We start from the raw sequence: 110,555 nt of genomic DNA on the forward strand, positions 1-110,555 counted from the left end.
GCATCGTCGAGGTCCACCATCCGGGCATCAAGCCCGCGCTGCTCGAGACGGCGCTGACGCAGTTCTACGAATTGCGCGAACAGCCGGGCCTGAAGAAGAAGCCCTCCACCTCGGAGGTGCTGGACTGGCTCAAGCTGCTGCTGGCCGAGGATCTGGAGCCCGCCGACCTGCGCCGGGACGGACCCGACGCGCTGCCCCGGCTGCACGGCGCGCTGCTGAAGAACGAGCAGGACGTGCATCTTTTCGAACGCCTGGCCTTCATGGCGCGGCGGCAGCGCTGAGGCGGTCGGCCCGGCAAACCCGGCGCCGCCCCGGCAGCCCGCGTGTGACGGCGCGGCATTCATGGTCTAGGCTGCGCCTGCCGGGTCCCGCGGCGCGCCGGCGCGGCCCGCGCCGCAAGGAGCGAAGACGCAAGGGAGCGCTCGTGCCAAGATACGTTCTGCCACTTCTGCTTCTGCTCGCGGCCTGCGCGCCCGCGCCCCGGGCCGCGGACACCGCCGCGCGCCTCGCCGTGGCAATCCCGAAGCTGCCGCCGGCCAAGCAGTTCTCCGCGGCGCGCCCTGACGCGCCCGCCCGGTCCAACGCCGATATCGCGCGCGATTTCCTCGACCTCGCCTTCACGCTGGAAAGCGGCCGCCCCGTCCCGGTCTTCACGCGCTTCGAGGAACCGATCACCCTGCGCGTGACCGGGCGGGCCGATCCCGCCCTCGCACGGGACCTGCGCGATCTGCTGCGCCGGCTTCGCGACGAGGCGGGCATCGACATCCGCCTCACGCGCGGACCGGAGGCCAACATAACGATCGAAAGCGTGCCCGGCGCGCGCATCCGGAGCGTGCTGCCGCAGGCGGCCTGCTTCGTCGTCCCCAATGTCAGCAGCCTCTCCGACTATGCGAGAAACCGCCGCAGCGCGCGCACGGCCTGGTCCGAACTGCGCACCCGCAAACGGGTAGGGATCTTTTTGCCCGCCGACATCTCGGGCCAGGAGGCGCGCGACTGCCTGCACGAGGAACTCGCCCAGGCGCTCGGGCCGCTGAACGATCTCTACCGGCTGTCCGACAGCGTCTTCAACGACGACAACATGCACGCGGTGCTCACCGGCTTCGACATGCTGATCCTGCGCGCCTACTACGCGCCGGACCTTGCCAGCGGCATGAGCCGCGACGATGTCGCCCGACACCTGCCCGCGGTGCTCGCGCGGCTCAACCCGGCGGGCGAGGGGCTGCCCGCAAGGCCGCTCGCGCCGACGCCGCGCGCCTGGAGCGACGCGATCCAGGAGGCGCTCGGCCCGGGGGCCGCGCCGGCGGCGCGACGCGCGGCGGCCGAACGCGCCGTGGCCATCGCGCGGGCCTCGGGCTGGCGCGATCACCGGCTCGCCTTCGGCCATTTCGCGCTCGGCCGCCTTACCCAGAGCCACGCGCCCGAGGCGGCGCGGGAGCATTTCGAAACCGCGGACCGGACGCTCGCGGCCCTGCCCCGCTCCGAACCGCACCGCGCCTTCGTGCGCGCCCAGCTCGCCGCCTACGCGATCGCCGACGGCGACGCCGAGCGGGCGCTTGCGCTCACCGCCCGGGCGATGCCGGTCGCCTCGCGCCACGAGAACGCGATGCTTCTGTCCACGCTGATGTTGCTGCGCGCCGAGGCGCTGGCGCTTGCCGGGCGCCCGCAGGAGGCGCGCGCCCTGCGTCTGGACAGCCTCGGTTGGGCGCGATACGGGTTCGGACCGGAGGGGGCGGTGCGCGGCAAGCTGGCCGAAATCGCCGCCCTGAACCCGCGAAATCACACGGGGGGCTGAGGCCGAATGATCCTGTTTTCGGCGCTGATCGGCGCGGCCATCGGCGCATTCACCGCCTACCGGCGCAAGGGCAACCGGCTCGACATGCTGCACTATGCGGCCGGATACGGCATCGCCTTCGGTCTCGTGGGCGCGGTACTGTCGATCGCGCTCGTCCGGCTGCAGGTCTGAGGGCGATGTTCCAGCCCTTCTTCCTCACCCTCAGGGAGAGCGGCGTTCCCGTCACGCTTCGCGAGTACCTGGCCTTCCTCGAAGCGGTGAAGGCCGATCTCGTGACCTACGACGTGGAGGGATTCTACTATCTCGCGCGCACCGCGATGGTGAAGGACGAGCGCCACCTGGACCGCTTCGACCGCGCCTTCGCCACGGCCTTCCGGGGCCTCGAGGACGTCTCGCTTGCCGAGATGCTGGATAGGGTCGATCTGCCCGAAGACTGGCTGCGCAAGATGGCGGAGAAGCACCTGAGCGAGGCCGAGAAGGCCGAGATCGAGGCGCTCGGCGGGTTCGACGCGCTCATGGACACCCTCAAGAAGCGGCTCGCGGAACAGGAGGCGCGCCACCAGGGCGGCTCCAAGTGGATCGGCACGGCGGGCACCTCGCCCTTCGGCGCCTACGGCTACAACCCCGAAGGCGTGCGCATCGGCCAGGACGAAAGCCGCCACCAGCGCGCCGTGAAGGTCTGGGACAGGCGCGATTTCCGCAACCTGGACGACTCGGTGGAGATCGGCACCCGCAACATCAAGGTGGCGCTGAAGCGGCTGCGGCAATGGGCGCGCGACGGCGCGGCCGAGGAACTCGACCTCGACGGCACGATCCGCGCCACCGCCGAACACGGCTACCTCGACGTCAAGACCCGCCCTGAGCGCCGCAACGCGGTGAAGGTGCTGCTCTTTCTCGACGTGGGCGGATCGATGGATGCCCATGTGAAGGTCGTGGAAGAGCTTTTCTCGGCCGCGCGCGCCGAGTTCAAGCATCTCGAGCACTACTACTTCCACAACTGCCTCTACGAGGGCGTCTGGCGCGACAACCGCCGCCGCTGGAACGAGGTCACGCCGACCTGGGACGTGCTGCACACCTATGGCGCGGATTACCGGTGCATCTTCGTGGGCGACGCCAGCATGAGCCCCTACGAGATCGCCTATCCCGGCGGTGCGAACGAGCACTGGAACGCCGAGGCGGGCGAGACCTGGCTGCGCCGCGCGCGCGCGCAGTGGCCCGAGACGCTCTGGATCAATCCCGTGCCCGAGCGACACTGGGATTACACGCCCTCGATCCGAATGATCCGAGAGATCTTCGAGGACCGGATGGTGCCGCTCACCCTCGAAGGGATCAATCGCGGCATCCAGGTCCTGCGGTGACACGCGCCGCGCCGTTTCGCCGCTTGCCGGGCGGCCCGGGCGAGCCCATATCTTCGTCATGATCAAGGTGACGCCGATCCTGCTCGCGGTGCTTTACGCGCTCGTCATGTACCGCATGTCGGTCTGGCGGACGAAGCGCGAGCTCGACGCGCGTTCCACCGAACTTGCCGACGCGCGGCTCAAGGCGCTCACCGACCGGATGGCCAAGGCGCTCGACGTGCCGCGCATCCGCGTGCACATCTACGAGGTGGACCCGGTGAACGGGCTCGCCGCCCCGGACGGGCGGATCTTCATCACCCGGGGCTTCTACCAGAAATACCGCAATGGCGAGGTCAGCGGGGAAGAGATCGCGTCGGTCATCGCGCATGAGCTGGGCCACGTCGCGCTCGGCCACACCCGGCGGCGGATGATCGACTTTTCCGGGCAGAACGCGCTCAGAAGCGCGCTCGCCATGGTGCTCGGGCGCATCATCCCGGGTATCGGCGTCTGGATCGCAAGCGCGCTCACGTCTCTGCTGGCCGCGGGGCTTTCGCGTGCCGACGAGTACGAGGCCGACGCCTATGCCGCGGCACTTCTGACCAAGGCCGGGATCGGCGTCGCGCCGCAGATCTCGCTCTTCCACAAGCTCGACGAGTTGACACGCTCGCGCGCGGGTGTCGCGCCGGCCTGGCTCATGAGCCATCCGAAGACGGCAGACCGGATTGCGGCGCTAGAGCGTCTGGAGGGGAAGTGGCAGCCGGGCGAGACCTGACCGCCCCGCCCTGCCCCCCGCGGACCTCCGCGGCAAGCCAGTCCCGGAACGCGGCAAGGGGCGGGTAATCGTCCCGCGCGTGCGGCCACACCAGCCAATACCCTCCCCGCCCCGGCACCGCCGCCCCCCAGGCCGGCCGAAGCCGCCCCTCAGCGATCTCGGGCTCCGCCAGGAAGGGCGGCAGGAGCGCCACGCCCAGCCCGTGGATCGCCGCCTGCGTCATCGGCGCGAACTGGTCGAAGACCATGCCCCGCTGCGCCGGCGCGGCCTGGCCGTGATGCGCGAACCACCGCTCCCAGGCGCGCGGGCGCGACTGCAGGTGCAGAAGCGGCATCGCCGCGATCGCGGCGGGCCCGTCCGGCGGATGCCGCTCCAGGACACCCGGCGACGCGACCGCCAGCAACGGCTCGTCGGCAAGGTGAAGGTGCCCGCAGCCCGCCCGGTCGGCCGCGCCGAAATGGATCGCCGCGTCGAAGGCCTCGGTCTCGAAATCCACCGGCCGGAGCCGGGTCGTGAGGTGCAGCGTGACGCCCGGATGCGCGGCCTGGAACGCCGCGAGGCGCGGCGCGAGCCACCGGGTGCCGAAGGCGGGCAGGATGGCGAGCGAAAGCGTCCCTCCCCCCGGATTGGCGGTCAGTTCCATGGACGCACGCCCGATGAGGTCGAGCGCCCGCGACACCGCCTCGGCATAGTGGCGCCCGGCAGGCGTCGGCACCAGCCGGCGCTTCTCGCGGCGGAAAAGCGCCGCCCCGAGCTGCGCCTCGAGCCGCTGGACATGCCGGCTCACCGCAGCCTGGGTCATGTGCAGTTCATCCGCCGCCGCCGTGGTCGCGCCCGTGCGCATCACCGCCTCGAAGGCCCGAAGCATCGAGATCGAGGGCAGATAGCGTGGCGACCAGCTCATGGGACATGACCTTAGCACATGAAACGATGCGCGATAGTCGTTTTGCCGCGGCGCGTCGAGCCGCTATGCTGTGTCAAACGTTGCCGGGATCCTCCCGGAGAAAGGTGACCGCCATGACCCTAGACACCCCCGCCCCGCGCCTGCGCGCCAAGGACGCCCCCGATCTCGGACGCTTCGACTGGGCCGATGCCCTGCGCCTCGACGATCAGCTGTCCGAGGAAGAGCGGATGATCCGCGACAGCGCCCGCGCCTATGCGCAGGAGAAGCTGCAACCCCGCGTGATCGAGGCCTTCGACGCCGAAAAGACCGACCCGGAGATCTTCCGCGAGATGGGCGGGATGGGCCTGCTCGGCGTGACCGTGCCGGAGGAATACGGCGGTCTCGGCGGAAGCTATGTGAGCTACGGGCTCGTGGCGCGCGAGATCGAGCGCGTGGATTCGGGCTATCGCTCGATGATGTCGGTGCAGTCGAGCCTCGTCATGTATCCGATCCACGCTTACGGAACCGAGGAGCAACGGCAGAAATACCTGCCGAAACTCGCCTCCGGCGCGTGGATCGGGTGTTTCGGCCTGACGGAGCCGGACGCGGGCTCCGACCCGGGCGCGATGAAGACGCGGGCCGAGAAGATCGAGGGCGGCTACCGGCTGACGGGCTCCAAGATGTGGATCTCGAATTCGCCGATCGCGGACGTCTTCGTTGTGTGGGCCAAGTCGGACGCGCATGACGGCAAGATCCGCGGTTTCGTGCTGGAAAAGGGCATGACGGGCCTCTCCGCGCCCAAGGTCGGCAACAAGCTTTCCTTGCGCGCTTCGATCACCGGCGAGATCGTGATGGAGGGCGTCGAGATCGGCGAGGACGCGCTGCTGCCCCATGTCGAGGGGCTGAAGGGGCCGTTCGGCTGCCTCAACCGCGCACGCTACGGCATCAGCTGGGGCGTCATGGGCGCGGCGGAGTTCTGCCTGCACGCCGCGCGGGGCTACGGGCTCGACCGCAAGCAGTTCGGCAAGCCCATCGCCCAGACCCAGCTTTTCCAGAAGAAGCTCGCCGACATGGAAACCGAGATCGCGCTCGGCCTGCAGGCGTCGCTCCGGGTGGGCCGGCTCATGGACGAGGCCAACGCGGCGCCCGAGATGATCTCGCTCGTCAAGCGCAACAATTGCGGCAAGGCGCTCGAGATCGCGCGGCACGCCCGCGACATGCATGGCGGCAACGGCATCAGCTCCGAATTCCAGGTGATCCGGCACATGATGAACCTCGAGACGGTGAACACCTACGAGGGCACGCACGACATCCACGCCCTGATCCTGGGTCGCGCGATCACCGGGCTGCAGGCCTTCGGCTGACGCGCCCCATCGCGCGCCCGGACGGGCGCGCCCGGTGAAGGCGTGGCGCGCGGAACGCGCGCCTCCGCCGGATCAGGGCAACGCCGCGAGCCAGAGCCAGGCGGTGAAGACCGACGCGGCCGTGCCGATCAGCACCGAGGAGGCCGCGACGCGGCGCGCGCGGCCGTACATGTCGGCGAAGATGTAGGTGTTCACGCCAGGCGCCATGGCCGCCGTCACCACCGCCGAGCGCAGACCCGTCTCGGGCAGCCCGGAGGCCTGGCCCAGCCCCCAGACGACCGCCGGATGCAGCAGCAGCGAGACGGCGGCGACGAAGGCGATGGTGCGCAGATCCCCCTCCGGGCGATAGCGGTAGAGCACGCCGCCCAGCCCGAAGAGCGCCGCGGGAAGCGCCGCGCGCACCATCAGGTCGAGCGCGTCGCCGATCGGCACCGGCAGCGGCCATCCCGAAAGATTGACCGCGATGCCCGCGAGGATACCGAGGATCAGCGCGTTCTTGAGCATGGCGCCCGCGACCTTGGTCGGAAGGCCCGCGGTGCCTGCCCCCGCGCGGCGGGCGCGCACCAGCTCCATCGCGGTGATGCCCAGCGCGTAGCAGAAGGGAGAATGAAGCGCGATGATCGCGTAGTTCCCGGCCAGCGCGTCGGCGCCGTAGGCGCGTTCCGTGATCGGCAGCCCGAGCAGGAGAGAATTGGAAAAGAGGCAGCAGAACCCGATCGCCACCGCGTCCTCCCAGTCGCGCCCGAAGAGGTAGCGCGCGCCCAGAAGCCCCGCGAGGAAGCCCGCCACCGCCCCCGCATAGAAGCTCCCGATGAGCGCGGGATCGAAGCCCGCGCCGAGGTCGAGCGTGGAGAGCGCGCGGAACAGCAGGCAGGGCAGCGCGAACCTCTGGGTGAAGACCATAAGCCCGTCCACCGCGCTTTCGCTGAAGAGGCCCCGCCACACGGCGGCATAGCCGAAGCCGATCACCAGGAAGACCGGCAGGACGACCTCGATCAGCGCCTGCAAGGGCGCCTCCGGGCCGCGCGCCGCGCCAGGGCGGGGTGCGCGTTCACAGCGGGTAGCGGATCACCATCCCGTCATGGGCGGGGGTGACGTTGTCGGGCGTGTCCCGGTCGACCTCTTCGTAGTCCATGTCGATATGCATGTTGGTCAGCACGGCGCGGGCGGGCGCGGCGCGCCCGATCCAGTCGAGCGCGAGGTCGAGATGGGCATGGGTGGGGTGCGGCGTGCGCCGCAGCGCGTCGAGCACCCAGCAGTCGAGCCCGTCCAGAACCGGCCACGCCGCGTCGTGGATCTCGACCGCGTCGGGCAGGTACGCCAGCGGCCCGATGCGAAAGCCCAGCGCGTCGATCGCGCCGTGTTTCGCCCGGAACGGCGTGAAGGGGATCGTGCCTCCCGAGCCCGCGATCTCGAAGTCTTCGCGGATCGTGTGCATGTCGAGGATCGGCGGATAGGGGCTGTCCTCGGGCTGCATGAAGGCGTAGCCGAAGCGCGAGTAAAGGTCGTTCTGCGTGTCGCCGTCGGCCCAGACGGGCAGACGGCTGCGCATGTTGAAGACGATCATCCGCAGGTCGTCGATTCCGTGGACGTGGTCGGCATGGCTGTGGGTGTAGACGACGGCGTCGAGCTCTCCCACGCCCGCGTCGAGCAGCTGCTGGCGCAGATCGGGCGTGGTGTCGATCAGCACGCGGGTGGTGCCCGCCTCGGTCTCCCGCTCGACAAGAAGCGAGCAGCGCCGGCGGGTGTTCCTCGGGTTCGCCGGATCGCAGGCCCCCCAGTGCCCGCCAAGCCGCGGCACGCCCCCCGAGGAGCCGCAGCCCAGGATGGTGAAGCGCAGTTCGCCGCTCACGCGGCCGCCTCGTAGGCGGGGACGCGGTCGAAGAGTCGCTCGAAATTGGCCTCCGTGCGCGCGGCGAACTCTGCGTAGGACAGCCCGAATAGCTCGGCTGCCGCCTTGGCGGTGTGCACGACATGGGCGGGCTCGTTGCGCTTGCCGCGATGGGGCGGCGGCGCGAGGTAGGGGCTGTCGGTCTCCACGAGGATCCGGTCGAGCGGCGCGGCGGCGAAGATCTCGCGAAGCGCTTTCGATTTCGGAAAGGCGGTGATCCCGGACATGGACAGGTAGAAGCCCAGGTCGAGTGCCGCGCGGGCCAGGCCCGCCCCCGACGAAAAGCAGTGCATCACGCAGGGATAGGGCTTTTTCGCGTGTCCCTCCGCAAGGATCCGCGCCATGTCGTCGTCCGCGTCGCGGGCGTGGATGATGAGCGGCAGGCCGGTCTCCTGCGCCGCGGCGATATGGGTGCGCAGGCTTTCCTGCTGCACCGCCGCGCTCTCGGCGGTGTAGTGGTAGTCGAGGCCGCTTTCGCCGAGCCCCACGCATTTCGGATCCTCGGCGAGGGCGACGAGCTCCTCCAGCTGCGCCAGGGGCTCTTGCGCGGCGCTCATCGGGTGGGTCCCCGCTGCGTAGAACACGCCCGCGTTGTGGTGCGCGATGTCGCGCACGGCGGGAAGGCTGCGCAGCTTCGTGCAGATCGTCACCATCCGGTGCACGCCGGCGTCCCGGGCGCGCGCGATGACGGCGTCCAGCTCTTCGGCGAGTTCCGGGAAATCGAGGTGGCAATGGCTGTCGGTGATCCTCGGCGCAACGCTCATGCCGCACGTCCCCCTGCCCTTGCTGACTGCCTTTTGCGGTTGCGGCCCGGCGTCAGCGCACCGCCTGCCCTGCAATCCTGTGGACCGTATCTAGGATGAGCGTGGCGGGGTCAAGGTTGACCGCCCGGCCATGCCGAAGCCGCGCGCCCAGCGTCTGGCCAAGCTCGGCCCAGCGCCGCGCGGCGGCCATGTCGGGGGCAAGGCGGGCGAGCGTGGCGGCCTCTCCGGGCACGGCCTCGGGCGGCGGCGCGCCCGTGGCGCCCGTGCGCGCCAGACGCGCGATCGCAAGGTCGAGAAGCTCGATCAGAAGATCGCGCACTGGCTCCGCGCCCCGGCCAGACGCGCGTTCGGAAAGCGCGATCGCGGCCGGGCGGTCGAGGCGCGGCAGACTTTCGAGGAGGTGCAACAGGTCGCGGTAAAGCCCGATGCCGCCGAGCCCGGCGAGCCGCACAGCCGCGCCCACCGAGCCGCCCGACAGTTCCGCGAGGGCCAGCGCCTCTTCCTGCCCCGCATCGACCCCCGCCTGCGCGAGCGCCGCGGCCATGTCGCCGGGTGCGAGCGGGACGAGGCGAAGTTCCCGGCAGCGCGACCGGATCGTCGGCAGAAGCCGCGCCGGCTGATGAGCGACAAGCAGCATGGTCGCCCGCGAGGGCGGCTCCTCCAGCAGCTTGAGAAGGGCGTTGGCGGCGTTCACGTTGAGATCGTCGGCGGCGTCGACGATCACCACCCGCCGGCCGCCCTCGGTGTTCGACAGCGAGAAGAAGCCCTTGAGCTTGCGGACCTCGTCGATCCTGATCTGGGCCGAAAGCGCCTTTCCGTCGTCCCGCGGCCCCCGGCGCAGCAGGAAGAGCCCGGGATCGGAAAGCGCGGCCACCCGCCGCGCCACCGGGTGATCCGGAGAGGCGGCGAGGCTGTCGGCCGCGGGCGGTGCGTCCGAAAAAAGCCCGCCCCCCTCCTCCACGGGCCGGGACAGCAGGAAGCGCGCGATGGACCACGCGAGCGTCGCCTTGCCGACGCCCTGCGGACCGGTCAGCAGCCAGCCATGGTGAAGCCGCCCGGACGCGTAGGCGTCGAGGAAGGCGCGCTCCGCCGCGTCCTGTCCGTAAAGCCGCGGCGTCTCGCGCGGGTGCGGCGCGCCCTCGACGCGATCGGGCTCGGGCAGATCGTCCGCCGCGCTCATGCGCCCGCCGCTTCCGCGACGCGCGCGGCCACCGCCTCCGGCGGGCCCGACCCGTCGACGATCCGGACACGCGCCGGCGCCTCGGCCGCCAGATCGAGGAAGGCGCGGCGCATCCGTGCCTGCATCTCGACGCCGAAAGCCTCGAAGCGGGCCTCCTCTCCGCCCCGGGCCCCTGCCCGCGCGAGACCCGCCGCTGGATCGATGTCGATCAGGATCGTGAGGTCGGGTTCGCGCCCGATGGTCATCTCGTGCAGGCGATCGACGAGGGCGCGCAGGTCGCCGCGCGTCACCCCCTGATAGACCCGAGTGGAATCGGCGAAACGGTCGCAGACCACCGTCGCGCCGCGCGCCAGCGCCGGCTCTATGGTGCGCTCCAGGTGATCGCGCCGCGCCGCGGTGAAAAGCAGGATCTCCGTCTCCGCGGACCAGCGGCCGGGATCCCCCGTCAGCAGGAGGCGCCGGATCTCCTCGGCGCCGGGCGAGCCTCCCGGTTCGCGCGTCAGCACCACGTCGCCCCCAGCGGCCTCGAGGCGGGAGGCGAGCAGGCGCGCCTGCGTCGACTTTCCCGAGCCGTCGATCCCTTCGAAGGTGATGAAGCGTCCCGGCACGGCGCGAGGCGTCAAAGCGCGTCGCCCGCGCGCTCGCTCAACCGTGTCGCCAGAAGCCGCGCGGCAAGCTGAACCCGGTCCAGGAAACCGCCCCGGGCCACGTCGCGGTCGGCCACCAGCGGGATGCGCGTCTCGGGCAGGCCCTCGGGACGCAGGATGAGTTCTCCGAGGCGCTGGCCTTTCTCGATGGGCGCCTCGACCGGGGTCTCGAAGACGGCCTCGCCCTCGACGCGCTCCTGCGCGACGGCCGGCACGAGGATCTCCCGGCTTTCGCCCGCCACGAGGCCCACCCGCGCATCCGCGCCGAGCCAGACATCCGCCTCGGCCGCAACGGTGCCGGCCTCGACGATATCCCGCGCGACGAACTGGCGGAACGCCCAGTTCAGGATGCGCTGGGACTCCTCGGACCGCGCAGTCCGGTCGGCCAGCCCGGTGATGACGAAGGTGACGCGGCGATCGCCCTGCACCGCCGACCCCACGAGGCCGTAGCCCGCCTCCTCCGTGTGCCCGGTCTTGAGCCCGTCCGCCCCGACGCCGAGCCCCAGTAGCGGGTTGCGGTTGAAATGGTTGGACGGCACGCGCCCGTCATACTCGAACTCTTCCTCGGCGAAATAGGTGTAGAATTCCGGGAAATCCTCGATCAGTCGCGTGGTGAGAATACCGAGATCGCGCAGGCTCATGCGATGCTCGGGATGCGGCCAGCCGCTCGCGTTCACGAAATTCGACTGCGTCATCCCCAGCATCTCGGCCCGCTCGTTCATGAGCCGCGCGAAGGCGCTCTCGCTTCCGGCAAGCCCTTCGGCCACCACGACCGTGGCGTCGTTGCCCGACTGCACGACGATACCGCGGATCAGTTCCTCGGCGGTGGGGCGGTCCGTGGTGGTCAGGAACATCGACGACCCGCCCATCGACATCGCGCGTTCCGAGACATCGAAGCGGGTCTCGAGCGTCATGCTCTCCACGTTCCGAAGCGCCTCGAAAAACATGTAGAGCGTCATCAGCTTCGACATCGACGCCGGCGGCAGGGGCGTGTCGGCATTCTTGGCCAGAAGCACCGTGCCGGTATTGTGATCGTAGACATAGGCCGCGCCCGCCTCGGTCTCGAAGGCCTGCGCCGGAAGCGCAAGGCAGATCGCGGCCATGAGCCCCGTGGCCAGGCGGAAGAGCGCTCGGAATTCCATGATCGGCATCGTCCCCGTCGGTTCCTTCCGTCAGTTTCTCACGACATAGGCATCGGCGAAACCGGCCGCCTTCACGATGACGAGGGTCTCCTCGCGCTCGCGCTCGCTTGCCGCGGGTCCCACGAGCACCCGCCAGAAGGTCCTGTCCTGGCTCGTCTGGCGCCGGATCTCGGGCGAAAGACCCTCTTCGCGCATGGCGCTCGCGGCCTCGCGCGCGTTTTCCTCCATGCTGAAGATCCCGATCTGAACGTAGGATCGCGCGGGCGCGGGCTCCGCCGCGTCCGCCGCGGCCGGGGCGCCTTCCGCCGCCGCGCGCGCCGGCGCGGTATCTTCATCCAGCGCCGCGGACGCGGTCGCCACCGGGTCGAGGGGCGCGGCCTCGATCTCCGCCGGCGCGGCAAGCGACTCGGCGTCGCCCCCGCCCTCCTCGGGCGGCGCCTCGCCCGTCTCTTCCTGCACCGTCTCGCGGCGCAGCGCGACCACCTCCAGCCGCACGGGCTGCCCCGCGAGCATGCCGAGCGCAGCCGCGGCGTCCGAGGAGACCTGAAGCCGTGGACCGGGGTTCTGCCGCTCGCGCCGGAAAAGCGCGCCGACGACATCGCGCCCGTTGACGGTGCTTCGGATGATGACGCGCTCGGGCTCGGCTACCTCGGGATGCGCGACCCATACGCCGCCCAGCGACGGACGCCCGTCCCAAAGTCCCGCCTCCGCGACCCCGAACACCTCGGGTGCTTCGACGTCGCGTTCCACGAGCTTGACCGAGCGCTGCCCTGACGCGCCCGGCGCGGCACCCGTGCCGTTCGCTTGCGGCTGCAGGAAACCCGGTGCGCCGTCCTCGCCGCACCCCGCGAGCGCGAGCGCCAGGACGAGTGCGAACCCCGCCCCTGCCCTACGGCCGCGGCGCGCGTGATCTGCCGGTAAGATGATCATGTCATGCCCCTTGCCTGCCAGCGCGGCCGGTTTGTTTCCGGTCCTTGCCCCGCCTGCGCGGTGTTACCCCGCGTGTCGGGATCATAGCGCGGGGCCCCGCGCATGGAAAGCCCGTGCCGCCCGGCCGGCGGAAACCCTCCGCCGCGCGCCTTGCTCAATTTCATGTCACGCGATAGCACGTTCCCGCGCGTCCAAAGAGCGTGGCCGGCCGCACGGCCGGGCGCCGGACCGCGCGCTCGGGAAGGGTGGCAGAGTGGTCGATTGCAGCGGTCTTGAAAACCGCCGATGGGAAACCATCCGTGGGTTCGAATCCCACCCCTTCCGCCACCGCACTTTCGCAAATCGTTGTTTTGTACGCAGCAGTTGATTTCTACCTTCTGAAAATACCCAAGGGCGACGACGGCCCGGGTATTTGCCGGACTCTCGGGTCAGCTGTGAGCCGTCGAAGCGTTGGTCCAGCGCCAGCGCGGCGGTCTCTGTGCGCGTCGTCAAGCCGGACAGCTGGGGGTCACGAAGGGAGACGAACGCTCACACAAAGGCTCATCGCAGGGCGGCGGGCCCGCGAGAGGCGCTTTCGGCCCAAGATCGTTGTCAGGACCCGCTACGGATTGCAACCTGACGTACAACGGCGTTCAATTGGGAAAGACCGACTTACACGACGTCACGGGACACGACCGAGGCCATGGAGCGAAGCATCAAGATCAGTATCAAGCGATGTGCACTATCCTGTCTGGCGCTGATGTCCTGTGCCAGTGCTGCCCACGCCAATGCCGGGTGGTTCTGGATCGCCATGCCCGCGGCCGCGGTCTACTGGTGGGTTGTAATCCTCCCCTTCGCACTGGAATGGGGCGCGCTTTGGAAGCGCTTCGATCTATCGCTTGGTAAGGCTTTCAAGGTTTGCCTCGCCGCCAACACGCTTTCGACGCTCGCGGGCATCGTCCTCGGCTTCATCATCGGGATCCCGCTCGACACGAGCCTCAACATCTCCTTCACGCGAATGCCCGTCGAGGTCGTAATTCTCGGGTTCCTTCTGTTTCTGCTGGTGACATCGCTGGTCAATCTCATCATCGAATACTGGGTGATCCTGAGATGGCTGCCCCCCGAGGCGACCCCATTGGCAGGAAGGCCGCGGCTTTTCATCTTCGGCCTGAACCTGGTGAGCGGCGCAACGACCTTGGCAATGCTGTTTATACTGGACGCGCTCAAGATCACCTGATCACCGGCTGTGGGTGACCGACAATCGTCCCACCTGCCACACCAGGGTCGCGGACGCGTCAACGCCGGGTTCAGCGGGCTTCGGCACGCAGCGAGGTAGACAGCGGGTCGCCGCTCAGTAGAGGTAGACGGCTTCCGCCCTGAGCACGCGCACGCCGCTCTTGTCGAAGAGGTCCAGCGTGGTGCCGTCGATCTGCCAGCGCGCCACGCGTTCCAGGGCCCGTGCGAGGGCCCGCTCGGCCTCATCCAGCGGCGACGGACACATCATCCTGGTCATCGCGGCGGTAGCGAAGGAAAGCGTGTTGCCCTCGGTCTCGTAGCCGCCACGGATCCTGTTGCAGCCCACGGTGGCGCCGAAGGTGGCCTCTTCGCCGGTGCGCAGCAAAAGATGGGGCTCGCGCCTGGTCTCGACGGGGCGTGTCGCCTCTCCTTCGATCTCGAGGATCCTCCAGTACGTGTTCGTCAACGCCGCGGCATCCTGCGGACCGGCGTGGCCGCCGGTGCCGGCACAGGTCAGTCCGGGCTCGAACCGCAAGAAGCTTTCGATCTCCAGCTGCATGCGGTCCGGCCCGTCCATCGCCGGGTGCACCGCCAGTCGACCTTCGAGCATCGCCAGGACCGAGGCACCAGGCTCTTGCGTGTCGAGGCGCTCATAGGCGCGCGCGGCATCGATGAACGCGCCCTGCATCAGGACGGGGTAGGACCGGCCTGTCAGGCATTCGGTGAAGCGTGCCGCGTCCGCGACATGGCGGAACATTCCGGTCAGAAACTGGGTTCCCTCTGCGGGCTGCAAAGGGCCCGCGGCGAGGGTGTAGGGAAGGTCACTCTCGATCCGGTTTCCCTGCGTATCCGTCATGCGAAGATCGCCATTGCCCATGATGTCGAGGACGACCGGCGCCTCGCGCCCGCCGCGAAGCACGATGGCGCCGCGCGCGGGATCCGCGTGCCAACGCCCCCGGTCATAAACCGGGTCGCCACCGCCGTAGGTCTGGCGAAGGTGGTAGACCTGGTCCGGCCAGATATCGAGATGCCAGTCGACGCCGGGACCGGAGGCCATCGGCATCGTTCCGGTAAAGCTCGCGGGCAGCGTGAGACCCGGCGCCGTGTGCACCTGAACCGCGCGGTCGGGCGGCGCCGAAACGGGGCGCAGGATCACGTCCACCTGCACGGGGGCGTCGCGGGTGATGACCGGCGCGTGCGTGTCCGTCGTCATCAACAGCCATTCGCCCAGCGTGACGCGCGCGCGCACCGCGTAGGTGTGACCTTCATCGATCTGGGCGGGGTCGTAGGTCAGCGAGAAGGGAAAGGGCGGAAGGCCCAGGTTCTTCGGCGTGTCGGTGGCGATCACCGTGGCCGGGGCGTCGGCCAGCGACACGTCCTCCAGCGCCACCTCGAGCACGGCGCCCGGTGGCAGCGTGACGTGGTCGGGATAGGTCACGCTGCCGGTGACGCGCGCCTCGCCGGCAAAGGCGGCGCCGAGAAAAACCGACTGCACGAGGGCAAGGGCATTGACGAAGAGCATGGGTTGCGGGAGGCGCATCGACCGTCTCCTGATTGGATGATGTCAGGCCGAGAGAATTCTCGACTTCTGCGTGACGAATTCGTCATCCGTCAGGATGCCTTTTTCCTTCAGTTCCGCCAGCTTGGAAAGCTCGTCCGCGGGCGAGACCTGGGCGACCGACCGGATGTAGTCGCGGCGCGCCTCCTCGGCACGGGCGATCGCATCCACCGTGTTCTCGTGCATCCTGTCGCCACGGACGACGATGTAGACGAGAACACCGAGCCACGGAATGATGATGACGAAGCCGATCCAGAGCGCCTTGGCCACGCCGCCCATGTCCTGCGAGCGAAAGATGTCGGCAACGACCGAGATCAACACCCAGATCCAGGCGGCGAGCATGAAAAGCAAGAAGATGGACCATATGAGGTCGAAGAAACCGATACTGTCTTCCATGGGATTTCCTTTTCTTTCCTGCCCGCGGAAATCCTCCGGGCGCCATATCGCCCCGGGAACCCGTCCCGGGGGATGTCGTCACGGTCTGCGGTCGAGGCGCCGAGCGAGGGCGAGGGGACCCGCGCCGCTTCAGGCGCCCGCCACTTGCCGCCCGCGAACCGGTTCAGCCGCGCTTGCCCAGAACCTGCCCGACGATCGCCGTCAAAGCCCCGCCGCCGACCGCGCCGCCGGTCAGCTGACCGATCAGCGATCCCAGATCCAGTCCGCCGGCCGCTGCGGCCGGGTCGCCCGCACCGCCCAGGATCGCACCGATCAGCGAGCCGCCAGCCACGCCGCCCAACGCGCCGGACAGAAGCTTCGGCAAAAGCGCCATGCCCGCGGACTTGACGACTTGGCTCGCCACCCCGCCACCTGCGATGCCGGCCAGGGCCTGTACCGCGACTGCGACAATCCCTTCCATCGACGTCTCCTTTCTTTGCGGAAATCCCCCGAGGGTTCTTTCCGGGGCAAGCGCCCCGGCGCATCCCCCGCGAAACCGGAAACCGCCCGCCTCGTCTTGTCATGCTCGTCTTTTCCCTTGGCAGCAGATCCGCTGTCCAATGCAGACTTCCATCCCTGTGATGCCGCCCGGGCATCACGCCTTTTTCCGATATCGCCGCGCGCGGGATATCTGCCGCGATCCCGGCGGCCAGCCTCCGGCTGATCGAGACGGCCAAGAGAAGACGACGCGACGGGCAAGCGTCCCTCACGCGCGCCTGCGGGACGTCGGCGGTCAGCGGCCTGCGCAAGACAGTGTGTCGCGATGGCCCGTTCGTCCCTGGCCGGGCACTAGGAAAATTTCACGCCACGGGCGCGATGGCCGCCCCGCCGCGCGGGTCTCCCTTGATCCGCATCTCGGTCTGCGGGAACGGAATCGTCAGGCCACGGGCGTCGAAGGCCTCCTTCACCTGCCGGGTCAGGTCCCAGTAGACCTCCCAGTAGTCCTCTGCGCGCACCCATGGCCGGGCGATGAAGTTGACGGAGCTCTCGCCGAGTTCGTGGACGCGGATGGCCGGGGCGGGCTCCTTCAGCACCTTGGGGTGCGCGTCGAGCACCTCCTCGAGCGTCTCCTGCGCGAGTTCGATCGAGTCCTCGTAGCCGATGCCGAAAACCATATCGACGCGCCGCGTCTCCGAGGCGGTGGTGTTTATTATGACGTCGCCCCAGACCTTGGAATTGGGTATCACGATCACCTGGTTGTCGGGCGTCGTTACCGTCGTCGACACGACGGACACCTTCTTCACCGTGCCGCCGACGCCCGCCACCGTCACGTAATCGCCCTCGTCGAAGGGGCGGTTGATCATGATCATCAGCCCGGCGGCAAGGTTGCCGAGCGTGTCCTGCATCGCGAAGGCGGCGATGAACGAGGCGCCGCCGACGAGCGCGAAGAGCGGCGTTATGTTCACGCCGAGCGCCGCGAGCACGATCATCAGGCCCACGGCGATGACCAGCCAGTAGACGACCATGGCGAGGAAGCCCCGCAAGAGCTTCGACAGGTTCGGCACGCGCTCCAGCAGCCGCCGCGCCCAGGCGCGCACGATCCGCGCCACGACCAGCAGGCCGAGCAGCGAGCCCCCGATCACGGCAACGCGGAGCGCGAGCTGAAGCCCGCCCTCGGGCGAGACGAACCAGGCCAGAACGTTCCCGGCGATCTCCTGCGGCCCGAGCGTCGCCGTCTCCTCGACCGTGATGGCGCTGCGGTAGGTCCGCAGCAAGTCGATCAGGGCCGGGTCGCCGCCCTTGCCCTCCAGGCTGGTGACGACGGCGCCGTATTTCTCGAAGATCTCGCTGCGCGCGGCCAGCAGGTCGGCCTGCGCGGCCTTTTCCGCCTCCGCGACGCCCCCGCCCTCCTGTCGGAGTTCCAGGTTGCGTTCCACGACCGCGAGCGTGGCGTCGCGGGCAATGTCCCGCCAGGCCTCGGCGAGCGCGGTCAGTTCCTCCACCGTGAGCGGCACCAGCCGGAGGCGCAACTCCTCGAGCGGGATCGCGGGATCGGCGAGGCCCTCCGGAAAGCCGGGGGCCTCGATGGCGCGGGGCGACGCAGTGGCCTCTTCGACGGCACTTTCGGCTGTGGCGCGATCGTTCGCCGTTTCGCTTTGCGCCGCGACAGGCAGAGGCGCCATGGCGAAAAGAAGAAGGATGAGAAGGACCCGGAGGCGATGCATTTCAGGTCTCCTGATTCTGCGAATGATCGGATGAGGCCGCTCGCGGGGCGGCGGCGGCCGGTGTCGAGCGGTCGGGCGACCGCGAATTCGGAGGAGTCCCGCGGCGCCGGAGGAGCAGCCAGCCGATCAATCCGAGATAGGCGAAGATGCCCGCGGTCAGCAGCGCCTGGTCGGGTCTGGGGTTGCGCGCGGTGCGCGCCTCGGGCGGGCGCGGCACGAGCGCCGGGGCGGCGCGCAGGCTCGCGCCGACGTCCACGCGCGTGCCGAGCGCCCGATCGATCGCGCGCACGGTCGTGTCCGTGAGCGGCTGCACCCGCGTGTCGAAGGAAATCGGCCCCTGCCGGCCAAGCCCGGCGGTTCCGGGCGGCGCGGGTCCGGTGATGACCGTCTGCATCGACAGCACGGAGACGGCGCGGTCGAGCCCGGGGTGGCTTTCGGGGCGCAGCGTGGCCTCTCCGAGAAACGGCAGGGCGATGCGCGTGGGCCCCTGCCACCAGGCGGACGCGTCCACGAGGCGCAGCCCGGGCGACTGGCGGAGCAGGCGCACCACGTCGCCGCGCTGGCGGCTCGCGATCACGAGGCCCGCCTCGGCGGCACCCCGGGCGATCGCCGATCCGATGGACGCAGCGCCGCTGTCGGCCTGTGGCGCGAGCGTGAGATCGCCCTCTCCGTGCCGGGTCAGGACAGAGGCGATGAGGTGGCTCGGCGATCCCTCCGGACCGGTGGCCACCACCCGCGCGTCGCCAAGGCGCGCCGGCCCGTCATCCTGCGCGATGGCGTAAAGGACGGACCGCCCGACCACGCCGATCGCCTCGACGCCTTCTTCGCGGATCGCGCCATCCGGTGTGAGCCGGAAATGCGCGGCCGCCGGCACGACGGCCATGCGGGCCTCGCCTCCGGCGAGGGCCGAGAGCGGGCGGTTGGCGGGCGCCAGCGCCACGGCGCGGCCCGGCATCGCCGTGCGCACCGCCTCGAGCGCGCGATTGGCAGGCCCGCTGCCCAACTCCTCGGGATTGACCGCGATTGCCAGCGGGATCTCCGGCGGCGTGGCGGCGCTGCCCTCGACAATGCCGAGGCGCGCCAGCGCGATGGCCGCCACGGCGCGCGGCGTGCGCCCCGTGACCTGCACCTGCCTGACCAGTTCGCGCAGCGTCGGCGCGTCGACCGCGCCGGCCAGCGGCGCAAGGGCGTCGGGCAGGGCCGGATGCCGCGAAAGCGCCGCGGTGCTCGTCAGCGGGGCCGCGTCGTAGGCCGGGAAGAAGGGCCGGTCCACCGACAGGGGCGCAAGGCCGAAATCGAAGATCTGGGGGTCGGTCGAGAAACCGATCATCACGTCGATCCGCTCGTCGATGAGCATCTGGTAAAGGCCCTCGCGCCGCTCGTCCGGGACCACGACCACATCGCGGAAGTCGAGGCCGAACAGCTCGACGAAGCCGGCCAGGCCGTCTCGCGGACGTTCGGCGAAACTCCGGCTGACGCCGAGGCGAAGCTCCCCGGCGATGGGCGCGAGGCTGCTGACGCCGGCAAGCTCCGCGCGCTGCGCCAGAGCCCGGCGCGTCACCGGCACGAAACGCGACTCGACCCCGAACGGAGCGAGGAACTCGAGGCCGAGCGCGGCGAAGGGTTCGACGAGCCGCGCGCGCATGGCGTCCGGATCGACCTCGGGCGGCACGTCGAGCAGCGCGAGCGCGGTGCCGGAATATTCCGGATAGACATCGACGCTGCCCGCCCGCAGCGCCTGGAAGACGTCCGCGCTGTCGCCGAGGCCGATGCGCCGCTCGACGGAGAGGCCCCGCGCCTCCAACGTCAGCGCCATCATCTCGGCGAGAACACGGTCCTGAACCGTGTTCTTCGAGGCCACGACGACCGGGGTCCGGGCGCAGGCCGAAAGCGTCAGCGCTGCGACGAGGCAGAAGGCGGCGACCCCTCGCATCATGTCACCTGATCTGCCTTCGCTCTGCCGGTGGGCTCGCTGGCGAGCGCGCGCAGAAAACCGACGACCTGAAGCATCAGAACCGCCGAGAACGGGATGGCGCCCAGGGTCGCCATGGCGCGCGCCACCTCCACGGAGGTCGACAGAAGCGTCGCCGCGGTGATGACCGCGACAAGGCCGCCCCAGACGATCTTGGCCGTGGCGGGCGGTTCGAGGCGCCCGTCCGTGGTCATCATGGACAGGACGAAGGTGCCGGAATCCGCCGAGGTCACAAGGAAGATGAAGATCAGCGCGAGCGCCGCCACGCTGAGGAGCCCCGCGAGCGGGAAGTAGCCGAAGAAGGCGAAAAGCGCCTCGGAGACGTTGTCGGCCACGAGCGCCGAGAGCCCGCCCGGACCGAAGAGCTCTACATAGATGCCTGCGCCGCCGAACACCGCGAACCAGAGGATCGAGAACAGCGTCGGCACGAGGATCACGCCGGCGCAGAACTCGCGGATCGTGCGGCCCTTCGAGATCCGCGCGATGAAGACGCCGACGAACGGACCCCAGGCGAGCCACCAGATGAGATAGGTCAGCGTCCAGCTCGCCGACCACTCGGTCAGCCCTTCATAGGGGAACAGACGGAACGAGAGCGTCACGATCTGCGAGACATAGGCGCCCAGCGTGTCGACCGCGCTTTCGAAGATGAAGGCGGTGGGCCCGACCAGCATGATGAAAAGCATCATCGCAAGGGCGAGCACCATGTTGATGTTCGAAAGCAGCTTCATGCCCTTCTCGACGCCCGTGCGCGTGGAGATCATGTAGGCCGCGTAGAGAACGGCGAGGATCGCGAGCGCGACGCCGATCGTCTCGGGGACATCGAGCACGCTCGCGAGGCCGGACCGCACCTGCAACGCGCCCATCGCGAGCGAGCCGGCGAGACCGAAGACCACCGCCACCACGCCGAGCACGTCCGCCCCGACCAGCACGCCGCGTTCGGCCCGCCCCCCGATCAGGCCGACGAGCGGCGTCGAGATCAGCGGCTTGCCGCCGCGGCGGAAGGTGAAATAGGCGATGATGAGGGCGCAGATGCCGTAGATCGACCATGCGTGCAGACCCCAGTGCAGATTGGTGATCACCATCGCGACGCGGGCCGCCTCGGGCGTGCCGCCCTCCAGTCCCGGTGGCGCGGCGAAATGCGTGACCGGCTCGGCCACGCCCCAGAACAAGAGCCCCGCCCCCATGCCCCCGGCGAACAGCATCGCGATCCACGACGCGGTGGAGAAGTCCGGCCGGTCGTCGTCCGCGCCTAGGCGGATGCTTCCCCACGGGCCGAGGGCGAGCACGGCGGCGAAAATCACGAAGGCGGAGCAGAGCGCGAGCCACCACCAGCTGGCGCCCACCATGAACCACGTGGTGAAGCCCAGCACGCTGCCCGCCATCGTGTCCGGTGCGAAGAGGCCCCAAAGCCCCACGGGCACGCAGATGGCGAGGGCAATCAGGAAGACGGCATTCGACTTCATGCTGGCGGGCCTTCCGACGTTGGCATGAGCGCACCTTTCCGCGATGCCTCACGGTCCGGTGTGGTGGCGCGTTGCTGACGCACGGGCGGCGGCCTGTCCAATGCAGTCCTGTCGCCGTGCGATGCACTTTAGGCATGGACGTGCCCGGCGAAGCCCCGATCGCCCCGTGGCGGGGGGCCTTCCGCCGCCCCCACTTGCCTTACTTGAAGAAGTTGAACGGTGGGGCCGGCGGCATGCCGCCGTCGAGCTTGCGCGGAAGATCCTCGCGCATCGGCTTGTCGAAGCCGCGGGGGATGTAATACCACGGCACGATCATGTTCTCGTGGTAGGCGCGGCCGACGACAGGCCCGTCGAGCGAGCCCTCGTGCAGATACACGGCCCCTTCCCACAGGGCGGTATAATCGGCAAAGCCGATCGCCTGCTGCTCGGGATATTCCGGCGCGACGTAGAAGGTGCCCTGCGGCGTCTCGAGCTTCCCGAAGAGCGGGATATCGACGTTCTCGACGACGGTCGAGGGCCAGGACTTGATCGTGGTCCACTTCACGGACTCGCCCAGCGCGTATTCCATCCGCCCGTCGGCGTGGATGTAGGCGTAGTTCGTGACCTCCTCGGCTATGGACAGGTCCGGCTTGCGCCAGAAACGCAGGCGGAACATGTCGCCGTTGTCGAGATAGGCGTTCTGCCAGATGTAGTGCCCTTCGAGGTGATCTGGCGTGCGCAGGTTGCCCCACTGGTGCTCCCACCAGGCCAGGCCCTCAACCTCCATCTCGCGGCCGTTGACCGTGACGGAGCCCGAGATCATCATCTTCGGCGCGATCGTGTAATAGGAGATGCCGTAGACCGTCTCCGGGTTGTGGCGGCCCGTGCGCGAGACGTCGTAGCCTTCGTTCTCCAGACCCCAGGGCGTGTTGAAGATGTAGCCGGGCGCGTAGACCTTGCCGGTGATGTCCATGCTGAAGGGCACGGAATTGCGCGCGGGCGCGGCGTCGACCACGTTCGCCTTGAAACGCCACGTCTCGTCGGCGGCGCGGTAGCTTTCCTCCATCTCGCCGTGCTCCGGCGTGCCGATGCGATAGCGGAACCAGAAATCCTCCTTGGGCGCATCGCTCGGCGACCCATCGGCGACGAACTCGCCGGGATAGAGCGTGACGGCCGGCTGGAACTCGCCGGTGCGCAGGTTGTGCAGCGCGAAGAAGACGTTCTTCACAGGGCGTTGCAGCCCCTCGTCCCAGCCCGAGAACAGCGTCATCCAGAAGAGGGTGTAGGGCTCTTCGGTGGCCTTGTCGTAGACGAAAGCGCTGAAATAGTACCATTCGCAGTATTCCGGGCCGCGATAGATCGCGCCGTAATGATAGCGATGATCGCGCGGAAACCTGTAAAGCTCGTGCCTGCTTTCCGTCTCGATACCGTTCAGCGAACCCTCACCGATAGGCGTGGCATTACCGCTGCCCGCCGGGGTGGGGGATATTCGGGAAAGCCCCATTCGTACTTGCGCGGCGAGCTTTCGCCCTTCACCTGCGCCCAGGCAGAGGCGGCGCGGCGGTCATTGCCGTGACGGACGCCAGCAATTTCAGGAGACGTCTGCGATCCATTACCTGTTCCTTCTCTATGCGAAGACGTGCCCGTCCTCCCGGAAAAGCCAGGGATCGGTCCGGACAGGTTTCGCGGCAAAAAAAGTCGGACGCTTATCTCTGTGCCAATGAATGCCTCCAATGCAGTTTTGCGCCTTGCGATGCAGTCTCGACCTCAGGCCACCACCGCGTCATCGGCAAATGCAACGCGCCTTTGCCAGCAGATCGAACGGCCGCGGGCGCTCGTTCACGCGCGCGATCGTGGCGGGCATCGCCTCATGTGCCGGTTCAATTCCGCGATCCTGCGGCACCGACACGCGACAATGTCGTTCCCGCCCGTGCGGTGTCGGTGGAAGAAGGGGCGCCCGGGCCCCTTGCGCGTCGATCGGGCCGCCGGGCACTTGGGTGATGCGCCGAGGCGTCCCGCGCGTGCCTCCGGCGGCGCGCCCGGGATCACGGACGATCGGGATCATGCGGCCGTGGCGACCCCGGTCAGTCGTCGGGGCCGCCCGGCGAGGCGTCGAAGACGGCTGCGGCCGCGGGGTGCAGGGGCGCGGTCAGTCCGGCGCGGCGCATCTTCTCCAGATCGCGCGTGCCGAGCGCCGGCACCTGTTCTGCAAGCGTCTCGTAGCGCGCGATGACCGTGCGCGCGACATGGGCAATGAGATCGTCCGACACCTGCGACCGGGTGACGAGCGTCGCGACGGTCGAGACGGTGCGTACGGGCCTCCTCACCTGTTGGTAGGTGCCCGGCGTGATCGCGTAGGTCTCGAAGTCGGCGCTCGTATCGACGAAATCACGCACCGCGGGCCCGTCGATCGAGACGAGTTGCAACTCGCAGAGCTCCAGCAGCTCGGCCAACTGCGCATTCGGATGCCCGATCACGATCAGCGCGGCGTCGATCCGGCCGGCGCAGAGCTCCGGCCCCACGGTCGCGCTGGAAAGCTCGGTGATCCGCCCGAACAGGCCGGTGTCGATCCCGATGGCGCTCAGGACCCTGACATTCGTTCCCCGCCGGGCCGTCGACGGATTGCCGAGGTCCACCGTCTTGCCGGCGAGATCGTTCACCGAACCGATGCCCGCGTCGGTGCGCGCCATGAGGGTGACCGCCTCCGCATAGAGCGACATGACGCTTCGCAGCTCCTTCATCGCCGCTCCGGCGAAGGCTCCGCGACCCTCATAGGCCCGGTGCTGCCAGTCGGACTGGACGAAGGCGAAGTCGAGTTCACCCTTTTCCAGCGCGAGAAGGTTGTATTGCGAGCCGGGCGTCGGCTCGGGGCTGCACCGCAGGTCCGCCGGCCCCTCGCGGTTGATCACGCGGCAGATGGCGCGGCCGGCCGCGTAGTAGTTCCCGGTCAGCGCGGCCGTCCCCAGCGTGAAAAAGCGCAGCTGTTCCGCCCCGGCAGGCGATGCCTGGAACGCGCCGGCGACCATCAGGACGAGGGCCGCCGCAACGTGCCGGCACCGGATTGCGCATTCGCTGACGGGCATGACGCCTCCTGCAAGAACGCCGCGCGCGTGCGCCCGGCACGGGTCCGAACGGATCGTTCGGATTCGAATTTGCCGGCAGCGTCGCCCGAGGTTACGGTCGCCTCACCGACGGAGGCCGATGATGCCCGAGTTCCTCTACTACCTGCCGAGCACCGAACTCGCGCTTCTCTTTACCGCGGTCGCGGTCGCCGCCGTTGCCTTGGGGCTTCTGGTCACGAAACCGCTCATGCGGATCGTCTTCGGAACCGGGCCCGATTTCAACCAGAACCTGGCCTTCGGAGCCTCGGGGTTCAACCTGTTCTATGGCCTGCTGCTTGGCCTGCTCACCGTCTCGGCCTACCAGAACAGCGAGAAGGTCCGGCTGGCGATCCAGTCCGAGGCCCTGGCGATCGGCGGCCTTTACGCCGACATGGAGACCTATCCCGAACCGACGCGCTCGGACATGCGCGAGATGCTGCGGGACTACACGCTATACACGATCCACCGCGACTGGCCGGCCCACCGACAGGGCGCCTTCCTCGACGGCGGCGCGAACCGTGCCGACGCGATGCGGCAACGCCTCGCGCGGTTCGAGCCCGAGGGCGCCGGGCAGACCATCGTCCACGAAGGCGTCATGCAGGGCTTCCGCGAGTTCGACGCGGCCCGTGAACGGCGCCTCGCCGGCGTCATCACCGAGATCCCGGACATCCTTTGGTACGCCGTGCTCGTCGGCGCGGCGGTCAATGTCCTCCTTCTGTGCCTGTTGAAGATGCGCCTGCATACGCAGTTCATGGTCGGCACCATCACCTCCTTCTTCCTCGGCGTGATCCTGTTCGTCATCGTCATGCTCGACGACCCGCTGCGCGGCGAGGCCGGCCTGGAGCCGACGCCCTTCGCGCTCTTGTGGGAACGGCGGATGCAGTGGGACGAGGGGCTGACATGAGGAACGCGCGGCATGGCTGAATTCACGCAGCGCGAGGTCGAGGGGATGCGCCAGGTGGCGATCGACATCGCCGACGAGACGGTGCGTGCCCGCGCCGGCGCCCTTTCGAACATGTGCGGGCGTATCGAGTTCACCCCGCGCCTGCCGGGCGCCGGCGACTTGTGGCGTTCGCTCTTCACGCGCGAAGCCCGGGTGAGACCGTGGTATCGCGGCACCGGCCGGATCATCCTGCAGCCCTCGCTCTCGGGCTACCATGTCCTTCACGTCGCGAAGGGAGAGCGATGGTTGCTCGAGCCCGGCGTCTACTGGGCGTCGGAAGGCTCCGTCAGGCTGGGCCTTTCACGAGAGCCGCTCTTCGCCAGCCTCTGGGCGGGCGACGGGCTGCTGAACTGGAAGACGACGCTCACCGGCCCGGGTCAGGTCGCGATCAACGCCCCCGGCCCGGTGGAGACGATCGACATCGATGGCGAGTTCCGGGTGCAGGGTCGCCTGGTGCTGGGCCGCACGGCCGGGCTGCGCTTCCGGTCCGTCCGCTCCGCCCGGTTCCCGCGCAACTTCATTTCCGGCCAGAAACGTCTGCGTCTCTTCGAGGGGACCGGAAAGGTGATGATCGCCTGGACGCCATACTGGCACCAGTACATGTTCAACCGCATGACCGGGGAGGACATCGAAAGCTCGATCTTCGAATGAGCCCGGCCCTCGGTCGGGCCTGCCGCCCGGCGCGGCGCCCGCCGGCAAGCGGTGTCACGGCGGTGCCGCGCGACATCCCCGACAACCGGTTGCGCCGTGCGCGGATCGCGCCGGCGCACGCCGTTGCCATGGGTGATGGCAAACCCGTCCCTGCCCCCTCGACCGTGGCTTTCCTGGCTTTCGGGGCGCGACGGCACCTTCCGCGTGCCGGTCAGAAGAAAGGGGCCGCCCGATCTTTCCGTCCACCCTGCGCCCGCGACGGCGCCGGACGTGCCTACCGGGCCACGACCGGGCGCGCCAGAGGCGGACGGATCGCGGGCGGGGTCGCGATACGGGGGGTCGGGCGCGGTACGGTGGCGATGGGCGGGACCGGCCGGGGTGCCGTCGCGATCGGGGGAACGGCCTGCCCCGGGGGATCCGGGCGCACGGGACGATCCGGGCGATGGTCGTGATGGTAGTAATGGTTCCAGAACAAGGCGTCGTCGTAGCCGTAAGAGATCCCGACGCCCACCCCGTCGCAGGCGGCCAGCCCGAACGCCGCACCGGTGAGCGCGGCGAAAATCGCGGAGCGACGCATCATTCCGGCCATCTGGACCTCTCCTTCCATCAGCGTGCGGCGCGGAACGAGGCGAACACCCCGTTCAGCACCTCTGCGAAGGCCGGATCGACGCCGGCCTCCAGAACGGCGGCGGCAATGGCGACGCGCCCGCCCGGCAGATCGATGGCCGCGACCGTGAATTGCAACGCCCGGCCGTCGCGACGCCCACGTCCGGCAAACACCTCCGCCGGGCGTCCCCCGATCCGCCGTGAAACGGGCTCGGCGGTCCTGGCCTCGAGCGCGAGGAAACGGCCCAGCTGGCCGAGATAGCCGCGGGCCTCGGCCAGGTCCCCCACCACCCCGGGAGGCGAGATGAAGCCAAGCCACGCCCCCTCGTCGACGGTCGGCTGCAACGCCAGCACCCGCGGGACGTCGGCGGGCACCGCGCCATCGGACGGCGCGATCCGGCGGCTGCCGCCGGTGCGTACGGACCAGAAGTCCGGAACCTCGACGGTGAAAAGGGCGCGCCCGTCTTCCACGTAACTGACAGGCGTCTGCGCCTCCGCGCCCGCGCCCGCCATGAGCATCGCAGCCGCGAGTCCGAGACCGGTTTTCATCGCTGATGCCTCCAATCGATTGCGCCCGGTCGATGGACGGGGCCGTGCAAACATCCATCTGGATCCGGCGCCGCCGGCGCACATGCCCGGCACGAGGGCACCGGGCACTTCCCCTTGCGGGGACGCGGCGGCGCCGGAGAGACCCGGACGCTGGGGATTTGCGTCCGGGATCAGGGGATCAGAGTTCGGGCGTCCAGGGCCCGTTCTCGTCTTCGGGCAGGCCGCGCGAGATCGGCGGACCCATCGAGTGGTCGGTGCCGTCGTCGTAGGACCCCGTGAACATGATCATCTCGCAGAAGCCGGTCGCCACGACGGGGCCGTCCGGCCCGCCGTCGCGCAGCTGGATCACGCCTTCGATATAGGGGCCGGCGAAACCGAGGCCCTCCTGCTCCTCGAGCGTTGGCTCGTACCAGTAGGTGCCGTTCGGCGTCTCGATCCGGCCATACCAGGGATACACCTTGCCCGATTTCGGCGAGGTCCACATGCGCTCGGGGATGAGCTTGAAGGCCGGGCCGAAGGCATAGCTTCGCTCGAAGGTCTCGCCGTCCATGTGGAAGTAGCGGTTCACGCCGTAGTTCGGATTCCGGAAATCCTCGCCTTCGTAGTACTGGCGGAAGGTCATCAGGTCTCCGCTCTCCTCGAACCGGAACCAGGCCCAGAAATAGCGATACTGGTAGGTGTTGCGGAAGTTGCCCCACTGGTGCTCGAACCAGCCGGTGCCCTCGAAACGGACCGTGCGGCCGGCCACTTCGAGTTCGCCCGACGAGGCCATGTCGGGTGCGGTGTAGTAGTAGGTCAGGCCGTACATCGTTTCCGGGTTCTGGCGCTCCTGCGGATCGACCCCGATGCTTTCCAGACCCCAATAGGCCATCGGCGCATAGCCCGGCGCCCGGGCCTGCGACGTCATCGACAGGCGGAACGGTTCGTTCCAGTCATCCTTCTCGGTGGTATACCCTCCGAATTCCCAGGTTTCGTTGGCGTGCGTATAGGCCGTCGTGAAACCGCTCTTGCCGTCGTCGATCTCGTAGCGGAAGTGGAAATCCTCCGCGTCCGGGCCCGAGCCTTCCGTGGTCATCGGCCCCGTGATGTAGAGCAGCGCGGTGTGGAACTCGCCGGTGTCGAGGTTGTGGAAGGCGAAGAGCACGTTGTGCAGCGGCCGGCCCTCCCTCGCGACCCAGCCCTGGCTGAGCGGCACCCAGAACACCGAGATGCGCTCGCCGGTGTCGAGGTCACGACCGAGAACCGTGATGTAATGCCACTCGTTGAAATCGTTGGTCTGGTAGAATTCGCCGCCATGCCACGCGTGATCGCGCGGCAGCGAATAGAGCGCCTGCCCGCTCGACGTCTCGATGCCCGGACCTTGCAGGGGCGGCTGCCCGTCCTGGGCGCGGGCGGGCGCGCTCGTGGATGCCAGCGTTCCGGCGAATGCGCCGGACCCTAGCGCAAAGCCGGTGGCGGGCGCGGATTTCAGCAAGGTGCGGCGGGTCAGGCCGCTGCCCGCCGGCGCGCCGCGATTGGTGCTTGCAGTCATGATGAGTCTGGCTCCCAGCTAAATCGGTCAAGGGCCGCGCGCGGTCGGCTGAGCGTTGCAAGCCGGAAGGGCGCACCCCGGACAGGCTTCTCTCGTGCGCGGTCGGGACTGTCCAATTCCCAATTCCGTCCGTGTGATGCACACCCTGCATGGGTCCGAGCCGGCCATGCGGGCGTTTTCCCAGGGGACGGGGCGGGACGCGCCCTCTCGCTTCCGCGTTGCAACCGCAGTTCCGGCAAGGAACGCCGGGGCCATCACGAGGGTCGGCCGCCGGCGCGCGTCGTCATGGCCCCGGGCAGTCAAGGGACGGCACAGCCCGCGCGCCGGGACCGCGAACGCAGGTTCGCTGCCGCGTGCCGGGGATCCGGTCGGGGATTAACAGGTTGCGCTATGCGCCCTGTTCAATGCAGTCTGGCCCCGTTGTGATACAGGTCCTGCATCAATGAGATCCGTCCGGGACCTCCGGATCGTCCGTTCCCTCGCCCTGCATCGGAACTTTGCGCGGGCGGCCGATGAACTCGGGATGAGCCAGCCGAACCTGAGCCGCGCCCTGAGGAGCCTCGAAGACTCCGTCGGCATGCCGCTCTTCGACCGGAGCCGCACCTCCGTCACGCCAACCGTTGCCGCAGAGATCGTTCTGCGGCGTTGCGACGCGCTGATTGCGGGTTTCGACGATCTCGCGCAGACGCTCGAGCTGAAACGCAACGAGGACCAGCGCGGCTTCCGTGTCTCGGTCGGCCCGTTCGCGGCCGAGGCCGTCGGGCTTGAAAGCTTCGCCGACCACGCCGGAACGAGCCGGATCTCGCTTGGCCGGCTCGTGGTGCGCGACTGGCGGACCTGTCTCGAAGACGTGCTCGACGGCCGCAGCGATCTCGCCATCACCGACACGCGATCGGCTGCCGATCGCCCCGGCCTTGCGACCGAAACGCTCGGAGGCGGTCCGGTGTCGTTCTTCTGTCATTGGCGCCATCCCCTCGCCCAGCGGTCCGACGTCGGGTGGGACGACATCATGCGCTTTCCCTGGGCCCTGACGCTGATGCAGGGACGCTGGCTCGATCTTCTGCCGCAGGATCTCGGGGCGGCGGGACGGCGCGACCCCGAGACCGGCGACTTCATTCCCGCGATCTGCGTCGACAGCTTTTCGGCCATGACGGCCGCCGTCCGCAACGAACGCGCGATCAGCGCCGCGCCACCGGCTTTCATCCGCGACGAGATCGAACGCGGCGAATTCGTGACGCTGCCCGTCGAAGAGCCCTGGATGCGCATGGAATACGGGCTGGTCTGGCATGCCGAACGGTCGTGGCCGCGCACCCTCGTTCGCTTCGTCGACACCCTGCGGATGACACAGGCTCGGCAAAAGACGCTACTGAATCCGGGGGCATAGGGCCTGACGCTCATGCCGGCGGGCCCGCTTCGAAGGGGGCAAGCCCGAGCGAGCCCGCTGGCGCCGTTCACCGATCCGCGCGGCCGCCGCATCCCCCTGACCTGGCCTTTCCAGATCAGCGGACGGTGACGCCGGCCGCCCCGTCGGCCGAACGGATCCTTCGGCGCCCTGCCGGTCGAGCGTCGCATCGTGACGGCACGCGCGCTCATGCATGACACGCATCACCGGAGCGGAATTCCGCATTGGACCGGCGAACGGCTTCATGGGAGGCGTCAGCCCGATCTCTGGCCGTTTCCAAAGCAAGGCCGCGTTCCGGAAGACGGACGCGCGCCGCGCAACAGATCGAAACGGCGCATCCGACAGGCGAAAAGGACTGGCGAAAATGGACCGAAGGCTTCTTCTGCAATTGCTTGCCACGGGGGGTGCAATGACCGCCGCGCCGGCCTCCGTATGGGCCGCCGGGCAAACCTCACGCGGAATGACGCGCCACCCGACGCCGGGTGACAAGGGAAGCCTGCCGCTCTCCAGCCGGGAAAGCCTGCTGGCAGAGCTGGAAGAATTGCAAGCCGCCACGCAGGCCCGAAGACGCCGCTATTGCCATCTGACGCAGCCGAATTGGCCGGACGGTGCGAGGATCGCAGTGAATTTCACGTTCGATGTCGACCATGTCCTGAGTCGCACGGCGAATGACGAGCCGCCCATGCAGGTCGCCAAGGGCGAATTCGGCGGTCGCGTGGGGGCATGGCGCACGCTCGAACTGCTCGACCGTCACGGCATCGTCGGAACCTTCTTCACGCCCGGGCGTAGCGTGGATCTCTACCCGTCCGTTCTTCGCGAGATCGCCGAACGGGGCCACGAATTCGCGGATCACATGTGGGAGCATTACGTGCCGGCCGATCCCGTCGTTCAGCGCGACCACATGCTGAGAACCCGCGACGTGCTGACCGAACTGGCCGGTCGTCCGCCCGTGGGCACCCGCAGCAGTTATCCGGACGCCCTCGTTCTGGAGATGGGTTACATCTACAATTCGCACGGCTTCGCCTCTCCTCTTCCCTTCAAGGTGAGACGGGACGGCAAGGAGCTGCTCAATCTGTCCGTCCATCTGGCGATCGACGATGCCATGTATTTCAATTACGGCTGGATCGGCAGCGCCGCCTCGGCGCAGCGTCTTTCCGACCAGGACCTCGTGCTGGATATCTGGTGGCAGGCCTTTCAGCAGCAATATGAAGCGGGCGGCTACCTGAACATCGCCCTGCATCCCTTCATCATCGGTCACTCCGCGCGCATCGCGATGCTCGACGAGTTGATCACCCGAATGAAGAGCCTGCCCGGCGTGTGGTTCGCCAATTCCGAGGACGTCGCGCGCCACTGTCTCGCCCTTCCGTCCGAAGCCTTCGCCTGCAACGAGGAGTGACGCCGTTATGCCATGGAAATCAGGTTACACCATCTCGGACGAGATCGCCCTCGCGGACGACGAGATCGTCTGGCCCTCGGACAAGCGCTGTGCGGTCAACGTCACGGTGGCGCTGAGCACCGCGATCATGCCCGAAGGTCTTCTTGCCAGGGATCTGTCGGGGGACGATGCGGAGCTGGCCTTCGGTGCGGGGCTCGATGCGCTGCTGGACGTCCTCGATCGCTTCGACATTCGCGCGACATTCGCGGTCCCCGCGGTGATCGCCGCGGTCGAAGCGGACCGGGTTCGCCAGCTGGCCGAGGCCGGCCACGAGATCGCCGCGCTCGGCTTTCGGCATGAGGACCCGACGGAGCTTCCGCCGGACGTGGAGCGCGTGCGCCTCAGGGCGACTGCTTACGCCATCGGCGAAACCACGGGGAACGCCCCGGCCGGATGGTATGGCCTGCCCCGCCAGGGCGACAGGTATGCCGCGGGCTCGGTCAGCCCCAATACCGTCGATCTGCTGATAGACGAAGGATTCGAATATCTCGGAAACGGTATGGCGGACGATACGCCGCATTATTGGGTCACGGACCCCGAGCCGCCAAAGGCACTGGTCACGATGCCGTATTCCTATCATTCCGATGACCAGTTCTTTCTTCAGTTTCCGCCCCTCGCCCTGCGCGGCGGGTCCGGGATCGAGCACCCCGACGTTCTTGCAAGCAATTGGCGTTCCGCTTTCGCGGCCCAATACGACAGAGGGCGCATGTTCACCATGACGCTGCACCCTCACATCATCGGGACGTTGCATCGGATAAGGATGCTCGAGGAGTTTCTCGCATCCGTGACGGAAAACGAAGACGTCTGGATCGCCACGGCGAAGCAGTGCGCCGATCACTGGCGCGCACAACATCCGCCGGAAACGCATTTGCGGCTCGAGCCCTCGATCTGGACGGAGTGAACCGGGCCAAGTCGAAATGAAACGAGAGCGAATTCGGCCGCGTATCATGACTTTCCCGGAATGCGGCCTTGCCTTGCCGCGGCGGCATTCCGGCATATCGCAGCGTGTTTCGCCAGCGCCACCGAAGCCGTTTCGGCGAGGGCTCTGAAACCCGTGGACCGGCGCCGAGCCCGTCTTTTTCGACCCGGCGACTGACTTGAAAAGCCCCGTCACGGAAATCGCCGCGGGGGAGCGAAAGGGATGACATGAGCAGAATCGATGCGAGAGTGGGCCCCGGCCTGACCTTCGCGGCCGTCATCGCTGGCACGTCCGCCGGCGCACAGACGTTCGAGAACGACACCGGCGGATCGGTCCGCTTCTACGGGCAGGCGAGCCCCTCCTACCTGAGTTTCGACGACGGCGAGGAGACGACCGGCAAGATCGTCGACAATTCCAACTCCAACACCCGGTTCGGATTTGCCGTGACCCAGCCGATGTCTGACGGCGACCTTGTCTTCACCTTCGAGACGGGGCTCGGGTTCCGCCAAAGCGCACTGCTCTCGCAGTCCAACACGCCCCCGACGCTCGACTGGCGCAGGACCGCCCTTCGCCGGCTCGAGGCCGCCTACACCGCCGACTTCGGGACACTTGCGATCGGTCAGGGGTTCATGGCGACCGACAATGTCGCGACACTCGATCCGTCGGGCACGGCGCTCGTCGTCTCGGTCGGGGTTTCGGACGCGGCCTTTGCATTCCGCGAAAAGTCCGGCGCACTTTCCGACGTACGCGTCATCGACGCATTCAAGGAGTTCGATGGCGCGCGCCTGTTCAGGATCCGCTACGATACGCCGACCTATTCGGGTTTTTCCGGGGCGGTATCCTACGGGCGAAACGTGCTGGCCGAAGACGACGACACGGACTACTACGACATCGCGCTTCGGTGGTCCGGCACGCAGGGCGACTTCGCGCTGGCCGCGGCGGCGGGCTATGCCTGGGAAGACGAAGGCAACAGCAGGGCCCCCGGACTGAAACCGGGCGACGTCACGACGAACGAGCGCTACTCGGGTTCCTTCTCGCTGCTTCACACGCCGACCGGCCTCAATCTCAGCGCCTCGGCCGGGGGAGATCCCGACGGCGGCAACTACGGCTTCGTGAGGGCCGGATGGGTTTACGATGTCACGTCGCAGGGTCCGACCGCCCTCGCGGTCAGCTACTACGGCGGAAGCGACGTGGCCGAGGAAAACTCGTCGTCCGAGGGGGTCGGCTTCGCGGCGATGCAGACCTTCACCGATCTCGATCTCGACGTGTATCTGGGGTACCGGGAATACTACTACGACGACGATGCCGCATCCTACCAGGATGCAAGCTCGGTCTTCCTCGGCGCGCGCTTCAAGTTCTGACACCGCGGAAAAGCACGGAGACGCGCTCCGCCATGACCGGGCGCGGCGAAACGGGGCGGCGACGGGTGTTGCCGGCGTTCGTCCTGCCCTGCGGGGATGATCGGGGCCCCTCGCCGCCCATCGGCGGCGTCGCGCGCGCCCGGACGGCCCGCGCAGACGGGCCGGGGCGGTGAGACGCCGGAGAGGTCAGCCGATACCAAAGCGAGGTCGTGCAGCCGCGGGCATTCGCCGCCGCCCGACCGGCTGACGGTGCGTCCGCCCTGATGTCGGACCCCTCTGACACCCGCGGAGGTGCCGACCTGCCGTGACGGCCCCGAGATGCCTCGCGCAAGGATCACGGCGTCCTTTCGACAGGGGTAGCCCGCAGGATCCGGGCAGGCGCGCCGAAACATGGAGCGGAGGCGGCCACGCGCACCTTGAAAGTTTTCCTAACCGCTCAGGAAAGAAGTTTTAGATATGTGTTAGAAAAGATTACCGTTACCTTTCTGTTGCAATCGAAAGGAGCGGACCTTGAACGATTCGACAGGGCAGATGACGGTGCAGGTCTGGCGCGGACGCGGTGATGATGGCGATTTCGCGTCCTACGAGGTGCCCCGGCGCGACAGCCAGACCGTGCTGGACGTGGTCTCGTGGGTGCAGCAATACGCCGACCCGTCGCTGTCCTACCGCTTCGCCTGCCGGGTCGGCATGTGCGGCAGCTGCGCGATGATGGTGAACGGGCGCCCGCGCTGGACCTGCCGGACGCATGTGGACAAGGTGGCCGAGAACGGCCGGCTGGAGATCGCGCCGCTGCGCAACCTGCCGGTGGTGAAGGATCTCGTCGTGGACATGGCCCCGTTCTTCGACAAGTGGATCGAGGCCGAGGGCGTCTTCCACCCCTCGGCGACCCGCGAGGACGAGATCCCCCGCGTCGACCCGGAGAGCGAACTGCGCCTCAGCGCCGACCAGGCGACCGAATGCATCAACTGCGCGGTCTGCTATGCCGCCTGCGACGTGGTCTCCTCGAACCCCGACTACCTCGGCCCCGCCGCGCTCAACCGCGCCTGGAGCCTCGTCAACGACGAGAAGGACGGTGCGCGCGCCGCCCGGCTCGACGCGGTGTCCGGCCCGGGCGGCTGCCACAACTGCCACTCGCACCAGAGCTGCGTCGAGTACTGCCCGAGCGAACTGGTCCCCACCGCCTCCATCGCCGGTCTGAAACGGGAAACGACCCGACGGCTCCTCGGCCTGGGGAGGCGCTGACATGCTGGACGTCAGGCTCTATCTGCTGCAACGGATCAGCGCGCTGGTCATGGTCCCGCTCGTGCTGGGGCACATCGCGGTGATGATCTACGCCGTTCAGGGCGGGCTCAGTGCGGCGGAAATCCTCGGCCGCACAAGCGGCAGCGTGTTCTGGGCGCTCTTCTACGGTCTTTTCGTCGTCGCGGTCTCCCTCCACGCCGCGATCGGCCTGCGCGTGATCGCGTACGAGACGCTGGGGCTTGCGGGCGGAGGCCTGCGCGCCCTGACCTGGGGCGTCGGGGGCATCCTTCTCGCCATGGGGCTTTACGCCGTCTTCGCCGTGGTGGCGGCATGAGACGCCCGCACCGCTCTCACCCGCTCTGGTACGCGTTCGTGCTGCACCGCGTTTCCGGGCTCGCGCTGGCGCTCTTCCTGCCAGCGCATTTCCTGATCCTGTCGCTGGCGCTGACCTCTCCCGCCGCGCTCGACGGGTTCCTTCGTTGGACCGATTTCACCATGGTCAAGATCGCGGAATTCGGGCTGGTGTTCCTGCTTGCGGCGCATCTCTTCGGAGGGTTGCGGCTGCTCGCCCTCGAGCTGCTGCCCTGGTCGCCCCGCCAGAAGGCGCTGGCCGCCGGCGCGGTGGCGGGATCGGTCTTCGTCTCCGGCACCTTTTTCCTGAACGCGGTGTGACGCCATGCTCGACAGGCACGACACGGATATCCTGATCATCGGCGCGGGCGGCGCGGGCCTCTTCGCGGCGCTCCATGCCCAGCGCGCCGCGCCCGACCGCAAGGTGACCATCGCGGTGAAGGGTCTGCTTGGAAAATGCGGCTGCACGCGCATGGTGCAGGGCGGGTACAACGTGGCGCTCGGCCATGGGGACAGCGTCGAGCGGCATTTCATGGACACGATCCGCGGCGGCAAGTGGCTGCCGAACCAGGACATGGCCTGGCGGCTGTGCAAGACCGCCGTGGAACGCATCACCGAGCTGGAGAACGAGGGCGGCTGCTTCTTCGACCGCAACACCGACGGCACGCTGCACCAGAAGGCCTTCGCCGGCCAGACCGCGGATCGCACCGTGCACAAGGGCGACCTGACCGGCATCGAGATCATCAACCGCCTGATGGAGCAGGTGCTCGCCCGCCCCGTCGAACGGATGGAGGAGCACCGCGCCGTGGGGCTGATCCCCGCCAGGGGCGGCGACGGGCTCGCCGGCGTGCTCTTCATCGACATCCGCACCGGGCGCTTCCGGTTCGTTCGCGCCAGGACGGTGCTTCTGGCCACGGGGGGCGGGCCGACGATGTACCGCTATCACACGCCCTCCGGCGACAAGTCGATGGACGGGCTGGCCATGGCGCTGCGCGCGGGCCTTCCGCTGCGCGACATGGAGATGGTGCAGTTCCATCCCACCGGGCTTCTCGCCGGCGAGGGCACCAGGATGACCGGAACGGTTCTCGAGGAGGGGCTGCGCGGCGCCGGCGGCCACCTGCTGAACGGTCACGGCGCGCGCTTCATGTTCGACTACGACGACAAGGGCGAACGGGCGACGCGCGACGTGGTCAGCCGGGCGATCTACGCCGAGATGCGCAAGAGCAACGCCTCGCCCTCGGGCGGTGTCTACATCTCGATGGCGCATCTCGGCCCCGACAATGTCCGCCAGAAGTTCAAGGGCATGGTCAAGCGCTGCGCCGACAGCGGCTTCGATCTGGCCGCGGGCCGGGTCGAGGTCGTGCCCACAGCGCATTATTTCATGGGCGGCATCGTCGTCGACCCGGACACGCGCACCGACATGCCCGGCCTCTTCGTCGCCGGAGAGGACGCCGGCGGCGCCCACGGCTCCAACCGGCTGGGCGGCAACGGGGTCGCCAACTCAACCGTCTATGGCGGCATCGCGGGCGACGTGATGGCCGCCGAGGCGCGCCGGGACGGGGCGCTGCGTGATCCCGACGAGGCCGCGATCGAGGCGGAGATCGCGCGCGCGCGCCATCCGCTGGGACGCAAGCCGGCGCCCGTGCAGCCGCTGCGTGACGGGCTGATGGACGCGATGTGGGAGGATGTGGGCGTCCTGCGCACGGCCGAGCGGCTGGAACGCGGGCTGGCGCAGGTGCGCGAGATCGGCGCCGAACTGCAGGAGACGGGCGTCGCGGGCGATGACCTCGGCTTCAACCTGACCTGGCACGACTGGCTGAACCTGCGCAGCCTCGTCGAGATTTCAGAGGTGATCGGCACCGCCGCGCTCTGGCGCGAAAACTCGCGCGGCGCGCATTTCCGCGAGGATTTCCCCGAAACCGGCGAACTGGAAACCTCCTATTTCACCGTGGCCCGCGCGGGGGCTTCGGGGCTCGATGTCTCGCGGGAGGACGTGGAGTTTTCCATCGTCCGCCCCGGCGAGTCGCTTCTGGAGGAGGACGCCGAGACCATGGTGGCAGCGCAATGATATCCATAGACCTCATCGAGAAGACGGCCGTCGAACTGATGCAGCGGGCGGCCATCGATATCCCGGACGACTACCTCGAAGGGCTGAAGAAGACCGCGGCCGCGGAAGACGGCGACCTGTCCTCCTTCGTGCTTCAGGCCATGCTCGAGAACTACGAGGCCGCCAAGGAGGATCGCCGCGCCATGTGCGGCGACACCGGGTGTCCGCGCTGGTATGTCAAGATGGGCAACGACACCCGGATCGAGGGCGGTCCCGTCGCGCTGGAGACGGCGCTGCGCCGCGCCACCGCGGCGTCCACGGACGGTGTGCCGCTCCGGCCCAACCGGGTCCATCCGCTCTGGCGCACCGACCACGACAACAATGTCGGCATCGGCGCGCCCGAGATCGAATACGGCTTCGAGCCCGGGGGCGAATGGATCGACCTCATCACGGTGCACAAGGGCGGGCTCTTCGGCACCGACTACCGGATGCTCTTTCCCAGCGACGGCATCGAGGGGATCAAGCGGTTCTACCTCGACTGCCTCGTGGCCTTCGGCAAGCGCGGGCTCGCCTGCCAGCCGGCGATCATCGGCATCGGCCTCGGCGGGTCCAAGGACACCTGCATGGTGCTGGGAAAGCGCGCGGCCTGCCTGCGCACGGTGGGCGACCGCAACCCGGACCCGAAGATCGCGGAGCTGGAGGAAGAGTTCAAGGAACTGGGTAATTCCATCGGCATGGGCGCGATGGGGTTCGTCGGCAAGTCGATGGTCGTCGATTGCCACATCGAGGTCGGCTACTGCCACACAGGCGGCATGCAGATGAGCGTTCACGCCTTCTGCCTGTCGTCGAGACGCGCGGTGGCGCGCGTCCATGCCGACGGGCGGGTCGAATACCGCACCGACCCGCAATGGTTCACGGATTTTCAACGCCGGGAGACGGTCGAATGGAAGGCACCGGAGGACAACCGACAAAGGTCCGCCTGAGCACAAACCCCTCTCGCGAGGCGTTGGAGGCGCTCAACATCGGCGACATCGTGTTTCTGGACGGGGTCGTCTACACGGCGCGGGAGGGCGTCTACAAGCGCGCCTGCGAGGACGGCGAGGCGCTTCCGCTGGACCTGCCCGCCGAAAGCGCGGCGAATTTCCACTGCTCGCCCGCCGCCGCGCAGGCCGAGGACGGCGCGCTGCGCATGGGCGCGGTCACGGCGACGGCCTCGTTCCGCTTTTCGAAATGGATCGGCAAGTGGTTCGAGATATCAGGCGCGAAACTGATCCTAGGAAAGGGCGGCATGAGCGCCGAGGACTACCGCACGCATTTCGTTCCGAACGGCGCGATCTACCTCACCACGGTCGGCTACGGGACCGGCGCCCTTCTCGGGCGCGGGGTGAAGCGTGTCCGCGCTCTTCACTGGCGTGAAGAGCTTGGCCTCGCTCAGGCCATGTGGGTGATCGAGGTGGAGAATTTCGGCCCGTTCATCGTCGAGAGCGACCTCAAGGGCAACAGCCTGTTCGAACGCGAAAACGAAAGGATCCGTGCCAATCTCGACGCGGTCTACGAGGGCACGCGCCCGGCGGTACTCAAGCGCTTCGGCGAGACGGATGATCGCGGCGACGAGGTGATCTGAGCCGGCGCCGAGGGAACGGCGCGCACACGCGGCGCAGGCCGGAACGGGGATTACCCATGGCAGAGACGACAGAGCGCCCGGCCGGCCCGGGCGCCGGCCTTTTGCCGCGGCTTCGGTCGCGGGCACGCAGCCTCTTTCCCGGACTGCTGATCGCCGCGACCGTGGCGATGGCCGCGCGTTTCCTGTCGCTGCATCACGGCGCGCCGGTCATGCTGCTGGCGCTCCTGCTCGGCATGGCCTTCAACTTCCTCACCGAGGAGGCGGAGGGCCGGTGCGTGGCCGGGATCGAGTTCGCCTCGCGGACCCTGCTTCGCCTCGGCGTGGCGCTTCTTGGGCTGGGCATCACCGTGCAGCAGATCGCGGCGCTCGGCAGCGGCGTCGTCGCGCTGACGGTGGCCGGCGTGGCGGGCACCATCGCCATGAGCCTGCTGTTGTCGCGCCTCGTCGGAAGGCGGGCGCGTTTCGCCCTGCTCACCGGGGGCGCGGTGGCCATCTGCGGCGCCTCCGCCGCGCTGGCGATCTCGTCCGTTCTGCCGCAGGGACCGACGAAGGAACGCGACACCGTCTTCACCGTGATCGGTGTCACGGCGCTTTCGACCGTGGCCATGGTCGCCTACCCGCTCGTCGCGGCCGGGCTCGGCCTGAACGATTTGCAAGCCGGTATCTTTCTCGGCGCCACGATCCACGACGTCGCGCAGGTCGTCGGCGCGGGCTATTCCATCTCGCAGGAGGCGGGCGATACCGCCACGGTCGTGAAGCTCATGCGCGTGGCCCTCCTCGTGCCGGTGGTGGTCGGCCTTTCGCTCGTTTTCGCCTCCCGGCGCGACGGGGCGGGCCGGACCCCCCTGCCGATCCCCTTCTTCGTTCTGGGCTTCTGCGCGCTTGTGGCGCTCGGATCCACCGGCCTCGTGCCCGAGGCCGCGCGGCAGACGGTGCTCGAGGCGTCGCGCTGGTGCCTCGTGATCGCGATCGCCGCGCTGGGGATGAAGACCTCGCTGAAGAAGCTGAAGGATGTCGGCCGCTCGGCCGTCGTGGTGATCTGCGGCCTCACCGTCGCGCTTGCCGTCGGCGTCCTCGCGGTGATCGAGGCCGGGCTCGTCTAGAGCGCCTCGCGCAGAAGAAGCACCACGCCCGAGACCAGCATCAGCACGATCACCAGGCGCCGGAACTGGCCGTCGCTCAACCGCTTGAAGACGGCGATGCCGAGCTGCGCGCTGAGCATCGTGACCGGCAGGGCGATCAGCATGGCGACAAGCGAGCTGCGGCCGATGCCCCCGGTAAGCGCGAGCACGAGCGCCGAGAGGCCCAGGATCGCGACGTTGAAGGGTTGCAGCAGCGCGCGGCGCTCCGACTTTCCCCAGCTTCGCAGGGACGACCACATCGTCGGCAGCGCGCCCGAAAGCCCCGCGAGCGCCCCGAGAACGCCGCTTGCGAACCCAACGCCGGCGTCGATCACCGGGGTGGGCCGGGAAATGTTCGGCAGATCGCGGCGAAAGGCGAGAAAGCCACCGTAGATGACGAGAAACACCGCGATGACGATCTTGAGCGGCTGCGCCTCGATCTCGCTCAGAAGCATCAGCCCCAGCGGCACGCCCGCCACCGCCGGCAGCAGGAAGCGCAGAAGCCGCGGCCAGTCGATGGACCGGCGCACCAGCGCCACCCCCTGAAGGCCGCTGGCGACCGACATCACCAGGGCCACGGGCACCGCCTGCGCCGGCGGCATGATCTGAAGCCACCAGCCCAGCGCGAAAAGCGAGGTGCCGAAACCCGCCAGCCCGTTGATGAAGCCGCCGCTGGCCGCGCCGGCGGCGATGATCAGGATCGTCTCGGGCGCCATGGATCAGCGCGGGTCCGCGAGGATGCGATGCAGCAGCGCGGAGAGCTCGGGCCCGTGTTCCGATCCGAACAGGAACTGGGCATGCGCCTCGCCGGGGAAGACATGCAGCTCCTTCGGGTCGGGCGCCGCCGCGTGAAAGCCCGCCACGTCCTCGAAGCACGACTCGTCGCGGCTGACGATGAAATGCACCTCTGCGGCGCGCAGCGCCTCGGGCCGCGCCATCGCGCGCGGCGCCATCAGCACGAGCCTGTCGATCTCGCCGGCCATGGCCTCAGACACGGCCTTCGCCGCGGCGATGGCGCCCATGGAGGCGCCGACGATCGACACCGAGGCGGCGTTCCGGTCCCGCAGGGAGGCACAGGCGCCCGCGACATCGGCGGCATACCCGGCGGGGGCCTCGCCCTCGCCCGACCCGCCATAGCCCCGGAAGTTCGGAACCAGCACGGTGAGGCCGCGCCCGGACAGGCCGCGCGCCGTGTCCGCCCAGCTTTCCTTGTCGAAGACCTTGCCGTGAAGAAGGACGACGGCCCGCGCCCCGCCGGGATAAAGATCGGCCTCGAGCGGCACACCGTCCGTCGCGGCCAGAGAAATCGTCTGCATGCGGTGGTCTCCTTGCTGTCAACCGATGGTCGGGGGAATGGCGGCCGGGTCGAAGCGCCCGACCTCGATCGCCTTGTCGAGGCGGCGGATCAACTCGTCGAGCACGCGGCGCTTCACGGTGTCGGCGCGCGACAGCAGCCCCAGATGCCGCATCGGCGCGCCTTCCGGAAGCGACAGGCGGCGCAACGCCTGGTCGTGCGGGGGCAGCACGCAGCGCCGGGGCGCGATCGACACGCCGAGGTTGGCCGCCACCATCCCGAAGATGATGTCCAGGTTCTCCAGCTCCATGCTGTCGCGCACCTCGATGCCCTGCTTCTGCAGCCATGTCTCGATCATGCCCCCGACGACGGCTCGCCGCGAGAAGCGGATGAACGGATACCGTTCGAGGAGTGTGCGTGCGTCCTCGCCCTCGACGTCCCTGGCGGCGAGCAGTTCCAGCGGCTCCACGGCAAGCTCGCGCCAGTCCAGCCGCTCGCGCGTCCAGCTCGGCCGCGTGACGATGGCCGCATCGAGCGCGCCGCGCTCGACCTGCTCGACCAGCGCGATGGTCTCGCCGGGGACCACGCGGACATGCAGCTCGGGGTAGTCGCGTTTCAGCATCGCCATCGAGAAGGGCATCAGCCCCGTGAGGGAGGTCGGAACGGCGCCGATCGTGACCTCGCCGCTCAGGCCGCTGTCGCCCAGGACCATCGGCACCATGCGGTCGTAGGCGGCCACGACCTCGCGGGCCTGCGCGACGAGCGCGCGGCCCACCGGGGTCAGATCGGAGCTGCGGCGCGACCGGTCGAAAAGCTGCACCTGCCACTCCGCCTCGAGCGACTTCATCTGCTGGCTGACCGCGGCATGGGTGACGAAAACCGCCTCGGCCGCGGCGCTGAACGTGCCGTGATCGGCGACCGCGATCAATGTGCGCAGGTTCCGGATCGACATGTCTCGGCCCCAATCCGTAAGCGGAGCTTTCAATTTTCTAAAGCGATTATGCTTTGTGGAAGGAGTAACTTACTTTTAGTGTGTGTCAATGCGCCACATAATGCTGGCCTGGATGGGTTGGGAGGCCCGTTCCGAATTTCGAAAACGGGAGGAGACTAACGTGAAAAAGCTGGTGAAAACCGCTGTTGCCACAGCCGTGCTCGGGCTCGCGGCGGGCGCCGCGACGGCCGAATACCCCGAACGCCCGGTGAACATGGTCATCCCCTATGGCCCGGGCGGTGCGACCGACATTTCCGCCCGCACCCTCGCCGAGCCGCTGGCCGAGGCCGTGGGCTCGCCCCTCGTCATGGTGAACCGCACCGGCGCGGGCGGCGCGACCGGGTCCGTCGCCGTGCAGAACGCGCAGCCCGACGGCTACACGCTGCTCTTCGCGCGCGTCGGATCGCACACCGTGAACCCGGCGATGAAGGCGACGCTGCCCTACACGCTGGACGATTTCCGCTTCGTCGGGGTCTACGAGATCAACCCCGTGGCCTGCGCCGTGCGTCAGGACTCGGACATCCAGAGCATGGAGGACCTGATCGCCGAGGTCGAGGCGAACCCGGGCCGCGTCAGCTACAGCTCGTCGGGCGTGGGCTCGCTGCTGCACCTGTCCGGGGCCTACGTTCTGCGCGAGTTCGGCATCGAGGATCCGCTGACTGCGGCCGTGCACCTGCCCTTCGACGGCGGCGGCGCGGCGGCCACCGCGGTTCTCAACGGCACCGCCACCTTCATCTGCACGAACTCTTCGGCGCTGGCGAGCTTCGTGGCGAACGAACAGCTGCGGCCCCTTCTCGTGACCACGGCCGAGCCGGTGCCGGGCTTCGACGCGCCGACCTCAGCGGATCTCGAGATGCCCGCGCTGGAGCAGCTCGTCGGCTGGACCGGCATCGCCGGCCCCACCGGACTGCCGGACGAGGTCGCGGCCAAGTGGGGTGACTGGCTTGCCGAGGCGACCGCGAACCAGACGTTCCGCGAGCAGATGGAAGCGCGCGGGTCGGTCATCGAGCTGATGTCCCCCGAAGAAGGCGAAGCCTTTATCCGCGGCCAGTACGAGGTCTTCCGTGACCTCGTGGACGAGCTTGGAATGCGGATCGAGGGCTGACGCAGCCCCACCGCCCACGCCGCGCCAGTCCGTCCGGCGCGGCACGTCCCGCCCGGTTCCGAGGCCTTTCACCATGCTAAAATCGGTCCAGTTCCAGGTCGGCGCCGCGGCCGTCCTCATGTCGGGGGTCCTGTTGCTTTACGGAATCCCGACATGGGTTTCCGTGCCGACGAACGTCTCCCGCATCGTCCTGTCGCCGGCCTTCTGGCCCTACGCGATCTCCGGCGTGCTCATGGCCTGCGGGCTTGCGCTCGTCTGGCTGGCGCGCAGCGAGGTGGCACAGCCGGTCGAGGTCGGTGACGCGCCCCCGGGCGCCGCGCTGCGCCTTGCGGCGATGGCGGTCGTGATGGTGGCGTATGTCGCGGCGCTGCCGCTTCTGGGCATGGTCTGGGCCTCGATGGCGGCCTTCGCGGTCTCGGCCTTCGTGATGCACACACGCCACCCCCTGGCCGCGCTGATCTGCGCCGTCTGCATTCCGCTCCTGCTTTACGGGTTCTTCGCGCATGTCGCCTCCGTCGCCGTACCGCAGGGCCTGTTCGTGAGACTGCCATGAGCCTGCTCGACAACCTGGCCCTGGGCCTTTCGGTCGTCGCGAACGTCGAAAGCCTTCTCGCGCTGGCGGGCGGCATCTGCATAGGTGTGTTCGCGGGCGCGATCCCGGGCATGTCGGCGACAATGGCCGTCGCGCTCACCCTGCCCTTCACGTTCTCCATGCCGCCGATCATCGGCATCCTGCTGCTTCTCGGCGTCTACAAGGGCGGCATCTTCGGCGGGTCCATTCCCGCGATCCTGATCAAGACGCCCGGCACACCCGCCTCGAGCGCGACGACGCTCGACGGCTATCCGCTCGCCGCGAAGGGAGAGGCCGGGCGCGCGCTGTCGATGGCGCTCTACGCCTCCTGCACGGCCGACGTGATCTCGAACCTGGCGCTGATCCTGTTCGCCGGGTTCCTCGCCTCCTTCGCGCTGAACTTCGGCCCGCCGGAATTCTTCACTCTGATCCTGTTCTCGCTCACGATCATCGCGGGCGTTTCGGGCGACAGCCTCATCAAGGGCATCTTCAGCGCGCTGCTGGGGCTGCTCTTCGCCACGATCGGGCTCGATCTCGTCTACGGCACGAACCGTTTCACGTTCGGCGATCCCAACCTCATGGGCGGGCTGAACTTCATCGCCGTGCTGATCGGCCTCTTCGCGATCCCCGAGATCCTGACCATGGCCCGCGACCCGCGCCCCCGCGACGGGGAGACCCGCGCGCTCGGCCGAAAGGGCGTCAGCTTCGCCGAGTACCGCAAGAGCTTCCGCACGATCGTGCGCGGCAGTTTCATCGGCGTCTTCCTGGGCAGCATCCCCGGGATCGGCGCCGCGCCCGCGGCGTTCCTGTCCTACAGCGAGGCGCGGCGCAAATCGCCCAACAAGGCGAATTTCGGCAAGGGCGAGATCGAGGGCGTGGCCGCCTCGGAGGCGGGCAACAACGGTGTCGCCGGCGCGACGCTGATCCCGCTTCTGGCGCTGGGCGTGCCGGGGGACGTCATCACCGCCATCATCATCGGCGCCTTCATGGTCCACGGGCTTCAGCCCGGCCCGATGATGTTCGTGATGAACGTCGACATCATCTACGGCATGTTCATGGGGCTGATCGTCAGTTCGGTCATCCTGCTGGCCGTGGGCTCGGCCGCGATCCGCGCCTTCCGCTACGTGGCCGACATCCCGCGCGGCATCCTTTTCCCCGCGGTTCTGGTGCTTTGCGTCTATGGCGGCTACGCGGTGAACAACTCCATCTTCGACGTGGGCGTGATGTTCGCGATGGGCTGGCTGGGTTACCTGATGCTGATCTACGGGGTGCCCGCCGCGCCGTTCCTGATCGCCTTCATCCTCGGCCCGCTCCTCGAGAACAATTTCCGCCAGTCGATGCTGATGTCCGGCGGCGACGCGACGATCCTCGCGCGCGGGCCGATCACCTGGTTCTTCTGGGGGCTCACGATCATAACCATCGTGGCGATCCTGCGGGCCGGGCTGAAAGGCCGCGGCGCGGCGCCGATCGAAGAGGTCCGCGCGGGCGCGCAGGACGAGACGACGGTGCGCCGGGACGCCCAGGACACGAAAAGCTGAGAAGAAGACCGCCCGCGCGGCGGCCTGGAAGGAGACGCGCATGGCTCGCCGCGGGGCGGATATTCTTGTCGAAACGTTGGCGGCGGCGGGCATCCGGCGCATCTTCAGCCTTTCGGGCAACCAGATCATGCCGGTCTACGACGCCTGTCTCGATGCCGGGATAGAGATCGTGCACACGCGCCACGAGAACGCCTGCGTCTTCATGGCGGAGGCCTGGGCGCAACTTACCGGCGAGGTGGGCGTCGCCCTGGTCACCGCCGCCCCGGGCTCCGCGAATGCCGCCGGGGCGGTCTACAGCGCGCGCTGTTCCGAAAGCCCGGTGCTCCTGCTTTCCGGGGACTCGCCGCTCGACCAGGACGGGCGCGGCGCCTTCCAGGAACTCGACCAGTGCGCCGTGGCCGCGCCCCTCGTCAAGGCCACCGCGCGCCCCGCCTCCACCGCGGCCCTGGCCGAGGCGGTGATGACGGCGTTGCAAACCGCGGCGTCGGGGCGGCCCGGACCCGTCCACCTCGCCCTGGCGGCAGATGTCCTGACCGCCCCGGCCGAGGGGCTGGTGACTGCGCCGGGGGGGCGCCAGTGCAGGAACGCCGCCCACGGACGACGCGCTGGACGACCTGCGCGACCGGCTGGCCACCGCGGAGCGGCCCGCGATCCTGACCGGACCCGCGCTGAACCGCACCCGGGCCGGCGCGCTGCTGCGCGACCTCGAAGACGCGACGGGGGCCGCGGTCCTGCCGCTCGAAAGCCCCCGCGGCCTGAAGGATCCGGCGCTCGGCGATCTTGCCGCCGCGCTGCGCGAGGCCGACCTGATCGTGTCGCTCGGCAAGCAGATCGATTTCACCCTCGCCTTCGGCGCGGAGGATCGCGTCGCACCGGGCTGCCCCTTCGTCGTCGTGGACGCCGAGCAGGCCGCCCTCGACCGCGCCAGCCGCAATCTCGGCGCGCGGCTTGCTCTGGCCCTCGACGCCGACCCCCGCGCCACCGCCCACGCGCTCACCCGGGACCGCTTGCGCGACACGCGCGAGGCCTGGCGGCACCGGGTGGCGGAGGCGACGGCCGCGCGCGCGGCGCGGCCGGGCGGGCCGGGGATCACCCCGGATCTGCTCTGCGACGCGGTGCAACGCCGGATTTCCGCGGCGCCCGCAACGGTGACGATCTGCGACGGTGGCGAGTTCGGCCAATGGGCGCAGGCGCTGACTTGGTCGGACGCGCGCGTCATCAACGGGCCCTCGGGCTCGATCGGCGGCGGGCTGCCGCAGGCCGTGGCGGCGGCGCTCGCCCGTCCGGACGCCACGGTCTTCGCGCTCATGGGCGACGGGACGGCGGGCTTTCACCTTCCCGAGTTCGAGACGGCGGTGCGCGCGGGCGCGCGCTTCGTGGCCGTGATCGGCAACGACCGGGTCTGGAACGCCGAACACCAGATCCAGCTTCGCGACTACGGCCCGGACCGGCTGATCGGGTGTGACCTCAGCGGCGCACGCTACGATCTCGCCGCCGCCGCGCTCGGGGCGCATGGCGAACACGTCACCCGGCCCGAAGAACTGGACGCGGCGCTCGACCGGGCGCTCGCCTCCGGCCGTCCGGCCTGCGTCAACGTGGAGATCGAGGGGCTGCCGGCACCGGCCGGGCCGGGACATTGAGCGACGACGCCCAGATCATCGAGCGGATCGAGGCGCGGGTCTACCGCGTGCCGGTGGCGCGGCCCGTGGCGACCTCGTTCGGCGTGATGCGCGACCGTCCGGCCGTCTTCGTGAAGATCACCGCCGCGTCCGGGGCCTTCGGCTGGGGCGAGGTTTTCGCGAACTGGCCCGCGGCGGGGGCCGAGCACCGCGCGCGCCTGCTGATGGAGGACATGGGCGATCTGCTGCCGGGCCGCAGGGTCGAACACCCGGCCCGGACCTTTCACGAGCTGGAGCGCGCAACCCGCATCCGCGCCCTGCAATGCGGCGAATGGGGCCCGTTCCGACAGGTGATCGCGAGCATCGACACGGCGCTCAGCGACCTTTTCGCGCGTGCCGCCGGCCAGCCGGTGCGGACCTGGCTCGACGCGTCGGCGGGCGCCAGCGTACCCGCCTACGCCAGCGGCATCGCGGTGCACGACGCGCAGGAGGCGCTCGCCACGGCCCGCGCTGCGGGCTACCGCGCCTTCAAGGTCAAGGTGGGCTTCGACGCGGCCCGCGACCTCAAGGCGCTGCACGCGCTTCGCCTCGCCCCGGGCGAGCGCCTCTTCGCGGACGCGAACCAGGCCTGGACGCTCCCCGAGGCGCTGCGCTTCGTCGAAGCGGGCCGCGCGCTCGGCCTGGGCTGGCTGGAAGAGCCCCTGCCCGCCGATGCGCCCCCCGCCGACTGGGCGGACCTCGCCCGCGCCTCCTCGGTCCCGTTGGCCGGCGGGGAGAACATCGCCGGGCATGACGCCTTCGACGCGGCCATCGCATCGCGCAGCTTCGCCTACCTGCAACCCGATCTCGCGAAATGGGGCGGCGTGTCCGGCAATCTTGCCGTGGCGCGCGCGATCGGGGCAGCGGGCCTGACCTATTGCCCGCATTTCCTTGGCGGCGGGATCGGACTCCTGGCCTCCGCGCATCTGCTTGCGGCGGCGGGCGGCGACGGGCTTCTGGAAATCGACGCGAACCCGAACCCGCTCCGCGAGGCGTTCCCCGGCGCGGGGATCCTCGGGGACGGGCGGCTTCACCTTTCCGATGCGCCCGGGCTCGGCATCGACGCCCTGCCCGAGGAGATCGGGCGCTACCTCACGCTCGAGCTGTCGAGGACCCGCGATGGCTGATCTGGCGGGGCTGAATGCCGGGTTGCTGGCGCTCGTCCTTGCGACCTATCTGCTCGCGGGGACGATCAAGGGGGTCACCGGGCTGGGATTCCCGGCGATCTGCATCGGCCTCACGACACTCTTCCTGGACCCGCGCACGGCGATCGCGCTCGTTCTCTTTCCGATGATCGTCTCGAATTTCTGGCAGATCTGGCGGGCCGGAGAGATCCTGCGCGCGGCGCGCGACTACGCGCCCTTCGCCGCGGTGATGATGATCGGCGCCTTCGCCATGGCGCTCTTCGCCGCCGGCGCGTCGGACCGGCTTCTTTACGCCGTCACCGGGATCGCCTTCGTGCTTTTCGTCCTGGTCAACCTCACCGTCGACCTGCCGCCGCTGCCGGACCGCTACGACAGGGCCGCGCAACTCGGCTTCGGCGCGAGCGCCGGCATTCTCGGCGGGCTGACCGCGATCTGGGCGCCGCCGATCGCGATCTATCTTTCCGCGCGCCACCGCACCGGCGACGAGTTCGTGCGGGCCTCGGGGCTTCTGATCAGCCTGGGCTCTCTCCCCCTCATCGCGGGCTACGCCACGAGCGGCACGTTGACCGGGGGCCTCGCGCTCGCCTCGGCGGCGCTCGTGGTGCCCGCGCTCATGGGCTTTCGTGTGGGCGAGATGACGCGCGCGTATCTTTCGCCCGGCCTGTTCCGAAAGGTGTCTCTTGCACTTTTCCTGCTGCTCGGGCTCAACCTTCTGCGCAAGGCGCTCATGGAATGAAGGCTTACGGGCCGAACCGCGACAAGACCGACCAGACCGTAACGACAAGAAGGAAGATCACGCATGGCCGAGACGTTCGTCACCCACCTCGAATGCTCCATCACGGGCAAGCACTACCCGGCGGGGCAGGTTCACGGCCTGTCGGAGGCGGGGCGGCCGCTTCTTGTCCGCTACGATCTCGACGCCATGAAGACCGCTCTCTCGAAGGATGCGCTGGCCCGATCCGATGCCCCCGGCCTCTGGCGCTATTCCAGCTTCCTGCCGGTCACGCGGCCCGAAAACCGCGTCTCGCTGGGTGAAGTGATGACGCCGATCATCCCGCTGCGGGAAAGCGCGCCGGTGCTCGGCGCGGATCCCGACCGGGTACTCGTCAAGGACGAGGGGCGCCTTCCGACGGGATCCTTCAAGGCGCGGGGGCTTTGCCTCGCCGTGTCGATGGCGAAGGAGTTCGGGATCGACCACATGGCGATCCCCACGAACGGCAACGCCGGTGCGGCGCTGGCCGCCTATGCCGCCCGGGCGGGTATCCGCACGACCGTGCTGTGCCCGGCGGACACGCCCGACATCAACATCCGCGAGATCCAGCTTCAGGGGGCGGACACCTATCTGGTCAACGGGCTCATCAACGATTGCGGAAAGATCGTGGGCGAGGGCAAGGAAAAGGTCGGCTGGTTCGACGTGTCCACCCTCAAGGAGCCCTACCGGATCGAGGGCAAGAAGACGATGGGCCTGGAACTGGCCGAACAGCTCGGTTGGGAGCTGCCCGACGTCATCTTCTATCCGACGGGTGGCGGCACCGGGCTGATCGGCATGTGGAAGGCGTTCCACGAATTGCAGCAGATGGGCTGGATCACGGGCAAGCTGCCCAAAATGGTCGCCGTGCAGGCCGAGGGCTGCGCGCCCATCGTCAAGGCGTGGAAGGAGGGCGAGGAGCACGCCCCGCTCTGGCAGGACGCCCACACCGTCGCGGCCGGCATCCGCGTGCCGGTGGCCGTGGGCGATTTCCTGATCATCCGGGCCGTGCGCGAGTCGGGCGGCTTCGCGATGGAGGTGGCCGACGACGACCTGATGGGCGTCCGCGACGAGATCGCGGCGAAGGAGGGTCTGCTGCTTTGTCCCGAGGGTGCGGCGACCGCCGCCGCCTACAGGAAGGCGCTTGCCGAGGGGCTGATCTCGCGCGACGACCGGGCGGTGCTGTGGAATTGCGCTACCGGTCTGAAATACCCGATGCCGGCCGTGGAGAAGAGCCTCGACAAGGACGCGCCGATCGATTTCGGGGCGTTCGCCTGAGCCTACGGCCTGCCCGGAGACGGGCAGGCAAACAGTGACTCAGCCGCGCGGGATCGATGCGATCAGTTGTTCGCGTACCTCGTCCCGCGTGAGCCCGCGCTCTGCCAGCGCCGCGTCGGAGAACTGCAGGAGCCGTGCCTCGCGGCTCAGGCGGCAGGCCACCGCGAGCGCGTCGACAAGGCGCAGCAGGGCTGCGACCGGGTTGGCGGGGCCGGTTCCACGGGGGGTGGACGTCGGGGCGGCGGCGGCGGTCATGGTGGTCGTTGCGGTGTTCATTGCGGCATCCGCTCGATGCCATGAACTTATCGCTTCGCTGCAGCGCAGCAAGACCATGTCCGCGAAAGCCGCCATGCGCCTGGTGCAAGACAACGCGGCGACGCGGTCATGCGCTCCCGGCCGCGCGGACGTGAAGCCTGCGCGGAGCGCCCCGTCCGCGCCCCGGGCGGAGACGGAGCGCGGCGCACGGCGCCACGCGAAATGCGCGCGCGGGAAAGGCGGGCGCGTGTACCGGCGCAGGGGCCGGGGCTAGCCCTGCCCCGCCTCGACGAGGGCCTCGTGGATCGCGGCGACGGCCTCTTTCAGCCGCTCCTCGGGCACGAGGAACTGGACATCGACGCCACGGGCGAGCGCATGCACGCCGAGCACCTCGATCCCGGCCGCCACGAGCGCCCGCAAGCCCCGGGCGGGCACCTCGAGCTTCAGCAGATCGCGGCCCACCGCGCTTATCAGCGCAATTTTGCGGATATCGATCTCCGCCTTGGGAAAGGCTTTCTCGATCGCGCTTTCCACGCGGCGCAGGGCCTTCAGGTTGGGATCGACATAGTGGGTGATGGTATTGGCGTTCGAGGCCTTCGAGACGATCCAGACGTCGAACCGGGTCAGCGCCTCGAGGATCGCGGCGTCATACCCCTTCACCCCGACCATGTCGGGTTCGTGCACCGCCAGCGCCGCGACGGGCAGGCCGGTGACCATCTCGACACGCGGATCGGCGTCCACCTCGGCCAGGATGAGCGTTCCCGCATCGCCCGGATCGAAGGCGTTGGCCACGCGCAGCGGGATGCCGGCCTGCCGCAGGATCTTGGCGGCGTTCGGATGCACCGCCTCCATGCCGAGGTTCGAGAGCTGATCGGCCACGTCGTAGTCGGTCCGGCCGATCTTGACGACCTTGTCCTCGCCGACGAGCTTGGGATCGGCGCTCGACAGGTGGAATTCCTTGTGGATCACCGCCTCGCGCGCACCGGTCAGAGCCGCGATATGGGCGAAGGTGACCTCGGAATAGCCCCGGTCGTACTCCCGCATCAGCCCCTCGCGGCACTGGGCGTAGCCGGTGACGATGGGCAGTTCGCAGGCGAAATCCACCCCTTCCATCGCGCCCGTCAACCGTGTCTCCAGGTCGGGATGGCTTTCGTCGCGCCAGCCAGACAGATCCACCAGCCGCGCATCGACGCCACGGCGGTTCAGCATCAGGGTGACCACCTTGGCCGAATGCGACTCGCCAAGCCCCGAGAGGAGTTCCCGGATCGTCAGCATCTGGTCGCTCAGCCGGAAATGCCCGTAGGAGGTCAGCCGCTGAAGATCCAGAAGGCAGGACCGCGCCCCCTCGATCCGGTCACGCAGGAATTCGTCGGCCTCCTGCCGGTCGGCGGCATGATCGAGAAGCCGGGCATGTTCTTCGCCCATGCGCGCGGCGGCGCGGTCCAGCGCCTCGCTCCACCGCAGGTCGCTCTCGGCGGCGGCGAAGTGACCGTAGACGCCCGGCTCACCCGATTTCTTGTGCTCGAGCAGCAGGTCGGTGATGCCGCCGAAGGCCGAGACGACGAAGACCCGGTTATAGGGGCCGTCGCCGTCGGACTTCAGAAAGAGGGTGTCCATCAGCTCGTCCGCCCGGCTGATGGACGTTCCGCCGATCTTCTCGACGGTGTGTCCTGTCGTCATGCTCTCTCGCGTCTCTCAGTCGGCCGGCGCGTAGGAGCCGTCCTCGCGGTGGACCTCGGTGCCCGTCACCGGCGGATTGAAGCAGCAGGCCATCACGAGATCCTCGTCGGCGACGAGCGTATGCTTGTCGTGCTGGTCGAGCGCGTACATCACGCCCGGACGGATCTCGTGGGTCTCGCCGGCGGCGAGATCCGTGATGCGCCCGCGCCCCGACATGCAGTAGACGCTCTCGAAATGGTGCTTGTAGTGGAAGGTGTGCTCGCTGCCCGCCTTGAGCGTGGTGATGTGGAAGGAAAAACCCATCCCGTCATCGGCCAGCAGCATCCGCACGCTGGTCCACTGCGCATCGGACACCGCGCGGTCGCTGTCTTTCAGTTCGTTGAAATCTCTTACGATCATCGGGCTACTCCGCTGCTTCCTTGTTCTCGTTCATCACGTCTTTCACCGCGGCTTCCAGAATGTCGAGTCCTTCGTCGAGCACCTCGTCGGGCGTGGTGAGCGGGCCGAGGAACTTCACCACCTCGTCGTCGGCCCCGGATGTCTCGATGATCAGCCCCTTGTCGAACGCCGTGGCGCAGATGCGCCCCGCGATGTCGCCGGTGCCGACGTTGATGCCCTGCATCATGCCGCGCCCGCGCAGCTCCGCGCCCGGCACCAGGGCCGCGATCCGCGACAGGCGCTCGTGCAGATGCGCGCCCTTGCGGCGGACCTCGGCGGCGAAGGCATCGTCCTTCCAGAACTTCTCGAGCGTTACACGGCCCGTGACGAAGGCGTGCGTGTGGCCGCGGAAGGTGCCGTTGTGCTCGGCCGGCTTCCAGATGTCATGCTCCGGCTTCACCAGGAGCGCGGCGAAGGGCAGCCCGAAGCCCGACAGCGATTTCGCCTGCGTGACGAGATCGGGCTCGATCCCGGCCTCCTCGAAGGCGAAGTAGGTGCCGGTGCGCCCGCAGCCCGACTGGATGTCGTCCACGATCAGCAGCGCGCCCAGCTTCATGGCCAGCCGGGCCACGCCCTGCATCCATTCGATCGAGGCCGCGTTGAGCCCGCCCTCGCCCTGCACCGGCTCGAAGATGAATGCCGCCGGCGCATCCACGCCCGAAGAGCTGTTCGAGAACATGATCTCGAGATGCGCGAGCGTGTCCACATCCGCGCCGAGCGCGCGGTCGAAGGGCATGTGGGTCGCGCCGCAGAGCGGCCCGCTTCCCGCGCCCGCGCGCTTGCCCGCGTTGCCGGTGAGCGAAAGCGCGCCCATCGTCATGCCGTGAAACCCGTTCGTGAAGGACACGATGTTGCGCCGCCCCGTCACCTTGCGCGCGAGCTTCATCGCCGCCTCCACGGCGTTGGTGCCGGTGGGGCCGGTCATCATCACCTTGTAGTCGAGGCCCCGTGGCTTGAGGATGATGTCCTCGAACGCTTCGAGAAAGCGCGCCTTCTCGACCGTGTACATGTCGAGGCCGTGCGCGATTCCGCCGGCCCTGATGTGCTCGATCAGGGCGTCCTGCATGTCGGGGTCGTTGTGCCCGTAATTCAGGGTCGAGCATCCCGCGAGGAAATCGATGTAGCGCCGCCCGTCGCTGTCGAACATGTGGCTGCCCTCGGCGCGGGCGAAGACGACGGGAAAGTTGCGGCAGTAGCTGCGGACCTGCGACTCGCGCCGCTCGAAGACGTCAGTTTGCATGGGGGGCCTCCTTTTCGGTGGGGGCCGCTTGCGCGGCGCTGTCGTCGCTGGCCGTGTCGGCGTCGATGTCGCCGATGGTCACCATGTATTCGGTCGCGTGCTGGCCGCCGAAATGCGCGTCGCGCTTGTAGTGCGGCTCGTAGTCGAGTTCGGCGTCCATCTTCTCGGCGAAGCTGTTGAAGAGCGCCCAGCTTGCCTCGTTGTCCGCGGTGATCGTCGTCTGGAGTCGCGTCACGCCGGAACAGGCCTCCCGCTCCAGCAGGTGCGTCAGCATCTTCTTCGCCACGCCCCGCCCGCGTGCGGCCTCGCCCACGGCGACCTGCCAGACGAAAAGCGTATCCGTCGCGTCGGGCGGGATGAAGGCGGAGATCCAGCCGACGATCTCGTCGTCGAGTTCGGCCACGACGCAGGTATCGGCGAAATGATCGCACTGGATGATGTTGCAGTACATCGAGTTCTCGTCCAGCGGGCCGCTTTTCCGGATGAGATCCCAGACATCCGCGCCGTCCTCTGCGGAGGGCGCGCGGAAGGAGAGCACCGGGGCGCGGTTCGGGGGCGTGTTCATGTGGCTTGGAATCCTCAGAGACGTGTCCTTGGCGTCGTCAGCGTCATTGTCATATCTTTTGCCCGACGCGGCAAGGGGCTTGCACGGCGGGGCCGGCATCTGCGCGAAATCGCCGTCGCGCCCGCGGGGCTGTCCCGTCGTCACACGCCAAGGTAGCGGTGCAACGTGTCGCGGTCGGCCCTCAACGCGTCCGAGTTGCCCGACCAGACCACGCGCCCGCGCTCCACGATGAAGTTGCGGTCGGCGATGCGCAGCAGGTCGCTCAGGTTCTTGTCCACCACGAGGATCGACAGGCCCTGGCGCTTGATCTCGGCCAGCGCGTGCCAGATCTTCTGCCGGATCAGCGGTGCGAGCCCCTCGGTCGCCTCGTCGAGGATCAAGAGCCTGGGGTTGGTCATGAGCGCGCGGCCGATGGCCAGCATCTGCTGCTCGCCGCCCGACAGCAGGTTGCCCATGGACCCCTTGCGCGCCCCGAGTTCGGGAAAGAGGTCGAAGACCCGCTCCACCGTCCAGGGCTCGGCGTGCCCGAGATGGTTCGAGGCGGTGGCCACGAGGTTTTCCCACAGCGTGAGGTTGGGAAAGACCTGCCGCCCCTCGGGCACGAGGCCGATCCCGAGATTGGCGATGCGGAAGGACGGCCGTCCCACAAGTTCCTCGCCGTCGAAGAGGATCGCGCCGCCCGAGGGCCGCACCACCCCGCAGATGGAGTGGATCGTGGTGGTCTTGCCCTGCCCGTTCCGCCCCAGCAGCGTCGCCACCTCGCCGGTGCCGAAGGCGAAATCCATGCCGAACAGCGCCTGGGAGGTGCCGTAATGGGCCGTGAGTTCGGAGACCGTCAGCATGCGCTCACTCCTCGCCGAGATACGCATGGCGCACCGCGTCGTTGCCGCGGATCGAGACCGGGTCGCCGGTGGCCACGACATGACCGTAGACCAGCACGCTGATCCGGTCCGCCAGCGCGAAGACCGCGTCCATGTCATGCTCGATGAGCAGGATCGTGCGCGAGCCCTTGAGGCCTTTCAGCAAGGCCACCATCCGCGCGGATTCCTCGGCGCCCAGCCCGGCCATCGGCTCGTCGAGAAGCAGAAGCGGCGCCTCGGCGGCGAGCGCGATGGCGATCTCCATCAGCCGGTGTTCGCCGTGGCTGAGGGCCACCGTCGGCCGCTCCGCCCGATCCTCGAGCCCGACCTCGGCGAGATACGCCATGGCGGCGTCGCGGATCGGCGCCACCTTGCGCGCCGGCCGCAGGAAACGAAAGGAATGCCCCTGCCGCGCCTGCACGGCGAGTGCCACGTTGTCGAGCACCGACATGTCCATGACCAGGCTCGTGATCTGGAACGAGCGCGCGATGCCGAGGCGCGCGCGCCGGTGCGCCGCCGCGCGGGTGATGTCTCGGCCGCGGAAGATGACGCGCCCCGCATCCGGCATTTGCTGGCCTGAGAGCTGCGCGATCAGCGTCGTCTTGCCCGCCCCGTTCGGCCCGATGATCGCGTGAAGCTCGTTCTCTTCCACGCTCAGGTTCACGTCGTCGGTGGCCTTGATGCCGCCGAAGCTCTTGTTGAGGCCCTCGACCTTCAGGATCGCGCCGGGCATGGGCTCAGTCCCTCCTGCCGCGGATGAGGCCCATGAGACCGCCCCGCACGAACAGCACCACGAGGATCAGGACGATGCCGAAGGGAAGGTGCCAGTAGACCTCCAGCTGCAGGTCACGGCCGGTCAGCGCCGTGTAGGCGGGCTCCGCCACGGGTTCGAGCCAGTCCAGCACGATCTGCAGCACTTCCTCCAGCACGATGAAGAGGGTGGCGCCCATGACCGGGCCGAGCGTCGTCGCCGCGCCGCCCAGGATGACCATGAACATGAGCTCGCCCGAGCGGGTCCAGTCCATCATGTCGGGCGAGATGAAGGTGGTGAAGTTGCCCAGAAGCGCGCCCGCGTAGCCCGCCATCGCGCCCGAGATAACGTAGGCCGTCAGCCGGTAGCGAAAGATGTTGTAGCCCATGGACACCATGCGCTCGGGGTTGCCCTTCGCGCCCTGAAGCACCATCCCGAACCGCGAGTTCACGATCGTGCGCACGATCAGCATCGCCGCGACGAGGCTGGCGAAGCAAAGGTAGTAGAGTTGCAAGGGCGCGTTCAGGTCGATCAGCGGCACCTCGGAGCGCATGTTGATGACCAGCCCGTCATCGGCGCCGTAGGTGGAGAGCGAAACGAAGAAGTAATAGACCATCTGCGCGAAGGCCATGGTGATCATGATGAAATAGACGCCCTTCGTGCGCAGGCAGATCGCGCCCGTGATCAGCGCGAAGAGCGCCGCGACCCCCGTCGAGAGCAAAACCTGGAAGAATCCGTTGAAGCTCGCCACCGCGGGAAAGCCGCCGAAGATCGCGTGGTAGGCGGGAATGCCCACCCCGTAGGCGCCGATCCCGAGAAAGGCCGCGTGACCGAAGCTGATCAGCCCGCCATAGCCCAGGATGAGGTTCAGGCTGGTCGCCGCGATGCCGAGGATCACCAGCCGCGTGGCCAGGTCCACGTAGAAGGCGTTGCCCGTCCAGACGAAGATGGGCGGCAGCACGGCCAGGAGGCCGAGCAGCACGATGGTGGCGAGCGCGGTTCTCGAAAGCCCCGCCATCTCAGCGCACCTTCGGCGGGAAGAGGCCCTGCGGGCGCACCGCGAGCACCGCCGCCATGATGATGTAGATGAGCATCGCCGAAACCGCCGGCGCCGAGGTCTCGGCCGCGGCGGTGCTCATGAAAAGCTCGAAGAACGAGTCGAGGAAGGACCGGCCGAGCGTGTCGATGAGCCCGATGAGCAGCGCGCCGACGAAGGCGCCCTTCATCGACCCGATGCCGCCCACGATGATGACCACGAAGGCGGTGATGATGATGTTGTTGCCCATGCCGATGGACGCCTCCGTGATCGGCGCGATCAGCATGCCCGCGAGCCCCGCGAGCATCGCGCCCAGCGCGAAAACGAAGGTGAAGAGCGTGTTGATGTCGACCCCGAGCGCCGAGACCATGCGGCGGTTCGAGGCGCCCGCCCGGATCAGCATGCCGAGCCGCGTGAAGTTGACCAGCCAGTAGAGCCCCGCGGCGACGGCGAGCCCGGTGCCGATGATGACGAGGCGGTAGACGGGCAGCACGAAGTTCTCGCCCACCCGCAGCTGCCCTTCGAGGATGTCGGGCAGCGGCACGGCCATCCCCTCGGGCCCCCAGAGGATGTGCACCAAGGTGTCGATCACGAGGATGAGGCCGAAGGTGGCGAGCACCTGGTCGAGATGGTCGCGCTGGTAGAGGTTGCGTGCCACGACGCGCTCGATCACGTAGCCCGCCGCCCCCGTGATCGGCAGGGCAAGCAGGACCGCCAGCAGGAAGCTTCCCGTCGCCAGGGTGAGCGAGGCGCAGACGAACGCGCCCAGCATGTAGAGCGCCCCGTGCGCGAGGTTCACGAAGTCGAGGATGCCGAAGACGAGCGTCAGCCCCGACGCGACGAGGAACAGCAGAAGTCCCAGTTGCAGCCCGTTCAGGGTCTGCAGCACCAAGAGCGCGATATCCAAGGGCCCCTCCGTCCGCGTTTCACGGCCCGGCCGGGCGGTCGTGCCGCCCGGCCGGTGCGCAGCGTTGCCGCGCCGCTCTTACATGTTGCACTGTTCGGCGTAGCTGTCCTGGTGGTCCTCGAACACCGTCTGGACGACCTTGGTGGTCCAGACCCCGTCCTCGTCCACGATGACTTCGCGCAGGTAGAAGTCCTGGATCGGCAGGTGGTTCGGGCCGAAGCGGAACTCTCCGCGGACGCTGTCGAACTCGGCCGCGCGCAGCGCCTCGCGCACCGCGTCCTTGTCCTCCATGTCGCCGTCGACGGCCTCGACCGCCGAGGCGATCAGCATGATCGCGTCGTAGGATTGCGCCGCGTAATAGGAGGGGTAGTTGCCGTATGTCGCCTTGTAGTCGTCCACGAAGCGCTTGTTGGCGGCGTTGTCGAGCGTCGGGTCCCACTGCTGCGTGGTGCGCGAGCCGATGACCGCCTCGAAGCCCGCCTCCTGCAACCGCGGCAGCGAGATCGCGTCGACCGTGAACACCGAGTAGAGCGGCAGCTCGTCCGCCAGGCCCAGCTGGTCGTATTGCCGGGCGAAGGCCCCGGCCGCCGGGCCCGGGTAGAAGACGAAGATCGCCTCCGCCCCCGAGGTCCGCGCCTTGGCGAGTTCGGCCGAGAAGTCGAGTTGCGCATCCGCGCCCCACTTGGTCAGGTCCTTTCCGACGATCTCGCCGGCGAAGGTGCGCTCCACCCCGGCGACCATGTCGTTGCCGGCGGCATAGTTGGGCGCCATGACGTAAAGCGACTGCACGCCCAGCTGGTTCAGAACCTCGCCCATGGCCATGGGCGTCTGGTCGTTCTGCCAGGAGGTGGAGAAGAAGTTCGGGTGGCAAAGGACGCCCGCCATCTGGCTCGGGCCCGCATTGGCCGAAATCAGGAACTTGTCGGCGTTCACGACGGAGTTCCGCGACGCCAGCAGCACGTTCGACCAGATGTAGCCCGTGACGAAGTCAACGTCGTCCTGCTTCACCAGCTTGTCGGTCGCCTGCTTGCCGGCCTCGGGCGCGAACTGGTCGTCGCCGAAGATCACCTCGAGCGTGTGGCCGCCGGCCTCGCCGCCAAGATGCTCCATCGCGAGATCGACCGCGTTCTTCATCTGGTTGCCGATCACCGCGCCCCCGGTGGAGAGGGTGGTGACGAAGCCGATCTTCACGTCCTCGGCCCAGGCCGGTGACGAGAGCATGGACGCCGCGAGCAGCGTCGCCAGAGTGCGTTTCATGAAGGACCTCCCCTTTGTGTTTTCCCGGGCAAGCCGCCCATAGCCGCCCGTCCTGTCGTTCCGCGCCGGTCGTCTCGGCCCGGCGCCCGAGCATGGGCCGGGACGCAGGCTGAAATCAATAATGCATTATTGTGCAATCAGATCAAGGCGGGCGGCGCTGCACGGACATGACGGCCGTAATTCCGCATGAAGCCCCGCCAGGAGATTGAGGCGATTAGGGAAATGCACTCCTGCCCGCGCGGGATGCAGACGGGTTCCCGGCATGTCCCGCGACCTCGTATGCATTTTCTTTCCTGCCCGCGCTCGCGGCGCAACCCTGCGCTGCAAGGCCCTGACACATGCAACTTCTTGCGCCCTGGGGCCGAGGAAAATCACCGCCGGACCCCGAGCGCGACGACGCCGGCCCCGCTCCCCACCCTTGCGGTGAAAACCGGCGCAAGCATCGCAAAATGCGTGATCTTCAGGTCCGGGCCCGCCGGCAGCGGCGCACCGTCACGGCCAGCGGGAGCGACGGCGGTCCGGGATGCGCGGCAGGCGGCGCGCTCACGAGACGTGTGCGCGCGGGGTTGACGATGGCGCCCGCCGGATGGGCGCGCCTTTGCCGACGGCGGGTCCCGTCGCGGCGGTCACGGGTGTTGCGGGAGGAATGGTGGGTGATGAGAGATTCGAACTCCCGACATCTTCGATGTGAACGAAGCGCTCTACCACTGAGCTAATCACCCTCTGGGCGGCTCTCTTAGCCACGGACCACCGTCCGTGCAAGGGGGATTTCGCCAAGCAGGGGTCGCGACACCGTCGCGGCGTTTCGCGCGGGCCGATCGGCACGACCGCCGCGGGCAGCGCGGCGCGGGGCGACCCGCTCAGCCGTCCGGATCTTCGGCTGGCGCCCTGGGCGGCCCGTCCTTCTGACGCAATCGCGCCACCGTGACGCGCCCGTTCGCGCCCGTCTCGCTGCGCTTGATCTTCAGCTTGCCGAACGGCTCCAGGTTGAGGTCGCGCCCCTCGCCGACGGTTTCGCCCAGCACGGCGAGCAACGCCTCGACGACCGGCTTGGCCTGCCCCTTCTTCACGCCCGAGCGTACAACCACCGCGTCCAGAAGCTCCGCCTTCTTGAGCGCGGGCAGAGCCTGCGCGGCCTCCTGCCGTGCAGGCGCCGTTCCTGCAGGCTCCGCCTCCGCTTCCGCCGCCGGCTCGGCCCTTGCCGCCGCCCTGCGCGCCGGCTTCACCGCCGCGGCCCGCGTTGTCGATCGCGTGGCTTTCGGTGCCGCGCCCGCGGCACTCGCCCCGGCCTTGGCCCCGTTCGATTTGCTGTCCATCGCGTCCTCGCTCAGCCTTTCCATCCGCGCGTCGCTGTCAGCCGCCCTGGCGGCGGCCCTCGCGGCGCGGAACTGGCACGAAGCATAGCAGCGATGCGCGGTGCAGGCCACGCGCGTGTTCCGGCCGGCGCCCTCGTCCGGCGCAGCGCAAGGGCTTCGGCGGTAACGGAGAGGCCCCCGGCGTCCACGACGCATCGCACGGGCTGACAGCTTGACCTGTCACGTCAGGATGCGCCATCCATGTGCCCGTCGGCCCGGCGACGTCGGGCCAAGACGCGACACGGAACGAGGGACGATTCCATGAAACGAGCGCTCACAGCCACGATCTGCGCGGCCACGCTTCTTGCCGGGTGCAGCTATCATGTCACGCCGGAAGGGCTGGAACCGGTGACATCCACACAATCGGCCGGGACGGACGCCCGCGACACCCAGATCGCGATCGCGGCCACCATGCTGCTCGTGCTGATCGCGGCCAGCGCCAGTGGCGGCGGCGGCGGTGGTGGAAACGAATTTGTTCTTGAAGGACCAAACGGCCGGTAGCATCGCTTCCAGGTGCCTGAGCCGGACCCGCCGCCCGACTTCCGGGCATGCGGCGCGGGTGTTGCAGCAAGAAAAAAGGGCGCCCCGGGGGGCGCCCTTCTCGTTCCGGGCGAGATGTCGCGCGTCAGTGGGCGACCGCGCTGGCGGTACCGGCGTTGCGCGCGGCTTCCGCCGCCGCCGCTTCCTCGGCCGCCTCGTCCCAATCCACCGGTTCGGGTTCCCGCACGAGGGCGTGCTTCAGCACCTCCTTCACGTTCGAGACGGGGATGATCGTCAGCCCCTCCTTCACGTTGTCGGGGATCTCGGCGAGGTCCTTCTCGTTCTCTTCCGGGATCAGCACCGTCTTGATGCCCCCGCGAAGCGCCGCGAGCAGTTTTTCCTTCAGCCCGCCGATCGCCAGCACGTTGCCGCGAAGCGTGACCTCGCCGGTCATGGCGATGTCCTTGCGCACCGGGATCTGCGTGAGCACCGACACGATGGACGTCACCATCGCGATGCCCGCGGACGGCCCGTCCTTGGGCGTGGCGCCCTCGGGCACGTGGACGTGGATATCCCACTTCTCGAAGCGCGGCGGCTTCACCCCGATCTCGGGCGCGATGGAGCGCACGAAGCTCGAGGCCGCGTCGATCGACTCCTTCATCACGTCGCCCAGCGTGCCGGTGGTCTTCATCCGACCCTTGCCAGGCAGGCGCAACGCCTCGATCGACAGCAGATCGCCGCCCACGGAGGTCCAGGCGAGGCCGGTCACGACGCCGATCTGGTCCTCCATCTCGGCCAGGCCGAAGCGGTACTTCTTCACGCCGAGGTAGTCCGAAAGGTTCTCCTGGGTGATGGTCACCTTCGTCTTTCCGTCGCGCACGATCTCGGTCACCGCCTTCCGGGCGAGCTTCGCGATCTCGCGCTCGAGGTTCCGCACACCCGCCTCGCGCGTGTAAAGGCGTACGATGTCCAGAAGCGCCGGATCGGTCACCTCGAACTCGCCCTTCTTCAGGCCGTGGTCCTTGACCTGTTTGTCCAGCAGGTGGCGCTTGGCGATCTCCAGCTTCTCGTCCTCGGTGTAGCCCGCGAGCGGAATAATCTCCATCCGGTCCAGAAGCGGGCCGGGCATGCTGTAGGAGTTGGCCGTCGTGATGAACATCACGTTCGACAGGTCGTACTCCACCTCGAGGTAGTGATCGACGAAGGTCGAGTTCTGCTCGGGATCGAGCACCTCCAGCATCGCCGAGGCCGGGTCACCGCGGAAGTCCTGACCCATCTTGTCGATCTCGTCGAGCAGGATGAGCGGGTTGTTGGTCTTGGCCTTCTTCATCGCCTGGATGATCTTGCCGGGCATGGAGCCGATATAGGTCCGGCGGTGACCGCGGATCTCGCTCTCGTCGCGCACGCCGCCCAGCGAGATGCGGATGAACTCGCGGCCCGTGGCCTTGGCCACCGACTTGCCCAGCGACGTCTTGCCGACGCCCGGAGGACCCACGAGGCACATGATCGGCCCCTTGAGCTTTTTCGAGCGCTGCTGCACGGCCAGATACTCGACGATGCGTTCCTTGACCTTCTCGAGGCTGTAGTGGTCCTCGTCGAGGATGGTCTGCGCGCGGTGCAGATCCTTCTTGACGCGGGACTTCTTGCCCCACGGGATCGACAGCATCCAGTCGAGGTAGTTGCGCACCACCGTGGCCTCGGCGCTCATCGGGCTCATCGACTTGAGCTTCTTGAGCTCCGCCTCGGCCTTCTCGCGCGCCTCGCGTGACAGCTTGGTGTTCTCGATGCGCTCCTCGAGTTCCGCGACTTCACCCGCGCCGTCCTCGCCGTCGCCGAGCTCCTTCTGAATGGCCTTCATCTGCTCATTCAGGTAGTATTCGCGCTGGGTGCGCTCCATCTGGCTCTTGACGCGGGTCTTGATCTTCTTCTCGACCTGCAGGACCGACATCTCGCCCTGCATCAGGCCATAGACCTTCTCCAGCCGCTCGCTGACCGACAGCGTCTCCAGCAGCTCCTGCTTCTGGGCCACGTCGATGCCCAGATGGCCGGCAACGAGATCGGCCAGCTTCGCCGGTTCCGTCGTCTCGGCCACCGCGGCGAGCGCCTCCTCGGGGATGTTCTTCTTGATCTTGGCGTAGCGCTCGAACTCGTCCGCGACGGTGCGCAGCAGCGCCTGGATCGCGGCCTGGTCGCCGGGCATCTCGGTCATGTATTCCGCCCGCGCCTCGAAGAAATTCTCGTTTTCGAGATATTCGACGATCCGCACGCGCGCCTGTCCCTCGACGAGCACCTTCACGGTGCCGTCCGGCAGCTTCAGCAGTTGCAGCACGTTGGCGAGCACGCCGGCCTTGTAGATCCCCTCCGAGGTCGGGTCGTCCTCGGACGGGTCGATCTGGCTCGACAGCAGGATCTGCTTGTCGTCCTGCATGACCTCCTCGAGCGCGCGCACCGACTTCTCGCGGCCGACGAAGAGCGGCACGATCATGTGGGGGAACACCACGATGTCGCGCAGCGGCAGCACGGGATAGGAAGTGTTGAGAGGTTCTTGCATGATAGGTCCTTGTTCTTGGCAGAGGGCCCCTGCCCCGCCTGCGCGGCAGCTTTCGGCCCTCCCCGATCTGGTCCCTGAATGTGGGGGGCGGCGCCGGAATTTCAACCGGGACGGCGCGCCTCCCCGCGCGGGATCAAAACGAGAATGGCCGCCTGCGCGCCGGTGCGCAAGGGGAGCCGGGGTTTGGCGACGGCGTCGACGGCGCCGCACGGCACGCCGGCCCAATTGCTGCCATGTTTCGCCGCTAGCTTCGCGCCCAGGCAGTCTGGCACCCACAGCAACCGATCACCCCGGGGACACGTCCCATGACCCATACGGCACCCATCGATCTTCCTCCGGAAAGCGACGCGACGACCCGCGACCGCGCGCTTTACGAGGCAGGGAGCGCCAGCGGAGGCAACAACAACGCTCTCATCGCGCTTGCCGCGAAGCTGAGCGGGCAATCGCCGCTGGCCATCGGCCGCGACATCATGCGCCACGCGCGATCGGGCCGCGGGATCGAGGTCTCCGATTACATGCGCTATCAGCTCTGGGATCGCGACCTGCACCCCGGTGACGCCGCGGATCGCTTCGTCGGCGCCGCCACAGTCTGGCCCGTCGCGCACGCGGTAAACAGCAAATCCTGGTGGTCGGCCGCCGAGGACAAGTTCGTGATGTCGCAGTTGCTCGCGGCCGACGGGCTTCCACAGCCCGAGACCGTTGCCGTGATCGACACAGCGTCCGCGCGCGGTTACGGGCGCGTGGCCCGGATCGAGACGGGCGCAGCACTGCGCGACGTCGTCCTCTCGCGGCCGGCCGGAAGCCTCTTCGCCAAGACGCTCGACGGCATGGTGGGGTCGGGCGCGCTCGCGCTGGGCGCCGCGGACGCATCCGGGCTCGAGGTTCCCGGTTACGGCCGTCTCGCCTATGACGAGGTCATCTCGCGGGTCTTCGGCGATGCGCCCTACCTGTTGCAGACCCGGCTGAAGAACCATCCCGCGCTCGCGCCTTTCTGCACGGGCCTGACGACGGTCCGGCTGCCCGCCTTCGTGATGGGGCGCGACGTCGCCGTGCCGATGGCGGTCATGAAGCTCGCGACGGCGGGCAACGAGGCCTGCGCCTTCTGGCGGCCCGGCAATCTCGTCTGCGGGCTCGATGTCGACACCGGCGAGGTGACGCGCGTGGCGGGCCGCGACGGGCCGCGCGTCGCGGCGCTGCCCGATCATCCGGAGCGGCCGGGGCTGACCGGGCTCGCCCTGCCTTTCTGGCAGCAGGTGCGCGAGCTGCATGAGCGCGCAGTCCGCCTGTTCGGGGGCATTGCCTACCAGTCCACCGACATCGCCATCACGCCCGACGGGCCGGTCCTCGTGGAACTCAACTACGCGGGCAGTTTCGACGTGCTCCAGAACGGCACGGGGAAGGGCCTGCTCCAGCCCGAGGTGCGTGACTTCTTCGCCTTCCATGGACAGGATTTCGCGCCCAAGCGCCGCGGCCTCCTTCGCGGGATCACCGGCCGACGCTGACAGACCGGGAAGGCCGCCTCGCTCACGCCCAGCCCCGCCCGCGCGCCGCGCGCGGGCCGCGATCCGGACAGGGCGTGGCGCAAAACCGCCGGCCGCCCCGCCGCATCGCGTCGGCCAGGGCCGGAATTGCACCGCTGCCGCGCACGCTCTATTGTCGCCAAACCGTCACTTGCGCGCCGCGGGAAGACCTTCTATCGGGCGCGCAACGCCACTTGGAGGGGAACCGGACCCATGCGTATCGCCATTCTGGGAGGGGACGGCTTCGTCGGCTGGCCGACCTGCCTGCACCTGTCGCACCTCGGTCACGAGATCCATATCCTCGACAACCTCTCGCGCCGCTGGATCGACACCGAACTCGGCGTGCAATCGCTGACGCCGATGGACTCGATCCAGGAACGATGCCGCATCTGGAAGGAGGTCTCGGGCGAGACCATCCGGTTTCATCTCCTCGACCTGGCGAAGGAATACGAGCGGCTGCGCCAGTGGCTGACGGACTACCGCCCCGACGCGATCGTGCACTTCGCCGAGCAGCGCGCGGCGCCCTACTCGATGAAGACCGACCGCCACAAGGTCTACACCGTCAACAACAACGTCACCGCCACCCACAACCTGCTGGCCGCGATGGTCGAGGCGGGCGTCGACGCCCATCTCGTGCACCTGGGCACCATGGGCGTCTACGGCTATTCCAGCGTGGGCGCGGCGATCCCCGAAGGCTACCTCGACGTGGAGATCGAGAACCTCGAAGGCGAGAAGAAGGGGCTCGAGATCCTCTACCCGACGCGGCCCGGCTCGGTCTATCACATGACCAAGTCGCTCGATCAGATCCTCTTCCAGTTCTACGCCCAGAATGACGGGCTCAGGATCACCGACCTGCACCAGGGCATCGTGTGGGGCACGCACACCGACCAGACGCGCCGACACGAGCAGCTCATCAACCGCTTCGACTACGACGGCGATTACGGCACGGTGCTCAACCGCTTCCTGATCCAGGCCGCGATCGACCACCCGCTGACGGTGCACGGCACAGGCGGGCAGACCCGCGCCTTCATCCACATCCAGGACTCCGTGCGCTGCATCGAGCTGGCGCTGGCGGACGCGCCGAAGGCGGGCGAGCGGGTGAAGATCTTCAACCAGATGACCGAGACGCACCGCGTGCGCGACCTCGCGGCGCTCGTGGCGAAGCTCACCGGCGCGCGCATCGCCTACCTGCCCAACCCGCGCAAGGAGGCCGACGAGAACGAGCTCGTGGTCAGGAACGAGCAGTTCCTGGCCCTCGGCCTCGACCCCACGACGCTCGCCGAAGGTCTGCTCGAGGAGGTGGTCGAGGTGGCCAGGAAATACGCCCACCGCATCGACCGCTCGCGCGTGCCGGCGGTGTCGGCCTGGACCAAGGACATCGCGCAGCGGGTGGAGCGCGACCCGGAAGGCAAGGCGCTCAAGTCCGTCTCGTGAGCGGCCTTAGCCCGGAGCGGCCGGCCAGCTCCGATCGTGCCTTCGTGACGCTGGTCACCAATGCCGATTTCGCGCGCGGCGCGGCGGCGCTTCTGCACTCTCTCGCGCTGACGGGAACCGCGGCGGACCGCGTGGTGCTGCACACTGGCGGCGTGGAGGAGGCGGCGCTCGCGCCGCTCCGCGACCGCGGCGCGCGGCTGGTGGCCACGGACCTGCTGCCCACCTCCGACGCCTTCAACGCCGCCCACGCGCGCGACCGGCTGCACGGGCTCGCCCCCTTCACGAAGGGCGAGAAGCCCGCCTTCCACACGCCGCTCGACAATTTCGCCAAGCTCCGGCTCTGGCAGCTCGACTACGCGCGCGTCGTGTTCCTCGATGCCGACACGCTGGTGCTGCGCGATATCGACCGGCTCTTCGACTATCCCGAGTTCTGCGCGGCCCCCAACGTCTACGAAAGCCTCGGCGATTTTCACCGCATGAACTCCGGCGTCTTCACCGCGCGGCCCGCGCAGGCGACCTTCGACGCGATGCTCGCGCGGCTCGACGCGCCGGGCGCGTTCTGGCGGCGCACCGACCAGACCTTCCTGCAGGCCTGTTTCCCCGACTGGCACGGGCTGCCCGTCTTCGACAACATGCTGCAATATGTCTGGTTCAACCTGCCCGGGCTCTGGGACTGGGCATCCATCCGGGTGCTGCACTTCCAGTACGAAAAGCCGTGGGAAGACCACGCCAAAGCCGAACGCCTGCGCCCGCTGATCGAGCTCTGGCACGCCTACGCCCGGGGCGAGGCGCCCGATCTTTCAGCCCTCGAGAACCCTGCATGAGGCTCGCCGTCACCGGCGGCACCGGGCTCGTCGGGCGCTTCATCGTCGAGGCGGCGCTTGCCGCGCGCGACGCGGTGACGGTGCTGACGCGCCGCCCGCCCGCGCCGGGCTTCTTCTCGTCCGAGGTGGCCCACCAGCCTTTCGATCTCGACCGCCCCGAGGCGCGGCTCGAGGGTGTGGAGGCGCTCGTCCATGCGGGCTTCGCCCACATTCCCGGCCGCTACCGCGGCGGCGAGGGCGAGGATCCCGAAGGCTTCCTGAGGCGCAACGCCCAAGGCACGAGGCGGCTCTTCGAAGCGGCGCGGGCCGCGGGCGTCGGGCGGATCGTCTTCCTGTCCTCCCGCGCGGTCTATGGCGACTACCCGCCCGGCACGGCGCTTCGCGAGGAGATGCCTGCCCGGCCCGACACGCTTTACGGCGAGGTCAAGCGGGAGGCCGAGGCCGCGCTCGCCGCCCTGCCCCTCTCCGGTGTCTCGCTGCGCGCCACCGGCGTGTACGGCCCGGCAGGCCCCGGACAGCGCCACAAGTGGCGCGATCTCTTCGACAGTTACCTGGCAGGAGACGAGATCGTTTCCCGAAAAGGAACGGAACTCCACGGTACCGACCTCGCCGCGGCCGTTCGGCTGCTTCTGACCGTGCCGGATGCACGGCTCGGCGACGGGATCTTCAACGCCTCGGACATCCTGCTGGATCGCCACGATCTGCTCGCCGAGGTCGCCCGGCTCACCGGCTGCCGCCACCCGCCACCCGCGCCCAGCGACACCGCGGTGAGCGAGATGCGCACTGACAGGCTGCGCGCGCTCGGCTGGCGGCCGGGGGGATGGGCGGGTCTGCAAGCGGCGCTGCCCGCGATGTTGTGATCGACCGCGCCGCATCCAAGGCGGCGCGCAAGCGGTTTCGAAACCGCTTGCAAGGCCTTTCCAAAGGCCTTGCCCGCCCTCAAGCCAGGGGCACGCCCTCGCGGCCCGCGAGATCGACGAAGAACTGCCAGGCCACGCGGCCCGACCGGGCGCCGCGGGTCGCCTGCCACTCGATCGCCTCCGCGCGCAGACGGTCCTCCGCGATCTTCACGCCGTGCGCGGCGCAGTAGCCCTGGATCATGTCGAGGAACTCGTCCTGGCTGCAGGGATGAAAGCCCAGCCAGAGCCCGAACCGGTCCGAAAGCGAAACCTTCTCCTCGACCGCTTCCGAAGGCGCGATAGCGGAGGATCGCTCGTTCTCGATCATGTCGCGCGGCATCAGATGGCGCCGGTTTGAGGTCGCGTAAAGCACCACGTTGCCGGGACGACCCTCCACGCCGCCGTCGAGCACGGCCTTGAGGCTCTTGTAGTGTTCGTCGTCGTGGCTGAAGGAGAGATCGTCGCAGAAGAGCAGAAAGCGGTGATCCCCCGCGGCCCGCAGGATCGAGAGCAGTCGCCCCACGCTCGGCAGGTCCTCACGCTGCAGCTCCACGATCTTCAGGTCGTGTCCCTCGGCCACCACCGCAGCGTGGACCGCCTTCACGAGGGAGGACTTGCCCATCCCGCGCGCGCCCCACAGAAGCGCGTTGTTCGCCGGCAGCCCGCGCGCGAACTGGCGCGTGTTGGCAAGCAACGTGTCTCTCGCCCGGTCCACCGCCACGAGAAGCGACAGATCCACCCGGTTCACGCGTCCTACCGGGTCCAGCCGGTCGGGCGCGACATGCCAGACGAAGGCGTCCGCCGCCTCGAAGTCGGGCGCGGGCCGCGCGGCGGGCGCGATCCGCTCCAGCGCCGACGCGATCCGCGCCAGCGCATCCGCCTCGAACTCCGGCATCAGCGCCCGCGCTCCTCGTCGTCGGTCTCGTCGAATTCCCGCATCAGCGGATCGTCCTGCTCGGACCCTTCGCCGTAGGGATCGTCGTCATCCTCGAACCAGAGGCCGCGGGCCCGGAGATCCGCCTCGCGCCGCTTTTCCACGCGCTCGACCAGCCAGATCGACACCTCGTAAAGCCCGTAGACCACCACGAACAGGATCACCTGCGTGATGACGTCGGGCGGCGTGACGAGCGCCGCCAGCAGGAGAATGCCCACGACCGCGAATTTGCGGACCTTCCGAAGCCCTTCGGCGCTGACCAGGCCGGCTTTTCCCATGAGCGTCAGCAGCACCGGAAGCTGGAAGCACAGCCCGAAGGCCACGATGAACTTTATGGTCAGCGACAGGTATTCCTGCGCCGAGCCCTGGAAGGCGATGCCGGCGGTCGCGTTCTCCACCTCGCCCTCGTCGAGCACCGTGCCGGCTTGCTGGAAGCCCAGGAAGAAGTCGAAGGCGAGCGGCGTCACGACGTAATAGGCGAAGGACGCGCCCAGGAAGAACATGAAGGGCGAGGCCAGCATGAACGGCAGGAAGGCGTTCTGCTCGGACTTGTAGAGCCCCGGCGCCACGAAGCGCCACATCTGGAAGCTGATGTAGGGAAACGACAGCACCAGCCCGCCCAGGAGCGAGATCGACACCGCGACGAAGAAGCCCTCCTGCAGCTTGATGAGGATCAGGCCGCAATTCTCCATCCCGCGCGTCGCCATGGCGCTGCAAAGCGGCTGGGTCAGGAAGTCGAAGATCGGGTTCCAGACGGTGAAGCAGACCACCATGCCCGCGATGAAGGCGAGCACGGAGTGGATGAGCCGCGTGCGCAACTCGGCCAGGTGCTCGATAAGGGGGGCCTCGTTGTCGTCGATCTCGTCAGCCTGCGGTGCGTCGGTCATGCCTTGGTGTCGTCCTCGCTGGCCGTCGTCCCGGCGGCGGGCGCGGTGTCGGGAACGGGCGCGGTCTCGGAAGATGCGGCGGCCTCCCGATCGGCATCACCCGCCGCGGCCGCCGCACCCCGCTCCTTGCGCTCGCGCAGCGCGTCCCGGCGCGCCTGCGCCTCGGCGGCGCGCTCGCGGGCAAGCTTCGCCGTCTCGCTGTCGGGATCCCACTTCGCGGCCGACCGGAACTCGTTCTCGACCCCGTCGAGCCCAAGCGACTTCGAGGACGTCATGTCCTTGAAGCCCTTGGTGGCTTCCTTGACGCCGCTCTCCTCGGCGGCCTCGTTCATCGCACGGCTGAACTCGCGCGCCATGCCGCGCGCCTTGCCCATGAAACGTCCCACGTTTCGAAAGAGCACGGGCAGATCCTTCGGGCCCACCACGATCAGGGCCACGATTCCGATCAGAAGGAGTTCGGTCCAGCCGAGATCGAGCATCGATCAGACCTTGTCCTTTTCCTTCTCGCCCTCCGGCGTCACGTCGCGGGCCTCCTCGGCCTGCTGGTTCTCCAGCTCCTCGGTGCCGTCCTTCACGCCCTTCTTGAACGCGGTGATGCCCTTGCCGACCTCGCCCATGATCGAGCTGATCTTGCCGCGGCCGAACATGACGAGCACCACGATGGCGATGAGAAGAAGTCCGGGTAGTCCGATATTGTTGAGCATGACGTCTCTCCTGGATCGAGGGCGCGCCGCCAGCCGCCAGCCCGGGTCATGGTCCGCGCGCCCGAAAAAGCCACGTCAGTTTCTACTCTCATCCGTGCCGGCACGAAAGCGCCAAACCGGGCCTCGCGGCCCCTCTGACAAAGGTTTTCAGGCGCTTAATTGTCACTATTCTGTCAACTGACAGATCAATGACAAATATCCACCGAATCAGCCGGCAGGATGACGACGTGAAACGCGCGGACCGACTCTACGCCCTCATCGAGATCCTGAAGCGCGGCGGCCCGCACCGCGCAGAGGACCTCGCCCGCCGCACGGGCGTCTCGATGCGCACCGTCTACCGCGACATGGAGACGCTTGCCGCCTCGGGCGTGCCGGTGGAAGGCGCGCGCGGCGAGGGCTACCGCGCCTCCGCGGCGATCACCCTTCCGCCGCTCAACCTGACCGAGACGGAGCTCGAGATCCTGCACCTCGCCCTCGCCGTCACGGGCGAGGCGGTGGACGAGGATCTGCGCGCCGCCGCCATCTCGCTCTCGGCCAAGATCGAGGCCGTCCTGCCCGAGGAGCCGGGCGCGCAGGCCCGCTTCGGCCTGGCCACCTACCCGTTCGAGGCCGCGGCGCGGGGCTTCGCCCACATGCCCCGGCTGCGCGCCGCGATCCGGGCACGCCAGAAGCTCCGCGTGCGCATGTCCGGCGGCGGCGGCGCGCGTGTCGTCCGTCCGCTCAAGGTCGACTACTGGGGGCGCGTCTGGTCGGCCGTGGTCTGGGACGAGGCGGCGGCGGATTTCGCCACCCTCCGCCTGGACCGCATCGAGGACCTCGTGACGATCCCCTCGCTTTTCGTGGACGAGCCGGGCAAACGCCTTTCCGATTTCGAGGCCAGGCCCTGACCGGCCGGAAGGACACCGGACTTCTTCTTGGCCGAAATACTCCGGGGGAGTCGCGCGGAACGCGCGACGGGGGCAGCGCCCCCGGACCACGCGGCGGCCCGCGCGCGGCGGAAAATCAGTCGCGCGCGGGAAAGACGAAGCAGCGGTCGCGGCGCACGGTCAGCCAAAGCGCGCGGCCGGGCCTCGGCAGGAAGACATTGGGCACGGTCGCCTTCAGCACGGATCCGTCATGATCCATGCGGAACTCCACGAGGCTTTCGTTGCCCAGAAAGCGCGCGCGTTCGACCACGCCGCGCGCGGCGACCCCGTCCCGCGCGGTGGGCTGCGGCCCGTGCCCGCCGCGATCGAAGTCGATGCCCACATGCTGCGGGCGGAAGACGATGTCCACCTCCGCCCCGTCGGGCACGCCCGGGGCCAGGAACTGGCCGAAGGGGGTGTCGGTCAGCGCCCCGCGCACCGTGCCACGGATCACGTTGACATCGGAGAAGAAGGCCACCGCCGCCTTATCGAGGGGTGTATTGTAGATGTTGTAGGGCGCGCCCATCTGCACGATCCGCCCGTCCCGCATCAGCGCGATCTCGTCGGCCCTGCGCATCGCCTCCTGCGGCTCATGGGTCACCAGCAGGACGGCCGTGTCCTCTTCCTTGAGAATCGACAGCGTCTCGTCGCGGATCCCGTCCCGCAGCCGGTTGTCGAGGCCCGAGAAGGGCTCGTCCATCAGCATGATCGACGGGCGCGGGGCGAGCGCGCGGGCCAGCGCCACGCGCTGCTGCTCGCCACCCGAAAGCGCGTGCGGGAAGGCGTCGATGTAATGCGACAGCCCCACCCGGGCGAGAAGTTCCTCGACCCGCGCGCGGCGCGCCTCGCGCGGTGCGCGCAGGCCGAAGGCGACGTTGTCGGCCACCGAGAGATGCGGGAAAAGCGCGAAGTCCTGGAACATCAGCCCGATCGAGCGCCGCTCCGGCGGCACGCGGTAGACCGTGTCGCAGATCAGCTCCCCGTCGACCCGGATCTCGCCCTCGTCCTGCATCTCCACGCCCGCGATCATCCGCAGCGTGGTCGACTTGCCGCAGCCCGACGGGCCGAGCAGGCAGGTCACCTGCCCCGGCCGGATCGCCAGCGACACGTCGTCCACGACGACACGGCCGCCGAAGCGGCGGGTAAGGTGGCGGACCTCCAGCCTCGGTGCCGGCGCGGCCACGGCCGACTTTTCCCGATCAATTTGCTCGGACATGCGGGCGAGATAGCAACCCCGCCCCGCCCGCGCAAGCGGCCGGGGCGCGAGGGCGCGGCTCAGATGGTGAAGTTCGTCCCGCCGCCATCGAGAAGGATGTTCTGCCCGACGATGAAGCCCGCGTGCTGCGAGCAGAGAAACGCGCAGGCCGCGCCGAACTCTTCCTTCGTGCCGTAGCGGCCGGCGGGGATCGTCGCCTCGCGCCGGCGGCGCGCCTCCTCGAGCGTGATATCCTCCTTGCCGGCGACGCCGGTATCGAGCGCGACCGCGCGGTCGGTGGCGTGGATGCCGGGCAGAAGGTTGTTGATCGTGACGCCCGCGCCGGCCACCTGCCGCGCCGTGCCGGCGACATAGCCCGTCAGCCCCGTGCGCGCCGCGTTCGACAGGCCCAGCACCGGGATCGGCGCCTTGACGGATTGCGAGGTGATGTTGACGACCCGGCCCCAGCCGCGCTCCATCATCCCCGGAACCAGGGCCTTGATGAGCGCGATGGGCGTCAGCATGTTCGCGTCGAGGGCGCGGATGAAATCGTCCCGCTCCCAGTCCGTCCACATCCCCGGCGGCGGCCCGCCCGCATTGGTCACCAGGATGTCGACCTGCGCGCCCGCAGCGTCGAGCACCTTCGACCGGCCCTCTTCGGTGGTGATGTCGGCGGCCACGGCCGTGACCTCCACGCCATGGGCGGCGCGGATCGCGGCGGCGGTCTCTTCCAGCGCCTCCGCGCCACGGGCGTTGATCACCAGGCTCGCCCCCGCTTCGGCGAGCGCCTCGGCGCAGCCGCGCCCCAATCCCTTGCTCGCCGCGCAGACCAGCGCGCGCTTTCCCGAAATCCCCAGATCCATGTGCCCCTCCCTTTTGCGTTGGTGGCAATTATCACCGGCGCGCGGGGCATGCCAGCAAATCGCCCGCGCCCCGGCCCTGCCGCGCCACATTCCATGATCACGCTGATGGCAGTAGGCTGGGGCGAACGCCAGCCCCTGCACCCCCGGATCTCATGCCGACCGAACGACCCGTCATCAATCTGGCAGTCCACCGCGCGGAAGATTTTCGCGCGACCGAGGGCGCGCGGCGCGGCGACCCGCTGGAACACGCCGACGCGCTGGCGCCGGACGACGTCTACGAACTCGCGACGGACGCCCGGGCGCTCAGGCTCGCGCTGGAGATAGGCGCGGGCGAGAGCCTCGTCGTCGCCCCCGACAGCCCGCTCGGCACCCCCGGCGCGACGGTCTTCCTCGACAGTTGCCTCACCTTCATGGACAGCGCCGGGCAGGTGCTGGAGGTCCTTGTGCTGGTGGAGACGGATCGCGCGGGCACCGTGCGCGCGGTTCATGCTCACCCGCTCGACCGGGTGGCGCCGCGCACGTCCTACACCCTCGTGAACGTCGATCCCGGCGGCGCGCGCCGGCGTTTCGCCGAACTCGGCTGCGTCTCCTTCTCGCGGGGGACGCGGATCACCCTGCCCTCCGGAGAGCAGCGCCCGATAGAGACGCTGGCGCCGGGCGACCGGCTGCTGACGCGGGACGACGGTGCGCAGGAAATCCGCTGGATCGGACGCAGCACGGTGCGCGCTGCGGGCGCCTTCGCGCCCATCGTCATCGCGGCAGGTGCGCTCCACAACACCGGGGAGCTCGTGGTCAGCCCCGATCACCGGCTCTTCGTCTACCAGCGCAAGGATGCGCTCGGCGCCGGCCGGCCCGAGGTGCTGGTGCGCGCCAGGCATCTCGTGAACGGCACCACCGTGCGGCGCCGGGCGGGCGGGTTCGTGGAGTATTTCCAGCTGCTGCTCGACTGCCACCAGATCATCTACGCCGAGGGCATCGCGGCCGAATCGATGCTGCTGGATGCGCGCAACCGGCCCCTGCTGCCTGCGCCGCTCGACCGCGCGCTGGCGAACCGGCTGCCGGGCCACGGCGACGGGGCGCTTCGCGGCCTCGAGGTGCGCGAGACGCTGCTGCGCCGGCCCGACGCGGCCGAGCTTCTGCGCCGCGCCTCGGCACGCTAGCGGCGCGACACGAGGGAAAGAGAAGGCGGCCCGGGGCGCCGGCGGGCCGCGATTGCGCGCGCCCCGCCGCTTCCCTATATGCGCGGCCATGCTGGACACTCTGCCGAACCGCCCCGACCTGCCGCCCGAGATCGCCCGCAGGCGCACCTTCGCCATCATCTCGCATCCCGATGCGGGCAAGACGACGCTGACCGAGAAGTTCCTGCTTTTCGGCGGCGCGATCCAGATGGCGGGCCAGGTGCGCGCCAAGGGCGAGGCGCGGCGCACGCGCTCGGACTTCATGGCGATGGAAAAGGACCGCGGCATCTCCGTCTCGGCCTCGGCGATGTCCTTCGATTACCGGGACTTCCGCTTCAATCTCGTGGACACGCCCGGCCACTCCGACTTTTCCGAAGACACCTATCGCACGCTCACCGCCGTCGACGCGGCGGTGATGGTGATCGACGGGGCGAAGGGCGTGGAAAGCCAGACGCGCAAGCTCTTCGAGGTCTGCCGCCTGCGCGACCTGCCGATCCTGACCTTCTGCAACAAGATGGACCGCGAAAGCCGCGACACCTTCGACATCATCGACGAGATCCAGGAAAACCTCGCGATCGACGTGACACCCGCCTCCTGGCCCATCGGCATGGGGCAGGATTTCCTCGGCTGCTACGACCTGCTGCGCGACCGGCTCGAACTGATGGACCGCGCCGATCGGAACCGCGTGGCCGAGACGGTCGAGATCGAGGGCCTCGACGATCCGCGCATGGCCGATCACGTGCCGCCGCAGCTCCTGGCGAAACTCCGCGAGGAGGTCGAGATGGCGCGCGCCCTCTTGCCCGCCCTCGATCCGAAGGCGGTGCGCGAGGGGCACATGACGCCGATCTGGTTCGGCTCGGCGATCAATTCCTTCGGGGTGAAGGAACTCATGGACGGGATCGGCCGCTACGCGCCCGAACCGCAGGTCCAGCGCGCGGAGCCACGGCAGATTTCCCCCGAAGAAACAAGCGTCTCTGGCTTTGTCTTCAAGGTTCAGGCGAACATGGACCCCAAGCACCGCGACCGCGTCGCCTTTGTCCGCCTGGCGTCGGGACACTTCAAGCGCGGCATGAAACTCACTCATGTCCGCACGAAAAAACCGATCACCGTCTCCGCGCCGGTGCTCTTTCTCGCGGCCGACCGCGAACTGGCCGAAGAAGCCTGGGCGGGCGACATCATCGGCATCCCGAACCACGGCCAGCTCCGCATCGGCGACACGCTGACCGAGGGCGAGGCGATTCGCGTGACCGGCATCCCCTCCTTCGCGCCGGAGCTTCTGCAATCCGCGCGGGCGGGCGACCCGATGAAGGCCAAGCACCTCGAAAAGGCGCTCATGCAGTTCGCGGAGGAAGGCGCGGCCAAGGTCTTCAAGCCCGCCATCGGCTCGGGCTTCATCGTGGGTGTGGTGGGCGCGCTCCAGTTCGACGTGCTGGCCAGCCGGATCGAACTTGAATACGGCCTGCCGGTGCGGTTCGAGCCCTCGCAGTTCACCTCGGCCCGCTGGGTCGCCGGAGAGAAGCAGGCGATGGACCGCTTCGTGACCGCCAACAAGCAGCATATCGCGCATGACAATGACGGCGACACGGTCTACCTGACCCGCCTGCAATGGGACATCGACCGGATCGAGCGCGACTATCCCGAGCTCCGGCTTACCGACACCAAGGAAATGCAGGTGTGACACGTCGGAACCGGGTGCGGCCGGTCCGCTCGGAAATCCGCCACGCGTCCGAGGCGGACGCGCTGCCCGATGGCGCCTTCATCCTCGAAAATGGCGCGGCGTGGCGTGTGACGGGCGGCCACCTGCTGCGTCCCCGGCCCCGCGGCCGCGTCACGGTGCCGAGCCCGCGCGCGACGCGCGCGAGCTGCCGAGCGGGCCTGCACGCAAGCGCTGGGGCTTGAGCCCGTTCGCCCCCGGCCGCAGTCTCTGCCCATGACCGCCCGATCCCGCCGAAAGGACCCCGCGCCATGACCGCCCCGCGCTGGGGCGTGACCGCCACCGTGAAGGCGCCGCCGCGGGCGGTGCTGGGTTTCGCGGCGCACCATCTCGACCTCGGCGCGCACCGCGTCTTCGTCTACCTCGACGCCGAGGCGCCCGAGACAGAGGCTCGGCTCGCCGCGCATCCGAAGCTCCGGGTCTTCCGGACGGACGACGACTGGTGGCAAAAACGGGGCGGCCGGCCCGCCAAGCACCAGGAACGCCAGACGCGCAACCTGCGCCACGCGCTCGACCGGCGCGCGGAGGTCGACTGGCTCGCCCATATCGACGTGGACGAGTTCCTTTGGCCGCGCGAGAACTCGGTGGCGGAGGAGTTGGCCGCCCTTCCCGACGACTGCCTTTGCGCCCGCACGCGCCCCTTAGAGGCGCTCGCCGAGCCATCGGGCGGCCCGCCCGTGCATTTCAAGGCGTTCCACCTCGACCGCACCCGGCGGCAGCAGGCCGCGGCGCGGGTCTTTCCGACTTGGGGCCGCGATCTGCCGGGCGGTTTCCTGAGCCACGTGGCGGGCAAGCTCTTTCTGCGCACGGGACACGGGCTTCGCGCGCGCGTCCACAACGCCTGGCTCGGCGAGGAGCAGAACCCCGGCGAGCGCCCCCTGCCCTGCATCGAGCTCTGCCACCTGCACGCTCCGGACTGGGAGACGTGGATCGGGCAGTATCGCTACCGGCTGAAGGCCGGGGCCTACCGGGCGGAGCTGACGCCGCAGGCCGGGCCGGGCAGCCGGAATCTGACCGTCCACGCGCTCTTGTCGGAGATCGAGGCGGCCGCGGGCGAGGACGGGCTTCGCGCCTTCTTCGAGGAGGTCTGCACCGCCACGCCCGAGCGTCTCGCGGCGCTCGCGCGCGAGGGACTGTTGCGGCGATGCGACCTCGACCTCGACGCCCGGATCGCGCGGCATTTTTTCTGACGGGTCTTGCCGCTGCGGCATTCCGGCCACGCGACGAACCGCGCGGCGCTTCCGCCTTGGCCGCGTGGTCCTTTTGTTTTACCTTTCCCAAAACATCTATTCAGGATTTCCGAATATGCGCCAGATGCCCAACGTGCACCACGCCGAAGCGATCCCCGAGGCCGCGCGCGCCGAGATCGACCGCCTGCTCGCCTCGGGCGATCTTTTCCGCTACACCGCGCCAGCCGACGCGCCGGTGGCACTTCTAGAGCGGGAGTTCGCGGCGCTGATGGGTGTGGATTACGCGCTCGCCGTCTCGTCCTGCTCGGCGGCGCTCTTCCTGTCGCTGAAGGCGCTCGACCTGCCCCGCGACGCCCGCGTGCTGATCCCCGGCTTCACCTTCGCCGCGGTGCCATCGGCGGTGGTGCATGCCGACTGCGTGCCGGTCCTGTGCGAAGTGGGCACGGACTACCGCGTCGACCTCGCCGATTTCGAGGCGAAGCTTGCCGGCGTCGAAGCGGTCATCATCAGTCACATGCGGGGGCACACCTCCGACATGGACGCGATCATGGCGCTTTGTGACGCGCGCGGCGTGCCGGTGATCGAGGACGCGGCGCATTCGCTCGGCACCACATGGCGCGGGCGCAAGATCGGCACGCTCGGCCGGGCGGGCTGTTTCAGTTTCCAGAGCTACAAGCTCGTGAACGCGGGCGAAGGCGGCATCCTCGTCACCGACGACGCCGACCTCGTCGCGCGCGCCGTGATCATGTCGGGCGCCTACGAGCACAACTGGAAGAAGCACACCGGGCTCGAGGAGGCGTTCCGCCGCTGGCAGAACCTCCTGCCGCTTTACAACATGCGCATGTCGAACCTCTCGGCGGCGGTGATCCGCCCGCAACTGCGCGAGATCCCGCGCCGGGTGCGCGACGGGCGCGCGAACCACGATCTTGTCGCGGCGATGCTGAACGCATCGCCTTCGATGACGGTTCCCGCGGCCCTCGACGGCGAGCTGCGCGCACCCGATTCGATCCAGTTCAATCTGGAGGGCCTGGACGAGGCGCAGACCCGCGCCTTCGCCACAGAGGCGGGCGCGCGCGGCGTGAAGGTTCAGGTCTTCGGACTTTCCGACGACAACGCCCGCGCCTTCTGGAACTGGCGGTTCCTGCCCGAGATGCCGGAACTTCCCGCAACGCGCACCATGCTGATGCGCGCCTGCGACGTGCGGCTGCCCGCGCGGCTGTCGCGGGAGGAGTGCGTCGCGATCGCCGAGGCACTGGTCGAGGCGGCAGAGGCGGTATGCGCACCGCCGCGCGCCTACGGAACCTGAGGCGTCACTCGCCCAGCTTGTCGAGCTTCGCCTGAAGCGTCGCGAGCTGCCGCTTGATCTCGTCCAGATCCTCGGAGCCTTGGCCGTTGTCGTCGTCCTCGCGGCCCGGGCCGGACCAGTTGGCACCCATGCCGCCGGTCATCGCCTTCAGGAACGCCTCCTGCTGCGCGCGCATGGCGTCGTAGCCCGGCATCGCCGACATGGGGTTTATCTTCTCCATGTTCTCCATCACCTTCGTCTGTCCGTCGCGGAGCATCTCGAAGGACATGGCGAGGAATTGCGGCACCATGGAGTGCGCGGACGTGGTGTAGCTCCGGACGAGGTCGGTCAGCACGTTGATGGGCAGCACGCTTTCGCCCTTCGACTCGTGCTCGGCCACGATCTGGAGAAGATACTGCCGGGTCAGGTCGTCACCGGATTTCAGGTCGACGATCTTGACCTCGCGTCCTGCGCGGATGAAGCCCGCGATATCCTCCAGCGTCACGTAGTCGCTGGTTTCGGTGTTGTAGAGCCGGCGGCTGGCGTAGCGCTTGATCAGGAGCGGCTTTTCGGTATCGGCCACGGGCTCTCCTCCCCGGATGTGAACGAGAGGAAGCCTAGAATGCCACGGATCAAATGAAAAGGGCGGGCACGGCTCTCGCCGCGCCCGCCCCGATGCGTGCCGGGCGCCGGTGGCGCCCCCGCGATCACTTCGACGCGGCGGTGCCGGCCTTCTTGGCGGCGGACGTCATGTCGTTGGTGGCCTTCTTCATGGCCGCGCTCGCGTCCTCGGTCATGTCCTTGCCGGCCGCCATCATCAGTTCGACGGTGTCCATCTGGACCTTCTTCGCGATCTCGGCGAAGGCAGCCATGTGCTCTGCGGCCACTTCGGCCTGTGCCGACGCGAAGTCGGTCATCGCCTTGGCGTAGTCCGCGGGCTCGGCTTTCGCCTTCGTCATCTCGCCCATCTTGGAGATGGTGTCCTTCGTCCACTTCGCCGAAAGCTCCGACGATTTCTCGGCGGCCTCGAGCGCGACGCCGGCCAGCTTCTCGTTGAGCGAGGCGGTCGTCTTGAAGGCGTCTTCCATGGCGGAATTGTCCACCGGGAACGCGCCCATCATGTCTTTCATCATCTGGGTGAAATCGGTCGTCTGGGTCTTTGCGGTTGCCATGATGCTATCCTCTTGTGCCTTGGTGGAACGGGACTTTCCCCGTGCTCTCCAACTGCGACGAATATGCATGCTGCACCGCAGCATTTCAAGCCTTTTCGCTGCGGCGCAGCAAAAACTTCCCTAGCGGCAGGAATGTCAGTCGGTTGGCGGCGCCACGACATAGGTTCCGGGGGCCTCGGCCAGCGGCGGATGCTGCGAATCGCCCGGCTTGCGGGCGGGCACCCACTTGCCGGACCGCCGGGCGAGCCAGCTGTCCCAGCGCGGCCACCAGGAGCCTTCGTGAAACTCCGCCTCGGCGCGCCAGTTCTCGTGGTCCAGCCGGAGGTCGTCGTGGGTATAGTGGCCGTACTTCTTCTTGCTCGGCGGGTTCACGATGCCCGCGATATGCCCCGACTGCGACAGGATGAAGGTTCTCGACCTGCTCGAGGTCTGCTGGAAGCCGCGGTAGCAGTCCTTCCATTGCGCGATGTGATCGGACTCGCAGGAGACGGCGCAGAACGGCACGTCCACGTCGCGCAGGCGCAGCGTCTCTCCCATCAGCTCGTAGCCGTCCTCGGCGAAGTCGTTGGCCTGGCAGAGCCTGCGAAGATACTGGATCGCCATCTTCGCGGGCAGGTTGGCCCCGTCGCCGTTCCAGTAGAGCAGGTCGAAGGCGGGCGGCGTCTCTCCCATCATGTAGTAGCGGACGGCGGGCCCGAAGACGAGGTCGCGCGAGCGCAGGAAGGAAAAGGTCCGACCCATGATCTTGCTCGACAGCACGCCCTTTTCCGTCGCCTCCTCCTCGATCGCGTCCACGAAATCGTCCTGCAGGAAGGGCGTGAATTCGCCCTGGTCCGAAAAATCGGTGAGCGCGGTCAGGAAGGTGGCCGACCGGACCGACTTGTCGCCCCGCTTCTTCATCAGCGAAAGCGTCAGCGCCAGCGTGGTTCCCGCGATGCAGTAGCCGACCACGTTGAGACGCTCCTGGCCCGTGATCGCCTTCACCTCGCGCATGGCGGCCAAGAACCCGTCCTCGATGTAATCCTCCATCCCGACATCGGCATAGGACGGACCGGGGTTGATCCAGCTCACCATGAAAAGGGTGTAGCCCTGCTCCGTCACCCATTTGACGAAGCTGTTCTGCGCCTTCAGGTCGAGGATGTAGAACTTGTTGATCCAGGGCGGAAAGACGACGAGCGGCGTCTCGCGCACCTTCTCGGTGGCGGGCGCATACTGGATCAGCTCGAACATGTGGTTGCGATAGACCACCTTGCCCGGCGTCGTGGCGAGGTTGCCGCCAACCTCGAAGGCGTCCTCGTCCACCAGGCGGACGACGAGCTCGCCCTCGTTCGCCTCGAGGTCGGAGACGAGGTTCTCGAGCCCCTTCACGAGGCTCTCGCCCTCCGTTTCCAGGGCCTTTTCAAGCGCGTCGGGGTTCGTGCCGAGATAGTTGGTGGGCGAGAGCATGTCGACGATCTGGTCGGAGAAATACCTCAGGCGGCGCTTTTCCGTCTCGTCGAGATCCTCGATCTTCTCCACCGCCTCGCGCATCGCCTCGGCGTAGATGAGATATTGCTGCTTGATGAAGTTGAAGTAGGGGTGCGTCTTCCACAGAGGGTTGGAAAAGCGCGGATCGTCCGGCGTGGTATCCTCCGGCGGTGCGAGCTGGCCGCGCGCGAACTGCTGCTGCGCCTCGATGAAATGGACGAGCGACTTGCTCCAGTAGGTGATCTGGTGCTCGAGCAGCTTGGCGGGGTTGTGCATCCACTCGGACCAGTAGGCTGTCGCGGCGTTGGTGTAGAGCTCTTGATTCGGGCCCTGCAGCCCGGGATGCGCCGGCGCGCGCCGCGACAGCGCCGCGATCAGACGCTGCGACAGTTCCTCGATCTTGCGGATATTGTCCTGAAGCGCGGGCGCGGTCTCGGGCGCATTTTCCTCGTCAGTTGTCATGTTAAGGATTTCCACCTATCGTCGCTGCCACGCAGCGAAGGTCGCCGACTGCGGGGCCCGGCAACACCCGCGCCCGAGAGGCAGGTAAAGGAGAAGCATGAATGCGATACATGGCGACATATGACTTTATGGAATCGGTGCGTAACACAAACCAATGGCTCGGGGCGACTGCCAAAGCCATGGCGTCCTACCCCATGTTCGCGCTGACGCCGAATCCGATGATGCAGTGGATGGCCGCCTGGGGCGAGGTGACCGAACGCAGCTTCGAGCGGATGGTCGCCAAGCCCGATTGGGGGATCCGCACCTTCACCTGCGAGGACGGGCGCGACCACCTCGTGCGCGTCGACACGGTGGTCGAAAAGCCCTTCGGCGACCTGATCCACTTTCACGTGCTCGGCCGGCCCGAGCAGCCGCGCAAGATCCTGCTGATCGCGCCGATGTCGGGCCATTACGCCACGCTGCTGCGCTCCACGGTCAAGAGCCTTCTCGTCAATTGCGAGGTCTATATCACCGACTGGCACAACGCCCGCGACATCCCGGTGAGCTGCGGCAAGTTCGATGTGGAGGATTACACGCTCTACGTCGCCGATTTCCTGCGGGAGATGGGCCCCGACACCCACGTGATCGCGGTGTGCCAGCCCGCGCCGCTCGCCCTTGCCGCCACCGCGCATCTCGCCGCCGAGGACCCCGAGGCGCAGCCGCGCACCCTGACGCTGATCGGCGGGCCGATCGATCCCGACGCCACGCCGACGGAGGTCACGGATTTCGGCCGCCGCGTCACCATGGGCCAGCTCGAGGAGACGATGATCCAGCGCGTCGGCTTCAAGTACAAGGGCGTGGGCCGGATGGTCTATCCGGGCCTGCTGCAGCTCGCCTCCTTCATGTCGATGAACGCCGAACGCCACGGGCGCGCCTTCCGCGACCAGATCCTGCGCGCGGCCAAGGGCGAGGCGTCGGACCACGACGGCCACAACCGGTTCTACGACGAGTATCTCGCCGTCATGGACATGCCCGCGGAATTCTACCTCTCCACCGTGGAACGGGTCTTCAAGAACCGCGAGATCGCCCGCAACGCGTTTACCGTGGCCGGCAAGCCGGTCGATATCGGCAAGATCACCAACGTCGCGGTCAAGACGGTGGAAGGGGCGAAGGACGACATCTCGGCCCCGGGCCAGTGTGTCGCCGCGCTCGATCTGCTGACGGGTCTGCCCGCCTCGAAAAAGGCAAGCCACGTGGAGCCCGACGCCGGCCACTACGGCATCTTCGCGGGGCGCAGCTGGCGGCACAACATCCGGCCGCTCGTTCTGGATTTCATCGATTCGAATGCCGCGGCACCGCACCCGGTGCGACGGCGGCCCCACGCGGTGGCATGAGGATCGGCGGCCTCAGGCCGCCGCCATTCCCTTTTCCCGCGCGAGCTCGCGCATCCGGGTCTGAAGCTTCTCGAAGGCGCGGACCTCGATCTGGCGGATGCGTTCGCGGCTCACGTCGTAGTGCCCCGACAGCTCCTCCAGGGTGAGGGGGTCCTCGGTCAGCCGCCGCCTGGTCAGGATGTCGCGCTCGCGCTCGTTGAGCACGTCCATCGCCTCGGCGAGCAGCTCGCGCCGAATCTCCAGCTCGTCGCGTGCCTCGTAATCCGCCGCCTGGTCGGCGCCCTCGTCCTCCAGCCAGTCCTGCCACTGCATGGTGCCCTCGCCCTCCTGGCCCACCGTGGCGTTGAGCGAGGCGTCGCCGCCCGACATGCGGCGGTTCATCGAGATCACCTCGTCCTCGGTCACGCCGAGGTCGTGGGCGATCTGCTTGACCGCCTCGGGGCGCAGGTCGCCCTCTTCCAGCGCACCGATGCGCGCCTTGGCCTTGCGCAGGTTGAAGAACAGCTTCTTCTGCGCCGAGGTGGTGCCAAGCTTCACGAGACTCCAGGAGCGCAGGATGTATTCCTGGATCGAGGCCCGGATCCACCACATCGCGTAAGTCGCGAGGCGAAAGCCCTTTTCGGGATCGAACCGCTTCACCGCCTGCATCAGGCCCACATTGGCCTCCGAGATCACTTCGGCCTGGGGCAGGCCGTAGCCGCGATAGCCCATGGCGATCTTCGCGGCGAGACGGAGGTGGGAGGTCACGAGCTTGTGCGCGGCCTCGGTGTCCTGATCCTCCACCCAGCGCTTGGCCAGCATGTATTCCTCTTCCGGCTCGAGCAGCGGGAATTTCCGGATCTCCTGGAGGTAACGCGTCAGTCCGCCCTCGGGCGTCGGTGCCGGCAGATTGCCGTAATTGCTCATCTCTCTGAGATCCCCTCTCGATGTGTATTTCGTTAACATTCAATCTAGGTGCCGGAAGCCGCCCGTGCAACCAATCGATATGGCGCAGTTTACACGATATCGGCGCCTTTTGCGTCGGGTGACGGGCAATATGTCGCCGTTCTCACGGATCCGTGTCGGGCCCGTCGGCGGCCCCGCGCAGTATTTCGACCAGCCGCGCCATGTCGGATGGAAGCGGCGCCTCGAAGCGCAGGCGCGCCCCCGTCACCGGATGGACAAAGCCCAGGACCCCCGCGTGAAGCGCCTGCCGGCGGAAGGTGCGAACCGCCTCGGCCGCCGCGGCGCCAAGCGCCTTGACGGAGGGCGCGCGCCGGCCGCCGTAAAGCGGATCGCCCACCAGCCCGTGCCCGGCATGCGCCATGTGCACCCGGATCTGATGCGTGCGACCCGTCTCCAGCCAGCACCGCACAAGCGCGGCGGCGGGCGGGCCGCCGAACCGTTCCGCGACCCGGAGGCGGGTGACGGCATGGCGTCCGCCATCGAACAGGACGGCCTGGCGCTGGCGGTCGGTGCGGTGCCGGCCGATCCCGGTGGCGATGCGGATCACGCCGCCCGGCTCCGTCCCGACCCCGCGCGTGCCCAGGAGCCTCGGGTCGCCCGCGTCGGGGCAGCCGTGCACCACCGCGGCATAGACGCGCTCCACGTCGTGGGCGGCGAACTGCGCGGCGAGACCGTGATGGGCGCGATCGCTCTTGGCCGCGACGAGCAACCCCGAGGTCTCCTTGTCGATGCGGTGGACCACGCCGGGGCGCCTCTCGCCGCCCACCCCCGACAGGCTGTCGCCGCAATGGGCGATGAGCGCGTTCACCAGCGTGCCGGCGGGCGAACCGGGCGCGGGGTGGACGACCATGCCGGCGGGCTTGTTCACCACGATGAGGTCGGCATCCTCGTGCACCACGTCGAGGGGAATGGCCTCCGCTCCGATCGGGCTTTCGACGGCATCCTCGACGGTGATCTCAACCTCGGCCCCCGCATTCACCGCGGCCTTCGGATCCCGCGCGGTTGCACCGTCCACCCGCACCGCGCCTTCGGACAGGAGCCGGGCAAGCCGGGTGCGCGACAGGGACGCCTCGGCTGGCGCATCCCGCGCCAGCGCCTTATCAAGGCGCTGCGGCGGATCGGGCGCGATCCGGAAGCGGAGGATGCGAGCGGCCATGGACGAAACCCCAGAGACGGAACCGGCACAGGTCAGAGCCCTGCGGCGGCTGGTGACGGCGCTGACCCTCACCATGATCGCGGGCGTTGTAGTGGTCGCCACGGCGCTTGTCATCCGCCTGGGCGCCACGGCCCCCGCGCTGCCCGACAGCATCGCGCTTCCGGGCGGGGCGCGTGCGGTGGCCTTCACGCAGGGACCGGACTGGTACGCCGTGACGACCGACGACGACCGGATCCTGATCTTCGACCGCGCCACGGGCGAGCTGCGCCAGGAGATCGCGGTCGAATGATGGCCTTGGGAAGGTTGCGGCCGCGTGTGCCGGACGATGGTACCGCCTCCCCGGCTCGAACGGGGGACCTCTGGATCCACAATCCAGCGCTCTAACCAACTGAGCTAAGGCGGCACCGTGCGCGCGATCTAACGCCTGCCCCTGGCGAATGCAAGCGCTCAGAGACCGTGGTCGCGGCGCTTTTCCCCGCGGTCGCGGCCGGGCGTCCGCATCGCCGGTCGGCGGAGAGGGGGGCGCCGCGGCGGGGCGGACGGGCGCAGGCGGGCCCGCCAGTTTCGCGCGGCGCGCGGGCCGGCGAAGCGTGCGAAACCGCGCCCTGCCCCGAAGGGACGGATGCAGGCACGGCACGATCCCAGTGCCCACAAGCAGGGGCCCCCTGGCCCCCGCTTGCACGGCCCGTCGAAACCGGCTAGCAGCATCGCCCATCCGCGCGAGGGCGATCCAATGGGCATCAACGACGAACGCGACATCGAGGCCAACCTCCAGATCGGGCCCACCGACACAGGGCTCGTGCGCCTTTATGTCTCCGCCGAGGGCGGCATCGAGATCCCGATGGATTTCGAACCGGAGGAGGCGGAGGAGATCGCGGAAGAAATCCGCGCCGCTGCGGGGGCCGCACGGGCGCTCGGCAAGAAAAGGAAGAAGCCCGGCCCGAAAGGCTAGGGCATGAGACGCGCGGCCGGATCGCGCATCGTCTGCAGGCGAAGCGCCGCCTGACGGGCGAAACGGCGGGTCAGCGCGCTGCGCCGCGCGCCGGCCAGCCGGGTTTCGGGCCCCATCCGCACCACCTCCGCATCGTAGGCGTCCGCAAGGATGAGGCCGCATTCGCCGGGCAGGATGTCCGCGGGAAATGCCGCGTCCACAGCCCAGAAGAACCGGTCGCCCCAGCCGAGGTAATTCTGCCATTTGCGGTCGGAGGCGTAATCGGCGCGGGACGACTTGCACTCCACCACCCAGAACTCGCCCCCGGGTCCCAGCGCCAGCACGTCGAGGCGCAGCCCGCGGTCCGGCACGAACTCCTCGATGCAGGCGAACCCCATCCCAGCGAGGTGCCGCGCGACGCCGCGCGCCAGAAGCTGGCCCGGAGCGAGCGCGGTGCTGTCGGAACCTTCCGGCATGGGCCGAATATGAACATATCAAGAACGTGCCGCAACCCCGACGATCCGCACCGCGGGAGTGTCGCCGCGGCGCGACACTGCTATAAGGGGGCGACCCCACCCCGGAGCGCCGAAGATGAGCCCGACCGAGCCCAGACCCGCCGACCTTCGCGCCGCGCGAGATCTAGAGAGCCATGTGAGTTGGCTCGACAGCTTCACCGGCACCGCGCTCGGCGTGCTCGCCGTGGCCTCGGGGATCTACACCTATCTCGGCGTGTCCTCGCTGCTCGACGACAGCGGCGCCATGTCGGCCTTCGCGGCGATCGCCTATTCGGTGGCGGTGTCCGTGGGGATATTCGTCTTCTGGTCCTACATGCTGCGCCTCTTTCCCGCCATGCGCTCGGCCCGCGCGCGAGCGGGCCTGATGGGGGCGATGGGGCTCGGCAGCCTCGCCATCGTCGCGATGTCGAGCTGGCTCAACGCCGCGGCGCTTGCCGGCTCGGCGGCGGTGGAGCAGCATCTCGCCAACACGGTGCAGGACTACCAGCAGACGCTGGAGCGCGCGCACGAGATCGCCGTCTCGGCGCAGGCGCTCGAACAGGACGTGGCGCGGGTGCGCCAGAGCTTCGAGGACCTCTCGGCGCAGGAGGCCGAGGGCGGGCTTTCGGGGCTCGCCGGGCGCGGGTCGGTCTATTCGCTGCTGCGCCAGAAGGCCACGGAGCTTGCTGCGCTCGAGGCGCAGATCGCCGCGCAGGCCCCGCAGGTCGCGGCCGCCTTCGACGAGGGCAACGCGATCCTGAGCCGGATGCGCGCGCTGACGGTGGAACCCGGACCGGTCGAGACGCGCTCGGTCGAGTTCTCCGAGCAGGCGGTGCGCCTGGCCGGAATCGTCACGGAGCTCCGGCAGCTTTCCGTCGCGCCGCTGGTGCAGCGCGCGGCGCAGGATCTCGCGGCCTCGGCGGTGCTGCCGGAGCTCGACGGGCGCACCGCGGCGAACCGCGGCGACCAGCTGGCCACGATCGAGGCCGTTCTCGAGGTCGTCGCGCAACGCGCCGCCACGCTCGAAGCGGCGGCGGACGCGGTGATCGCCATACCGCCCCCGCCCGAGACGCGTTACACGCCGGTCTCGGCGGCGGACGCGGTGATCCTTTACGCGTCGAGCTTCGTGCCCTCTTGGGCAGGCGCCATCGCCATCGACCTGCTGCCCGGCGTGCTTGTCCTCATCCTGGCGATCACGCAGGGGGCGATCCGCGCCAGCCGCGAGGGCGCGGGCACCGCCGACACGCTGACGCTGGCGGAACTGCGCGCGGCGCTTGCCGCGCTGCGCGAGGTGGAGATCGCCTCGGACAGGCTGCCCCAGCACAGCGAGCCGCCGCACGCCCCCGGCGAGGAGGCCCCGCGCGTCACGCCGGTGCCGCGCCGCGGATGAGCGCGGAGCCCCCCGAATCCGGTCACGGCGACAGCGCGCGGACGATACGCCGGGCGCTTGCCGGGGTTCTGGCCTTCCAGCTGGGCCTGGCCGCGCTGCTCTTTCTTGGCGATGTCGGCCGCGGATTCAGCCTGCCCTCGACCGGCCCGGCGGCGCCGGGGCTGGATCAACCCGCCCGGCCCGGCGACCAGACCCGTCGTTTCGCGCCCACGGACCGTCCCGCCCGGCCCGATGGCGCGCCGATGCCCGTGCGCCTGCAGCTCGAGCGGGACGGCGATGACGCGGCGACGCTCCGCGGAGAGATCGCGACCGGCGACGCCGACCTCATTGCCCGGAGGATCGCCAGCATGGACCCGACGCCCGGGATCCTGCGACTCGACAGCCCGGGCGGCTCGGTGAGCGACGCGCTCGCCATCGGGCGGATGATCCGGCGCCTCGGCATCGCGACCGAGGTCGACGCGCAGGCGATCTGCCTTTCCGCCTGCCCCTATCTTCTGGCGGCGGGATCCGCGCGGCGCGCGCATCCCGCCGCACTGGTGGGCGTGCACCAGCACTATTTCGGCGAGAACACGCTGCTTCCGGCCTTCATCGCGGTGGAGGACATCCAGCGCGGCCAGGGCGAGGTCATGGCGTATCTGAGCGCGATGGGCGTGGATCTGGCGGTGATGCAACCCGCGCTGCTGACGCCGCCCGACGAGATCTACCTGCTCACCCCCGAGGAGTTGCAGAGCTATCGTCTGGTCACCTCGCCCTGGAACGGGTGAACGCCCCTTGTCCCGCCCCCGGCGCACCACTACTTCTTCTCGCGGCGGGTGCTGCCCTTCTCGTGAACGGTGACATTCCGGTGGCCTATAACACTTCCGAGGGAGCTGGCTCTGTCCGGGCCCTGGTCCGGTTACCTGGCGCCCACCTGTTCACGCAGGTCCTCGGGAATGACAGAACCACACGGTTGCGTGCGGGCCCGCCACATTTCCCGTCCGGCGACATCCGCGCACGACGAAAAAAGGGCCGTGCCCTGAAGCACGACCCTTTCACCGATCGGTGATGTACACGGCGGTCAGCGCTGGCGCCGACCCTCGTCCGCACGAACCGGGATGGTTGCGTAATCCAGACTGGCGTGTTCGGGCGCGCTGCCGCCGCCGTGCGGCGTATCGTCGGGCTCGGCCATCCGCATCACGGAGATGCCGAACTGGACGCCCGAGAACACGATCCCGTTGAAGACCCACAACAGCAGTACCGCGAGCGGGCCCGCAGGATCATGCGTCACCAGGTGCCAGAGATTGGCGACGTTGAACCACAGGAGCATCGCGACGAATGCGGCCGCGACCACGAAGCCGATGGCCGTCTGGGTAATGTAGAGCCGGATGAGATTGGGCATGTCGCTCTCCTTGCCTTGCACCATCCAATGTAGCCACGTCTGGGGCGAGGAAAACCCCCCGTCGCCGCATCGGCGTCAGAACGCCTCCGGCCGGGCCTCGCGCGCCATGTGGTCGAGAACCGCGTTGACGAAACCGGCCTCCTTGCCCTCGGGAAAGAAGGCACGCGCCAGTTCGACGTATTCCACGATGACGACCCTGGGCGGAGTGTCGGTCGCGACAAGCTCGGCTCCGGCCGCACGAAAGAGCGCGCGCAGCGTGGGATCGATGCGGGCGATCGGCCATTTGGCCACGAGCGCGCGGTCGGTCATCTGGTCGATCCGCGCCTGCCAGTTCACCGCCTGCTCGACCACGGCGCGGAAATGATCGGGATCGCCTTCCATCATCTCGTCGCCGTCGTAGACGGCGCCGAAGCGATGATCGAGGAATTCCCGGATCACCGATTCGGTGCCCTGCCCCGAGGCTTCCATCTGGAAAAGCGCCTGCACCGCATGAAGGCGGGCGGTCGTTCTCATCTGGCGGGCCGTGGGGGCCCTGGGGGCGGTATCTGCGGTCATGCCGTGGAGGAGCCTTCGCTGTCCTGACCGGCGATGCGGAATTCCTCGGAGGCGGGGCGAAAGCCCACCCCCTTGCGCCGGCCGCCCCAGTTACGGGCGAGGGCGATCAGATGCAAGGCCGCCGCGGCGGCGCCGCCGCCCTTGTTCTGTCCCTCCGCATCGGCGCGGACCTCGGCCTGCGCGCGGGTCTCGACGGTCAGGATCCCGTTGCCGATGCAGGCGCCCTGAAGCCCGAGCAGCATGAGCCCGCGGGAGCTGTCGTTGCATACCGTCTCGTAATGGCTCGTCTCGCCCCGGATCACGCAGCCCAGCGCGACGTAGCCGTCGAAATTCGACAACCGTTCGGCCATGGCGATGGCGGGCGGGATCTCGAGCGCGCCCGGCACCTCGATCAGGTCATGCGCGGCGCCCACGGCCTCGAGCTCCGCGCGCGCGCCGGAAATCAGCCCGTCGGCGATGTCGCGGTAGTAGGGCGCGACGACGAGCAGCAGCTTCACCGGGCGCTCGAACGTCGCGCGCGGCAGGGTATAATGCGTCTCCTGGCCTGCCATCAGCCCTGCCCCCCGATCGCCCGCGTGCCGACGATCTCGAGCCCGTAGGCCTCGAGCCCCACAACCCGGGGCGTGGGCGAATTGGTCAGAAGCTCCAGCTTCGACAGGCCGAGCGAGGACAGGATCTGCGCGCCCAGCCCGTATTGTCGGAGCGTCCGCGGAGAGACGCCGTCCTGCGGCGTCATCTTCATCTCGGTGTCGCGCAGCAGCACCACGACGCCCCGGCCCTCGCGCGCGACGAGATCCATGGCGCGGCCGAACTCGCCCACCCGGCCCTCGGGGCCCGCGCCCACCACGTCGAGCATCGGGTCGAGCGCGTGCATCCGCACCAGCACCGGCGCGTCGCCCGACACGTCGCCCTTGGTGAGCACGATATGCTCGTCACCATGCGCCTCGTCGGTATAGACGCGCATCTGCCACTCGCCGCCGAAGACGGAGGTGATCGTGTCCTCGCGCACCACCCGCACAAGGTTGTCGTGCCGCCGCCGGTAGGCGATGAGATCGGAGATCGTGCCGATCTTGAGCCCGTGGCGCTGCGCGAAGGCGATGAGCTCGGGCAGGCGCGCCATGCTGCCGTCCTCGTTCATGATCTCGCAGATCACGCCCGAGGGATTGAGCCCGGCAAGGCGCGCCACGTCGACCGCCGCCTCGGTGTGGCCCGCGCGGACCAGAACGCCGCCCTCGCGGGCGCGCAGCGGGAAGACGTGGCCCGGCGTCGCGATATCCTCGGCGCCGCGCGCCGCGTCGGTCGCCACCGCGATGGTGCGCGCGCGGTCAGCCGCCGAGATGCCGGTCGTGACCCCCTCGCGCGCCTCGATGGAGACGGTGAACGCCGTCTCGTGGCGCGACGAGTTCTGCTGCGACATCAGCGACAGGCCGAGCGCATCCACCCGGTCCGGCGTCAGCGCGAGGCAGATCAGGCCCCGGCCGTGCAGCGCCATGAAGTTGATCGCGTCCGGCGTCGCCATCTGCGCGGGGATCACGAGGTCGCCCTCGTTCTCCCGGTCCTCGTGGTCGACGAGGATGAACATGCGCCCGTTGCGGGCGTCGTCGATGATCTCCTCTGTCGGAGAGATCGCGTCGCCCCACGCCTGTTCGACCGGGCCGGGTCTTTCGTAAGTCATGGGCAGCCTCCGTTCCTCGGGCCGGACTTAGTGGAGCCCCGGCGCCTTGACCAGAGCCAGCGCCGGGTGCCCGCGCTCAATCGAAGATGTCCTCGAGCACGTCGAACGCCTCTTCCAGCGCCTTTCTCATGAAGCCCTTGCGCTTCTTCCGGGCCTTCCGGGACGTTTTCTTCCGCCGCGGGCGATCATCGTGCCCGTCGTGCATCCGCTCCCAGTGGGCGGGCGGCGTCACGCCGCGGGCGCCCGGGCCGCGCGACGCGGGGCGCGGGGCCGCCCGGGCCGGCTGCGCGGGGCGCCCGCCCCGCGCCTCCACGGCATCCGCGCGCAGCATCTTCAGATCGTGCAGCGGTGCGCCGCAGGCCGCGCAGGACAGTTCATGGCGCGTGTCGCCGCGCAGCACCAGCGCGGCCCGCGTTCCGCAATAGGTGCAGGTGGCGATCTTCGTGGCGTGCGGCATCGGCCTCTCCCGGCGTCACTCGGCTCGTGCTGCATATAGGGCGACCGCCGCCGCATTGGAGACGTTGAGCGATCCGAAAGGCCCCGCCGCGGGGATGCGCGCCAGCGCGTCGCATGTGTCACGCGTGCGGGGACGCAGCCCCGGCCCCTCCGCCCCGAGCACGAGCGCCACCGGCAGGTCGCGATGCGCGGCGAGCGCCTCGCCCACCGTCTTCTCCCCCCCGCCGTCGAGGCCGATCACGGCGAAGCCCATGCCGCGCAGCTCTTCGAGCGAGTCCGCGAGGTTGCGCACCCGCAGGTAGGGCTGGCGCTCCAGCGCGCCGCTCGCGGACTTGGCCAGCGCGCCGGTCTCGGGCGCGGCATGGTGGCGCGGCGCGATCACCGCCGCCGCGCCGAACACCTCCGCCGAGCGCAGGATCGCGCCGGCGTTGTGCGGGTCGGTCACCCGGTCGAGCGCCACGATGCGCGCGGGCTGCGGCGCATCCGCGACCAGCGCGTCGAGCGGCCCCCAGTCGAGCGGTCGCACCTCGAGCGCCGCGCCCTGGTGCACCGCACCGGGATCGAGCGGGGCGGAGAATTTTCGCGCGTCGCTGATCTCGGGCGTCATGCCGCTTTGCGCCACCGCGTCGGCGAGGCGGTCGGCGGCGTTCTTCGTCAGCACGAGGCGCAGCCGCGCCCGGCGCGGGTTCCGGAGCGCGTCGCCCACCGCGTGGATCCCGAAAAGCCACAGCGTCTCCGCCGCCGCCGCGCGGCGCGCGCGCTCCTTCTCGACCACCCAGGTCGGCTTTTTCGCCACGCGTCGGACCCTCCCCTGCAAGCGGTGTCCGGCTTACGCGCCGGCGGCGCGCTTGCCAAGCCTCGACGCCGCGCGCCCGCGATTTCCGGTTGACGCCTCATGGGCCAAAGGCTATCCCGCGCCGCACGCTGGACCGGGTTCCTGCGTAAGGGCGACGCGCTGCAAGGTGCGGCAGCGGACTGTAAATCCGCCGGGGAGACCCATGCCTGGTTCGATTCCAGGGTCGCCCACCATTCCCCCAACAGGCAATTCCCAGGCGCATCGCCGGCGGCGCCGCTCACAAGAGGCGGATGCTGGCCCAGCGGTCGCCTTGCTGGTCCCGGATCTCCGCGCCGACCTCCGAGACGATCTTCATGATCGCCGTGTTGGATTGCGAGAAGAACAGATCCGCCGTCTCCACCCCCATCTCCCGCGCCGCCCGGAGCCCCGCGCGGAATAGCGTCCGGCCGAGGCCGCGGTTCTGGTAGGCGTCCTCGACCGAGAGGCCGATCTCGGCGTGGCCGTCGCCGAGGCCGTAAAGCTCCAGCACGGCGCGGACATCGCCGTCGAGCTCGATCCCGAGCACGCGGTCGGGGCGCGCGCGGTGCGCCTGCCGGTCCATCCAGCTGTCGCTTGCCGCCACCCGGAACCGCAACATCCGCGACAATGCGCCGAGCCTGCGGTAGTGGCGCGACAGGGTGTCCTGCAGCGCGGCCAGAGGCCCGCGCAGCAGCGAAGGGGTTGCAGGGATGTCGGCTGCCATGATGTGTCTTGCCAGGAATTCGGAAACGTCTGCCGCGGACATCGGTTCGCGGCCCGGCCCGGACAAGCGATCGCACCGCAAGCCCGCCATGCGTCACGCTCCGTGCCGCCGCGCCGTGCCGTTGCGCCGTGCCGTTGCGCCTGTGCGCCCGCCGCCTATAGTCGGGCCGAGCTTGGAAGGGGCAGCCATGGACGGGGCGCGCGCAGCGGAACCCTTCGACATCCTTGTCGTCGTCCAGGCCGGGCGGCTGCAATACGAGGCGGTGCTGTTCGCCGCGTCACTTCGCGCGATGAGTCCCGGCTTTGCGGGGCGCCTCTTTCTGGCGGAGCCGCAGCCCGGCCCGCTCTGGTCGCGCGACCCGAGGATCTCCGACGACGCCACCCGCGCCCTCCTGCGCGAGCTCGGTGCGGAATTCCTGCCCTTCGAAAGCCGGCATTTCGGTGAAAACTACCCCTACGGCAACAAGATCGAGGCGCTCGCCGCCCTGCCCGGCGACCGGCCCTTCGTCTTCTTCGACACCGACACGCTGGTGACGGGCGAACTCGCCGAGGTGCCCTTCGACTTCGACCGGCCGAGCGCGTCGCTGCGGCGCGAGGGCACCTGGCCCAGGCTGGAGCTCTACGGGCCGGGCTACACGGATATCTGGCGCTCGCTCTACGACAAGTTCGGGCTGGATTTCGAAACGTCGCTGGACCTCACCGAACCGGACGAGTTCTGGCGGCGCTATCTCTACTTCAACGCGGGCTTCTTCTATCACCGCGACGCCCACGCCTTCGGGCGGCGCTTTCTGGACTACGCGCTTGCGATCCGGGACGACCCGCCGCCCGAACTCGTCTGCCAGAGCCTCGATCCCTGGCTCGACCAGGTGGCGCTGCCACTCGTCATCCACTCCTTCGGCGGGGGGCGCCACACGCTGCCGCCGGGCTATCTCGACGGGCGGACGACCTGCCATTACCGGCTGCTGCCGCTACTCTACGCCCGCGAGGACGACCGCGTGGTGGAGGTTCTCGAACAGGTGGCCGCCCCCAACCGGATCAAGAAGGTGCTCAAGGGTCACGAGGCTGCCAAACGCCTGATCTTTCAGGGGCGAGGCCGGAAGTTACGCGCCCTTTTCGACCGCGACGCCCTGCCCCGGCGCGAGCAGGCACTGCGCAACCGGATCAAGAAGGCCGGCTACTGGATTCGCTGACGCAAGGGCGAAGGGGTTGCGCGGCGTATATACGCAGGCTAGGCAAAAACGGCACCGAAAGCCACAAGAGATCCCATGCCGAAGAAGAAGAAGGCCAAGGACGGGCAACTCGTGATCCGGATCGCAAAGGACGATCGCGACGAGTTCATCCAGCTTTGCGACGAGATGGACAGCTCCGCCGCGCGGGAAATTCGCCTTTTCATCCGCGATTTCGTCAAGCGCCACGGACAGGGCAAGGAAGGCTAGAGCGGTGCGCACCATCCTCGTGGCCAACCGCAAGGGCGGTGCCGGCAAGACGCTCCTGGCGATCACCGTCGCCGCGGCGCTGGCGGCGCGGGGCGAGAGGGTGGCGCTGGCCGACGCCGATCCGCAGAAATCGGCGTTCCGGTGGCTGAAGCGGCGGCCGGAGGACGCCGCGCCCATCGCGCGGCTCGACTGGACGTCGCCCAAATCACTCGGCAAAGCGCCCGGGATGAAGGCCGGCTGGGTGGTGGTGGACGCGCCGGGCGGGCTCGACGGGGACGAGGCGCAGGATCTCGTGGCCCGGAGCCATCTTCTGCTGGTGCCGCTGATGCCGTCCTGGTTCGACGAGGACGCGACGAAGCGCTTCCTGCGGGATCTCCGCTCGATCAAGCGTGTCCGCAAGGGCCGCGTGGAAATCCACACCGTGGCCAACCGCGTGCGCCCGCGCGCCCGCGCCGCGAGCGAGCTTGCCGTCTTCTGCGAGGAAATCGGCCAGATGCCGCTCGCCTGGATCACCGAGCGCGCGGCCTACGGCGACCTGGCCAGCCAGGGCCTGTCGATCTTCGACCGCCGGCAGAAGCTTTACGCGCCGATGCGCGCGCAGTGGCAGCCCGTGCTCGACGCGCTGCCGGACTGACGCGCCGCAAGGAACGGGCGTTCCGCCGCCCGGGGTCCGCCGCGCGCCGCCGTTCCCGGGACCGCGAGGCGCGCGGGCCGCGCGTCCGCGGGCGCCGCCACGCCTCGCACGGCCGTCCTTTCCGGCCCCGCACCCGCCGGGGACGATTGAGCGGCGCGCGGAAAGCGCCTAAACCTCGGGGCGAATTTCACAGGGAGAGTGCCAGATGACCGACGGGCCCAACTACGGCTTCGACACGCTGCAGATCCACGCGGGCAGCCGCCCAGACCCGGCGACCGGCGCCCGCCAGACCCCGATCTACCAGACCACGGCCTATGTCTTCCGCGACGCGGATCACGCCGCCGCGCTCTTCAACCTCCAGGAAGTGGGCTACATCTACTCGCGCCTCACCAACCCGACGGTCGCCGTCCTTCAGGAACGCATGGCGACGCTCGAGGGCGGCGTGGGCGCGGTCTGCTGCTCCTCGGGGCACGCGGCGCAGATCATGGCGCTCTTCCCACTGATGGAGCCGGGGCGGAACATCGTCGTCTCCACCCGTCTCTACGGCGGCTCGGTGACGCAGTTCAGCCAGACGATCAGGCGCTTCGGGTGGTCCGCCCGCTTCGTCGATTTCGACGATTACGCCGCCATCGAGGCCGCGATCGACGACGACACCCGCGCGATCTTCTGCGAATCGATCGCCAACCCGGGCGGCTACATCACCGACCTCGACGAGATCGCGAAGATCGCCGACGGGGCGGGCCTGCCGCTCATCGTCGACAACACCTCGGCCACGCCATATCTCTGCCGCCCGATCGAGCACGGCGCCACGCTCGTCGTGCACTCGATGACCAAGTTCCTCACCGGCAACGGCACGGTCACGGGCGGCGTGGTGGTCGATTCGGGCCGGTTCGACTGGTCCGCCTCGGGCAAGTTCCCCTCCCTGTCCGAACCCGAGCCCGCCTATCACGGCCTGAAGTTCCACGAGACGTTCGGGCCGCTCGCCTTCACCTTCCACGGGATCGCCGTGGGGCTGCGCGACCTTGGCATGACGCTCAATCCGCAGGCCGCGCACTACACGCTCATGGGCATCGAGACGCTGTCGCTGCGCATGCGCAAGCACTGCGAGAACGCGATCGAGGTGGCGAGCTGGCTCGAGAAGCACCCGGCGGTGGCGCGTGTCACCTATGCCGGGTTGCCCTCCTCGCCCTACAACGATCGCGTGGCGCGGATCTGCCCCAGGGGCGCGGGCGGGCTTTTCACCGTGTCGCTCAAGGGCGGTTACGACGCCTGCGTGAAGCTTGTCGACGGGCTCGAGATCTTCAGCCACGTCGCCAACCTCGGCGACACGCGCTCGCTCGTCATCCATTCGGCCTCGACCACCCACCGCCAGCTGACCCCGGAACAGCAGGTCGCGGCCGGGGCGGGGCCGGACGTGGTGCGGATCTCCATCGGGATCGAGGACGCGGCCGACCTGATCGCCGACCTCGAGCAGGGCCTCGCGAAAGCGGCCGGCTGAACCGGCCACCCGCGAACTCACTGCGCGATGGCGAAGACCATCTCGACCTGAACGCGCAGCTCGAGTTCGCCAGCGGCCACCGGCATGGCCGCGTCCGAGGCCATGCGCGCCCCCTCCATCATCACCGGGCGCGGCGCGCCGCCGCGCTCGCCGATGCTCTGGACCGGGCCAAGGCCGACGCCAGCCGCCTCGGCCAGTTGCGCGGCGCGCGACATCGCGTCGCGCACGGCCGCCGCGCGCGCCTCGGCCATCGGCCCCGAAGGATCCGCCAGCGTGAAGCTCAGACCGCCGAAACGGTTGGCGCCATCGGCGAGAACCGCGTCGAGAATACCGCCCAGCGCGTCGAGGTCGCGCAGCCGCACCGTCACCTGGTTGCGCGCCGCGTAGCCCGTGATCTCGCGCTGCGCGTCGCGCTCCGGGTCGTTCCAGACGGGGGCCAGCGACAGCTCGCTGGTCTGGATGTCGCGTGCAGCCACGCCCATCTCCTCGAGGCGCGACAGGATCGCGCCCGCCGCGCGAGAGGCGCGGTCCATGGCGTCGCGGGCGGTCTCGGCCTGCTCCTCGACGCCCAGCGAGACGATCGCCGTGTCCGGGGCGGCGCTTGCCTCTCCGGTGCCGGTGACGGTGATCGTGGGCGCGGTCGTCTGCGCAAGGGCGGGGGCGGCGATGGCCAGCACGGCCGCCAGAACAAGTGCAAATCGCATGCGAAAGGCTCCTCCTGCCGCGAATTCCACGGCCACAGCGTCAGCGTCGCTCAACCCCCGGCTGCTGGCAAGCGCCGAGCGCGGCGCGCGCATCGCGCTCGGCGGCAAATCGCTAGCCGGGTCGCGGCGCGCGCATCGCGGGACTCCCATTGCCTGTCGCAAGAATGCTATGAGACTCAGCGATGAAACCAGATTTTGCCCTGTCGCTGTCCTTTGACGGCATCGGCCTCCATCTGCGCGGGGATGGGGGCTGGCTTCGCGTGGGGGACGTCACACTCGACGTGGACGATCTCGACGCCGAACTTGCGGACCTGCGGCGCGCCGCCCTAGGCCTCGCGCCGGGCGGCTTCACCACGATGCTCGTCATCCCGGAGTCGCAGATCCGCTACCTCGAGATCGAGACGGGCGCGGCGGACGACGAGACCCGCCAGGCGATGATCCGCCATGCGCTAGACGGCGCGACGCCCTACGCGGTCGAGGAACTGACCTTCGACTGGACCGTGGACGGCTCCGTCACGCGGGTCGCGGCGGTCGCGCGCGAGACGCTGGAAGAGGCGGAAGCCTTCGCGCTCGAGCACCGGTTCAATCCCGTCAGCTTCGTCGCCACGCCGGAAAGCGGCGGTTTCGGACGCCAGGTGTTTTTCGGGGAAACCGCCGCGGCGGATCTTTTCCTGTCTGCGGGCACCTCGGTTGAGCCCGAAGACACCCGCCTCGAGGTGGTGGGCGCGGCCCCGCCACCCGCCGTTCCGGCCGAGCGGGCGGATGGCACGCCGTCCGGTGGCCCCGAGGACCGCGACGACAGCGCGGGGGAAGACGCGCCGGTGGCACCAGATGGCGAAGAGGCGGCGGCGTCCTCCGCGCCGGATGCCGGCGGCGCGACCGCCCCCGCAACGCCCGGCGCACAGCAGGATGCCGGGGCGCTCGCGGACGCCGGTCAGACAGGCGGAACGTCCGGCGAGGCCGCGACGCCGGAGGACGCCACGGCAGAAGACGAGGACGAGGCAGCCGACGAGGCGCCGCCCGCGCTCTTCTTCTCGATCCGGGCGCGCCGCAGCACCGCCGCCTCCGAAGCGGCCGAGGCGACGCCGGTCCTGCCGTCCTTCCGCTCGGCGGACCCGGCGCGCCGCGACCCGCCCGAGGCGCCCGTCGCGCCGCCGCTGCGCGGCACCGGGTCCGAGCCGCCGCGCATCCCGCAGGCGCCCGCCCCGAGGCTCGCGACGCCCCCGGCGCCCGTTACCGGCCCAAGGCCGCAGGACCGGGAGCCGCCCGCCCGACCGCCGGCGGCCGGCCCCGCCGCGCGCCGCGGCGCGGAGAAAGACACGACCGGCACGCCATCCGCACCCCCGCCGATCCGGACGTCGGGCCCCGCGATCGCCGCGCCGCAACCGGCCGCGGGCCAGCCGCCGCTGAGCGCGCCGAGCCACGACGAAGCCGACCGCCTGACACTCTTCGGCGCGCGGGGCGACCAGAAGGTGGGGGGCAAGCCCCGCTATCTCGGCCTGATGCTGACGGCGGCGCTTCTGCTGTTTCTCGTGGGTGTCGCCGCCTGGGCCGCGGTCTTCGTCGACGAGGGTCTCGCGCGGTTCTTCCCCGACCGGTCGGAGAGGGCGGCGGCGCGTCTCGACGCGCCGGAAGAGCCCGCCGACCCAGCGCCGGAAGTCGCCGCCCTGGAGGCGGAAGCGGAGGACGCGTCCCCCGAACCCGCGCCGGAGCCGGAGCCCGAAGCGGTCGAGACGGCCGCGCGCACCCCCGAGGCGCCCCCCGCACAGACACCGCTGCCAGAGCCGGAACCGGCCCCGGAGGCCCGGCGCGCACTCACCCCCGCCGAGGCCGAGGCGCGCTACGCGGTGACCGGCATCTGGCAGATCGCGCCGGAGCGGCCCGATCTGCCCGAGCTGATCCCGATCGACGGGCTTGTCCTCGCCTCGATCGACGGCGCAGTCCCGCGGGCCGAGGCGCTTTCGCGCCCGCGCGCCGCGCCGGCGCGTGCCGACAGGACCCTGCCGCGGCAGCCCCCGGCGCCGCCGCCCGGAACGGTGTTCCAGCTTGACGCGGACGGCAACATCCGGCCCACGCCCGAAGGCTCCTATTCGCCGCGCGGCATCACGATCTACGAAGGCCCGCCGCCGGTGGTGCCGCCGCGGCGCGACACGGGCAACGCCGCGCCGGAGGCCGCGCCCGACACCGGGCTGATCTTCGGCCCGCGCCTCGATGGCGTGGCCGAGGACGGTCCACCGACGCGGCCGGGCGATCTATCCCGGACGGACGAGGCCGCGCCTGCCGAAGAGAGCCTGCTCGGGGACGAGGCGGGGCCGGAAAGCGCCCTGGCCGCCGTGCGCCCGCAGGCGCGCCCCGCGGCCGTGACGGCCGCGGCGCAGGCCCGGGCGGCCACGTTCGAAGACGCGCAGACCGCCGCCGAGGCCGCGCTGGCGGAGGCCCGGCGCGCCGCCGCAGACGCCGCCTCGGCGAGCGCCTCCGCCTCGACCGCCACGGCCGAACCCGCATCCGAGGCGCCCGATCTGTCCTCCGCGACGCGGCTTGCCGTCGTCGCGTCGATCGCGCCCGAGGCACGGCCGGGGAATTTCGGCCGGACCGTCGCCCGCGCCGAGCCGGAACCCACGCGCATCGCGGCCGCGGCGCCCCGCACCGTGACACCCGCCGCCCCGTCGAGCACCACGGTCGCGCGCGAGGCCACGCTCGACAACGCGATCAACCTGCGACAGGTCAACCTGATCGGGGTTTACGGTCAGCCGTCGAACCGCCGCGCGCTGGTGCGCCTCTCGAACGGGCGCTACCTCAAGGTCGAGGTGGGCGACCGCCTCGACGGCGGGCAGGTCAACGCCATCGGGGACGCGGAACTCCGCTACACCAAGAACGGGCGGAACCACGTCCTGCGGATGCCGAGCGGCTGACCGGGCGCCCCGTCAGGGCGCGTGGCGCGGCCGGTGGGGGGCGTAGATCTCCACGATCCGGGCGACCGCAGCCTCGGTCGACATCTCCTCGCTCTCGCCCGTGCGGCGCGACGTCAGTTCGACCTTTCCCTGCGCGATCCCGCGCGGCCCCACGGTGATCCGCCACGGCAGGCCGATCAGGTCCTGCGTCGCGAACTTGGCGCCCGCGCGCTCCTCGGTGTCGTCGTAGAGCGGCTCCAGCCCCTCGGCCGCGAGCGCCTCGTAGATGTGCCCGCAGGCGGCATCGGTCGCCCCGTCGCCCGGGCGAAGGTTGACCAGCCCCACCGGGAAAGGCGTCACGCCCTCGGGCCAGATGATCCCCGCCTCGTCGTGGCTCGCCTCGATGATCGCGCCCACGAGGCGCGACACCCCGATGCCATGGCTGCCCATGTGCACGGGCACGCGGTTGCCGTCGTGGTCGGTGACGACAGCGCCCATCGGCTCCGAGTACTTGGTCCCGAAATAGAAGATCTGGCCGACCTCGATGCCGCGGCCCTTCCGGCGGCGCGCCTCCGGCACCTTGGCGAAGACCGCGGCGTCATGCGTCTCGTCGGTGCGGGCGTAGAGGGCCGTGAATTCATCGACCACGGCCTTGCAGTCGGCCGGGCTGTCGTAGTCGGTCGATCGCTCGCCCATGCGAATGTCGGTCACGGCACTGTCGTAGAAGACCTCGGATTCGCCGGTGTCGGCGAGCACCAGGAACTCGTGCGTGTCGTCGCCGCCGATGGGGCCAGAATCGGCCCGCATCGGGATCGCCTGAAGCCCCATCCGCTCGTAGGTGCGCAGGTAGCTGACGAAATGGCGGTTGTAGGCGTGGATCGCGTCTTCCCGGCTGAGATCGAAGGTGTAGCCGTCCTTCATGTAGAATTCCCGCCCCCGCATCACCCCGAACCGCGGGCGGATCTCGTCGCGGAACTTCCACTGGATGTGGTAGAGCGTGAGTGGCAGGTCGCGATAGCTGGCGACGTGGGCGCGGAAGATGTCGGTGATCAGTTCCTCGTTCGTGGGGCCGTAGAGCATGTCGCGCCCGTGGCGGTCCCGGATGCGCAGCATCTCCTCGCCGTAATCGTCGTAGCGCCCGCTCTCGCGCCACAGGTCGGCCGCTTGCAGGGTCGGCATCAGCATCGGGATGTGCCCGGCGCGGACCTGTTCCTCGTGCACGATGCGCTCGATGTTGCGCAGCACGCGAAAGCCCAGCGGAAGCCAGGAATAGATGCCGGCGGAGGCCTGCTTGATCATGCCCGCCCGCAGCATCAGGCGGTGGCTCGCGATCTGCGCCTCGGAGGGCGTTTCCTTCAGGACCGGCAGGAAATAGCGGGACAGGCGCATCGGACCCTCTCTGGCATGACAGTCCCGCGCGGTTTAGAAGAGGTTGCGTCCGGGCACAAGGAAGCGCCGAGGGCGGGCCCGGGCAGCGCGTTGGCCCGCGCCCTGCCCCGGCCACAGGACCCCCCCGCCGGCGCGCCCGGGCGGCAGGCGCGGCCGGCGGCACTCGTACGAGAACGACAGGTAACCCCGGCGACCGACGCCGCCGTCGGCCGCCCACTCGCTAAGCTCCAAACGACGGAGTGGTTGAACCGTGCACGCTCGACCGCTTTCCGGCAATTCCGGAAAACCTGACCTTTCGTCAGATCCCGCCCGATTGCCGCCGCGGCGCGGCGCCACGCCAACGCGGGGTTGAAACGCCGGCCGGATACGGTGAAATACCCCCAAAGCAAGGAGACGCCATGGCCCTGCCCGTCCGCCAGCAGCTGAAATACTGGGGCATCGCCGCGGCGCTCTTCCTCGTGGTGCTCTGGTACCTCGGCGACGTGCTTCTGCCTTTCGTACTCGGCGGCGCCATCGCCTATTTCCTCGATCCCGTGGCCGACCGGCTTCAGCGCGCGGGATGTTCCCGGGCCCTGGCCACGGCGATCATCGCGGTCGGCGCGGTACTCGTCTTCGTCGTGATGGCGCTTCTCGTCATTCCCACGCTGGTGCAGCAGACGGTCGAGCTGGTGAACGTCGTGCCGCAACTGCTGAGCCAGCTGCGCGATTTCCTGCTCGCGCGCTTCCCCGAGATCGTCGAGCCCGACAGCACGATCCGCCGCTCGCTCGACCAGATCGCCGAGGCCGTGCAGTCGCGCGGGCTGGAGATGCTGAACCGGGCGTTGTCCTCGGTCAGCTCGCTCCTCAACGTCGTCCTTCTCTTCGTGATCGTGCCGGTCGTGGCCGTCTATCTTCTGCTCGACTGGGACAGGATGATCGCGCAGATCGACAGGCTTCTGCCGCGCGACCACGCGCCAGTGATCCGCCGTCTCGCCAGCGAGATCGACCGGACGCTTTCGGGGTTCCTGCGCGGCATGGGCACCGTCTGCCTTCTTCTGGGCACCTATTACGCCGTGGCGCTGATGGCCGTCGGGCTTCAGTTCGGGCTCGTGGTCGGCTTCATCGCGGGGCTTCTGACCTTCATTCCCTATGTGGGCGCCATCGTCGGCGGCATGATGGCGATCGGCCTCGCGCTGTTCCAGTTCTGGGGCGACTGGCTCTGGATCGCGCTGGTAGCGGTGATCTTCCAGTTCGGCCAGCTGATGGAGGGCAACGTCATCACCCCGCGCCTCGTCGGCAACTCGGTGGGTCTGCACCCGGTCTGGCTCTTGCTGGCGCTGACCGTGTTCGGATCGCTGTTCGGTTTCGTCGGCATGCTCGTCGCGGTTCCCGTGGCCGCCGCGATCGGGGTCGTGGCACGGTTCGCCGTCGGGCAATACCTCGACAGCCGCCTTTATCGCGGTCTCGACAGCATGGACGACGAGTGACGCGAATGCCGCGCCAGCTCAGCTTCGATCTTCCGGCGCGGCCGGCACTCGGACGGGACGATTTCTTCGTCTCGCCCGCGAACGCCGAGGCGCTCGCCACCGTCGAGGGGTGGCGGGACTGGCCCGGCGGCAAGCTCGTGCTCGTCGGCCCGCAAGGCGCGGGGAAAACCCACCTCGCCCATGTCTGGGCCGCGCTGTCGGGGGCACGGATCGTCGCCGCGGCGGAGCTGGCGGCGGCCGACATCCCCGCGCTGGCCGCCCGCCCCGTGGCGGTGGAGGATGCGGACCGCATCGCGCAAGACGGCGCGGCCGAGGCCGCGCTTTTCCACCTGCACAACCTCGCACTCGCCGAGCGGCGGGCGCTTCTGGTCACGGGGCGCGGCGCGCCGGGGCGCTGGGGCCTCGGTCTGCCCGATCTGGAAAGCCGGCTTCAGGCCGCGGGCATCGTCCGCCTCGCCGCGCCCGACGACGCGCTGCTTTCGGCGCTGCTGGCGAAGCTCTTCGCCGATCGCCAGCTCAGCCCCAGCCCGGACACCATCACCTACCTCACCCGGCGTATCGACCGTTCCTTCGCCGCCGCCGCCCGGATCGTGGCAAAGCTTGACCGCGCCGCGCTGGCGGGCAAGCGTCCGGTCACGCGCGCGCTTGCCGCCGAGGTGCTCGATGAAACATGACGCCAGCCCGCCCAGTGTCATCGCGACGACACGAGAGCGGAGCAAGGAGAGACCATGACCACCGCGGATTTCCTCAATTCGGACCTGCCCGAGCCCGAGCCGCTGCCCGATGACGATCTGTCGGGGCCGCGGCGGTTCTTCAACCGCGAGCTGTCCTGGCTCGGCTTCAACTGGCGTGTGCTCGAAGAGGCGGAGCACCTGCGCGTGCCGTTGCTGGAGCGGCTTCGCTTCCTGTCGATCTCGGCCACGAACCTCGACGAGTTCTATACCGTGCGCGTGGCCGGCCTGCGCGAACTGGCGAAGGCCGGCAACACGACGCCGGCCGCCGACGGGCTTACCCCGGCCCAGCAACTCGTGCTGATCGACGAGAACGCGCGGGGCCTCATGGAGCGCCAGCAATCGGTCTACGCCGCGCTCCGCGCGGAGATGGAGAAGGAAGGCATCGTCATCGAGACGGCCGCGACGCTCTCGGAGGCCGACCGCGACCATCTGGGGACCGTGTTCCTCGACCGCGTCTTCCCGGTGCTCTCTCCGCTCGCGATCGACCCGGCGCATCCGTTCCCGTTCATTCCCAACACGGGCTTCAGCCTCGCGTTGCAGCTCGAGCGTAGCCGGGACGGGCGCGCGCTTCAGGCGCTCCTGCCGATCCCCCACCAGATCGACCGCTTCGCACCGCTGCCCTCGCCCGACGGCAACCACCGGGTTCTGCCGCTCGAAGAGCTGCTGATGCTGCACCTCGACAGCCTGTTTCCCGGCTACCGGCCGACCGGCCATTGCACCTTCCGCGTCCTGCGTGACAGCGATCTCGAGCTCGAGGAAGAGGCCGAGGACCTCGTGCGCGAGTTCGAGGTCGCGCTGAAGCGCCGGCGGCGCGGCGAGGTGGTGCGCATGACGATCTCTTCCGGCGCCCCGGAAGAGTTGCGTGAGATGATCATGCGCGAACTCGAGGTGATCCCCGACGAGGTGATCGAGATCGACGGCATGATCGGCGTCGCCGACCTGAAGGAGCTCGTGCTCGACGCGCGGCCCGACCTGCTCTGGCCGTCCTTCACGCCGCGCGTGCCCGAGCGGGTGCAGGACCACGAGGGCGACATGTTCGCGGCGATCCGCCAGAAGGACATGCTGCTCCATCACCCCTACGAGACGTTCGACATGGTGGTGCGCTTCCTGCAACAGGCGGCGCGCGACCCCGACGTCGTCGCGATCAAGCAGACGCTCTACCGCACCTCGCGCGACAGCCCGATCGTCGAGGCGCTTTGCGAGGCGGCGGAGGACGGCAAGTCGGTCACCGCGCTCGTCGAGCTGAAGGCACGCTTCGACGAGGCGGCGAACATCCGTCAGTCGCGCCGGCTGGAACGCGCGGGCGCCCATGTCGTCTACGGCTTCATCGACTGGAAGACCCATGCCAAGATCAGCACCGTGGTGCGGCGCGAGGGCGAGCGGCTGGTCACCTACACGCATTACGGCACCGGCAATTACCACCCGATCACCGCCAAGATCTACACCGACCTCAGCTTCTTCACCTGCGATCCCGCGCTGGGGCGGGACGCCACGCGCGTCTTCAACTACCTGTCGGGCTACGCCATGCCCGAAACGCTGGAGAACCTCGCGATCTCCCCGCACTCGCTGAAACCGCGGATGCTCGAGATGATCGAGAAGGAGGCCGCCTTCGCGCGCGAAGGAAAGCCCGCGCGGATCTGGCTGAAGATGAACTCGCTGATCGAGCCCGACATGATCGACGCGCTTTACGCCGCAAGCCGGGCCGGCGTCCGCGTCGACGGGGTGGTGCGCGGCATCTGCGGGCTGCGCCCGGGCATCGCGGGGCTGTCGGAGAACATCCGCATCAAGTCCATCGTCGGCCGCTTTCTCGAACACTCGCGGATCGTCTGCTTCGGCAACGGTCACGGGCTGCCCTCGAGCGAGGCCAGGGTCTACATCTCCTCGGCCGACTGGATGGGGCGCAACCTCAACCGCCGGGTGGAAACCCTGGTGGAGATCGAGAACGCGACCGTGAAGGCCCAGATCGTGGATCAGATCATGGCCGCGAATTTCGCCGACACGGCGCAGTCCTGGGTGATGCGGCCCGACGGCAGCTTTCACCGCGAGCCGGTGCCTGAGGGCGCGTTCGCGTTCAATTGCCACCGCTTCTTCATGGAAAACCCCTCGCTTTCGGGCCGTGGCTCGGCGGGCGCGCATGACGTTCCGCAACTGACCCATACCAGCGATTGACCTTGCCGACGCGAGACCACATTCTTCCGCGTGAACCGCTTGGGGGCGAGATGGACGGGTCGGACCACTCCGTCGCTGACGATGGGGAACCCTTCGGCAGACCGCTTTTCCGCGATGCCTCGGCTCGGGCGCTGTCGCGGGTCGGCGTGGTGGACGTGGGCTCGAACTCCGTCCGCCTCGTGGTGTTCGACGGCGCCGCGCGCTCGCCGGCCTATTTCTACAACGAAAAGATCATGTGCGCGCTCGGCGCGGGCTTCGCGGAAACCGGGCGTCTGACCCCCGAGGGACGCGCGCGCGCCCTTGCCGCGCTCGCGCGCTTCCAGCTTCTGGCCGAAGGCATGGGCGCGACGCCGCTCACGGTCGTCGCGACCGCGGCGGTGCGCGACGCGGCCGACGGGGCGGAGTTCCGTGCCGAGGTCGAGGGCGAAACCGGCCTGAAACTCTGGGTGATCGACGGCCGCGAGGAGGCGCGCCTTTCCGCCCAGGGCGTGCTGCTGGGCTGGCCGGGCTCCTACGGGCTCGTCTGCGACATCGGCGGGTCGTCGATGGAGCTGGCGGAGATCTTCGAGGGCCGCGTCGGGCGCAGGGTCAGCTCCCAGCTCGGGCCGCTCAGGCTGCGCGACATGCCGGGCGGCAAGAAGGCGCGCACGGCCCACATCGCCGAGGTCATGGAGCAGCTTGCCGCGGAGATGGGCCCGCAACACAATCGTCTCTTCCTCGTCGGCGGCTCGTGGCGCGCGATCGCGCGCATCGACATGGAGCGGCGCGGCTACCCGCTCCACGTGCTGCACGAATACCGCATGACCGCGAAGGCCGTCTCGCAGACGGTCAAGTTCATCGAGAAGGCCGATCTCGAGGCGCTGCGCACCGCCTGCAACATCTCGTCCAGCCGCATGTCGCTCGTGCCCTACGCCGCCGAGGTGCTGGGGCGACTGGTGCGGCGGTTCCAGCCCAAGGACATCGCGCTGTCGAGCTACGGGATCCGCGAGGGCCTGCTTTACGAGCAGATGCCCCAGCGGCTGCGCGACCGCGATCCGCTGATCGAGTCGTGCCTGTTTTCAGAGGCCAAGGATGCGCGGCTGCCGGGCTTCGGGCGCAAGCTTCACGAGTTCATACGCCCCCTCTTCCGCAACGCGCCGGAGGCGAAGAAACGCCTCGTGCAGGCGGCCTGCCTGCTGCACGACGTAAGCTGGCGCGCCCATCCGGACTATCGCGCCGAGATCTGTTTCGACAACGCCACGCGCGCCAATCTGGGCGGGCTGAAGCATTCCGAACGGGTCTTTCTGGGGCTCGCGCTGATGCACCGCTACCGCAACAAGCGCGAGGGCACCCGCTTCGACAGGCTTTACGACCTGCTCGACGAGCCCGAACGCAACGAGGCGGAAGTGCTCGGCAAGGCGATGCGGTTCGGTGCGATGCTCTGGATGTCGAACGAGGAACAGCCGGGCGAACTGCGGTGGTTTCCGAAGAAGAAGATCCTTCAGCTGCACCTGTCGGCGGACGCCGCACCCCTTTACGGAGAGGTCGCCGAGGCACGGTTCCAGTCGCTGGGCGCAGCGCTCGGCGCCGAAATCTCGGTCAATATCGGGCGGCGCTGAGCGTCAGAGCTCGATCGAGCCGTCGGGCCCCGCCTCGGGGTCGGGCGCCATTTCCTCGGGGGTCTTCCGCCGCAGGATGATGTCGCCGTTGGGCAGCATTTCGGGCGGGTGGTAGGCGCTCCAGTCCTCCACCTCGGCAAAGAGGTCGCGCAGCGCCGGGCCCATCTGCTCGGCGAAATCGCGCAGCGCGGGTTCGAGGTCGCGCGCCATGCCCTCGAGTTCGCGCAGCGCGGGCTCCATCTCGTTCATGATGCCGCGCATGAACAGCTTGGCGCCCTCTTCCATCAGGCTCAGCCCGTTCTCGGCCTCTCCCGCGTCGGGCGGCGGCGTCTCGGGGGGTGTCTCCGCCTCCTGGGCCAGGGCGGGGGAGGCCGACAGGAGCACGGCGAGGCAGGCAGGAGCTACGCGTTTCATGGACCGCAATATAGGACCTTCGGATGACGGTTTTAAGATCGCGCCGCGATGTCGAGATCGAGCGTGACCGGAAAATGATCCGAGGCCGTCAGAAGCGCGCCGCGCAACTCGGGCGTTTCCCAGCAGACCGGATCGTCGAAAGGATGCCATATCCGCCAGGCCGGGCGGCAGGCCATCAGCCCGGGCGACACCATGACGTAATCGAGCAGCGCCGCGAGGAAGCGCCGCTCGGTGTCCAGGTAGAACCGCGCGGTGCTGGGTTGCGCGCCGAGCCGCCGCTCCAGCGCCTCCCTAGCATGCGGGTCGAAAAGCCGGGTCTCGCCGTCCCCGCCCATGACGATCTCCACCGAGGAGCGGCCGAAGAGATCCTCGTAGACGTCGAGACCGGGGCCGTCGTTCAGATCCCCCAGCACGATCACGTCCGACCCGCGGGCAAGGTCGGCGTCCACCCGGCGGCGCAGCCAGATCGCCTGGGCAAGCTGCTTGCGCCGGTTGGCGATGGCCGCGCGCATCACCGCGTCGCGGTCCCTTGCCCCGTGCGGCGCCTTCGATTTCAGGTGCACCCCAATCAGGCGAAGGCTCCGCGCCCCGCCCGCGGACGCCAGCGCCACCTCGAGCGGCGGCTTGGAGAAGGCGACCCGATCCACCCGGTCGTCTATGTCGAGGTCGATCCGGAACGGCTGGTCGAAGCGCGGCGGCTCTCCGTCCTCATCGGAGAGGCCCCCGCGCGGATCGTGCCGCGCGGTGACCGCGTCGGGATCGTAAAGCAGCGCGATCTCCTGCCGGGTGTCGTTGGCGAACCCCATCAGCGCCCGGCGCGTGCGCAGCCCGTAGATCGCGGCGAAGGATTCCAGCGCCCTGACCCCGTCACGCCCCCGGTGCGCCGCGGGCGCCTCCACCACGAGCACCGCGTCGGCGTCGAGCGCGGTGAACACGATGCCGAGGGCCGTGGCCTGCTCGAAGCGCGTGACGCCGCGGCGGCCCGAGCGCGCGTCGTCGGCGAGAAGCCCGCCCTCGTCGTCGA

General features: G+C 68.9%; 108 protein-coding genes, 4 tRNA genes and 1 pseudogene (2 of these 113 only partly in view). 54 read left to right on the top strand and 59 right to left on the bottom strand.

The window, feature by feature from the left end; all coding sequences use genetic code 11:
• The 5 genes from AB6A65_RS07500 to AB6A65_RS07520 all read left to right on the top strand — a co-directional run.
• On the top strand, positions 1-281 hold the end of the coding sequence (locus AB6A65_RS07500; protein ID WP_371037751.1) for an AAA family ATPase. 559 nt of this gene lie to the left of the window's left edge; only the last 281 of its 840 coding nucleotides appear in the window; its start codon lies off the left edge, out of view; the stop codon is at positions 279-281.
• 143 nt (positions 282-424) lie between these two features.
• A complete protein-coding gene (locus AB6A65_RS07505) occupies positions 425-1,792 on the top strand; it encodes a DUF2927 domain-containing protein (RefSeq protein ID WP_371037752.1) in 1,368 nt (455 codons plus the stop codon).
• 6 nt (positions 1,793-1,798) lie between these two features.
• The gene (locus AB6A65_RS07510; RefSeq protein ID WP_371037753.1) at positions 1,799-1,963 is read left to right on the top strand and encodes an apolipoprotein acyltransferase; all 165 of its coding nucleotides are present in this window, start codon (positions 1,799-1,801) and stop codon (positions 1,961-1,963) included.
• Between the two features lie 5 nt (positions 1,964-1,968).
• Complete coding sequence (locus tag AB6A65_RS07515; protein ID WP_371037754.1) at positions 1,969-3,150, top strand: VWA domain-containing protein; 1,182 nt, start codon at positions 1,969-1,971, stop codon at positions 3,148-3,150.
• A 58-nt stretch (positions 3,151-3,208) separates the two neighbouring features.
• Positions 3,209-3,901 carry a M48 family metalloprotease gene (locus AB6A65_RS07520; protein ID WP_371037755.1) on the top strand — a complete coding sequence of 231 codons (693 nt, stop codon included), beginning with the start codon at positions 3,209-3,211 and terminating at the stop codon, positions 3,899-3,901.
• Here the strand turns inward: AB6A65_RS07520 and AB6A65_RS07525 are convergent.
• Complete coding sequence (locus AB6A65_RS07525) at positions 3,822-4,805, bottom strand: LysR family transcriptional regulator (RefSeq protein WP_371037756.1); 984 nt, start codon at positions 4,803-4,805, stop codon at positions 3,822-3,824. The genes AB6A65_RS07520 and AB6A65_RS07525 overlap by 80 nt on opposite strands.
• A 113-nt stretch (positions 4,806-4,918) precedes the next feature.
• Between AB6A65_RS07525 and AB6A65_RS07530 the strand changes: the two genes are divergently transcribed.
• Positions 4,919-6,148, top strand: a complete 1,230-nt coding sequence (locus AB6A65_RS07530) for an acyl-CoA dehydrogenase (protein ID WP_371037757.1) — start codon at positions 4,919-4,921, stop codon at positions 6,146-6,148.
• A gap of 72 nt (positions 6,149-6,220) precedes the next feature.
• Here the strand turns inward: AB6A65_RS07530 and AB6A65_RS07535 are convergent, their stop codons facing one another.
• Genes AB6A65_RS07535 through AB6A65_RS07565 form a run of 7 tightly spaced genes read right to left on the bottom strand, consistent with a single transcriptional unit; the run spans position 6,221 to position 12,702 of the window.
• Positions 6,221-7,156 carry an AEC family transporter gene (locus AB6A65_RS07535; protein WP_371037758.1) on the bottom strand — a complete coding sequence of 312 codons (936 nt, stop codon included), beginning with the start codon at positions 7,154-7,156 and terminating at the stop codon, positions 6,221-6,223.
• Positions 7,157-7,199: 43 nt separating this feature from the next.
• Complete coding sequence (locus AB6A65_RS07540; RefSeq protein WP_371037759.1) at positions 7,200-8,000, bottom strand: MBL fold metallo-hydrolase; 801 nt, start codon at positions 7,998-8,000, stop codon at positions 7,200-7,202.
• Entirely contained in the window at positions 7,997-8,803 is an 807-nt protein-coding gene (locus AB6A65_RS07545; protein ID WP_371037760.1) for a TatD family hydrolase, read from the bottom strand. The genes AB6A65_RS07540 and AB6A65_RS07545 overlap by 4 nt, the downstream gene beginning before the upstream one ends.
• 52 nt (positions 8,804-8,855) lie before the next feature.
• Positions 8,856-9,983 (bottom strand): DNA polymerase III subunit delta', encoded by a 1,128-nt coding sequence (locus tag AB6A65_RS07550; RefSeq protein ID WP_371037761.1) that lies wholly within the window; start codon positions 9,981-9,983, stop codon positions 8,856-8,858.
• Positions 9,980-10,606 carry a dTMP kinase gene (gene tmk / locus AB6A65_RS07555; RefSeq protein ID WP_371037762.1) on the bottom strand — a complete coding sequence of 209 codons (627 nt, stop codon included), beginning with the start codon at positions 10,604-10,606 and terminating at the stop codon, positions 9,980-9,982. The genes AB6A65_RS07550 and tmk overlap by 4 nt, the downstream gene beginning before the upstream one ends.
• Positions 10,603-11,781 carry a D-alanyl-D-alanine carboxypeptidase family protein gene (locus tag AB6A65_RS07560; protein ID WP_371037763.1) on the bottom strand — a complete coding sequence of 393 codons (1,179 nt, stop codon included), beginning with the start codon at positions 11,779-11,781 and terminating at the stop codon, positions 10,603-10,605. Before AB6A65_RS07560 ends, tmk begins: the two co-directional genes overlap by 4 nt.
• A 21-nt stretch (positions 11,782-11,802) precedes the next feature.
• Positions 11,803-12,702, bottom strand: coding sequence for an SPOR domain-containing protein (locus tag AB6A65_RS07565; RefSeq protein WP_371037764.1), 900 nt, complete (start codon positions 12,700-12,702; stop codon positions 11,803-11,805).
• 239 nt (positions 12,703-12,941) lie between these two features.
• Between AB6A65_RS07565 and AB6A65_RS07570 the strand changes: the two genes are divergently transcribed.
• Positions 12,942-13,029: transfer RNA gene (locus AB6A65_RS07570), tRNA-Ser, on the top strand.
• Positions 13,030-13,384: 355 nt separating this feature from the next.
• Entirely contained in the window at positions 13,385-13,918 is a 534-nt protein-coding gene (locus AB6A65_RS07575; RefSeq protein WP_371037765.1) for a hypothetical protein, read from the top strand.
• Positions 13,919-14,032: 114 nt separating this feature from the next.
• Here AB6A65_RS07575 and AB6A65_RS07580 read toward each other — a convergent pair whose 3' ends face one another.
• The 8 genes from AB6A65_RS07580 to AB6A65_RS07615 form a co-directional block, all read right to left on the bottom strand.
• Positions 14,033-15,457: a YbaY family lipoprotein gene (locus tag AB6A65_RS07580; RefSeq protein WP_371037766.1), complete on the bottom strand. Its 1,425-nt coding sequence runs from the start codon at positions 15,455-15,457 to the stop codon at positions 14,033-14,035.
• A gap of 24 nt (positions 15,458-15,481) precedes the next feature.
• A complete protein-coding gene (locus AB6A65_RS07585) occupies positions 15,482-15,871 on the bottom strand; it encodes an SHOCT domain-containing protein (protein ID WP_371037767.1) in 390 nt (129 codons plus the stop codon).
• Positions 15,872-16,034: 163 nt separating this feature from the next.
• The gene (locus tag AB6A65_RS07590; protein WP_371037768.1) at positions 16,035-16,331 is read right to left on the bottom strand and encodes a hypothetical protein; all 297 of its coding nucleotides are present in this window, start codon (positions 16,329-16,331) and stop codon (positions 16,035-16,037) included.
• A gap of 379 nt (positions 16,332-16,710) precedes the next feature.
• Positions 16,711-18,075: a mechanosensitive ion channel family protein gene (locus AB6A65_RS07595; protein WP_371037769.1), complete on the bottom strand. Its 1,365-nt coding sequence runs from the start codon at positions 18,073-18,075 to the stop codon at positions 16,711-16,713.
• Position 18,076: 1 nt separating this feature from the next.
• On the bottom strand, positions 18,077-20,011 hold the full coding sequence (locus AB6A65_RS07600) for a glycine betaine ABC transporter substrate-binding protein (protein WP_371037770.1): 1,935 nt from the start codon (positions 20,009-20,011) through the stop codon (positions 18,077-18,079).
• Complete coding sequence (locus AB6A65_RS07605; RefSeq protein ID WP_371037771.1) at positions 20,008-21,510, bottom strand: BCCT family transporter; 1,503 nt, start codon at positions 21,508-21,510, stop codon at positions 20,008-20,010. The genes AB6A65_RS07600 and AB6A65_RS07605 overlap by 4 nt, the downstream gene beginning before the upstream one ends.
• A gap of 199 nt (positions 21,511-21,709) precedes the next feature.
• Entirely contained in the window at positions 21,710-22,993 is a 1,284-nt protein-coding gene (locus tag AB6A65_RS07610) for a lipocalin-like domain-containing protein (protein WP_371037772.1), read from the bottom strand.
• Positions 22,994-23,573: 580 nt separating this feature from the next.
• On the bottom strand, positions 23,574-24,572 hold the full coding sequence (locus AB6A65_RS07615) for a TAXI family TRAP transporter solute-binding subunit (RefSeq protein WP_371037773.1): 999 nt from the start codon (positions 24,570-24,572) through the stop codon (positions 23,574-23,576).
• Between the two features lie 121 nt (positions 24,573-24,693).
• On the opposite strand from AB6A65_RS07615, the gene AB6A65_RS07620 reads away from it, so the two are divergent.
• Together AB6A65_RS07620 and AB6A65_RS07625 are read left to right on the top strand one after the other, a co-directional pair.
• Positions 24,694-25,494 carry a hypothetical protein gene (locus tag AB6A65_RS07620; protein WP_371037774.1) on the top strand — a complete coding sequence of 267 codons (801 nt, stop codon included), beginning with the start codon at positions 24,694-24,696 and terminating at the stop codon, positions 25,492-25,494.
• 12 nt (positions 25,495-25,506) lie between these two features.
• The gene (locus AB6A65_RS07625; protein ID WP_371037775.1) at positions 25,507-26,184 is read left to right on the top strand and encodes an AIM24 family protein; all 678 of its coding nucleotides are present in this window, start codon (positions 25,507-25,509) and stop codon (positions 26,182-26,184) included.
• A 274-nt stretch (positions 26,185-26,458) separates the two neighbouring features.
• Here AB6A65_RS07625 and AB6A65_RS07630 read toward each other — a convergent pair whose 3' ends face one another.
• The 3 genes from AB6A65_RS07630 to AB6A65_RS07640 all read right to left on the bottom strand — a co-directional run bounded on the left by AB6A65_RS07630 (position 26,459) and on the right by AB6A65_RS07640 (position 28,870).
• Positions 26,459-26,773 carry a hypothetical protein gene (locus AB6A65_RS07630; RefSeq protein ID WP_371037776.1) on the bottom strand — a complete coding sequence of 105 codons (315 nt, stop codon included), beginning with the start codon at positions 26,771-26,773 and terminating at the stop codon, positions 26,459-26,461.
• A gap of 17 nt (positions 26,774-26,790) precedes the next feature.
• Positions 26,791-27,339: a hypothetical protein gene (locus tag AB6A65_RS07635; RefSeq protein ID WP_371037777.1), complete on the bottom strand. Its 549-nt coding sequence runs from the start codon at positions 27,337-27,339 to the stop codon at positions 26,791-26,793.
• Between the two features lie 178 nt (positions 27,340-27,517).
• On the bottom strand, positions 27,518-28,870 hold the full coding sequence (locus AB6A65_RS07640; protein ID WP_371037778.1) for a lipocalin family protein: 1,353 nt from the start codon (positions 28,868-28,870) through the stop codon (positions 27,518-27,520).
• Positions 28,871-29,312: 442 nt separating this feature from the next.
• On the opposite strand from AB6A65_RS07640, the gene AB6A65_RS07645 reads away from it, so the two are divergent.
• The 11 genes from AB6A65_RS07645 (at position 29,313) to AB6A65_RS07695 (ending at position 40,354) form a co-directional block, all read left to right on the top strand.
• A complete protein-coding gene (locus AB6A65_RS07645) occupies positions 29,313-30,254 on the top strand; it encodes a LysR family transcriptional regulator (protein WP_371037779.1) in 942 nt (313 codons plus the stop codon).
• 211 nt (positions 30,255-30,465) lie between these two features.
• Positions 30,466-31,668 (top strand): polysaccharide deacetylase family protein, encoded by a 1,203-nt coding sequence (locus tag AB6A65_RS07650; protein WP_371037780.1) that lies wholly within the window; start codon positions 30,466-30,468, stop codon positions 31,666-31,668.
• A gap of 106 nt (positions 31,669-31,774) precedes the next feature.
• Positions 31,775-32,608 (top strand): polysaccharide deacetylase family protein, encoded by an 834-nt coding sequence (locus AB6A65_RS07655; protein WP_371037781.1) that lies wholly within the window; start codon positions 31,775-31,777, stop codon positions 32,606-32,608.
• A gap of 245 nt (positions 32,609-32,853) precedes the next feature.
• On the top strand, positions 32,854-33,987 hold the full coding sequence (locus AB6A65_RS07660) for a porin (protein WP_371037782.1): 1,134 nt from the start codon (positions 32,854-32,856) through the stop codon (positions 33,985-33,987).
• Between the two features lie 531 nt (positions 33,988-34,518).
• Positions 34,519-35,229 carry a succinate dehydrogenase/fumarate reductase iron-sulfur subunit gene (locus AB6A65_RS07665; protein ID WP_371037977.1) on the top strand — a complete coding sequence of 237 codons (711 nt, stop codon included), beginning with the start codon at positions 34,519-34,521 and terminating at the stop codon, positions 35,227-35,229.
• A gap of 1 nt (position 35,230) precedes the next feature.
• Positions 35,231-35,563 (top strand): succinate dehydrogenase, encoded by a 333-nt coding sequence (locus tag AB6A65_RS07670; protein WP_371037783.1) that lies wholly within the window; start codon positions 35,231-35,233, stop codon positions 35,561-35,563.
• Positions 35,560-35,901, top strand: coding sequence for a succinate dehydrogenase (locus AB6A65_RS07675; protein WP_371037784.1), 342 nt, complete (start codon positions 35,560-35,562; stop codon positions 35,899-35,901). The genes AB6A65_RS07670 and AB6A65_RS07675 overlap by 4 nt, the downstream gene beginning before the upstream one ends.
• Positions 35,902-35,905: 4 nt before the next feature.
• Complete coding sequence (locus tag AB6A65_RS07680; RefSeq protein WP_371037785.1) at positions 35,906-37,648, top strand: L-aspartate oxidase; 1,743 nt, start codon at positions 35,906-35,908, stop codon at positions 37,646-37,648.
• Entirely contained in the window at positions 37,645-38,610 is a 966-nt protein-coding gene (locus tag AB6A65_RS07685) for a fumarate hydratase (protein WP_371037786.1), read from the top strand. The genes AB6A65_RS07680 and AB6A65_RS07685 overlap by 4 nt, the downstream gene beginning before the upstream one ends.
• Positions 38,571-39,251: a fumarate hydratase C-terminal domain-containing protein gene (locus AB6A65_RS07690; protein ID WP_371037787.1), complete on the top strand. Its 681-nt coding sequence runs from the start codon at positions 38,571-38,573 to the stop codon at positions 39,249-39,251. Before AB6A65_RS07685 ends, AB6A65_RS07690 begins: the two co-directional genes overlap by 40 nt.
• Before the next feature lie 56 nt (positions 39,252-39,307).
• Positions 39,308-40,354 carry a YeiH family protein gene (locus AB6A65_RS07695; RefSeq protein WP_371037788.1) on the top strand — a complete coding sequence of 349 codons (1,047 nt, stop codon included), beginning with the start codon at positions 39,308-39,310 and terminating at the stop codon, positions 40,352-40,354.
• On the opposite strand, the gene AB6A65_RS07700 is transcribed toward AB6A65_RS07695, so the two are convergent.
• From AB6A65_RS07700 to AB6A65_RS07710, 3 genes are read right to left on the bottom strand one after another with little or no spacing between them, the layout of a single operon-like run.
• The gene (locus AB6A65_RS07700; protein WP_371037789.1) at positions 40,351-41,088 is read right to left on the bottom strand and encodes a sulfite exporter TauE/SafE family protein; all 738 of its coding nucleotides are present in this window, start codon (positions 41,086-41,088) and stop codon (positions 40,351-40,353) included. The genes AB6A65_RS07695 and AB6A65_RS07700 overlap by 4 nt on opposite strands.
• 3 nt (positions 41,089-41,091) lie before the next feature.
• Positions 41,092-41,688, bottom strand: a complete 597-nt coding sequence (locus tag AB6A65_RS07705) for an alpha/beta hydrolase (RefSeq protein WP_371037790.1) — start codon at positions 41,686-41,688, stop codon at positions 41,092-41,094.
• A gap of 18 nt (positions 41,689-41,706) precedes the next feature.
• Positions 41,707-42,618: a LysR substrate-binding domain-containing protein gene (locus AB6A65_RS07710; protein ID WP_371037791.1), complete on the bottom strand. Its 912-nt coding sequence runs from the start codon at positions 42,616-42,618 to the stop codon at positions 41,707-41,709.
• Between the two features lie 160 nt (positions 42,619-42,778).
• Here AB6A65_RS07710 and AB6A65_RS07715 point away from each other — a divergent pair, with 160 nt between their 5' ends.
• From AB6A65_RS07715 to AB6A65_RS07750, 8 genes and pseudogenes are all read left to right on the top strand, one after another.
• Positions 42,779-43,762, top strand: a complete 984-nt coding sequence (locus AB6A65_RS07715; RefSeq protein WP_371037792.1) for a tripartite tricarboxylate transporter substrate binding protein — start codon at positions 42,779-42,781, stop codon at positions 43,760-43,762.
• A gap of 73 nt (positions 43,763-43,835) precedes the next feature.
• On the top strand, positions 43,836-44,315 hold the full coding sequence (locus AB6A65_RS07720; protein WP_371037793.1) for a tripartite tricarboxylate transporter TctB family protein: 480 nt from the start codon (positions 43,836-43,838) through the stop codon (positions 44,313-44,315).
• Positions 44,312-45,871 (top strand): tripartite tricarboxylate transporter permease, encoded by a 1,560-nt coding sequence (locus AB6A65_RS07725; RefSeq protein ID WP_371037794.1) that lies wholly within the window; start codon positions 44,312-44,314, stop codon positions 45,869-45,871. Before AB6A65_RS07720 ends, AB6A65_RS07725 begins: the two co-directional genes overlap by 4 nt.
• 40 nt (positions 45,872-45,911) lie before the next feature.
• Positions 45,912-46,205, top strand: a pseudogene (locus AB6A65_RS07730) (thiamine pyrophosphate-binding protein); the annotation flags it as partial.
• A 478-nt stretch (positions 46,206-46,683) separates the two neighbouring features.
• Positions 46,684-47,511: a thiamine pyrophosphate-dependent enzyme gene (locus AB6A65_RS07735; RefSeq protein WP_371037795.1), complete on the top strand. Its 828-nt coding sequence runs from the start codon at positions 46,684-46,686 to the stop codon at positions 47,509-47,511.
• On the top strand, positions 47,508-48,656 hold the full coding sequence (locus tag AB6A65_RS07740) for a mandelate racemase/muconate lactonizing enzyme family protein (protein ID WP_371037796.1): 1,149 nt from the start codon (positions 47,508-47,510) through the stop codon (positions 48,654-48,656). The genes AB6A65_RS07735 and AB6A65_RS07740 overlap by 4 nt, the downstream gene beginning before the upstream one ends.
• Positions 48,649-49,410 carry a sulfite exporter TauE/SafE family protein gene (locus AB6A65_RS07745; RefSeq protein ID WP_371037797.1) on the top strand — a complete coding sequence of 254 codons (762 nt, stop codon included), beginning with the start codon at positions 48,649-48,651 and terminating at the stop codon, positions 49,408-49,410. The genes AB6A65_RS07740 and AB6A65_RS07745 overlap by 8 nt, the downstream gene beginning before the upstream one ends.
• A 63-nt stretch (positions 49,411-49,473) precedes the next feature.
• Complete coding sequence (locus tag AB6A65_RS07750) at positions 49,474-50,700, top strand: threonine synthase (RefSeq protein WP_371037798.1); 1,227 nt, start codon at positions 49,474-49,476, stop codon at positions 50,698-50,700.
• A 39-nt stretch (positions 50,701-50,739) separates the two neighbouring features.
• Here AB6A65_RS07750 and AB6A65_RS07755 read toward each other — a convergent pair whose 3' ends face one another.
• The 12 genes from AB6A65_RS07755 to AB6A65_RS07810 all read right to left on the bottom strand — a co-directional run bounded on the left by AB6A65_RS07755 (position 50,740) and on the right by AB6A65_RS07810 (position 61,029).
• Entirely contained in the window at positions 50,740-50,976 is a 237-nt protein-coding gene (locus tag AB6A65_RS07755; protein ID WP_371037799.1) for a hypothetical protein, read from the bottom strand.
• A gap of 249 nt (positions 50,977-51,225) precedes the next feature.
• Positions 51,226-52,635: an aspartate kinase gene (locus AB6A65_RS07760; RefSeq protein WP_371037800.1), complete on the bottom strand. Its 1,410-nt coding sequence runs from the start codon at positions 52,633-52,635 to the stop codon at positions 51,226-51,228.
• A 15-nt stretch (positions 52,636-52,650) separates the two neighbouring features.
• Positions 52,651-53,034, bottom strand: coding sequence for an ectoine synthase (locus tag AB6A65_RS07765; RefSeq protein ID WP_371037801.1), 384 nt, complete (start codon positions 53,032-53,034; stop codon positions 52,651-52,653).
• Positions 53,035-53,038: 4 nt separating this feature from the next.
• Positions 53,039-54,313 (bottom strand): diaminobutyrate--2-oxoglutarate transaminase, encoded by a 1,275-nt coding sequence (gene ectB / locus AB6A65_RS07770; RefSeq protein ID WP_371037802.1) that lies wholly within the window; start codon positions 54,311-54,313, stop codon positions 53,039-53,041.
• A complete protein-coding gene (gene ectA / locus AB6A65_RS07775) occupies positions 54,303-54,878 on the bottom strand; it encodes a diaminobutyrate acetyltransferase (RefSeq protein ID WP_371037803.1) in 576 nt (191 codons plus the stop codon). The genes ectB and ectA overlap by 11 nt, the downstream gene beginning before the upstream one ends.
• A 140-nt stretch (positions 54,879-55,018) precedes the next feature.
• The gene (locus AB6A65_RS07780) at positions 55,019-55,720 is read right to left on the bottom strand and encodes an ABC transporter ATP-binding protein (RefSeq protein ID WP_371037804.1); all 702 of its coding nucleotides are present in this window, start codon (positions 55,718-55,720) and stop codon (positions 55,019-55,021) included.
• Between the two features lie 4 nt (positions 55,721-55,724).
• Positions 55,725-56,471 (bottom strand): ABC transporter ATP-binding protein, encoded by a 747-nt coding sequence (locus AB6A65_RS07785; RefSeq protein ID WP_371037805.1) that lies wholly within the window; start codon positions 56,469-56,471, stop codon positions 55,725-55,727.
• 4 nt (positions 56,472-56,475) lie between these two features.
• Positions 56,476-57,507: a branched-chain amino acid ABC transporter permease gene (locus tag AB6A65_RS07790; protein WP_371037806.1), complete on the bottom strand. Its 1,032-nt coding sequence runs from the start codon at positions 57,505-57,507 to the stop codon at positions 56,476-56,478.
• A 1-nt stretch (position 57,508) separates the two neighbouring features.
• Complete coding sequence (locus AB6A65_RS07795) at positions 57,509-58,432, bottom strand: branched-chain amino acid ABC transporter permease (RefSeq protein WP_371037807.1); 924 nt, start codon at positions 58,430-58,432, stop codon at positions 57,509-57,511.
• 78 nt (positions 58,433-58,510) lie between these two features.
• Positions 58,511-59,689, bottom strand: coding sequence for an ABC transporter substrate-binding protein (locus AB6A65_RS07800; protein WP_371037808.1), 1,179 nt, complete (start codon positions 59,687-59,689; stop codon positions 58,511-58,513).
• Positions 59,690-60,336: 647 nt separating this feature from the next.
• A tRNA-Val gene (locus AB6A65_RS07805) sits at positions 60,337-60,411 on the bottom strand.
• A gap of 138 nt (positions 60,412-60,549) precedes the next feature.
• Positions 60,550-61,029: an HU family DNA-binding protein gene (locus AB6A65_RS07810; RefSeq protein WP_371037809.1), complete on the bottom strand. Its 480-nt coding sequence runs from the start codon at positions 61,027-61,029 to the stop codon at positions 60,550-60,552.
• A 276-nt stretch (positions 61,030-61,305) separates the two neighbouring features.
• Between AB6A65_RS07810 and AB6A65_RS07815 the strand changes: the two genes are divergently transcribed.
• Positions 61,306-61,545 (top strand): hypothetical protein, encoded by a 240-nt coding sequence (locus tag AB6A65_RS07815; protein ID WP_371037810.1) that lies wholly within the window; start codon positions 61,306-61,308, stop codon positions 61,543-61,545.
• Positions 61,546-61,669: 124 nt separating this feature from the next.
• On the opposite strand, the gene lon is transcribed toward AB6A65_RS07815, so the two are convergent.
• A complete protein-coding gene (lon, locus tag AB6A65_RS07820) occupies positions 61,670-64,075 on the bottom strand; it encodes an endopeptidase La (protein ID WP_371037811.1) in 2,406 nt (801 codons plus the stop codon).
• Positions 64,076-64,380: 305 nt separating this feature from the next.
• Here lon and AB6A65_RS07825 point away from each other — a divergent pair, with 305 nt between their 5' ends.
• The 4 genes from AB6A65_RS07825 (at position 64,381) to AB6A65_RS07840 (ending at position 68,713) form a co-directional block, all read left to right on the top strand.
• A complete protein-coding gene (locus AB6A65_RS07825) occupies positions 64,381-65,577 on the top strand; it encodes a sugar-transfer associated ATP-grasp domain-containing protein (protein ID WP_371037812.1) in 1,197 nt (398 codons plus the stop codon).
• 231 nt (positions 65,578-65,808) lie between these two features.
• Positions 65,809-67,029, top strand: coding sequence for an NAD-dependent epimerase/dehydratase family protein (locus AB6A65_RS07830; RefSeq protein ID WP_371037813.1), 1,221 nt, complete (start codon positions 65,809-65,811; stop codon positions 67,027-67,029).
• Positions 67,026-67,853, top strand: a complete 828-nt coding sequence (locus tag AB6A65_RS07835; protein WP_371037814.1) for a glycosyltransferase — start codon at positions 67,026-67,028, stop codon at positions 67,851-67,853. The genes AB6A65_RS07830 and AB6A65_RS07835 overlap by 4 nt, the downstream gene beginning before the upstream one ends.
• On the top strand, positions 67,850-68,713 hold the full coding sequence (locus AB6A65_RS07840) for an NAD-dependent epimerase/dehydratase family protein (protein ID WP_371037815.1): 864 nt from the start codon (positions 67,850-67,852) through the stop codon (positions 68,711-68,713). Before AB6A65_RS07835 ends, AB6A65_RS07840 begins: the two co-directional genes overlap by 4 nt.
• 79 nt (positions 68,714-68,792) lie before the next feature.
• On the opposite strand, the gene AB6A65_RS07845 is transcribed toward AB6A65_RS07840, so the two are convergent.
• From AB6A65_RS07845 to AB6A65_RS07860, 4 genes are read right to left on the bottom strand one after another with little or no spacing between them, the layout of a single operon-like run.
• Positions 68,793-69,647: an ATP-binding protein gene (locus AB6A65_RS07845; RefSeq protein WP_371037816.1), complete on the bottom strand. Its 855-nt coding sequence runs from the start codon at positions 69,645-69,647 to the stop codon at positions 68,793-68,795.
• Positions 69,647-70,573 carry a twin-arginine translocase subunit TatC gene (tatC, locus tag AB6A65_RS07850; protein WP_371037817.1) on the bottom strand — a complete coding sequence of 309 codons (927 nt, stop codon included), beginning with the start codon at positions 70,571-70,573 and terminating at the stop codon, positions 69,647-69,649. The genes AB6A65_RS07845 and tatC overlap by 1 nt, the downstream gene beginning before the upstream one ends.
• Positions 70,570-71,052, bottom strand: coding sequence for a Sec-independent protein translocase protein TatB (gene tatB, locus AB6A65_RS07855; protein ID WP_371037818.1), 483 nt, complete (start codon positions 71,050-71,052; stop codon positions 70,570-70,572). Before tatB ends, tatC begins: the two co-directional genes overlap by 4 nt.
• 3 nt (positions 71,053-71,055) lie before the next feature.
• Positions 71,056-71,277 carry a twin-arginine translocase TatA/TatE family subunit gene (locus AB6A65_RS07860; RefSeq protein ID WP_371037819.1) on the bottom strand — a complete coding sequence of 74 codons (222 nt, stop codon included), beginning with the start codon at positions 71,275-71,277 and terminating at the stop codon, positions 71,056-71,058.
• Between the two features lie 227 nt (positions 71,278-71,504).
• On the opposite strand from AB6A65_RS07860, the gene AB6A65_RS07865 reads away from it, so the two are divergent.
• Entirely contained in the window at positions 71,505-72,164 is a 660-nt protein-coding gene (locus AB6A65_RS07865; RefSeq protein ID WP_371037820.1) for a helix-turn-helix transcriptional regulator, read from the top strand.
• A gap of 115 nt (positions 72,165-72,279) precedes the next feature.
• Here the strand turns inward: AB6A65_RS07865 and AB6A65_RS07870 are convergent, their stop codons facing one another.
• Both AB6A65_RS07870 and AB6A65_RS07875 read right to left on the bottom strand, forming a co-directional pair.
• A complete protein-coding gene (locus AB6A65_RS07870) occupies positions 72,280-73,398 on the bottom strand; it encodes an ABC transporter ATP-binding protein (protein WP_371037821.1) in 1,119 nt (372 codons plus the stop codon).
• Positions 73,399-73,457: 59 nt separating this feature from the next.
• The gene (locus AB6A65_RS07875) at positions 73,458-74,240 is read right to left on the bottom strand and encodes an SDR family oxidoreductase (protein WP_371037822.1); all 783 of its coding nucleotides are present in this window, start codon (positions 74,238-74,240) and stop codon (positions 73,458-73,460) included.
• 152 nt (positions 74,241-74,392) lie between these two features.
• Here AB6A65_RS07875 and AB6A65_RS07880 point away from each other — a divergent pair, with 152 nt between their 5' ends.
• The 4 genes from AB6A65_RS07880 (at position 74,393) to AB6A65_RS07895 (ending at position 79,628) form a co-directional block, all read left to right on the top strand.
• A complete protein-coding gene (locus AB6A65_RS07880; RefSeq protein WP_371037823.1) occupies positions 74,393-75,400 on the top strand; it encodes a Hint domain-containing protein in 1,008 nt (335 codons plus the stop codon).
• An 88-nt stretch (positions 75,401-75,488) separates the two neighbouring features.
• Positions 75,489-77,096, top strand: coding sequence for a peptide chain release factor 3 (locus AB6A65_RS07885; protein WP_371037824.1), 1,608 nt, complete (start codon positions 75,489-75,491; stop codon positions 77,094-77,096).
• 287 nt (positions 77,097-77,383) lie between these two features.
• Positions 77,384-78,322: a glycosyltransferase family 2 protein gene (locus tag AB6A65_RS07890; RefSeq protein ID WP_371037825.1), complete on the top strand. Its 939-nt coding sequence runs from the start codon at positions 77,384-77,386 to the stop codon at positions 78,320-78,322.
• A 115-nt stretch (positions 78,323-78,437) separates the two neighbouring features.
• Positions 78,438-79,628 (top strand): DegT/DnrJ/EryC1/StrS family aminotransferase, encoded by a 1,191-nt coding sequence (locus AB6A65_RS07895; protein ID WP_371037826.1) that lies wholly within the window; start codon positions 78,438-78,440, stop codon positions 79,626-79,628.
• Positions 79,629-79,632: 4 nt separating this feature from the next.
• Here the strand turns inward: AB6A65_RS07895 and phaR are convergent, their stop codons facing one another.
• The 3 genes from phaR to AB6A65_RS07910 all read right to left on the bottom strand — a co-directional run bounded on the left by phaR (position 79,633) and on the right by AB6A65_RS07910 (position 82,708).
• A complete protein-coding gene (gene phaR / locus AB6A65_RS07900; RefSeq protein ID WP_371037827.1) occupies positions 79,633-80,190 on the bottom strand; it encodes a polyhydroxyalkanoate synthesis repressor PhaR in 558 nt (185 codons plus the stop codon).
• A gap of 124 nt (positions 80,191-80,314) precedes the next feature.
• Entirely contained in the window at positions 80,315-80,779 is a 465-nt protein-coding gene (locus tag AB6A65_RS07905; protein ID WP_371037828.1) for a phasin family protein, read from the bottom strand.
• A gap of 135 nt (positions 80,780-80,914) precedes the next feature.
• Complete coding sequence (locus tag AB6A65_RS07910) at positions 80,915-82,708, bottom strand: PHA/PHB synthase family protein (RefSeq protein ID WP_371037829.1); 1,794 nt, start codon at positions 82,706-82,708, stop codon at positions 80,915-80,917.
• Between the two features lie 101 nt (positions 82,709-82,809).
• Between AB6A65_RS07910 and phaZ the strand changes: the two genes are divergently transcribed.
• On the top strand, positions 82,810-84,081 hold the full coding sequence (gene phaZ / locus AB6A65_RS07915) for a polyhydroxyalkanoate depolymerase (protein WP_371037830.1): 1,272 nt from the start codon (positions 82,810-82,812) through the stop codon (positions 84,079-84,081).
• Positions 84,082-84,093: 12 nt separating this feature from the next.
• Here phaZ and rpoH read toward each other — a convergent pair whose 3' ends face one another.
• Positions 84,094-84,987, bottom strand: coding sequence for an RNA polymerase sigma factor RpoH (gene rpoH / locus AB6A65_RS07920; protein WP_371037831.1), 894 nt, complete (start codon positions 84,985-84,987; stop codon positions 84,094-84,096).
• A 142-nt stretch (positions 84,988-85,129) separates the two neighbouring features.
• On the bottom strand, positions 85,130-86,182 hold the full coding sequence (locus tag AB6A65_RS07925) for a pseudouridine synthase (RefSeq protein WP_371037832.1): 1,053 nt from the start codon (positions 86,180-86,182) through the stop codon (positions 85,130-85,132).
• Between AB6A65_RS07925 and AB6A65_RS07930 the strand changes: the two genes are divergently transcribed.
• The gene (locus AB6A65_RS07930; RefSeq protein WP_371037833.1) at positions 86,181-86,471 is read left to right on the top strand and encodes a DUF6476 family protein; all 291 of its coding nucleotides are present in this window, start codon (positions 86,181-86,183) and stop codon (positions 86,469-86,471) included. The genes AB6A65_RS07925 and AB6A65_RS07930 overlap by 2 nt on opposite strands.
• Positions 86,472-86,508: 37 nt before the next feature.
• Here the strand turns inward: AB6A65_RS07930 and AB6A65_RS07935 are convergent.
• Positions 86,509-86,585 (bottom strand) — tRNA-His (locus AB6A65_RS07935).
• Between the two features lie 330 nt (positions 86,586-86,915).
• Here AB6A65_RS07935 and AB6A65_RS07940 point away from each other — a divergent pair.
• Positions 86,916-87,134: a DUF6324 family protein gene (locus AB6A65_RS07940; protein ID WP_371037834.1), complete on the top strand. Its 219-nt coding sequence runs from the start codon at positions 86,916-86,918 to the stop codon at positions 87,132-87,134.
• Here AB6A65_RS07940 and AB6A65_RS07945 read toward each other — a convergent pair.
• Positions 87,131-87,589 carry an MmcB family DNA repair protein gene (locus AB6A65_RS07945; RefSeq protein WP_371037835.1) on the bottom strand — a complete coding sequence of 153 codons (459 nt, stop codon included), beginning with the start codon at positions 87,587-87,589 and terminating at the stop codon, positions 87,131-87,133. The two genes, AB6A65_RS07940 and AB6A65_RS07945, sit on opposite strands and share 4 nt — an antisense overlap.
• 115 nt (positions 87,590-87,704) lie before the next feature.
• On the opposite strand from AB6A65_RS07945, the gene AB6A65_RS07950 reads away from it, so the two are divergent.
• A complete protein-coding gene (locus tag AB6A65_RS07950; protein WP_371037836.1) occupies positions 87,705-88,997 on the top strand; it encodes a hypothetical protein in 1,293 nt (430 codons plus the stop codon).
• Positions 88,994-89,761: a hypothetical protein gene (locus AB6A65_RS07955; RefSeq protein ID WP_371037837.1), complete on the top strand. Its 768-nt coding sequence runs from the start codon at positions 88,994-88,996 to the stop codon at positions 89,759-89,761. The genes AB6A65_RS07950 and AB6A65_RS07955 overlap by 4 nt, the downstream gene beginning before the upstream one ends.
• A gap of 293 nt (positions 89,762-90,054) precedes the next feature.
• Here AB6A65_RS07955 and AB6A65_RS07960 read toward each other — a convergent pair whose 3' ends face one another.
• From AB6A65_RS07960 to rlmB, 6 genes are all read right to left on the bottom strand, one after another.
• The gene (locus AB6A65_RS07960) at positions 90,055-90,375 is read right to left on the bottom strand and encodes a hypothetical protein (RefSeq protein WP_371037838.1); all 321 of its coding nucleotides are present in this window, start codon (positions 90,373-90,375) and stop codon (positions 90,055-90,057) included.
• A gap of 75 nt (positions 90,376-90,450) precedes the next feature.
• Positions 90,451-90,930 (bottom strand): transcription antitermination factor NusB, encoded by a 480-nt coding sequence (nusB, locus tag AB6A65_RS07965; protein WP_371037839.1) that lies wholly within the window; start codon positions 90,928-90,930, stop codon positions 90,451-90,453.
• A complete protein-coding gene (locus tag AB6A65_RS07970; protein WP_371037840.1) occupies positions 90,927-91,481 on the bottom strand; it encodes a 6,7-dimethyl-8-ribityllumazine synthase in 555 nt (184 codons plus the stop codon). Before AB6A65_RS07970 ends, nusB begins: the two co-directional genes overlap by 4 nt.
• A complete protein-coding gene (gene ribB, locus AB6A65_RS07975) occupies positions 91,481-92,605 on the bottom strand; it encodes a 3,4-dihydroxy-2-butanone-4-phosphate synthase (RefSeq protein WP_371037841.1) in 1,125 nt (374 codons plus the stop codon). Before ribB ends, AB6A65_RS07970 begins: the two co-directional genes overlap by 1 nt.
• A gap of 76 nt (positions 92,606-92,681) precedes the next feature.
• Positions 92,682-93,062: a hypothetical protein gene (locus tag AB6A65_RS07980; RefSeq protein ID WP_371037842.1), complete on the bottom strand. Its 381-nt coding sequence runs from the start codon at positions 93,060-93,062 to the stop codon at positions 92,682-92,684.
• Between the two features lie 15 nt (positions 93,063-93,077).
• Positions 93,078-93,857: a 23S rRNA (guanosine(2251)-2'-O)-methyltransferase RlmB gene (gene rlmB / locus AB6A65_RS07985; protein ID WP_371037843.1), complete on the bottom strand. Its 780-nt coding sequence runs from the start codon at positions 93,855-93,857 to the stop codon at positions 93,078-93,080.
• Between the two features lie 149 nt (positions 93,858-94,006).
• Between rlmB and AB6A65_RS07990 the strand changes: the two genes are divergently transcribed.
• Positions 94,007-94,090 (top strand) — tRNA-Tyr (locus AB6A65_RS07990).
• A gap of 44 nt (positions 94,091-94,134) precedes the next feature.
• Here AB6A65_RS07990 and AB6A65_RS07995 read toward each other — a convergent pair.
• Positions 94,135-94,599 (bottom strand): GNAT family N-acetyltransferase, encoded by a 465-nt coding sequence (locus tag AB6A65_RS07995; RefSeq protein WP_371037844.1) that lies wholly within the window; start codon positions 94,597-94,599, stop codon positions 94,135-94,137.
• Positions 94,600-94,786: 187 nt separating this feature from the next.
• On the opposite strand from AB6A65_RS07995, the gene AB6A65_RS08000 reads away from it, so the two are divergent.
• The 4 genes from AB6A65_RS08000 to AB6A65_RS08015 all read left to right on the top strand — a co-directional run bounded on the left by AB6A65_RS08000 (position 94,787) and on the right by AB6A65_RS08015 (position 98,166).
• On the top strand, positions 94,787-95,788 hold the full coding sequence (locus AB6A65_RS08000) for a hypothetical protein (protein ID WP_371037845.1): 1,002 nt from the start codon (positions 94,787-94,789) through the stop codon (positions 95,786-95,788).
• A 75-nt stretch (positions 95,789-95,863) separates the two neighbouring features.
• Positions 95,864-96,034 (top strand): hypothetical protein, encoded by a 171-nt coding sequence (locus tag AB6A65_RS08005; protein WP_371037846.1) that lies wholly within the window; start codon positions 95,864-95,866, stop codon positions 96,032-96,034.
• Between the two features lie 4 nt (positions 96,035-96,038).
• On the top strand, positions 96,039-96,668 hold the full coding sequence (locus AB6A65_RS08010; RefSeq protein WP_371037847.1) for an AAA family ATPase: 630 nt from the start codon (positions 96,039-96,041) through the stop codon (positions 96,666-96,668).
• 205 nt (positions 96,669-96,873) lie between these two features.
• Complete coding sequence (locus tag AB6A65_RS08015) at positions 96,874-98,166, top strand: O-acetylhomoserine aminocarboxypropyltransferase/cysteine synthase family protein (RefSeq protein WP_371037848.1); 1,293 nt, start codon at positions 96,874-96,876, stop codon at positions 98,164-98,166.
• A gap of 17 nt (positions 98,167-98,183) precedes the next feature.
• On the opposite strand, the gene AB6A65_RS08020 is transcribed toward AB6A65_RS08015, so the two are convergent.
• Complete coding sequence (locus AB6A65_RS08020) at positions 98,184-98,870, bottom strand: SIMPL domain-containing protein (RefSeq protein WP_371037849.1); 687 nt, start codon at positions 98,868-98,870, stop codon at positions 98,184-98,186.
• A 182-nt stretch (positions 98,871-99,052) separates the two neighbouring features.
• Between AB6A65_RS08020 and AB6A65_RS08025 the strand changes: the two genes are divergently transcribed.
• On the top strand, positions 99,053-101,782 hold the full coding sequence (locus AB6A65_RS08025; RefSeq protein WP_371037850.1) for a hypothetical protein: 2,730 nt from the start codon (positions 99,053-99,055) through the stop codon (positions 101,780-101,782).
• 12 nt (positions 101,783-101,794) lie between these two features.
• Here AB6A65_RS08025 and proS read toward each other — a convergent pair whose 3' ends face one another.
• Positions 101,795-103,150, bottom strand: coding sequence for a proline--tRNA ligase (proS, locus tag AB6A65_RS08030; protein ID WP_371037851.1), 1,356 nt, complete (start codon positions 103,148-103,150; stop codon positions 101,795-101,797).
• Positions 103,151-103,548: 398 nt separating this feature from the next.
• On the opposite strand from proS, the gene AB6A65_RS08035 reads away from it, so the two are divergent.
• Genes AB6A65_RS08035 through AB6A65_RS08050 form a run of 4 tightly spaced genes read left to right on the top strand, consistent with a single transcriptional unit; the run spans position 103,549 to position 109,117 of the window.
• Positions 103,549-104,616, top strand: a complete 1,068-nt coding sequence (locus AB6A65_RS08035) for an AI-2E family transporter (protein WP_371037852.1) — start codon at positions 103,549-103,551, stop codon at positions 104,614-104,616.
• A gap of 5 nt (positions 104,617-104,621) precedes the next feature.
• A complete protein-coding gene (locus AB6A65_RS08040) occupies positions 104,622-105,290 on the top strand; it encodes a chromosomal replication initiator DnaA (protein ID WP_371037853.1) in 669 nt (222 codons plus the stop codon).
• Between the two features lie 54 nt (positions 105,291-105,344).
• Positions 105,345-107,519: an RNA degradosome polyphosphate kinase gene (locus AB6A65_RS08045; protein ID WP_371037854.1), complete on the top strand. Its 2,175-nt coding sequence runs from the start codon at positions 105,345-105,347 to the stop codon at positions 107,517-107,519.
• A 50-nt stretch (positions 107,520-107,569) separates the two neighbouring features.
• Complete coding sequence (locus AB6A65_RS08050) at positions 107,570-109,117, top strand: Ppx/GppA family phosphatase (RefSeq protein ID WP_371037855.1); 1,548 nt, start codon at positions 107,570-107,572, stop codon at positions 109,115-109,117.
• 3 nt (positions 109,118-109,120) lie between these two features.
• On the opposite strand, the gene AB6A65_RS08055 is transcribed toward AB6A65_RS08050, so the two are convergent.
• Together AB6A65_RS08055 and AB6A65_RS08060 are read right to left on the bottom strand one after the other, a co-directional pair.
• On the bottom strand, positions 109,121-109,531 hold the full coding sequence (locus AB6A65_RS08055) for a hypothetical protein (protein WP_371037856.1): 411 nt from the start codon (positions 109,529-109,531) through the stop codon (positions 109,121-109,123).
• A gap of 32 nt (positions 109,532-109,563) precedes the next feature.
• On the bottom strand, positions 109,564-110,555 hold the 3' portion of the coding sequence (locus AB6A65_RS08060) for an endonuclease/exonuclease/phosphatase family protein (RefSeq protein WP_371037857.1). It continues 43 nt past the right edge of the window; the window shows 992 of its 1,035 coding nt (coding positions 44-1,035); its start codon lies beyond the right edge, outside the window; its stop codon occupies positions 109,564-109,566.

Source organism: Rhodosalinus sp. FB01 (assembly GCF_041365715.1).
Lineage (GTDB): Bacteria > Pseudomonadota > Alphaproteobacteria > Rhodobacterales > Rhodobacteraceae > Rhodosalinus.

Coding starts and splice junctions, on each gene's coding strand:
- ectA (WP_371037803.1), bottom strand. CDS start 54,878: ATGAACACGCCCCCGAACCGCGCCCCGGTGCTCTCCTTCCGCGCGCCC.
- AB6A65_RS07765 (WP_371037801.1), bottom strand. CDS start 53,034: ATGATCGTAAGAGATTTCAACGAACTGAAAGACAGCGACCGCGCGGTG.
- AB6A65_RS07880 (WP_371037823.1), top strand. CDS start 74,393: ATGCCGACCGAACGACCCGTCATCAATCTGGCAGTCCACCGCGCGGAA.
- AB6A65_RS08005 (WP_371037846.1), top strand. CDS start 95,864: ATGCCGAAGAAGAAGAAGGCCAAGGACGGGCAACTCGTGATCCGGATC.
- AB6A65_RS07525 (WP_371037756.1), bottom strand. CDS start 4,805: ATGAGCTGGTCGCCACGCTATCTGCCCTCGATCTCGATGCTTCGGGCC.
- AB6A65_RS07695 (WP_371037788.1), top strand. CDS start 39,308: ATGGCAGAGACGACAGAGCGCCCGGCCGGCCCGGGCGCCGGCCTTTTG.
- lon (WP_371037811.1), bottom strand. CDS start 64,075: ATGCAAGAACCTCTCAACACTTCCTATCCCGTGCTGCCGCTGCGCGAC.
- AB6A65_RS07780 (WP_371037804.1), bottom strand. CDS start 55,720: ATGCTGACGGTCTCCGAACTCACGGCCCATTACGGCACCTCCCAGGCG.
- AB6A65_RS07650 (WP_371037780.1), top strand. CDS start 30,466: ATGACACGCATCACCGGAGCGGAATTCCGCATTGGACCGGCGAACGGC.
- AB6A65_RS07670 (WP_371037783.1), top strand. CDS start 35,231: ATGCTGGACGTCAGGCTCTATCTGCTGCAACGGATCAGCGCGCTGGTC.
- AB6A65_RS07515 (WP_371037754.1), top strand. CDS start 1,969: ATGTTCCAGCCCTTCTTCCTCACCCTCAGGGAGAGCGGCGTTCCCGTC.
- AB6A65_RS07800 (WP_371037808.1), bottom strand. CDS start 59,689: ATGAAACGCACTCTGGCGACGCTGCTCGCGGCGTCCATGCTCTCGTCA.
- AB6A65_RS07610 (WP_371037772.1), bottom strand. CDS start 22,993: ATGGGGCTTTCCCGAATATCCCCCACCCCGGCGGGCAGCGGTAATGCC.
- AB6A65_RS07785 (WP_371037805.1), bottom strand. CDS start 56,471: ATGCCCGGCGCGATCCTGAAGGTCGAGGGCCTCAACAAGAGCTTCGGC.
- AB6A65_RS07885 (WP_371037824.1), top strand. CDS start 75,489: ATGCTGGACACTCTGCCGAACCGCCCCGACCTGCCGCCCGAGATCGCC.
- nusB (WP_371037839.1), bottom strand. CDS start 90,930: ATGACCGCAGATACCGCCCCCAGGGCCCCCACGGCCCGCCAGATGAGA.
- AB6A65_RS07560 (WP_371037763.1), bottom strand. CDS start 11,781: ATGCCGATCATGGAATTCCGAGCGCTCTTCCGCCTGGCCACGGGGCTC.
- AB6A65_RS07690 (WP_371037787.1), top strand. CDS start 38,571: ATGGAAGGCACCGGAGGACAACCGACAAAGGTCCGCCTGAGCACAAAC.
- AB6A65_RS07755 (WP_371037799.1), bottom strand. CDS start 50,976: ATGAACACCGCAACGACCACCATGACCGCCGCCGCCGCCCCGACGTCC.
- AB6A65_RS07760 (WP_371037800.1), bottom strand. CDS start 52,635: ATGACGACAGGACACACCGTCGAGAAGATCGGCGGAACGTCCATCAGC.
- AB6A65_RS07940 (WP_371037834.1), top strand. CDS start 86,916: ATGGGCATCAACGACGAACGCGACATCGAGGCCAACCTCCAGATCGGG.
- AB6A65_RS07725 (WP_371037794.1), top strand. CDS start 44,312: ATGAGCCTGCTCGACAACCTGGCCCTGGGCCTTTCGGTCGTCGCGAAC.
- AB6A65_RS07530 (WP_371037757.1), top strand. CDS start 4,919: ATGACCCTAGACACCCCCGCCCCGCGCCTGCGCGCCAAGGACGCCCCC.
- AB6A65_RS07810 (WP_371037809.1), bottom strand. CDS start 61,029: ATGGAAAGGCTGAGCGAGGACGCGATGGACAGCAAATCGAACGGGGCC.
- AB6A65_RS07635 (WP_371037777.1), bottom strand. CDS start 27,339: ATGAAAACCGGTCTCGGACTCGCGGCTGCGATGCTCATGGCGGGCGCG.
- AB6A65_RS07615 (WP_371037773.1), bottom strand. CDS start 24,572: ATGCCCGTCAGCGAATGCGCAATCCGGTGCCGGCACGTTGCGGCGGCC.
- AB6A65_RS08040 (WP_371037853.1), top strand. CDS start 104,622: ATGCCGCGCCAGCTCAGCTTCGATCTTCCGGCGCGGCCGGCACTCGGA.
- AB6A65_RS07605 (WP_371037771.1), bottom strand. CDS start 21,510: ATGAAGTCGAATGCCGTCTTCCTGATTGCCCTCGCCATCTGCGTGCCC.
- AB6A65_RS08050 (WP_371037855.1), top strand. CDS start 107,570: ATGGACGGGTCGGACCACTCCGTCGCTGACGATGGGGAACCCTTCGGC.
- AB6A65_RS08025 (WP_371037850.1), top strand. CDS start 99,053: ATGAAACCAGATTTTGCCCTGTCGCTGTCCTTTGACGGCATCGGCCTC.
- AB6A65_RS08045 (WP_371037854.1), top strand. CDS start 105,345: ATGACCACCGCGGATTTCCTCAATTCGGACCTGCCCGAGCCCGAGCCG.
- AB6A65_RS07995 (WP_371037844.1), bottom strand. CDS start 94,599: ATGGCAGCCGACATCCCTGCAACCCCTTCGCTGCTGCGCGGGCCTCTG.
- ectB (WP_371037802.1), bottom strand. CDS start 54,313: ATGCAAACTGACGTCTTCGAGCGGCGCGAGTCGCAGGTCCGCAGCTAC.
- ribB (WP_371037841.1), bottom strand. CDS start 92,605: ATGACTTACGAAAGACCCGGCCCGGTCGAACAGGCGTGGGGCGACGCG.
- AB6A65_RS07600 (WP_371037770.1), bottom strand. CDS start 20,011: ATGATGCGAGGGGTCGCCGCCTTCTGCCTCGTCGCAGCGCTGACGCTT.
- AB6A65_RS07580 (WP_371037766.1), bottom strand. CDS start 15,457: ATGCGCCTCCCGCAACCCATGCTCTTCGTCAATGCCCTTGCCCTCGTG.
- AB6A65_RS07895 (WP_371037826.1), top strand. CDS start 78,438: ATGCGCCAGATGCCCAACGTGCACCACGCCGAAGCGATCCCCGAGGCC.
- phaZ (WP_371037830.1), top strand. CDS start 82,810: ATGCGATACATGGCGACATATGACTTTATGGAATCGGTGCGTAACACA.
- AB6A65_RS07910 (WP_371037829.1), bottom strand. CDS start 82,708: ATGACAACTGACGAGGAAAATGCGCCCGAGACCGCGCCCGCGCTTCAG.
- AB6A65_RS07520 (WP_371037755.1), top strand. CDS start 3,209: ATGATCAAGGTGACGCCGATCCTGCTCGCGGTGCTTTACGCGCTCGTC.
- AB6A65_RS07970 (WP_371037840.1), bottom strand. CDS start 91,481: ATGGCAGGCCAGGAGACGCATTATACCCTGCCGCGCGCGACGTTCGAG.
- AB6A65_RS07845 (WP_371037816.1), bottom strand. CDS start 69,647: ATGCCGGAGTTCGAGGCGGATGCGCTGGCGCGGATCGCGTCGGCGCTG.
- AB6A65_RS08035 (WP_371037852.1), top strand. CDS start 103,549: ATGGCCCTGCCCGTCCGCCAGCAGCTGAAATACTGGGGCATCGCCGCG.
- AB6A65_RS07825 (WP_371037812.1), top strand. CDS start 64,381: ATGACCCATACGGCACCCATCGATCTTCCTCCGGAAAGCGACGCGACG.
- AB6A65_RS07905 (WP_371037828.1), bottom strand. CDS start 80,779: ATGGCAACCGCAAAGACCCAGACGACCGATTTCACCCAGATGATGAAA.
- AB6A65_RS07750 (WP_371037798.1), top strand. CDS start 49,474: ATGGCCGAGACGTTCGTCACCCACCTCGAATGCTCCATCACGGGCAAG.
- AB6A65_RS07640 (WP_371037778.1), bottom strand. CDS start 28,870: ATGACTGCAAGCACCAATCGCGGCGCGCCGGCGGGCAGCGGCCTGACC.
- AB6A65_RS07565 (WP_371037764.1), bottom strand. CDS start 12,702: ATGATCATCTTACCGGCAGATCACGCGCGCCGCGGCCGTAGGGCAGGG.
- AB6A65_RS07830 (WP_371037813.1), top strand. CDS start 65,809: ATGCGTATCGCCATTCTGGGAGGGGACGGCTTCGTCGGCTGGCCGACC.
- AB6A65_RS08015 (WP_371037848.1), top strand. CDS start 96,874: ATGACCGACGGGCCCAACTACGGCTTCGACACGCTGCAGATCCACGCG.
- AB6A65_RS07680 (WP_371037785.1), top strand. CDS start 35,906: ATGCTCGACAGGCACGACACGGATATCCTGATCATCGGCGCGGGCGGC.
- AB6A65_RS07980 (WP_371037842.1), bottom strand. CDS start 93,062: ATGCCGCACGCCACGAAGATCGCCACCTGCACCTATTGCGGAACGCGG.
- AB6A65_RS07645 (WP_371037779.1), top strand. CDS start 29,313: ATGAGATCCGTCCGGGACCTCCGGATCGTCCGTTCCCTCGCCCTGCAT.
- AB6A65_RS07930 (WP_371037833.1), top strand. CDS start 86,181: ATGGACGAAACCCCAGAGACGGAACCGGCACAGGTCAGAGCCCTGCGG.
- AB6A65_RS07925 (WP_371037832.1), bottom strand. CDS start 86,182: ATGGCCGCTCGCATCCTCCGCTTCCGGATCGCGCCCGATCCGCCGCAG.
- AB6A65_RS07620 (WP_371037774.1), top strand. CDS start 24,694: ATGCCCGAGTTCCTCTACTACCTGCCGAGCACCGAACTCGCGCTTCTC.
- tatC (WP_371037817.1), bottom strand. CDS start 70,573: ATGACCGACGCACCGCAGGCTGACGAGATCGACGACAACGAGGCCCCC.
- AB6A65_RS07790 (WP_371037806.1), bottom strand. CDS start 57,507: ATGGCGGGGCTTTCGAGAACCGCGCTCGCCACCATCGTGCTGCTCGGC.
- AB6A65_RS08020 (WP_371037849.1), bottom strand. CDS start 98,870: ATGCGATTTGCACTTGTTCTGGCGGCCGTGCTGGCCATCGCCGCCCCC.
- AB6A65_RS07545 (WP_371037760.1), bottom strand. CDS start 8,803: ATGAGCGTTGCGCCGAGGATCACCGACAGCCATTGCCACCTCGATTTC.
- AB6A65_RS07590 (WP_371037768.1), bottom strand. CDS start 16,331: ATGGAAGGGATTGTCGCAGTCGCGGTACAGGCCCTGGCCGGCATCGCA.
- AB6A65_RS07550 (WP_371037761.1), bottom strand. CDS start 9,983: ATGAGCGCGGCGGACGATCTGCCCGAGCCCGATCGCGTCGAGGGCGCG.
- AB6A65_RS07705 (WP_371037790.1), bottom strand. CDS start 41,688: ATGCAGACGATTTCTCTGGCCGCGACGGACGGTGTGCCGCTCGAGGCC.
- tatB (WP_371037818.1), bottom strand. CDS start 71,052: ATGCTCGATCTCGGCTGGACCGAACTCCTTCTGATCGGAATCGTGGCC.
- AB6A65_RS07510 (WP_371037753.1), top strand. CDS start 1,799: ATGATCCTGTTTTCGGCGCTGATCGGCGCGGCCATCGGCGCATTCACC.
- AB6A65_RS07950 (WP_371037836.1), top strand. CDS start 87,705: ATGAGCCCGACCGAGCCCAGACCCGCCGACCTTCGCGCCGCGCGAGAT.
- AB6A65_RS07815 (WP_371037810.1), top strand. CDS start 61,306: ATGAAACGAGCGCTCACAGCCACGATCTGCGCGGCCACGCTTCTTGCC.
- AB6A65_RS07945 (WP_371037835.1), bottom strand. CDS start 87,589: ATGCCGGAAGGTTCCGACAGCACCGCGCTCGCTCCGGGCCAGCTTCTG.
- AB6A65_RS07585 (WP_371037767.1), bottom strand. CDS start 15,871: ATGGAAGACAGTATCGGTTTCTTCGACCTCATATGGTCCATCTTCTTG.
- rpoH (WP_371037831.1), bottom strand. CDS start 84,987: ATGAGCAATTACGGCAATCTGCCGGCACCGACGCCCGAGGGCGGACTG.
- AB6A65_RS07665 (WP_371037977.1), top strand. CDS start 34,519: ATGACGGTGCAGGTCTGGCGCGGACGCGGTGATGATGGCGATTTCGCG.
- AB6A65_RS07595 (WP_371037769.1), bottom strand. CDS start 18,075: ATGCATCGCCTCCGGGTCCTTCTCATCCTTCTTCTTTTCGCCATGGCG.
- AB6A65_RS08055 (WP_371037856.1), bottom strand. CDS start 109,531: ATGAAACGCGTAGCTCCTGCCTGCCTCGCCGTGCTCCTGTCGGCCTCC.
- AB6A65_RS07840 (WP_371037815.1), top strand. CDS start 67,850: ATGAGGCTCGCCGTCACCGGCGGCACCGGGCTCGTCGGGCGCTTCATC.
- proS (WP_371037851.1), bottom strand. CDS start 103,150: ATGCGCCTGTCCCGCTATTTCCTGCCGGTCCTGAAGGAAACGCCCTCC.
- AB6A65_RS07630 (WP_371037776.1), bottom strand. CDS start 26,773: ATGGCCGGAATGATGCGTCGCTCCGCGATTTTCGCCGCGCTCACCGGT.
- AB6A65_RS07860 (WP_371037819.1), bottom strand. CDS start 71,277: ATGCTCAACAATATCGGACTACCCGGACTTCTTCTCATCGCCATCGTG.
- AB6A65_RS07870 (WP_371037821.1), bottom strand. CDS start 73,398: ATGTCCGAGCAAATTGATCGGGAAAAGTCGGCCGTGGCCGCGCCGGCA.
- AB6A65_RS07720 (WP_371037793.1), top strand. CDS start 43,836: ATGCTAAAATCGGTCCAGTTCCAGGTCGGCGCCGCGGCCGTCCTCATG.
- AB6A65_RS07675 (WP_371037784.1), top strand. CDS start 35,560: ATGAGACGCCCGCACCGCTCTCACCCGCTCTGGTACGCGTTCGTGCTG.
- AB6A65_RS07660 (WP_371037782.1), top strand. CDS start 32,854: ATGAGCAGAATCGATGCGAGAGTGGGCCCCGGCCTGACCTTCGCGGCC.
- AB6A65_RS07745 (WP_371037797.1), top strand. CDS start 48,649: ATGGCTGATCTGGCGGGGCTGAATGCCGGGTTGCTGGCGCTCGTCCTT.
- AB6A65_RS07960 (WP_371037838.1), bottom strand. CDS start 90,375: ATGCCCAATCTCATCCGGCTCTACATTACCCAGACGGCCATCGGCTTC.
- AB6A65_RS07890 (WP_371037825.1), top strand. CDS start 77,384: ATGACCGCCCCGCGCTGGGGCGTGACCGCCACCGTGAAGGCGCCGCCG.
- AB6A65_RS07700 (WP_371037789.1), bottom strand. CDS start 41,088: ATGGCGCCCGAGACGATCCTGATCATCGCCGCCGGCGCGGCCAGCGGC.
- AB6A65_RS07625 (WP_371037775.1), top strand. CDS start 25,507: ATGGCTGAATTCACGCAGCGCGAGGTCGAGGGGATGCGCCAGGTGGCG.
- AB6A65_RS08000 (WP_371037845.1), top strand. CDS start 94,787: ATGGACGGGGCGCGCGCAGCGGAACCCTTCGACATCCTTGTCGTCGTC.
- AB6A65_RS07875 (WP_371037822.1), bottom strand. CDS start 74,240: ATGGATCTGGGGATTTCGGGAAAGCGCGCGCTGGTCTGCGCGGCGAGC.
- AB6A65_RS07710 (WP_371037791.1), bottom strand. CDS start 42,618: ATGTCGATCCGGAACCTGCGCACATTGATCGCGGTCGCCGATCACGGC.
- AB6A65_RS07685 (WP_371037786.1), top strand. CDS start 37,645: ATGATATCCATAGACCTCATCGAGAAGACGGCCGTCGAACTGATGCAG.
- AB6A65_RS07955 (WP_371037837.1), top strand. CDS start 88,994: ATGAGCGCGGAGCCCCCCGAATCCGGTCACGGCGACAGCGCGCGGACG.
- AB6A65_RS07575 (WP_371037765.1), top strand. CDS start 13,385: ATGGAGCGAAGCATCAAGATCAGTATCAAGCGATGTGCACTATCCTGT.